Origin of the sequence: Streptomyces sp. NPDC000594, assembly GCF_040299965.1 — a bacterium.
GTDB lineage: Bacteria > Actinomycetota > Actinomycetes > Streptomycetales > Streptomycetaceae > Streptomyces.
The window spans coordinates 297,604-412,333 of the sequence record NZ_JBEPCY010000005.1; the positions used below are offsets into that span (position 1 = coordinate 297,604).

The 114,730-nt window shown below is 73.0% G+C and carries 100 protein-coding genes, 1 pseudogene and 1 riboswitch (1 of these 102 cut by a window edge); of the genes and pseudogenes, 63 read left to right on the top strand and 38 right to left on the bottom strand.

What is annotated here, in order from left to right:
• Positions 1-160: 160 nt before the first annotated feature.
• Positions 161-3,460 carry an NACHT domain-containing protein gene (locus ABT354_RS10545; protein ID WP_351491646.1) on the top strand — a complete coding sequence of 1,100 codons (3,300 nt, stop codon included), beginning with the start codon at positions 161-163 and terminating at the stop codon, positions 3,458-3,460.
• A gap of 63 nt (positions 3,461-3,523) precedes the next feature.
• On the opposite strand, the gene ABT354_RS10550 is transcribed toward ABT354_RS10545, so the two are convergent.
• Positions 3,524-5,323 (bottom strand): hydroxysqualene dehydroxylase, encoded by a 1,800-nt coding sequence (locus tag ABT354_RS10550; protein WP_351491648.1) that lies wholly within the window; start codon positions 5,321-5,323, stop codon positions 3,524-3,526.
• A gap of 113 nt (positions 5,324-5,436) precedes the next feature.
• On the opposite strand from ABT354_RS10550, the gene ABT354_RS10555 reads away from it, so the two are divergent.
• Both ABT354_RS10555 and ABT354_RS10560 read left to right on the top strand, forming a co-directional pair.
• The gene (locus ABT354_RS10555) at positions 5,437-5,883 is read left to right on the top strand and encodes a YchJ family protein (RefSeq protein WP_351491650.1); all 447 of its coding nucleotides are present in this window, start codon (positions 5,437-5,439) and stop codon (positions 5,881-5,883) included.
• A 191-nt stretch (positions 5,884-6,074) separates the two neighbouring features.
• Complete coding sequence (locus ABT354_RS10560) at positions 6,075-7,106, top strand: chymotrypsin family serine protease (protein WP_351491652.1); 1,032 nt, start codon at positions 6,075-6,077, stop codon at positions 7,104-7,106.
• A gap of 27 nt (positions 7,107-7,133) precedes the next feature.
• On the opposite strand, the gene ABT354_RS10565 is transcribed toward ABT354_RS10560, so the two are convergent.
• Entirely contained in the window at positions 7,134-7,391 is a 258-nt protein-coding gene (locus ABT354_RS10565; RefSeq protein ID WP_502983381.1) for a hypothetical protein, read from the bottom strand.
• A gap of 255 nt (positions 7,392-7,646) precedes the next feature.
• Complete coding sequence (locus tag ABT354_RS10570; RefSeq protein ID WP_351491654.1) at positions 7,647-8,846, bottom strand: PucR family transcriptional regulator; 1,200 nt, start codon at positions 8,844-8,846, stop codon at positions 7,647-7,649.
• Positions 8,847-9,520: 674 nt separating this feature from the next.
• Here ABT354_RS10570 and ABT354_RS10575 point away from each other — a divergent pair.
• The 16 genes from ABT354_RS10575 to ABT354_RS10650 all read left to right on the top strand — a co-directional run bounded on the left by ABT354_RS10575 (position 9,521) and on the right by ABT354_RS10650 (position 25,250).
• Positions 9,521-10,162: a hypothetical protein gene (locus ABT354_RS10575; protein WP_351491656.1), complete on the top strand. Its 642-nt coding sequence runs from the start codon at positions 9,521-9,523 to the stop codon at positions 10,160-10,162.
• Positions 10,163-10,266: 104 nt separating this feature from the next.
• Positions 10,267-11,991 (top strand): DUF6801 domain-containing protein, encoded by a 1,725-nt coding sequence (locus ABT354_RS10580; protein WP_351491658.1) that lies wholly within the window; start codon positions 10,267-10,269, stop codon positions 11,989-11,991.
• A gap of 49 nt (positions 11,992-12,040) precedes the next feature.
• Entirely contained in the window at positions 12,041-13,021 is a 981-nt protein-coding gene (locus ABT354_RS10585; RefSeq protein WP_351491660.1) for a hypothetical protein, read from the top strand.
• Positions 13,022-13,093: 72 nt separating this feature from the next.
• A complete protein-coding gene (locus ABT354_RS10590) occupies positions 13,094-14,068 on the top strand; it encodes an ABC transporter ATP-binding protein (RefSeq protein ID WP_351491662.1) in 975 nt (324 codons plus the stop codon).
• Positions 14,065-14,988 carry an MlaE family ABC transporter permease gene (locus ABT354_RS10595; RefSeq protein ID WP_351491664.1) on the top strand — a complete coding sequence of 308 codons (924 nt, stop codon included), beginning with the start codon at positions 14,065-14,067 and terminating at the stop codon, positions 14,986-14,988. The genes ABT354_RS10590 and ABT354_RS10595 overlap by 4 nt, the downstream gene beginning before the upstream one ends.
• Before the next feature lie 3 nt (positions 14,989-14,991).
• The gene (locus tag ABT354_RS10600) at positions 14,992-15,801 is read left to right on the top strand and encodes an MlaE family ABC transporter permease (protein WP_351491666.1); all 810 of its coding nucleotides are present in this window, start codon (positions 14,992-14,994) and stop codon (positions 15,799-15,801) included.
• Positions 15,798-17,039, top strand: a complete 1,242-nt coding sequence (locus ABT354_RS10605; RefSeq protein ID WP_351491668.1) for an MCE family protein — start codon at positions 15,798-15,800, stop codon at positions 17,037-17,039. The genes ABT354_RS10600 and ABT354_RS10605 overlap by 4 nt, the downstream gene beginning before the upstream one ends.
• A complete protein-coding gene (locus ABT354_RS10610; protein ID WP_351491670.1) occupies positions 17,036-18,067 on the top strand; it encodes an MCE family protein in 1,032 nt (343 codons plus the stop codon). The genes ABT354_RS10605 and ABT354_RS10610 overlap by 4 nt, the downstream gene beginning before the upstream one ends.
• Positions 18,064-19,170, top strand: coding sequence for an MCE family protein (locus tag ABT354_RS10615; protein WP_502983382.1), 1,107 nt, complete (start codon positions 18,064-18,066; stop codon positions 19,168-19,170). The genes ABT354_RS10610 and ABT354_RS10615 overlap by 4 nt, the downstream gene beginning before the upstream one ends.
• The gene (locus ABT354_RS10620) at positions 19,167-20,396 is read left to right on the top strand and encodes an MCE family protein (protein WP_351491673.1); all 1,230 of its coding nucleotides are present in this window, start codon (positions 19,167-19,169) and stop codon (positions 20,394-20,396) included. The genes ABT354_RS10615 and ABT354_RS10620 overlap by 4 nt, the downstream gene beginning before the upstream one ends.
• A complete protein-coding gene (locus ABT354_RS10625) occupies positions 20,393-21,562 on the top strand; it encodes an MlaD family protein (RefSeq protein ID WP_351491675.1) in 1,170 nt (389 codons plus the stop codon). The genes ABT354_RS10620 and ABT354_RS10625 overlap by 4 nt, the downstream gene beginning before the upstream one ends.
• Positions 21,559-22,869, top strand: a complete 1,311-nt coding sequence (locus ABT354_RS10630; RefSeq protein ID WP_351491677.1) for an MCE family protein — start codon at positions 21,559-21,561, stop codon at positions 22,867-22,869. Before ABT354_RS10625 ends, ABT354_RS10630 begins: the two co-directional genes overlap by 4 nt.
• On the top strand, positions 22,866-23,336 hold the full coding sequence (locus ABT354_RS10635; RefSeq protein ID WP_351491680.1) for a hypothetical protein: 471 nt from the start codon (positions 22,866-22,868) through the stop codon (positions 23,334-23,336). The genes ABT354_RS10630 and ABT354_RS10635 overlap by 4 nt, the downstream gene beginning before the upstream one ends.
• A complete protein-coding gene (locus ABT354_RS10640) occupies positions 23,333-23,911 on the top strand; it encodes a hypothetical protein (RefSeq protein WP_351491682.1) in 579 nt (192 codons plus the stop codon). Before ABT354_RS10635 ends, ABT354_RS10640 begins: the two co-directional genes overlap by 4 nt.
• Before the next feature lie 14 nt (positions 23,912-23,925).
• Entirely contained in the window at positions 23,926-24,465 is a 540-nt protein-coding gene (locus ABT354_RS10645) for an Rv1363c family protein (protein WP_351491684.1), read from the top strand.
• A 38-nt stretch (positions 24,466-24,503) separates the two neighbouring features.
• Entirely contained in the window at positions 24,504-25,250 is a 747-nt protein-coding gene (locus tag ABT354_RS10650) for a hypothetical protein (RefSeq protein ID WP_351491686.1), read from the top strand.
• Between the two features lie 33 nt (positions 25,251-25,283).
• Here ABT354_RS10650 and ABT354_RS10655 read toward each other — a convergent pair whose 3' ends face one another.
• Positions 25,284-26,357, bottom strand: a complete 1,074-nt coding sequence (locus ABT354_RS10655) for an ATP-dependent DNA ligase (RefSeq protein WP_351491688.1) — start codon at positions 26,355-26,357, stop codon at positions 25,284-25,286.
• Positions 26,358-26,410: 53 nt separating this feature from the next.
• Here ABT354_RS10655 and ligD point away from each other — a divergent pair, with 53 nt between their 5' ends.
• Positions 26,411-27,424 carry a non-homologous end-joining DNA ligase gene (ligD, locus tag ABT354_RS10660; RefSeq protein WP_351491690.1) on the top strand — a complete coding sequence of 338 codons (1,014 nt, stop codon included), beginning with the start codon at positions 26,411-26,413 and terminating at the stop codon, positions 27,422-27,424.
• A gap of 134 nt (positions 27,425-27,558) precedes the next feature.
• Here the strand turns inward: ligD and ABT354_RS10665 are convergent, their stop codons facing one another.
• Together ABT354_RS10665 and ABT354_RS10670 are read right to left on the bottom strand one after the other, a co-directional pair.
• Positions 27,559-29,790, bottom strand: coding sequence for an OmpL47-type beta-barrel domain-containing protein (locus tag ABT354_RS10665; protein ID WP_351491692.1), 2,232 nt, complete (start codon positions 29,788-29,790; stop codon positions 27,559-27,561).
• Positions 29,787-32,279: a ThuA domain-containing protein gene (locus ABT354_RS10670; protein WP_351492050.1), complete on the bottom strand. Its 2,493-nt coding sequence runs from the start codon at positions 32,277-32,279 to the stop codon at positions 29,787-29,789. Before ABT354_RS10670 ends, ABT354_RS10665 begins: the two co-directional genes overlap by 4 nt.
• A 281-nt stretch (positions 32,280-32,560) precedes the next feature.
• On the opposite strand from ABT354_RS10670, the gene ABT354_RS10675 reads away from it, so the two are divergent.
• The 3 genes from ABT354_RS10675 to ABT354_RS10685 all read left to right on the top strand — a co-directional run bounded on the left by ABT354_RS10675 (position 32,561) and on the right by ABT354_RS10685 (position 34,811).
• A complete protein-coding gene (locus ABT354_RS10675) occupies positions 32,561-33,568 on the top strand; it encodes a multicopper oxidase domain-containing protein (RefSeq protein ID WP_351491695.1) in 1,008 nt (335 codons plus the stop codon).
• Positions 33,569-33,687: 119 nt separating this feature from the next.
• Positions 33,688-34,479 (top strand): VOC family protein, encoded by a 792-nt coding sequence (locus tag ABT354_RS10680; RefSeq protein ID WP_351491697.1) that lies wholly within the window; start codon positions 33,688-33,690, stop codon positions 34,477-34,479.
• A 68-nt stretch (positions 34,480-34,547) separates the two neighbouring features.
• Positions 34,548-34,811 (top strand): WhiB family transcriptional regulator, encoded by a 264-nt coding sequence (locus tag ABT354_RS10685; RefSeq protein ID WP_351491699.1) that lies wholly within the window; start codon positions 34,548-34,550, stop codon positions 34,809-34,811.
• Positions 34,812-34,895: 84 nt separating this feature from the next.
• On the opposite strand, the gene ABT354_RS10690 is transcribed toward ABT354_RS10685, so the two are convergent.
• The 8 genes from ABT354_RS10690 to ABT354_RS10725 form a co-directional block, all read right to left on the bottom strand.
• Positions 34,896-35,552 carry a hypothetical protein gene (locus ABT354_RS10690; RefSeq protein WP_351491701.1) on the bottom strand — a complete coding sequence of 219 codons (657 nt, stop codon included), beginning with the start codon at positions 35,550-35,552 and terminating at the stop codon, positions 34,896-34,898.
• Between the two features lie 27 nt (positions 35,553-35,579).
• Positions 35,580-36,788, bottom strand: a complete 1,209-nt coding sequence (locus ABT354_RS10695; RefSeq protein ID WP_351491704.1) for a tetratricopeptide repeat protein — start codon at positions 36,786-36,788, stop codon at positions 35,580-35,582.
• Complete coding sequence (locus ABT354_RS10700) at positions 36,781-37,077, bottom strand: DUF6317 family protein (protein WP_351491706.1); 297 nt, start codon at positions 37,075-37,077, stop codon at positions 36,781-36,783. The genes ABT354_RS10695 and ABT354_RS10700 overlap by 8 nt, the downstream gene beginning before the upstream one ends.
• 93 nt (positions 37,078-37,170) lie before the next feature.
• Positions 37,171-38,145: an acyl-ACP desaturase gene (locus tag ABT354_RS10705; RefSeq protein ID WP_351491708.1), complete on the bottom strand. Its 975-nt coding sequence runs from the start codon at positions 38,143-38,145 to the stop codon at positions 37,171-37,173.
• Positions 38,146-38,369: 224 nt separating this feature from the next.
• Entirely contained in the window at positions 38,370-40,652 is a 2,283-nt protein-coding gene (locus tag ABT354_RS10710) for an ATP-binding cassette domain-containing protein (RefSeq protein ID WP_351491710.1), read from the bottom strand.
• 191 nt (positions 40,653-40,843) lie between these two features.
• Positions 40,844-42,496, bottom strand: a complete 1,653-nt coding sequence (locus ABT354_RS10715) for an ABC-F family ATP-binding cassette domain-containing protein (protein ID WP_351491712.1) — start codon at positions 42,494-42,496, stop codon at positions 40,844-40,846.
• Between the two features lie 399 nt (positions 42,497-42,895).
• A complete protein-coding gene (ssgD, locus tag ABT354_RS10720) occupies positions 42,896-43,312 on the bottom strand; it encodes a spore wall synthesis regulator SsgD (RefSeq protein WP_351491714.1) in 417 nt (138 codons plus the stop codon).
• 96 nt (positions 43,313-43,408) lie between these two features.
• Complete coding sequence (locus ABT354_RS10725) at positions 43,409-43,888, bottom strand: (4Fe-4S)-binding protein (protein WP_351491716.1); 480 nt, start codon at positions 43,886-43,888, stop codon at positions 43,409-43,411.
• A 98-nt stretch (positions 43,889-43,986) separates the two neighbouring features.
• On the opposite strand from ABT354_RS10725, the gene ABT354_RS10730 reads away from it, so the two are divergent.
• A complete protein-coding gene (locus ABT354_RS10730; protein WP_502983383.1) occupies positions 43,987-45,162 on the top strand; it encodes a WD40/YVTN/BNR-like repeat-containing protein in 1,176 nt (391 codons plus the stop codon).
• A 127-nt stretch (positions 45,163-45,289) separates the two neighbouring features.
• Positions 45,290-45,982 carry an endonuclease V gene (locus ABT354_RS10735; protein WP_351491719.1) on the top strand — a complete coding sequence of 231 codons (693 nt, stop codon included), beginning with the start codon at positions 45,290-45,292 and terminating at the stop codon, positions 45,980-45,982.
• A 73-nt stretch (positions 45,983-46,055) separates the two neighbouring features.
• On the opposite strand, the gene ABT354_RS10740 is transcribed toward ABT354_RS10735, so the two are convergent.
• Positions 46,056-47,255, bottom strand: coding sequence for a saccharopine dehydrogenase family protein (locus ABT354_RS10740; protein WP_351491721.1), 1,200 nt, complete (start codon positions 47,253-47,255; stop codon positions 46,056-46,058).
• A gap of 297 nt (positions 47,256-47,552) precedes the next feature.
• Between ABT354_RS10740 and ABT354_RS10745 the strand changes: the two genes are divergently transcribed.
• The 3 genes from ABT354_RS10745 (at position 47,553) to ABT354_RS10755 (ending at position 52,455) form a co-directional block, all read left to right on the top strand.
• The gene (locus ABT354_RS10745; protein ID WP_351491724.1) at positions 47,553-48,788 is read left to right on the top strand and encodes a CaiB/BaiF CoA transferase family protein; all 1,236 of its coding nucleotides are present in this window, start codon (positions 47,553-47,555) and stop codon (positions 48,786-48,788) included.
• A gap of 66 nt (positions 48,789-48,854) precedes the next feature.
• Positions 48,855-50,075 (top strand): acetyl-CoA C-acetyltransferase, encoded by a 1,221-nt coding sequence (locus ABT354_RS10750; RefSeq protein WP_351491726.1) that lies wholly within the window; start codon positions 48,855-48,857, stop codon positions 50,073-50,075.
• An 85-nt stretch (positions 50,076-50,160) separates the two neighbouring features.
• Positions 50,161-52,455, top strand: coding sequence for a 3-hydroxyacyl-CoA dehydrogenase NAD-binding domain-containing protein (locus tag ABT354_RS10755; RefSeq protein ID WP_351491730.1), 2,295 nt, complete (start codon positions 50,161-50,163; stop codon positions 52,453-52,455).
• A 25-nt stretch (positions 52,456-52,480) separates the two neighbouring features.
• Here the strand turns inward: ABT354_RS10755 and ABT354_RS10760 are convergent, their stop codons facing one another.
• Complete coding sequence (locus tag ABT354_RS10760) at positions 52,481-53,332, bottom strand: MerR family transcriptional regulator (RefSeq protein WP_351491732.1); 852 nt, start codon at positions 53,330-53,332, stop codon at positions 52,481-52,483.
• Positions 53,333-53,533: 201 nt separating this feature from the next.
• Between ABT354_RS10760 and ABT354_RS10765 the strand changes: the two genes are divergently transcribed.
• A complete protein-coding gene (locus ABT354_RS10765) occupies positions 53,534-54,070 on the top strand; it encodes a hypothetical protein (RefSeq protein ID WP_351491735.1) in 537 nt (178 codons plus the stop codon).
• A 54-nt stretch (positions 54,071-54,124) separates the two neighbouring features.
• Here the strand turns inward: ABT354_RS10765 and ABT354_RS10770 are convergent, their stop codons facing one another.
• On the bottom strand, positions 54,125-55,201 hold the full coding sequence (locus ABT354_RS10770) for a S1 family peptidase (protein WP_351491737.1): 1,077 nt from the start codon (positions 55,199-55,201) through the stop codon (positions 54,125-54,127).
• A gap of 206 nt (positions 55,202-55,407) precedes the next feature.
• Complete coding sequence (gene sph, locus ABT354_RS10775) at positions 55,408-56,406, bottom strand: sphingomyelin phosphodiesterase (RefSeq protein WP_351491739.1); 999 nt, start codon at positions 56,404-56,406, stop codon at positions 55,408-55,410.
• A gap of 193 nt (positions 56,407-56,599) precedes the next feature.
• Between sph and ABT354_RS10780 the strand changes: the two genes are divergently transcribed.
• The 4 genes from ABT354_RS10780 (at position 56,600) to ABT354_RS10795 (ending at position 62,220) form a co-directional block, all read left to right on the top strand.
• Positions 56,600-58,657: a Xaa-Pro dipeptidyl-peptidase gene (locus tag ABT354_RS10780; RefSeq protein WP_351491741.1), complete on the top strand. Its 2,058-nt coding sequence runs from the start codon at positions 56,600-56,602 to the stop codon at positions 58,655-58,657.
• Between the two features lie 172 nt (positions 58,658-58,829).
• A complete protein-coding gene (locus ABT354_RS10785; RefSeq protein WP_351491743.1) occupies positions 58,830-60,119 on the top strand; it encodes a M14 family metallopeptidase in 1,290 nt (429 codons plus the stop codon).
• Between the two features lie 191 nt (positions 60,120-60,310).
• On the top strand, positions 60,311-61,969 hold the full coding sequence (locus ABT354_RS10790) for a BCCT family transporter (protein WP_351492055.1): 1,659 nt from the start codon (positions 60,311-60,313) through the stop codon (positions 61,967-61,969).
• Positions 61,970-62,043: 74 nt separating this feature from the next.
• Positions 62,044-62,220, top strand: coding sequence for a hypothetical protein (locus ABT354_RS10795; protein WP_351491746.1), 177 nt, complete (start codon positions 62,044-62,046; stop codon positions 62,218-62,220).
• Between the two features lie 111 nt (positions 62,221-62,331).
• Here the strand turns inward: ABT354_RS10795 and ABT354_RS10800 are convergent, their stop codons facing one another.
• Positions 62,332-63,291 (bottom strand): FAD-dependent oxidoreductase, encoded by a 960-nt coding sequence (locus ABT354_RS10800; RefSeq protein ID WP_351491748.1) that lies wholly within the window; start codon positions 63,289-63,291, stop codon positions 62,332-62,334.
• Positions 63,292-63,356: 65 nt separating this feature from the next.
• Here ABT354_RS10800 and ABT354_RS10805 point away from each other — a divergent pair, with 65 nt between their 5' ends.
• Complete coding sequence (locus ABT354_RS10805) at positions 63,357-64,445, top strand: oxidoreductase (RefSeq protein WP_351491751.1); 1,089 nt, start codon at positions 63,357-63,359, stop codon at positions 64,443-64,445.
• A gap of 141 nt (positions 64,446-64,586) precedes the next feature.
• Here ABT354_RS10805 and ABT354_RS10810 read toward each other — a convergent pair whose 3' ends face one another.
• Positions 64,587-66,959, bottom strand: a complete 2,373-nt coding sequence (locus tag ABT354_RS10810) for a Tex family protein (protein ID WP_351491754.1) — start codon at positions 66,957-66,959, stop codon at positions 64,587-64,589.
• Between the two features lie 214 nt (positions 66,960-67,173).
• Here ABT354_RS10810 and ABT354_RS10815 point away from each other — a divergent pair, with 214 nt between their 5' ends.
• Complete coding sequence (locus ABT354_RS10815; protein ID WP_351491756.1) at positions 67,174-68,157, top strand: GlxA family transcriptional regulator; 984 nt, start codon at positions 67,174-67,176, stop codon at positions 68,155-68,157.
• 160 nt (positions 68,158-68,317) lie between these two features.
• Entirely contained in the window at positions 68,318-68,956 is a 639-nt protein-coding gene (locus tag ABT354_RS10820) for a DJ-1/PfpI family protein (RefSeq protein ID WP_351491758.1), read from the top strand.
• A 120-nt stretch (positions 68,957-69,076) separates the two neighbouring features.
• Here ABT354_RS10820 and ABT354_RS10825 read toward each other — a convergent pair whose 3' ends face one another.
• The gene (locus ABT354_RS10825; RefSeq protein WP_351491761.1) at positions 69,077-69,880 is read right to left on the bottom strand and encodes an enoyl-CoA hydratase/isomerase family protein; all 804 of its coding nucleotides are present in this window, start codon (positions 69,878-69,880) and stop codon (positions 69,077-69,079) included.
• 75 nt (positions 69,881-69,955) lie between these two features.
• Between ABT354_RS10825 and ABT354_RS10830 the strand changes: the two are divergent.
• Together ABT354_RS10830 and ABT354_RS10835 are read left to right on the top strand one after the other, a co-directional pair.
• Positions 69,956-70,539, top strand: a pseudogene (locus ABT354_RS10830) (HdeD family acid-resistance protein).
• Positions 70,540-70,810: 271 nt separating this feature from the next.
• Positions 70,811-71,263, top strand: coding sequence for an ATP-binding protein (locus tag ABT354_RS10835; protein WP_351491763.1), 453 nt, complete (start codon positions 70,811-70,813; stop codon positions 71,261-71,263).
• A gap of 37 nt (positions 71,264-71,300) precedes the next feature.
• On the opposite strand, the gene idi is transcribed toward ABT354_RS10835, so the two are convergent.
• From idi to galE, 3 genes are all read right to left on the bottom strand, one after another.
• Positions 71,301-71,903: an isopentenyl-diphosphate Delta-isomerase gene (gene idi, locus ABT354_RS10840; protein ID WP_351491765.1), complete on the bottom strand. Its 603-nt coding sequence runs from the start codon at positions 71,901-71,903 to the stop codon at positions 71,301-71,303.
• 322 nt (positions 71,904-72,225) lie between these two features.
• Positions 72,226-73,167 carry a cation diffusion facilitator family transporter gene (locus ABT354_RS10845; protein ID WP_351491768.1) on the bottom strand — a complete coding sequence of 314 codons (942 nt, stop codon included), beginning with the start codon at positions 73,165-73,167 and terminating at the stop codon, positions 72,226-72,228.
• A gap of 267 nt (positions 73,168-73,434) precedes the next feature.
• Entirely contained in the window at positions 73,435-74,421 is a 987-nt protein-coding gene (gene galE / locus ABT354_RS10850; RefSeq protein ID WP_351491770.1) for a UDP-glucose 4-epimerase GalE, read from the bottom strand.
• A gap of 883 nt (positions 74,422-75,304) precedes the next feature.
• Between galE and ABT354_RS10855 the strand changes: the two genes are divergently transcribed.
• The 18 genes from ABT354_RS10855 to ABT354_RS10940 all read left to right on the top strand — a co-directional run bounded on the left by ABT354_RS10855 (position 75,305) and on the right by ABT354_RS10940 (position 93,486).
• The gene (locus ABT354_RS10855; protein ID WP_351492057.1) at positions 75,305-77,113 is read left to right on the top strand and encodes a DUF5941 domain-containing protein; all 1,809 of its coding nucleotides are present in this window, start codon (positions 75,305-75,307) and stop codon (positions 77,111-77,113) included.
• A complete protein-coding gene (locus ABT354_RS10860) occupies positions 77,110-77,847 on the top strand; it encodes a phosphocholine cytidylyltransferase family protein (RefSeq protein WP_351491772.1) in 738 nt (245 codons plus the stop codon). The genes ABT354_RS10855 and ABT354_RS10860 overlap by 4 nt, the downstream gene beginning before the upstream one ends.
• Positions 77,835-78,896, top strand: a complete 1,062-nt coding sequence (locus ABT354_RS10865; protein ID WP_351491774.1) for an iron-containing alcohol dehydrogenase family protein — start codon at positions 77,835-77,837, stop codon at positions 78,894-78,896. Before ABT354_RS10860 ends, ABT354_RS10865 begins: the two co-directional genes overlap by 13 nt.
• Positions 78,874-79,653: a CDP-alcohol phosphatidyltransferase family protein gene (locus tag ABT354_RS10870; RefSeq protein ID WP_351491776.1), complete on the top strand. Its 780-nt coding sequence runs from the start codon at positions 78,874-78,876 to the stop codon at positions 79,651-79,653. Before ABT354_RS10865 ends, ABT354_RS10870 begins: the two co-directional genes overlap by 23 nt.
• Positions 79,654-79,871: 218 nt before the next feature.
• Positions 79,872-80,801, top strand: coding sequence for an ABC transporter permease (locus ABT354_RS10875; protein WP_351491778.1), 930 nt, complete (start codon positions 79,872-79,874; stop codon positions 80,799-80,801).
• Positions 80,794-81,579 (top strand): ABC transporter ATP-binding protein, encoded by a 786-nt coding sequence (locus tag ABT354_RS10880; RefSeq protein WP_351491781.1) that lies wholly within the window; start codon positions 80,794-80,796, stop codon positions 81,577-81,579. Before ABT354_RS10875 ends, ABT354_RS10880 begins: the two co-directional genes overlap by 8 nt.
• 497 nt (positions 81,580-82,076) lie before the next feature.
• Positions 82,077-83,018 (top strand): squalene synthase HpnC, encoded by a 942-nt coding sequence (gene hpnC / locus ABT354_RS10885; RefSeq protein WP_351491783.1) that lies wholly within the window; start codon positions 82,077-82,079, stop codon positions 83,016-83,018.
• Positions 83,015-83,965 (top strand): presqualene diphosphate synthase HpnD, encoded by a 951-nt coding sequence (gene hpnD, locus ABT354_RS10890; RefSeq protein ID WP_351491786.1) that lies wholly within the window; start codon positions 83,015-83,017, stop codon positions 83,963-83,965. Before hpnC ends, hpnD begins: the two co-directional genes overlap by 4 nt.
• Positions 83,962-84,138, top strand: a complete 177-nt coding sequence (locus ABT354_RS10895) for a hypothetical protein (protein ID WP_351491788.1) — start codon at positions 83,962-83,964, stop codon at positions 84,136-84,138. The genes hpnD and ABT354_RS10895 overlap by 4 nt, the downstream gene beginning before the upstream one ends.
• Complete coding sequence (hpnE, locus tag ABT354_RS10900; protein ID WP_351491790.1) at positions 84,135-85,520, top strand: hydroxysqualene dehydroxylase HpnE; 1,386 nt, start codon at positions 84,135-84,137, stop codon at positions 85,518-85,520. Before ABT354_RS10895 ends, hpnE begins: the two co-directional genes overlap by 4 nt.
• 38 nt (positions 85,521-85,558) lie before the next feature.
• Positions 85,559-86,626 (top strand): polyprenyl synthetase family protein, encoded by a 1,068-nt coding sequence (locus ABT354_RS10905; protein WP_351492059.1) that lies wholly within the window; start codon positions 85,559-85,561, stop codon positions 86,624-86,626.
• 175 nt (positions 86,627-86,801) lie between these two features.
• Positions 86,802-87,044, top strand: coding sequence for a hypothetical protein (locus ABT354_RS10910; RefSeq protein ID WP_351491793.1), 243 nt, complete (start codon positions 86,802-86,804; stop codon positions 87,042-87,044).
• 78 nt (positions 87,045-87,122) lie between these two features.
• Positions 87,123-89,318: a squalene--hopene cyclase gene (gene shc, locus ABT354_RS10915; RefSeq protein WP_351491795.1), complete on the top strand. Its 2,196-nt coding sequence runs from the start codon at positions 87,123-87,125 to the stop codon at positions 89,316-89,318.
• Positions 89,318-90,004: a phosphorylase family protein gene (locus ABT354_RS10920; protein ID WP_351491797.1), complete on the top strand. Its 687-nt coding sequence runs from the start codon at positions 89,318-89,320 to the stop codon at positions 90,002-90,004. Before shc ends, ABT354_RS10920 begins: the two co-directional genes overlap by 1 nt.
• A 5-nt stretch (positions 90,005-90,009) precedes the next feature.
• Entirely contained in the window at positions 90,010-91,032 is a 1,023-nt protein-coding gene (gene hpnH, locus ABT354_RS10925) for an adenosyl-hopene transferase HpnH (RefSeq protein WP_351491799.1), read from the top strand.
• Between the two features lie 2 nt (positions 91,033-91,034).
• A complete protein-coding gene (locus ABT354_RS10930; protein ID WP_351491801.1) occupies positions 91,035-92,444 on the top strand; it encodes an aspartate aminotransferase family protein in 1,410 nt (469 codons plus the stop codon).
• Between the two features lie 147 nt (positions 92,445-92,591).
• Complete coding sequence (locus ABT354_RS10935) at positions 92,592-93,215, top strand: helix-turn-helix domain-containing protein (protein WP_351491803.1); 624 nt, start codon at positions 92,592-92,594, stop codon at positions 93,213-93,215.
• A 103-nt stretch (positions 93,216-93,318) separates the two neighbouring features.
• On the top strand, positions 93,319-93,486 hold the full coding sequence (locus tag ABT354_RS10940) for a DUF6126 family protein (RefSeq protein WP_351491806.1): 168 nt from the start codon (positions 93,319-93,321) through the stop codon (positions 93,484-93,486).
• 80 nt (positions 93,487-93,566) lie between these two features.
• On the opposite strand, the gene ABT354_RS10945 is transcribed toward ABT354_RS10940, so the two are convergent.
• The gene (locus ABT354_RS10945) at positions 93,567-94,379 is read right to left on the bottom strand and encodes a tyrosine-protein phosphatase (protein ID WP_351491808.1); all 813 of its coding nucleotides are present in this window, start codon (positions 94,377-94,379) and stop codon (positions 93,567-93,569) included.
• A gap of 188 nt (positions 94,380-94,567) precedes the next feature.
• Between ABT354_RS10945 and ABT354_RS10950 the strand changes: the two genes are divergently transcribed.
• The 3 genes from ABT354_RS10950 (at position 94,568) to ABT354_RS10960 (ending at position 99,144) form a co-directional block, all read left to right on the top strand.
• The gene (locus ABT354_RS10950) at positions 94,568-96,700 is read left to right on the top strand and encodes an alpha-galactosidase (RefSeq protein WP_351491810.1); all 2,133 of its coding nucleotides are present in this window, start codon (positions 94,568-94,570) and stop codon (positions 96,698-96,700) included.
• Between the two features lie 268 nt (positions 96,701-96,968).
• Positions 96,969-97,159: riboswitch (cyclic di-AMP (ydaO/yuaA leader) on the top strand.
• Between the two features lie 3 nt (positions 97,160-97,162).
• Positions 97,163-98,152 carry a LysM peptidoglycan-binding domain-containing M23 family metallopeptidase gene (locus ABT354_RS10955; RefSeq protein WP_351491812.1) on the top strand — a complete coding sequence of 330 codons (990 nt, stop codon included), beginning with the start codon at positions 97,163-97,165 and terminating at the stop codon, positions 98,150-98,152.
• A gap of 227 nt (positions 98,153-98,379) precedes the next feature.
• On the top strand, positions 98,380-99,144 hold the full coding sequence (locus ABT354_RS10960) for an SGNH/GDSL hydrolase family protein (protein ID WP_351491814.1): 765 nt from the start codon (positions 98,380-98,382) through the stop codon (positions 99,142-99,144).
• Here ABT354_RS10960 and ABT354_RS10965 read toward each other — a convergent pair.
• The 5 genes from ABT354_RS10965 to ABT354_RS10985 all read right to left on the bottom strand — a co-directional run bounded on the left by ABT354_RS10965 (position 99,092) and on the right by ABT354_RS10985 (position 104,567).
• Complete coding sequence (locus ABT354_RS10965; protein ID WP_351491816.1) at positions 99,092-100,078, bottom strand: STM4011 family radical SAM protein; 987 nt, start codon at positions 100,076-100,078, stop codon at positions 99,092-99,094. The genes ABT354_RS10960 and ABT354_RS10965 overlap by 53 nt on opposite strands.
• On the bottom strand, positions 100,075-101,430 hold the full coding sequence (locus ABT354_RS10970; protein WP_351491818.1) for an STM4012 family radical SAM protein: 1,356 nt from the start codon (positions 101,428-101,430) through the stop codon (positions 100,075-100,077). The genes ABT354_RS10965 and ABT354_RS10970 overlap by 4 nt, the downstream gene beginning before the upstream one ends.
• Positions 101,427-102,260 (bottom strand): STM4013/SEN3800 family hydrolase, encoded by an 834-nt coding sequence (locus ABT354_RS10975; protein WP_351492062.1) that lies wholly within the window; start codon positions 102,258-102,260, stop codon positions 101,427-101,429. Before ABT354_RS10975 ends, ABT354_RS10970 begins: the two co-directional genes overlap by 4 nt.
• 191 nt (positions 102,261-102,451) lie before the next feature.
• Positions 102,452-103,594: an STM4014 family protein gene (locus ABT354_RS10980; protein ID WP_351491821.1), complete on the bottom strand. Its 1,143-nt coding sequence runs from the start codon at positions 103,592-103,594 to the stop codon at positions 102,452-102,454.
• 4 nt (positions 103,595-103,598) lie between these two features.
• Entirely contained in the window at positions 103,599-104,567 is a 969-nt protein-coding gene (locus tag ABT354_RS10985; RefSeq protein ID WP_351491823.1) for an STM4015 family protein, read from the bottom strand.
• A 205-nt stretch (positions 104,568-104,772) separates the two neighbouring features.
• Here ABT354_RS10985 and ABT354_RS10990 point away from each other — a divergent pair, with 205 nt between their 5' ends.
• Together ABT354_RS10990 and ABT354_RS10995 are read left to right on the top strand one after the other, a co-directional pair.
• Positions 104,773-105,099, top strand: a complete 327-nt coding sequence (locus ABT354_RS10990; protein WP_351491825.1) for a DUF8820 family protein — start codon at positions 104,773-104,775, stop codon at positions 105,097-105,099.
• A gap of 157 nt (positions 105,100-105,256) precedes the next feature.
• Complete coding sequence (locus ABT354_RS10995; protein WP_351491827.1) at positions 105,257-106,351, top strand: DUF6745 domain-containing protein; 1,095 nt, start codon at positions 105,257-105,259, stop codon at positions 106,349-106,351.
• Here ABT354_RS10995 and ABT354_RS11000 read toward each other — a convergent pair.
• From ABT354_RS11000 to ABT354_RS11010, 3 genes are all read right to left on the bottom strand, one after another.
• Positions 106,327-107,196 carry a carbohydrate kinase family protein gene (locus tag ABT354_RS11000; protein WP_351491828.1) on the bottom strand — a complete coding sequence of 290 codons (870 nt, stop codon included), beginning with the start codon at positions 107,194-107,196 and terminating at the stop codon, positions 106,327-106,329. The two genes, ABT354_RS10995 and ABT354_RS11000, sit on opposite strands and share 25 nt — an antisense overlap.
• Before the next feature lie 87 nt (positions 107,197-107,283).
• Positions 107,284-107,904 (bottom strand): TetR/AcrR family transcriptional regulator, encoded by a 621-nt coding sequence (locus ABT354_RS11005; protein ID WP_351491830.1) that lies wholly within the window; start codon positions 107,902-107,904, stop codon positions 107,284-107,286.
• A 106-nt stretch (positions 107,905-108,010) separates the two neighbouring features.
• Positions 108,011-109,189 (bottom strand): Glu/Leu/Phe/Val dehydrogenase dimerization domain-containing protein, encoded by a 1,179-nt coding sequence (locus ABT354_RS11010; RefSeq protein WP_351491832.1) that lies wholly within the window; start codon positions 109,187-109,189, stop codon positions 108,011-108,013.
• 586 nt (positions 109,190-109,775) lie between these two features.
• Here ABT354_RS11010 and ABT354_RS11015 point away from each other — a divergent pair.
• Complete coding sequence (locus ABT354_RS11015) at positions 109,776-111,020, top strand: MBL fold metallo-hydrolase (protein ID WP_351491834.1); 1,245 nt, start codon at positions 109,776-109,778, stop codon at positions 111,018-111,020.
• A 788-nt stretch (positions 111,021-111,808) separates the two neighbouring features.
• Complete coding sequence (locus ABT354_RS38040) at positions 111,809-112,132, top strand: pentapeptide repeat-containing protein (protein WP_502983384.1); 324 nt, start codon at positions 111,809-111,811, stop codon at positions 112,130-112,132.
• A 10-nt stretch (positions 112,133-112,142) separates the two neighbouring features.
• Here ABT354_RS38040 and ABT354_RS11025 read toward each other — a convergent pair whose 3' ends face one another.
• The 5 genes from ABT354_RS11025 to ABT354_RS11045 all read right to left on the bottom strand — a co-directional run.
• The gene (locus ABT354_RS11025; protein ID WP_351491835.1) at positions 112,143-113,012 is read right to left on the bottom strand and encodes an aKG-HExxH-type peptide beta-hydroxylase; all 870 of its coding nucleotides are present in this window, start codon (positions 113,010-113,012) and stop codon (positions 112,143-112,145) included.
• Positions 113,013-113,094: 82 nt separating this feature from the next.
• The gene (locus ABT354_RS11030) at positions 113,095-113,232 is read right to left on the bottom strand and encodes a hypothetical protein (protein WP_351491837.1); all 138 of its coding nucleotides are present in this window, start codon (positions 113,230-113,232) and stop codon (positions 113,095-113,097) included.
• A gap of 248 nt (positions 113,233-113,480) precedes the next feature.
• The gene (locus tag ABT354_RS11035) at positions 113,481-113,732 is read right to left on the bottom strand and encodes a hypothetical protein (protein WP_351491839.1); all 252 of its coding nucleotides are present in this window, start codon (positions 113,730-113,732) and stop codon (positions 113,481-113,483) included.
• A gap of 151 nt (positions 113,733-113,883) precedes the next feature.
• On the bottom strand, positions 113,884-114,078 hold the full coding sequence (locus ABT354_RS11040) for a hypothetical protein (protein WP_351491840.1): 195 nt from the start codon (positions 114,076-114,078) through the stop codon (positions 113,884-113,886).
• Positions 114,079-114,203: 125 nt separating this feature from the next.
• Positions 114,204-114,730, bottom strand: partial view of a hypothetical protein gene (locus tag ABT354_RS11045; protein WP_351491842.1) — the 3' portion only. 307 nt of this gene lie beyond the right edge of the window; 527 of the gene's 834 nt are visible here — the last part of the coding sequence; its start codon lies off the right edge, out of view; the stop codon is at positions 114,204-114,206.

Here is a 114,730-nt window from a genome sequence, read left to right on the forward strand (position 1 = left end):
GGCGCTGGGGTCCCCGCTGGGGACCCCCCCGGTGGGGGGGGGGGGGGGGGGCCCTCGGGCACACCGCCGCCCCCATTGGCCCGTTGGCCCCGTGAGCCGCCGCCCGCCGTGGTAGACCGGAGTCCGACCGGCACACACAGAGACGACGGGGGGTGGTCCGGTGCGCGGACGGCGGCTCATCGACTACCGGGACGCGGTGGCGATCCTCACCGGGGACGGGACCGGCATCACGGTGGCCGACCGGGCGCTGGACGGCGCCCTCACCCTCGCCACCGGCGGCATCAGCGACGCCGTCCTCACCCTCTTCGACGCCCGCGGCAGAATCCTGCGCATCGGCCGGGACCTCACCGCCGGACTCCGGGGCGATCTCGCCGGCTGCGACCGCGCCACCCGCACCGAACGGATCGCTGCGGCCCACACCGTCCTGGTGATCAGCGCCTACTTCGAGGTCCTGGGCGAGGTCGAACTCCCCTTCCGGCTCCAGGAGATGGAGCTGACCCGCGAGGAGCAGTTACGGATCCTCGGCGGCGGCGGCGAGCCCGGACTGCTGGAGGCGCTGCCCGTCCACACCCTGCCCGGACCCGCCCCCCACCGGCCGTACGAGAGCGTCCTGCGCGAGCTGGAGGGGTGGTACGACCTCTGCTCCCACCGGCTGCTGATGTTCCTCAGCGGGCTCGCCGTCTGGGACCGGCTCACCCCGGTGCAGCGGCAGGCGGCCCATGGCGCCCTCCTCGACGGACCCTTCCTCGGCCGTGTCCTCGACCGGTACGAGGAGCTGTACGCCCGACTCGCCCAGGAGGTGCCCGAGTTCGGCTTCTGGTCCGGCCAGACCGAGCACCAGGCCACCCGGGCCGCCCTGGGCCGGGCGCTCACCGGCATCGAGGACGCGCTCGCCGGACTGACCGGCGACCGCCCCCTGCACAGCGTCGCCGACTCCCTGGCCACCGGCTACCGCGCCGCCCTCCAGCGGGCGATCCTCGCCGAGGGCCAGGCCCCCGTCGGCATGGAGCTGCCCACCCTCGGCGAGGGCTATGTCGACCCCGGCTTCCGGGTCCGCGAGGTCCTCGACGGCGCGGTGGGCCCCGCCGACGAGGAGTGGTGGGACCAGACCCGGGTCCGCTCCGACCTCACCGAGTACCTGGCCGGCACCCTCACCACCGTCGCCGCCACCCACGCCCCCCTGGTCGTCCTCGGCCAGCCCGGCGCGGGCAAGTCCGTCCTCACCCGGATCCTCGCCGCCCGGCTGCCCACCGCGGGCTATCTCCCGGTCCGGATCGTGCTGCGCGAGGTCCCCGCCGACACCGATGTCCAGGACCAGATCGAGCACGCCGTACGGGCCGAGACCGGGGAGCGGGCCGACTGGCCCGAGTTGGTCCGGGCGGCGGACGGGGCCGTGCCGGTGCTGCTCTTCGACGGCTTCGACGAACTCCTCCAGACCACCGGGGTCAGCCAGTCCGACTTCCTCACCCGGCTCGCCCGCTTCCAGCAGCGCGAGGCCGACCAGGGCCGCCCGGTCTACACCCTGGTCACCAGCAGGACCGCGGTGGCCGACCGGGCCCGCTACCCGGAGGGCTCGGTGGTGCTGCGCCTGGAGCCCTTCGACCGGGCCCGGATCGAGCGCTGGCTGGAGCTGTGGAACGACCTCAACGCGCCCTATCTCACCCGGCGCGGGCTCTGCCCCCTCCCCGCCGATGTGGTCATCCGGCACGAGGCCCTCGCGTCCCAGCCGCTGCTGCTGATGATGCTGGCCCTCTACGACGGCACGGCCAACGCCCTCCAGCGCGGCAGCGGGGCCGACGCCCCCCTCGGCGAGGCCCAGCTCTACGAGGAGCTGCTGACCTCCTTCGCCGCCCGGGAGGTCGGCAAGTCCGCCGTCGCCTGCACCGACCGGGAGCTGCGGGACCGCGCCGAACAGGAGCTCCAGCGGCTCTCCCTCATCTCCTTCGGGATGCTCAACCGCAGCCGCCAGTGGATCACCTCCACCGAGGCCGAGGCCGATCTCGGCGCCCTGCTCGGCAGCCCCGAACCGGTCCAGGACGGCTTCCGCGCCCCCCTCGGCCAGGGCCAGATCGCCCTGGGGAGGTTCTTCTTCGTCCAGCGCGCCCAGGCCATCCGCGACGAACAGCGGCTGGCGACCTATGAGTTCCTGCACGCCACCTTCGGCGAGTATCTGGCCGCCCGGCTCACCGTCCACCTGGTCCACGGGCTGCTCGCCCAGCGCCCCGCGCTCGCGGTCGGCCGGCCCGCCGTCGACGACGATCTGCTGTACGTGCTGCTGTCGTACGCGCCCCTCTCCTCCCGCCAGATCCTCCGCTTCGCGCACGCCCGGGTGAGCGCCCTGCCCGAGGAGGACCGGGACCGGCTGGGCGAGCTGCTGCGGACCGTGCTCGCCGCGCACGGCCACCGTACCGAGCACCGGTTCGCCGGCTACCGGCCCGCGGTGCGGACCACCTCCGCCCGGCACGGGCTCTACTCCGCCAATGTGCTGATCCTGACCGTGCTGATGACCGGGGGAGTGCGGGCGAGCGAGCTGTTCCCCGGCGAGGAGGACCCCGCCACCGCCTGGAACCGCCATGTGCTCCAGTGGCGTTCGGCCCTCTCCGAACCGGACTGGATGGACTTCGTGGCCGTCCTGGAGGTCAGCCGCACCTGGGACGGCGGGCGCCGGGACCTCACCGTCCGCCGCTCCACCGTCAGCATCGTCTCGGCCGAGCCCGTGGACACCTACTGGCTCTTCGACCGCCCGCCCGGCCATGAGGACCGCCGCCGCCGGGTGAGCTGGAACCGCAGTTACGGGGGGCTGGTCGCGCACCGGCTCGCCATGTCCGGCGACCCCCATGACGCCGTGGTGCTGCACGCCCTGGCCCCGTTCTTCATGTGGCTGCCCCCGGCCGTCACCCGCTTCGTCGGCACCCCCGCCGGGGTCGGCTCCGTCGCCCACGGGCTGCTCTCCCTCTGGCTGGCGGGCGGACTCGGCGCCCCCGACGGAGAACTCTCCGTGCAGTACGAGCACTGCGCCGCCTTCATGGCCCCCTGGAGCGGGCTGGACGAGGAGAGCCTCTCCGCCGTCGCCCAGCTGGTCTTCGGACAGCTGATCGGCGATGTGCGCCGGCTGCCGGCCCGGGTGGTGCGCCAGGTGCTCTCCACCCCGGCGTCGGAGTCGCTGGAGCCGGTCTGCTGGGAGCTGCGGGCGCGGGCGGCGCTGGCGGCCCTCGGCCCGCACGGCGCCGACGGCGGGGTACGGGCCTGCGCCCGGGACGCCCTGGTACTGCTGGCGAACCGGGCGCCGCTGCGGCTGCTCACCCTGTGCACCCAGCAGCCCGGTACCCCCGCGGCGGCCGAGGCGCTGCGCTCCGCCGTGGCGGGGGTGCTGGAGACCGTACCGGCCGACGGGCAGCTCGCCGCCGTGCCACCGGAGCTGCTGCGCCGGGCGCGGGCCTTCGTACAGGAGCCGGAGTGAGTCCCACCCCGGATCCCTGCCCCACCCCGGCCCCGGTCCTTGCCCTGGCCCGGCCGGTGCGGGTCAGCCCAGGTCGAAGAGGTTGGGCAGCCCCAGCCGCAGCCGGACCCGGTCGTGCCGCTTGGCCGCCTCCAGCTCCGGGGGCCGGAAGAGCGGGGTGATCACACATCGCCGCGCCGTCGACCCCACCCGGTCCAGCAGACCGTTGACGGCCGCCCGCGCCGAGGCGTTGGCCCCCTCCATGGTCGCCAGGTCGATGTCGACGGAGACATAGTCCCCGGCGAGGAAGAAGTTGGGCACGGCGGTCACCGCCTGCGGGCGGTTGCGCCGGGTGCCGACCGGGTGGACCAGCAGCTCGTCCTCGTTCACCGGGTTGCCGGTACCGAGCCCGCTGACCCCCGGGTCCAGGAACCACGAGTGGAGCGCCCCGTCCTTGAGACGGACCCGCCCGGTGTCGTTGAGCGCCGCCTTGAGCTGCGCCCACACCTCGCGGGCCACCTGCTCGGGGGTGCACCGCTTGGCGGTACGCCCGTACAGCATCCCCGGTCGGTCCCACTCGGAGATGTCCACCGAGAGGCAGTCCACCACCGAGCCGTCCCCGAAGTCCGCCGTGAAGTCATGGCCGGGCCAGTGCCCGGCCTGCTGGATCCCGGTCAGCGACCAGGGTGAGTCCACGCAGTTGAAGTGGCCGTTCACCAGCGGGGCCCGCTCGGTCAGATAGAACTGGATCCCGGTCATCCAGTCGGTGCGCAGCCGGTCGCAGCGGCCGAGCTGGGGATCGGCGGCGCGCAGCGCGGCACCCCAGGTGCGGCGGGCGTGTTCCACCGGCATGGCCTGCACATAGTGGTCGGCGGTGATGGTGCGGCGGGCCCCGGCCGGGTCCTCGGCCACGATGCCGGTGACCCGCCCGGAGCCGTACGCGATCTCCCGTACCGTCCAGCCGATCCGGAACCCGACCCCCAGCGAGGTGAGATGGTCCACCCAGGGGTCGATCCAGGCCTCGTTGGTGGGGGCGTTGAGGATCCGGTCCACGGGGCCGTCGGCGCCCCGGCCGAGCCCGTTGAGGATCAGGGCCTCCATCAGGGTCGCCACGGTGCGGGTGCTGGCCTCCTCCGCCTTGGTGGCGACGAGGTTGCGGGTCACGCCGATGGCGAGCAGCCGCTGGTAGTCGGTGCTCATCCGGGCGGCACCGGTGAAGTCCCACCAGGTGCGGTCCTCCCAGGGGCCGTCCCGGCGCTCGTCGCAGCTGGTGAGGAAGACCAGCATGCGGTTGACGAAGTGGGCCGACTCCCAGGCGGGAATGGCGGCGAGGGTCTCGACCAGGGCGGTGAGGGCGCGGCGCAGATCGTCCAGGGTGAGATCGGGGGGCTGATGGCCGGGCCAGGGCAGCGGGAAGCGCAGATCCTCCTTGCCGGTGCGGGCCATGACCATCTCGGGCGGGGCCACCAGGTTGTCCCAGACGCCCCGGGGGTTGCCGGGGAAGGGGATGCGCCGCAGGGTGTCGGGGAGGTTGTGGTAGATGCCGGGGAAGAAGCGGAAGCCGTGTTCCGCGGGGAGTTCGGCGCGCCCGCCGCGCCCGCTGCCGGGGACGCCCATGCTGCGGGCCTTGCCGCCGAGGGCACGGCGCTCGTAGACGGTGACGGCGAAGCCGCGTTCGGCCAGCTCATGGGCGGCGGTCAGACCGGCGACCCCGCCGCCGAGCACGGCCACGGTGACCAGGGCCGCCGCCGTGGACCGTCCGCCGCCCGGGGCCGGTGCCGTCGCGGCGACGGCGGGCGGCGCGGCCGATCCGGCGGCCACCGCACCCCCGGCCGCCGCGGCCCCGGCCACGAAGGTGCGCCGTGTGCTGCCCGATGCTTCCATCCCCACCCCTTACCGTCGGTAACTCGGCGTGTACGGCGCAGGAGCATACGGAGGTCTCCCCGGTCACGGAAGGCACCGGGCGACCCATTCGTCCAATGGCCGAGAATGGCTGTATGGCCCGACGCAGCTCCCCCCGCCCCCGGCGCTCATCCGCCGCACCCGCCCCCGCCGCCCTCACCGCCGAGGCGCCCTGTCCCTGCGGTCTGCCCTTCGCCTACGGCGTCTGCTGCGGGCGCTGTCACGCGGGGGAGAACGCGGCGACCGCCGAGGCGCTGATGCGCTCCCGCTACAGCGCCTTCGTCGCCGGGGACACCGCCTATCTGCTGCGGACCTGGCACCCCGCGACCCGCCCCCCGGCGCTGGAGCTGGACCCGGCGATGCGCTGGAGCGGTCTGGAGATCGTGGCCACCGAGGACGGTACCGCCTTCCACACCACCGGGACCGTCACCTTCCGCGCCCGCTACCGCCACCACGGCCAGCGCGGCGAGCTGTATGAGCGCAGCACCTTCGAGCGGGTCGGCGGGGCCTGGGTCTATGTGGACGGCACCTTCCTGGAGTGACGGGCCGGGAGGGACGGGCCCGCCCAGGGCGCACCGGGGCTTCGCGGTGTGCCCGGCGTGCGCCCCCGGATGCGCCCACCGGGAGCGGTCCGGCGGCCGCGGACCCTGGCCGCGCCCGCCCATCGCTCCGACGATGCGGGGCAGGGTCCCCACCGTCCGGCGGGGGCCGGCCGTGGATCGGGGAGGCTCCCATGGGCGCTGCACACGACCGAACGGACAGGGGCAGGGGCAGAGGCGGTACGGGCGCGAGAAGAGCGTCGGCGGGGGCGGTCGCCGTCGCGCTCTGCGCACTGCTGGCGCTGGGGACGGGCCCGGCCCGGGGCGCGGGCGGGGACACCGCTCCCGCCGGGTCGGCCGCCTCCTCCGTACGGCCCGCCGTCGTTCCGGCGTCACCCGGCGCCGTCCGGGAACTGGCCCGGCTCCAGCGGCGGATCGCCGACCATGTCACCACGCACGGCTCCGTGTACACCTTCGCCAGCTATCTCGACACCACCGGGCGCATCGTCCTGGAGTCCGACGCCCCGCCGCGCGTGGTCCGGGCCGTGACCGGCCGGAGCGCCACCGCCACCCTGCCGGGCACCCCGGTGGCCAGAGCCTCCGGCGGGAGCGGGCCCGCCGCGTTCCACCGGCGCAACGACGACGCCCCGTTCGACGGCGGCGCCGGTATCCGCACCCTGCCCAGTGGGCCCTGCTCCCTCGGTATCGCGGTGCGGGGCGGCTCGGGACAGGTCGTCAGCACCGCCTCCGCGGCCTGTCACACCGGGTCGCCCGTGGTGACCGAGACCGGCCTCACCGTCGGCGGTCTGGCCTACCGCAACACGGAACTGGACGTCGCGTTGATCGCGGGCCAGTCCTACAGCGGCCGGATCTACACCGGGAACGTCGTCAGCACCACCACCACACCGGTGCTCTCGGCGGGCGCCGCCGCCCTGGGGGAGAGGGACATCTGCTTCAGCGGCCGGACCTCGGGCGAGCAGTGCGGGCACGCGGTGATCAGCACCAGCGCCCAGCTGTGCTACGCGCGCTGCTGGGGGCCGCTGGTCGTGATCCGCGGCGGCGCCGTCCTTCCGCAGCAGGGCGACTGGGGCGGCCCCGTCTACAAGAAGGAGGCCGCCGGGGCCCATGTGCGCGGACAGGTCTTCGCGACCAGCGGCGGTTCCTGCTACCTCACGTCCTGGCCGCGGATCTCGGCCACCGTGGGGGTCTCCATCGTGACCGGATGACGGCCCGGTCCGTCGGGCGAAGGGCGCTCAGTGGCCCCGGCGGGCCCCGATGACCAGCTGCGGGTGGTGGGCCGCCAGGATCTTGTTGGCGCGGGCCAGATGGGAGAGGGCGTACTCCCGGTCGGCACGGTCGTCGTCGCAGAGCGGCCCCCGGTAGCGGTGCACCTCGCGTACGGCGCACTCCGCCTCGATCTCCGCCCGCAGCACCCGCTCCGGCATACAGGCGCCGATGAGCACGGCCACCCGGTCCGGGATCGGCACGGGGACAAGAGGCGAGGGGATCACGGCACGGGCCCTTCTCTGGTGCGGCTCCTACCCCTCCATACACGCCCGGACGGCTCCGCGTTCGATGGAGTCGATGGAGGGAACGGTTCTCTGGTGCGGCGTCCCGGCGCGCGCACCGCGCCCGCCCCGCCATGCCGTCCCGAGGCGGCACGGCGGCCCACTTTACGCGAGCCGTCCCCTTCTCCCCGAATCGATCACATCGCGGCTTGTCACCAACCGGGTACCAGTGGTAAGGGTGCCAGGCTGAGGCCGGTGTCAGCGCGGTCCCCGCAGCCGTTTCGCCCGCAGCACCACCTCGATCGCGAACCGCCGCTCCGCGTCCCGCAGCCGGTCACCCAGGATCGTGTCCAGATTCCGCATCCGGTAGCGCACCGTCTGCGGATGGACATCGAGCAGCGCCCCCATCCGCGCCGCCGTCCCCCGGGTGTCCAGCCAGATCCGCAGGGTGTCGATGAGCCGGTCCCGCCGGGACGGGGTGAGCGCGGCGAGCGGGGCCAGCTCCCGGCGGGCCAGCTGGTCGAGGAGCCCGGGGTCGGAGAGGAGCCAGAGCGGGACCAGATGGTCCGCGCCGAAGACCAGCGGGCCGTCCGCGACCACCCCCAGGTCCACCAGCTCCAGGGTCCGCCGCGCCCAGCGGACCGAGTCATGGGCGTCGGCGGTGGGGACCGTCAGCCCGACCGCCGCACGGGTGCCGAAGAGGGCCCGGTCCAGCATCCGCCGCCGCTCCCCCTCCACCGGGCCGGGGATCAGCAGATGCGGCTGGGGGTCGCCCAGGTCGGCCAGCACATCGGGGTCCAGATCCGCCGGCTCCAGCACCGCCGGGGAGCGCAGCGCCACCAGGGTGACCTCCTCCGGCAGCGGCCACGCCGCCTGGTCGGCCAGCTCGGCGACGGCGGCGCGCGGCACCGGCGGCCCCGCGAGCAGCAGATGCAGCAGCCGTCTGCGGAGGATCTGGTGCTGCTCCCCGGAGCGGGCCCGCACCTCCAGATAGCCCTCGCGGGAGAGCGACTCCAACTCGTCGACATAGGCGAAGAGCGCGTCGGCGAAGGTGAGCATCATGGTGGGGGAGAGGTCATAGCTGCGGCCCACCTTCTTGGCCCGGCGCAGCGCCACCCGCGCGCCCAGCCGGTAGGCCCCCTGGAGACTGTCGAGGGTGCGCCCCTCGTACGCCTCGTACCGGCCGAATCTGCGGCACATCTCGTCACGGAGGGTGGAGGGCGCGGACGGCTCGGCGACCTGGTCCACAAAGACCGAGATGCTCTGTTCCACTCCTACCCGGATGCCATGCCCGAAGGGCCCGTTGAGCAGCCGCGCGTACTCCGGATAGGCGCGGGTGACCTCGATTCCGATTTCCTTGATCAGGCTCGGCAGTTCGGGCCGGATGATCGCGGCGAACTCCTGTGGCAGCGGTCCCAGCGATTCCCCGGTGTCGGACGGGCCGACCATTCCCGGCATGACTGCCTCCCCTCGCTCCGGCAGGTGGACCCGGCAGGTGAACATAGACCAAGGCCGGGTCCGGGGAACACCACTTGGGGCGGCATGGTCGGCAAGGGCCAAGAAATGCTCTCCCGGGAACGGGGACCCCGGTGCGCCCCGGTCCGGGAAAAGGATCCAAGGGGCCTAAGGCCGGTCGATTCGGATCATTCCACAGGGGGATTTCCGGCCACTCCTCGCCCGGGGAACGATCCGGCGGAGGTGACCCCGCGTGGTCCCCGTCCGCCGGGGCGCCGACGGTACCGGAGGCGGGCGGCGGCCCGCCCGCTGTCCGGGAAGCGCCGCCCGGCCGTATGCGGTGGCACTGTCCGGGCGTGACAGCCACCGTTCCTCCCTTGCCCCGGGAAACCCGCCGAGAAAGCGGAATTACGCACCTGGTGACAAGCGACGCCAGGGGAGCGCTCATCCCGGGACGAGGAAAAAATCTCCTCCGGAGAATCATGAACAACGGGATTGTGCGCCATGTTTCCCGCAAGTAACGTCTGGCGGCACCACCGATCCTGGATGGCCGATTCCCGACAAAAGCATTCGACGGGATTCGGTCGTGCCGCGAACCGCCGCGCTCCCTCCCCCCACATCGCGGTGGAACGTGTCGCCAACAGTGCGGCTCACCGACGAATTCGGAGGACCCTCCCGTGCGAAACCCCATCGCCAAGGCCGCGTTAGCCCTCACCGGCGCCACCGCCGCCCTCGCCCTCTCCGCCGCCCCGGCGCTGGCGGCCCCCACGACCTGGACGGTCGGCCCGACCAGCCCGGTCGGCTTCGCCGCCACCTCCACCAATACCGTCCTCAGCCTCAACGGCATCCCCGTCACCTGTCCGACCGCCACCGCCGGCGGCTCGCTCTTCAACGCCACCGGCAACCCCGCCCATGTCGGCAACATCACCGCCGCCGCCTTCGGCAGCACCGCCCGGCCCTGCACCAGCCCGCTCGGCCCGGTACGGCCGATCACCCGGGTGGTCCCGCCGTGGCGGCTCATGGCGACCAACTACACCCCCGCCACCACGACCACCACCGGCTTCATCACCGGGATCAACGCCCAACTGACCGTGCTGACCTGCACCTTCGATGTGGTGGGACAGGTCCATGTGACCTATCGCAACTCCACCGGAATCCTGTCGGTGTCCAACAACGCCACCCGCCAGCTGACCGTCGCCAACGCCAGCGCGGGCTGTGCGGGCATCACCGCCAACGGTGACCACCCGACCTTCACCGGCAGCTACCGGGTGATCGGCCCGGTCGGCGGCACCACCAGCCCGACGATCGTCGGCGTCTGATCCAGACCGGTCCACGACGACCGGCCGAGGGGACCGCACGGCGGAGGCACCGCCGTGCGGTCCCCGACGGGCGGGCGGACGGACCGACGAAGGGGGAGTGGGACGTGCGGACGGTACGCGGCCCGGGTGCGGCGGGCGGCTCCCGGAGGGCGGTACGGGGCGCCCTGGCCACGGCGACGGTACTGCTCGCCGGGGTGATCCCGGGCGCGCGCGCCGACGGCCGGGACGACGGCCCGGTGCGGTACGACACCACCGCCGCCCACCGCTGCTCCCTGCCGTCGGGGGAGCGGTCCGCGACGGTACGGGTCCGGGCCGCCCTGCCCGCCTCGGTCCGCCCGGGGGAGAGCGTCCGGCCCACCGGCGTCCGGGTGACCGTCGTCCTGCCGGCGGCGGTACGGGAGGAACTCGCCGCCCGGAAGGCGGTGACGGTCGGGGCCCGGGGCGCCCTCGCGGTCACGGTGGCCCAGGGCGGCCGGCGCGCCGAGGCGGTCTGGACGGGCACCACCGGGGCCCCGGTACGGATCGGCGGCGCGGCCCCCGGACCGGCCCCCGGCCCGGAGGGACCCCCGGGTACCCCGCCCCCCGCACCACCCGCGACCCCGGAACCGCCCCTGTCCGCGACCCCGAACCCGTCCGGGCACCCGGCCATCCCGCCCTCCGGGGCGCCCGGCGCCGGGGCCCCGGCGGAGCAGCCCACCGCCACCGCGACCCCGTCCGGCGGCGGCCCGCTGGAGTTGACCCTCACCGGCCCCGTCCCCGCCGTCACCCCCGCCACCGGCGGCGATCTCACCCTCACCCCCGGCGGGCTCACCCTCGACCTCACCCCGTACACCGCCGACGGCACCCCCGCCCGGCCGCCCCGTACCCCGGTGGAGTGCACTCCGCGCGAACCCGGCGTCCCCCTCGCCACCGTGCGGGTCCCCGGTGACCCCGGCAGCCCCGGCGCCCCGGTCGGCCCGGTCGGCCCGGTCGGCCCGGTCGGCCCGGGAGACGGCGGCGCGTCCGCCGGACCGGACCGGGGGCCCGCCGACCGCCGCGCCCCCGTCATCGAACCCCTGCCCGGCGCCGCCGCGGCCCGCCCGCCCCGCTGTGTCGGCGACTCCGTCAACGAGTTCGCGATGGTCGCCTTTGTCACCGGCTACTCCAATGTCGACAAGCTCGACGGCGCCGCCCGGCTCCCCGTCGCCTGCGCCCAACTCGTCGATGTCTCCAAGGGGTTCGTCACCAAGCCGGACGGACTCCATCTCATCCAGCACGCCACCGGGGAACTCGACTACCGGGGCAAGCGCGTGATGCCCCCCGCCAAGGCCACCTTCCTCACCTACGGCGCCGTCCCCACCACCGCCACCATGGAGATCAGCCAGCTGAGGACGATGACCATCGACTCGGACATCCATCTCGCCACATCGACCGGGATCACCCTGGTCCGGGTGGCGCTCTCGCTGCGCCTGTACGACGTCCGCGTCAACGGAGTCCCCCTCGACGTCGGCAGGAACTGCCGCACCCGGGGCCCCCTCTACTCGGCCGACCCCGACCCCGCGCGGAACCAGCGCGGCCATGTCGTCCTCACCGGACGGCTCAAGGGGCCCGGCAACGGCTATCAGCTGGTCACCGGGGGAGTGCTCGACGGCACCGCGACCATCCCCCCGTTCACCGGCTGCGGTGTCGGCGAGGATCTCGACCCCCTGTTCACCGCCGCGGTCTCCGGCCCCGGCAACTACCTCAAACAGGTCCAGGGCGCGCCCTGCGCCTCCGGCAACCCCCGGCCCGACCCCGAGTACTGCACCCCCGGCCATGAACCCGTCAAGGTGCCCCGGCCCGAACGCTGAGCCAGGGCCGCCGCCGCACCGGGCGGAACCGACACGATCGAGGGACACCATGAGACTCGCCATCCCACGGCACCCGGCCGCCCGCCGGGCCCGTACCACCCTGCTCGCCGCTCTCACCGCGGCCCTGACCGCACTCCCCCTCGCCGTCGCCGCCCCCGCGGGCGCCGCCCCCCGGGCCGCGGACCGGCTGGGCGGCGACTGGGCCCCCTTCGCCCGCTGTCCCGTCGACGCGCCCGCCATGCTCGCCGCCGACGGCGAGGAGACCATCGCCACCTGTATCTCCTCCGTCTCGCCCGGCGGCTCCATCACCCTCGGCCGGACCACCGCCCGGACCGGCGCCAACGACCTCCAGTTCGGGGTGGTGCACAACACCACCACCGGCACCTCCACCGTCGTACCCCCCGAGGGCGGCGCGATCGTCGGCGCCCCCACCGAGATCCCCGGCGGGCTCCTCGGACTGATGTGCCCCGGCAGTATCCCCGTCGTCACCGAGATCTGCCGGCTGCTCACCGACAACACCCTCAACCGGGTCACCGCCACCGTCGAATCCGCCGGCACCCCCAGCCACTTCGACCTCGCCGCCGGACTCTCCACCGGACGGCCCATCGTCAGCCTGCCGGTCCGGATCCGCCTCCAGAACCCGTTCCTCGGCTCCCAGTGCTTCATCGGCTCCGCCGCCGACCCGATCGTGCTGCGCCCCCGGAACACCACCGCCCCCGCCTTCGCCGTCCAGCGCTTCCGGGGCGACGGCACCCGCGACGACGAGGGCGACATGCTGCGCTTCGCCCTCACCGGCAACACCCAGGGCGACAGCACCTTCGCCGTCCCCCGCGCCCGGGGCTGCGGAGTGCTCGGCGTCCTCAACGGCGCCATCGATCTGAAGACCGGACTGCCCTCACCCGCGGGCCGCAACAACCTGGTGCTCAACGACGCCGCCACCTACAGCGGCGGACTCACCGCCCCCGGTATGTACCTCCCGGACGCGGGCAAGCAGCTCGCCCGCTTCCGCCACTCCGCCGTGCTGCCGTAGGGCCGCGAAGCCGCGAAGCCGTCGAGGGCCGAGCGACCGTCCTTCTCCATCAGCGCAGCGCGGAAGGGTGCCATGGGAATCGAAGTGGTCGTCGAAGGGCTCACCAAGTCCTTCGGCCGGCAGAACATCTGGCAGGACGTCAGCCTCACCCTGCCCGCCGGGGAGGTCAGTGTGATGCTCGGCCCCTCCGGCACCGGGAAGACCGTCTTCCTCAAGTCGGTCATCGGGCTGCTCAAGCCCGAACACGGCCGGGTCCTCATCGACGGCGTCGACATGGTGGGCGGCACCGAGCGGGAGATCTACGAGACCCGCAAGGTCTTCGGGCTGATGTTCCAGGACGGCGCCCTCTTCGGCTCCATGACCCTCTTCGACAACATCGCCTTCCCGCTGCGCGAACACACCCGCAAGAAGGAGACGGAGATCCGCCGGACCGTCCTGGAACGGATGGAGATGGTCGGCCTGATCGGCGCCGAGGAGAAACTCCCCGGCGAGATCTCCGGCGGTATGCGCAAACGGGCCGGGCTCGCCCGCGCGCTCGTCCTCGACCCGCAGATCATCCTCTGCGACGAACCCGACTCCGGGCTCGACCCGGTCCGTACCGCCTACCTCTCCCAGCTGCTGATCGACCTCAACGCCCAGATCGACGCCACCATGCTCATCGTCACCCACAACCTCGACATCGCGGCCACCGTCCCCGACAACATGGGCATGCTCTTCCGCCGCAGGCTGGTCACCTTCGGCCCCCGGGAGGTGCTGCTCACCAGCGAGGAGCCGGTGGTGGCCCAGTTCCTCGGCGGACGCCGGGAGGGCCCGATCGGGATGTCGGAGGAGAAGGACGCGGCCACCCTCGCCAAGGAGCCGCGCACCCCGCCCCCGGCGCCCCGCCCGCTCGTCCCCCAGCTGGAACCCTCCCCCGGACTGCCGGAACGCCGGGCGGTGGGGCGGCGCCGCAACCGGGTCCTCGGCCTGCTGGACACCCTGCCCGAGGCCGCGCGCTCCGCCATCCTGAGCAGCTACGCCCCGGCGGGCGGTGGGGCGGCCCGATGACCGTACCCCCGACCGGCCCCGGCCCGGCTGCCCCCGAGCCCGTACCGCCGGCTCCCGAGCCCGTACCGCAGACACCGCGCGTACCGAAAACGCCACCTGCCCCTGAGTCACCGCCCGCCCCCGGGGCCCCGCCCACCGGTCCCCGGCCGCCGCTGCGCGCCCTCGCGCCGCTGCGCGCGACGGGGCACTTCTTCGCCTTCACCGCCGAGGTCACCCGGGCGGTCTTCCGCCGCCCCTTCCAGTTCCGCGAGTTCATCGAGCAGTTCTGGTTCATCGCCAGTGTCACCATCCTCCCCGCCGCCCTGGTGTCGATCCCATTCGGCGCGGTGATCGCCCTTCAGGTCGGCTCGCTCACCCAGCAGCTGGGCGCCCAGTCCTTCACCGGCGGTGCCAGTGTCCTCGCCGTCATCCAGCAGGCCAGCCCGCTGATCGTCGCCCTGCTGATCGCGGGCGCGGGCGGCTCCGCGATCTGTGCCGACCTCGGCTCGCGCACCATCCGCGAGGAACTGGACGCGATGGAGGTCATGGGCGTCTCGCCCGTCCAGCGGCTGGTGGTCCCCCGGGTGCTGGCGACCATGCTGGTCGCCTTCCTGCTCAACGGCATGATCTCGGTCGTCGGCACCCTCGGCGGCTACTTCTTCAATGTGATCATGCAGGGCGGCACCCCCGGCGCCTATCTCGCCAGCTTCTCCGCCCTCGCCCAGCTCCCCGACCTCTACATCAGCGAATTCAAGGCCCTGGTCTTCGGCTTCATCGCCGGGATCGTCGCCGCCCACCGGGGACTGAACCCGCGCGGCGGCCCCAAGGGCGTCGGGGACGCCGTCAACCAGTCCGTGGTCATCACCTTTCTGCTGCTCTTCTTCGTCAATATGGTCATCACGGCGATCTATCTCCAGGTCGTCCCCCCGAAGGGGGGCTGACCGATGGCCCGTCTCCCGCTCGGCTGGCTGGACCGCTCCGGCGACCAGCTCCTCTTCTATCTGCGGGCGCTCCTCTGGATCCCCCGCACCCTGCGCCGCTATCTCCGGGAGGTGCAGCGGCTCCTCGCCGAGGTCGCCTTCGGCAGCGGCGGCCTCGGCGTCATCGGCGGCACCATCGGGGTGATGGTCGCCATGACCCTCTTCACCGGCACCGTCGTCGGTCTCCAGGGGTACGCGGCCCTCAACCAGATCGGCACCTCCGCCTTCACCGGCTTTGTCTCCGCCTACTTCAACACCCGCGAGATCGCCCCCCTGGTCGCCGGGCTCGCCCTCTCCGCCACCGTCGGCGCGGGGTTCACCGCCCAGCTCGGTGCCATGCGCATCAACGAGGAGATCGACGCCCTGGAGGCGATGGGCGTACGGTCCCTGCCCTATCTCGTCACCACCCGGATCATCGCCGGGGTCGTCGCCATCGTCCCGCTCTATGTCATCGGGCTGCTCAGCTCGTATCTCTCCGCCCGCTGGATCACCGTCGTCCTCAACGGCCAGTCGACCGGCACCTATGACCACTACTTCCAGCTCTTCCTCTCCCCGGACGACGTCCTGCTCTCCGTCCTCAAGGTGCTGATCTTCAGCGTGATGGTGATCCTCGCCCACTGCTACTACGGCTTCCGCGCCGAGGGCGGCCCGGCCGGGGTGGGCGTCGCCGTCGGCCGCTCCGTACGGAACGCGATCGTCCTCATCAGCGTCACCGACTTCTTCCTCTCCCTGGCGATCTGGGGCGCCACCACGACCGTGAAGGTGGCCGGATGAACCCCGTCGCACTCCGCCGCCGGCTCGCCGGGGTCGTCTTCCTGCTCGTCCCCGCCCTGCTGGTGTGGCTCTCCGTCGCCGTGTACGAGAAGGAGTTCAGCGACGATGTGACCGTCACCCTGCGCACCGGCTCCGTCGGCAACGAGATGCACCCCGGCGCCGAGGTCAAGATGCGCGGTGTGGTCGTCGGCACCGTCCGCGAGATCCGCGCCGACGGCGACGGCGCCCGGCTCACCCTCGCCCTCCACCCCGGCACCCTCCACCGCATCCCCGCCGACACCACCGCCCAGATGCTGCCCACCACCCTCTTCGGACAGCGGTTCGTCGCCCTCGTACCCCCCGAGGGCACCCCGCCCGGCCCACCGGCGCGACCCCTGCGGGCGGGCGCCACCATCCCCCAGGACCGCTCCCGCAACGCCATCGAACTGGAACAGGTCCTCGACCATCTGCTGCCGCTGCTGACCGCCGTGAAACCGGAGAAGCTGTCGGCCACCCTCACCGCCGTCTCCCGGGCCCTCGACGGACGCGGCGCCACCCTCGGCGCCACCCTGGTCACCCTCGACGGCCATCTGAGCCGGCTCAACCCCCATCTTCCCGTCCTCAACCGGGACATCGCCCGGCTGGTCGAGGTCGGCCGGGCCTACGCCGACACCGCGCCCGACCTCGTCCGGGCCCTCAGCGACTTCACCACCACCAGCTCCACCCTCGCCGAGGAACGCGCGGGGCTGGACGACGTCTACGCCACCACCACCGCCACCGCCCAGCGGGTCACCGCCTTCCTGCGGCGCAACAAGGAGCATCTGATCCGCCTCGCCGACATCAGCCGGCCCACCCTGGAACGCCTCGCCCGGCACGCCCCCGCCTTCCCCTGCACCCTGCGCACCCTCGCCGGATTCGTCCCCGCGATGGACAAGGCGCTCGGCAAGGGCACCGGCAGGCCCGGACTCCATGTCGAGGTCCTCGCCCGCCCCGACCGGGGCGCCTACCACCACCCCCGGGACCGGCCCCGGTACGGGAAGAGCGGCGGACCCCGCTGCTACTCCGTCCCCTACACCGGCCGCCCCGCCCCCGCCGCCCGCTCCGCGCCCGGACTCGGCCTGCCCAACTCACCCCAGGAGAACCGGCTGCTCAATGAATTGATGGCACCCGGGCTGCGGACCACGCCCGACGCCCTGCCCGCCTGGAGCAGCGTCCTGACCGGACCGCTCTACCGGGGAACGGAGGTGGGACTGAGGTGAGACGCCGCTCGGTCACCGCACCGCTCGTCAAGTCACTGGTCTTCATCGTGGTCACCTCGCTCGCCACCACCGTGCTCGCCCTCTCCATCGCCAACACCGGGGTCGGCGACACCGCCCCGTACCGCGCCCGCTTCACCGATGTCACCGGACTGATCCCCGGCGACAGCGTCCGGATCGCCGGGGTGAAGGTCGGCCAGGTCGACTCCGTCGCCGTCGCCGACCGGCGCGAGGCCGAGGTCCGCTTCAGCGTCGAGAAGGGCCGCGCCCTCCCCGCCTCCGTCACCGCCTCCATCAAATATCTGAACATGGTCGGCCAGCGCTACATCGACCTCGACCGGGGCCCCGGACCCGTCGGTGCCACCCTCCCCGCCGGGGGCACCATCCCCCGGGAGCGCACCACCCCCGCCCTCGACCTCACCCAGCTCTTCAACGGCTTCCAGCCGCTCTTCGACGGACTCGACCCGAAGCAGATCAACGACCTGGCCGGATCGATCGTCAAGGTGCTCCAGGGCGACGGCGGCACCGTCGACAGCCTGCTGGCGCACATCGGCTCCCTCACCAGCGCCGTCGCCGCCAAGGACAAGGTCGTCGGAGAGGTCATCACCCATCTCGACACCGTCCTCACCACCGTCAACGAACGCGAGAAGGGCTTCAACGACCTCATCGTGACCCTGCGCCGGCTGGTCACCGGACTCGCCGCCGACCGCGCACCCCTCGGCGAGGCCACCGAGGCCATGGGCGACCTCACCACCGTCACCGCCGGACTCCTCACCGAGGGCAGGGCCCCGCTCCGCCGGGACATCCGCGAACTGGGCCGCCTCACCCGGCAGCTCGCCGCCGGGCGCCCCGCCGTCGAGAACTTCCTGCGCCGCACCCCGCAGAAGATGCGGGCGGTCGCGGCCCTCGCCTCCTACGGCTCCTGGCTCAACCTCTACCAGTGCGAGCTGAGGGTCTCCGGAGTCACCGCCGAGGGCGGCGGCCCGCCTCCCACCGGCATCACCGTCACCAGCCCGAGGTGCCGAGGATGACAGAGCCCACCCAACCGCCCGCCCCGGGCTCCTTCCGCGCCCGCCTCCGGGCCCTGGCTTCGGCCGCCCCCCGGCCCCCGGCATGGCTGCGCCGCCCCGTACGGGAACGCAATCCCGTCACCGTCGGCCTCGTCGGGCTGCTGCTGCTCGCCCTGCTCGGCATCGGCGCCTACCACGTCGACGCCCTCGGCGGCGGCACCACCTACACCGCCGACTTCACCGAGGCCGCCGGGCTCACCGAGGGCGACGAGGTCCGGATCGCCGGGGTCACGGTCGGCGAGGTCACCTCCGTCGGCCTCCACCACGGCCGGGTCCGGGTCCGCTTCCGGGCCGAGGACGCCTGGATCGGCGACGCCAGCACCGCCGCCATCGCCATCAAGACCCTGCTCGGCGAGAAGTACCTCGCCGTCGACCCCCTCGGCACCCGCGCCCAGAACCCCTCCAGCGCCATCCCCACCTCCCGCACCACCTCCCCGTACGACGTCACCCAGGCCTTCACCGACCTCGGCGAGACCATCGGCGAGATCGACACCGCCCAGCTCGCCCGGAGCTTCGACGTCCTCTCCGACACCTTCGAGGACTCCGCGCCGGATGTCCGTTCCGCCGCCCGGGGGCTCGCCGCGCTCTCCCGTACCGTCTCCCGGCGCGACACCCAGCTCGCCGGACTCCTCGCCGAGAGCAGAAGGCTCACCCGCACCCTCGCCGGACAGGAGGACAACGTCGAGGCCCTGCTGAAGGACGGCACCCTCCTCCTGGACGAGATCCGCGCCCGCCGGGACGCCATCCACCGGCTCCTCACCGGGACGCGCGCCCTCGGCGCGGAGCTGAGCGGCGTCGTCCGCGACAACCGCGATCAGCTCGGACCCACCCTCGCCTCGCTGCGCCGGGTCACCGATGTCCTGGTCCGCAACCAGGAGAGCCTGGAGGAGGCGCTCCGGCTCGCCGGACCGTACTACCGGCTCGTCAACAACCTCATCGGCAACGGGCGCTGGTTCGACGTCTATGTCTGCGGACTGATCCCCCCGGAGTATCTGCCGTCCGGCGCACCCCCGGGCCGGCCCTGTGAGCCACCCCGGCCCGGCACCCGAGGAGGCGGGCGATGATCACCTTCCGCTCACTGTCGCCGATCTCCGCCCTGCGCGCGCTGCCGCCGCCGGCCCTGCTGCGCGCGCTGCCGCCGAACCGCCGTCGTGCCCTGGCCGCCGCCGTCGCGCTCATCGTCCTCGCCGCCGCCGGGATCTGGGCCACCCAGGCCCTCGAACGGGCCCGCGCCACCCGGATCACGGCCTACTTCACCCGGGCCACCGGTGTGTACGAGGGGTCCGACCTGCGGATCCTCGGCGTCCGCGCGGGCACCGTGGACGCCGTGGAACCGGTCGGCGAACAGGTCAGGGTCACCCTGCTGGTGGACGAGGGCATCGCGGTCCCGCGCGGCGCCCAGGCCGTCGTCGTCGCGCCCAGCGTCGTCGCCGACCGCTATATCCAGCTCACCCCCGCGTACACCCGGGGCCCCCGGCTGCGTGACGGCGCCGTGCTCCCCGCCGAGCGCAACGCGCTGCCCCTGGAGGTCGACCAGCTCTACGCCTCCCTCACCGAACTCGCCACCGCCCTCGGGCCCCGGGGCGCCAACCAGGACGGCGCCCTCACCCGCCTCCTGGACACCGGGGCGCGCAACCTCCGGGGCAACGGCAGGGCGATCGGCGACTCCATCGACCGGTTCGCCCAGGCCGCCCGCACCCTCGACCGCAGCAGTGGCGATCTCTTCGCCACCCTGGAGCACCTCCAGACCTTCACCACGATGCTCAAGAAGAACGACCCCACGGTGGTCCGGGCCGAGCGGCAGCTCGCCGCCGTCACCGGCTTCCTCGCCGAGGACAAGGAGAACCTCGCCGCCGCACTCCGTGAACTCGGCGGCGCCCTGCGGCAGGTCAAGGGCTTCATCGAGGAGAACCGCACCGGGCTGAAGGAGTCCGTCGCCGATCTGGTCCCGCTCACCCGGGCCCTGGTGGACCAGCGCGACTCCCTCGCCGAGGCCCTGGACACCGTCCCGCTCGCGGCGGGGAACGCCCTGGCCGCGTACGACCCACGGGCCCGCGCGCTGCACGGCCGCGCCAATCTGCTGGAGATCGCCGACTATCCGGCCCGGTCGCGCGGCGGCGGCCGGGCCGACCGCCCACCACCGGCGGCCGGGCTGCCGCTGCCGCCCGTCGGAGCCGTCCAGGACAGCGCCGTGCAGGGCAGTGCCATCCAGGACAGAGCCGTCCGGGAGAGTGCCACCGGTCGGGCCCCGGACCGTACGCCCTCCTCCCGAAAGGGCGCGGGCCGATGAGACAGAGCTTCCGTACCGTTCCGCTTCTCGCCCTGCTCCTCGCCCTGACCGGCTGTTCCGCGCTGCCCGGCGCCGGCGGTCTGGAGCGGCTGCCGCTGCCCGGCGGGGCCGACCTCGGCCCGCACCCCTACGAGGTCACCGCCGAGTTCGCCGATGTCCTCAGCCTGGTGCCGCAGTCGGCCGTCAAGGTCAACGATGTCTCCGTCGGCCGGGTCACCCGGATCCGGCTCGACCGCGCGAACTGGTCCGCCCGGGTCACCCTCCGCATCAACGGCTCGGTCCGTCTCCCCGCCGACGCCTGGGCCCAGCTGGAGCAGTCCAGCCTCCTCGGCGAGAAGTACGTCCAGCTCACCCCGCCCCCCGCCCCCACGGCCGCCCCGGCTGCGGCCCGTACCGCTGCGACCCGTACCGCCAGGGCCCCGGCGGCGGACCGGGGCGGGCGGCTGCGCGACGGCGCCGTCATCCCGCTCGCCCGCACCAACCGCAACCCCGAGGTCGAAGAGGTCTTCGGCGCCCTCTCCCTCCTCCTCAACGGCGGTGGCATCGAACAGATCAAGAAGATCGCCACCGAGCTGAACCAGGCCGTCGGAGGCCGCGAACCCCAGATCCGCTCCGTGCTGCGACGTATCGACACCCTGGTCACCAGCCTCGACCGCAACAAGAGGAACATCACCGCCGCCCTCGACAGCGTCCACCGGCTCTCCGCCACCCTCGCCGCCCGCCGGACCGAGATCGGCCGGGTCATCGACCGCACCGCACCCGGGCTGAAGGTGCTGGAGGAGCAGCGCGGCTCCCTCCTCACCATGCTCCGCGCCCTCGACACCCTCTCCGATGTCGCCGTCGACACCATCGAACGCGGCAAGGACGACACCATCGCCGACCTCAAGGCCCTCGGACCGGTCCTCACCTCGCTCGCCGACTCCGGCCGGGCGCTGCCCGACTCCCTCCAGGCGCTGCTCACCTACCCCTTCACCGACGAGGTGCTCAAGGGTGTCAAGGGCGCCTATCTCAACGCCTACCTCCATCTGACCGCACCCCCCGGCACCGAGGTGATCCCCGCCCTCACCCCGCCCCGCCGGGCCCCGCGACCGACGGCCGGAAGCGGGTCCAGACCCCCGCTGCCGCTTCCGGCCGTCACCCCGGCCCCGGGAGGGGAGGAGCGATGATCACCCCCGCCATCCGGCTGAAGAACATCGCCTTCCTCGTCATCGCCGTGCTGGTCCTCGGCTTCACCGGCGTCCGCTACGCCGATCTCGGCCACCACATCGGGCTCCGGGACCACTACACGGTCCGGGTCCAGCTGGAGCGCACCGGCGGACTGTTCACCCACTCCAATGTCACCTACCGGGGTGTCTCCGTGGGCCGGGTCGGCCCCATCCGGCTCACCGGCGACGGTGTCGAGGCCGAGCTGCGCATCCAGGAGTCGGCCCCCCGGATCCCCGCCGACCTCGAAGCGGTCGTGGCCAACCTCTCCGCCGTCGGCGAGCAGTACATCGACCTCCGGCCGCGCGGCTCCGACGGCCCCCACCTCCGCGACGGCACCGTGATCGCCCGGGGCGACACCCGGGTCCCCGCCCCCGTCACCGATCTGCTCACCGGGATCGACGACCTCGCCTCCTCCGTCGACCTCGACGCGCTCCGTACCGTCGTGGACGAGTTCGGCACCGCCTTCGCCGGACGCGGCGACGATCTCGCCGCCCTCCTGGACAGCGGCGACGCCTTCGTCCGCGCCGCCGACCGGGCGCTGCCCGTCACCACCCGGCTGATGACCGACGGCGAGACCGTGCTGCGCACCCAGGCCGAACAGGCCGGCTCGCTGCGGTCCTTCGCCGCCGGGGCGAAGGAGCTGACCGCCGAGCTGAAGGCCTCCGACGGCGATCTGCGCCGGCTGATCGCCGCCGCCCCCGACGCCGCCGGACAGCTCACCGGTCTCCTGGACGACCTGGAACCCGAACTCGGCGTCGTGATCGCCAATCTGCTCACCCCCGCCGAGATCGCCCTCACCCGCCAGCGCGGTCTGGAGGAACTGATGGTCACCCTGCCTCCCCTGGTCTCCGCCGGGGCGACCGCCGTCACCCGGAAGGAGGGCCGCTTCGCCCTGGCGCTCACCTTCTTCGAACCACCGCCCTGCCGACGGGGGTACGAGGGCACTCCGTACCAGGACGGCGAGGACCTCAGGCCGCCGAAGCTCAACACCCGGGCCCGTTGCGCCGAGCCGCCGGTGACCGGGATCAATGTCCGGGGCAGCGCCAACGCCCCCCGGGGCGGCGCCGTCCCCCGCCCGGCCGTGCCCGCCCCTCTGGAGCTGCCCGCCGTCGGAGCAGCCCCGGACGGGCTCGCCGGACTGCTCGGCCTGGCCGGCGACCGGCCGGGGCCGGACGGCGCCCGCCCCGCCGGGAAGACCGGGGAGTTCGGGGATACCAGGGAAGCCGGGAAGACCGGCGACCGGGCCGGCCGGGGGAGGGGCCGGTGAACCGCCGACTGCTCGGCCCCTGCGCCCTCGCCCTCGCCGCGCTCCTCTGCGCGGCGGCGGCCTGGGACCATCTCCGCGCCCGCGACGACACCGCCCTCGCCCATGCCCGCGCCCGGGACGCCGCCCTCGCCGACGGCGGCGACCGGATCGCCCTGCTCCTCGGCCATGACGCCGAGGACCCCGCCGCGAGCCGCCGGGGCTGGCTGGCGGCGGCCACCGGTCCGCTCCGGGAGGAGCTGCGGCGCACCCCCCGGCCGAAGCGGGGCCCCGGCGCCCGTGCCGTCGTCACCGACGCCGCCCTCACCGCGCTCGACACCCGCGCCGGGACCGCGCGGCTGATCGCGACCGTACGGGTCGACCTCACCCCCGGCGGCAGCGAACGCAAACGACTGGAGGCCCAGCTCGCCCGGACCTCCGACGGCTGGAAGGTGGAATCCCTGGACGCCGTACCGGTGGGGGACGCATGAGCGCCGCCGGGCCCCTCACGGAGGCCACCGCACCCCCGGAGCCCGTATCCGCCCCCGGCGACCGCCCCCGCCTCCCGGGCCGATGGCGGTCCGCCGCCCTCGTCGCCGCCGTCCTGGTGCTCCTGGTGACCGGGGGGCTGCTGCTGCACCGGACCGAGCAGCTGCGCGCGACCCCCGCCGCCCGTAACCATGCCCTCACCGACACCGCCGCCACCGAGCGGGTCGCCGAGGTGGTCGGCACCACCCTCACCCGGGTGCTCTCGTACGGGCCCGACGACCCCGCCGCCACCCGCCGGGCCGCCGCCGGGCTGCTCGCCGGGAAGGCCGCCCGGCAGTACGGGGAGCTGTTCGCCCAGGTCGAGAAGGGCGCCGCCGAGCAGCGGCTGACCCTCACCACCCATGTCGTACGGACCGGGGTCACCCGGCTCACCGGCCGGAGCGCCGAGGTGCTGGTCTTCCTCGACCAAGTCGCCGAACGGCGCGGCCGGGCCCCGGTCACCACCGCCGCCCAGCTCTCCGTCACCGCCGAACGGCGCTCGGGGCGCTGGCTCGTCACCGGTATCGAACCCCGATAGGAGCATCCACGGCCATGGCACCACCGAGAAGAACCGATCCGGTACGGGCGCTCGCGCTCGCGCTGGCCCTGGTGGCGGCTGGCTGGGCGGGCTGGTCCGGCTGGCGCTGGTACACCGCCGCCCATGACGAGCCGGCCGCCTACGCCGCCGAACGCGACCGGGCGCTGGCCGCGGGTGAGCAGGCGATCCTCAACCTCAACACCCTCGACCACCGGAACCTCACCCGGGGCCTGGACACCTGGGAGGACTCCGCCACGGGGGAGCTGCGGCGCCAGCTCACCGACGGACGGGCGGAGTTCGAACGGCAGATCCAGCGGGCCCGGACCGTCAGCAGCGCACGGCTGCTCGCGGGCGCGGTCACCGAGCTGGACACCCGGGCGGGGCGGGCGAGCGTGATGGTCTCCCTGCGGGTGACGGTGACGGCCCCGAAGTCCGAACCGGTCCGCAAGGAGAGCCGGATGCTCGGCGAACTGACCCGTACCGGCGACGGCTGGAAGCTCAGCGGTCTCGGCCAGCCCCCGGTGGGCGCGGCCGGACCGGCCGACCGTCCCTGACCCGACCCTCCCCGACCGCGAGAGGACCGACCACCCGTATGTCCACCACGCGCCACCTGCTCAACCGCCACCGCCGCCGCCCCACCCGCCCGTCCCCCGAAGTCGCCGACCCGACCGCCGCCGCACCCGACCGGGAAACCCCGCCCGACGCGCCGGGCGGGGTGGCGGTGGCGGGCCCGGTGCCGGGTGCGGAAGAGCCAGGGGCGCCGGTACGGGAACCTGAGCCGGAGGCACCTCGCGGACGGTGGCGGGGGCTGATCGCGCTGGGTCTGGTGACCGCCGTGCTCGGAGGGTTCGCCGGGTACGCCGGGGAGCGCGCCGACGGCCTCCGCGAGGAGCCCGCCACCCGTAACACCGCCCTCGCGGACGTCGCCCGGACCAGTGAGCTGAAGGGCCGGATCACCCGTGCCGTCGAGGCGGTCTTCTCCTATGACTTCACCGAGCCCGAGCGGCTCGACCGCGCCGTACGGGACCATCTCACCGGCCGCGCGGTCGGCCGCCACCGCGCGCTGCTCGCCGGGGTCCGTGCCCAGGGCCCCCGCCAGAAGCTGGTGCTCACCACCACCGTCACCCACAGCGGGGTCGAGCGCGTCGACGGCGACCGGGCCCGGGTGCTGGTCTTCGCGGACCAGACCAGCACCAGCGCCACCGGGACGTCCCCAGAGAGCAAGGGCAAGAGTAAGGCGGGCAGCCGGACCACCTCCGCCGCCGCGATGCTCGCCCTCGACGCGGTGCACGGCGACGGCGGCTGGCGGATCTCCGGTATCGACACCTTCGGCGGCTGACCCCGGACCGGGCCGGACCGGGCCGGCCGCCGTTCAGCCGCCGCCCGGCCCCGCCAGCACCTGGGCCAGGTCGTACCGGACCGGCTCCTCCAGCTGGGCGTAGGTGCACTGGTCCGGCGTCCGGTCCGGCCGCCAGCGCCGGAACTGCGCGGTGTGCCGGAAGCGGTCGCCCTCCATGTGGTCATAGGCCACCTCGACCACCCGCTCCGGCCGCAGCGCCACCCAGGACAGATCCTTCTTCCCGCTCCAGCGGCTCGGCGCCCCCGGCAGCCGTGCCCCCTCGTGCGCGCTCTCCCGCTGCCAGGCCGCCCAGGGATGGTCGTCCGGCGGGTCCATCACCAGCGGCGCCAGCTCCCCGATCAGCTCCTCGCGCCGCTTCATCGGGAACGCCGCGCACACCCCCACATGCTGGAGCGCGCCCGCCGTGTCGTACAGACCGAGCAGCAGCGAGCCCAGGACGGGGCCGCTGCGGTGGTAGCGGTACCCCGCGACGACGGCGTCCGCCGTCCGCTCGTGCTTGATCTTGAACATCAGCCGGGCGTCCGGGCGGTACGGCAGATCCAGCGGCTTGGCCACGATCCCGTCGAGGCCCGCCCCCTCGTACTGCTCGAACCAGCGTTCGGCCAGCTCCCGGTCGGTGGTGGCGGGCGCCAGATGGACCGGTGGCGAGGTCGGGCCCAGCGCCTCGGCGAGCAGCGCCCGGCGCTCGCTCAGCGGGGTGTCCAGCAGCGAGCGGTCGCCCAGGGCCAGCAGATCGAAGGCGACAAAGCTCGCCGGGGTCCGCTCCGCCAGCGTCCGTACCCGGGAGGCCGCCGGATGGATCCGTTCGCTCAGCAGATCGAAGTCGAGCCGCCCCGCCCGGACGATCACGATCTCCCCGTCCACCACGCACCGTGGCGGCAGCCGCTCGGCCAGCGCCTCCACCAGCTCGGGGAAGTAGCGGGTGAGCGGTTTCCCGGTCCGCGAGCCGAGGACCAGCTCGGCCCCGTCACGGTGGACGATCGCCCGGAAGCCGTCCCACTTGGCCTCGTACTGCATCCCGGGCGGAATCCTCTTCACCGCCTTGGCGAGCATGGGCTTCACGGGCGGCATGACCGGCAGATCCATAGAGGGAATTGTCCGGTATGCAAGAGATGTCGGCACGGCATACGCTGATCCGCATGGCAGCCAAGGCGCTGGAACTGGAGGTGGGGGACCGCACCGTCCGTGTCTCCAACCCGGACAAGGTCTACTTCCCCGAGCGCGGATGGACCAAGCTGGACATGGTCCGGTACTACCTCGCCGTCGGCGACGGCATCACCCGCGCCCTGCGCGACCGGCCCACCACCCTGGAGCGCTACCCCGACGGGGTGACCGGCGAGTCCTTCTTCCAGAAGCGCGCCCCCAAGTACCTCCCCGACTGGATCCCCACCGCCCACATCACCTTCCCCAGCGGACGCTCCGCCGACGAGATGTGCCCCACCGAACCCGCCGCCGTCGTCTGGGCCGCCAATCTGGGCGCCGTCACCTTCCACCCCTGGCCGGTACGGCGCGACGACACCGACCACCCCGACGAACTCCGGATCGACCTCGACCCCCAGCCCGGCACGGAGTACGCCGACGCCGTCCGCGCCGCCCATGAGCTCCGCGCCGTGCTGGACGAACACGGGCTGCGCGGCTGGCCCAAGACCTCCGGCGGGCGCGGGCTCCATGTCTTCGTCCCCATCGAGCCCCGCTGGACCTTCACCCAGGTCCGGCGGGCCGCCATCGCCTGTGGACGGGAGCTGGAGCGGCGGATGCCGGACCGGGTCACCATCAAGTGGTGGAAGGAGGAGCGCGGTGAACGGATCTTCGTGGACTACAACCAGACCGCCCGCGACCGCACCATCGCCTCCGCCTACTCGGTCCGCCCCCGCCCGCACGCCCCCGTCTCCGCGCCGCTGCGCTGGGAGGAGATCGACGACGCGGTGCCGGCGGACTTCGACATCATGACCATGCCCCGGCGGTACGCGGAGGCCGGCGATGTGCACGCCGGCATGGACGACCACCGGTTCGGTCTGGAGTCACTGCTGGAGCTGGCCCGCCGGGACGAGGCCGACCACGGGCTGGGCGATCTGCCCTATCCGCCGGAGTACCCGAAGATGCCGGGCGAGCCCAAACGGGTGCAGCCCAGCCGCGCCCGCCCCGACAGCTGACCGTGCCCCCGTACCCGTACCCGTACCCGTACCCGGCCCGGTCCGATGCGATCCGGCGGTGACCGGACAGGGACCGGGACCGGGGCCGGGCGGGGCTCACAGCTCCTGGGGCACAGCTCCTGACTCCTCCTGGATCACAGCTCCTGGATCCGGATATTGCGGTACGAGATCACATCGGTGGTCCCATGGACCTGGAGCCCGATGTACCCGGTGGCGTACCGCCGTCCGTCCGTCCCCGGATCACCCGCGCGCGGCGGGACGAACTCCTGCCCGCCGGTGTTCTCGAACTGGTTGATCAGCACCCCGTTGCGGTACACGGAGTACGACTGGCCGACCACCCGGATCTCGTACTCGTTCCAGGTGCCCTTGGGCGTGACCCCGGCGCCGCCGAGACCGACCCGGTCGAAGCCGTACACCGACCCGGTCTTGTACATGTCCCCGTCGGGCCGGTCCAGGATCTGCACCTCATGCCCGTACTTGATCGCCACCCACTCGGGCCGGGGCTCCTCCGGGTTGTCGTGCGGGAAGGGGAAGCGGACGAAGACCCCGCTGTTGGCGTGGGTGGTGCCGGGTCCGTCGTCCCGCCACTGGAGCTTCAGCGAGAAGTCCCCGAACCGCTGCTGCGGGAACCACAGCATCCCCAGGCCGCCCCGGGTGGTGCCGCTGGTCATCGTCCCGTCGGCGTTCCGGGCGAAGGAGCCGCCGCCTACCTGCTGCCAGCGGTTGAAGGAGGACTCGGTGCCGTCGAAGAGCGCGCGGTAGCCGGTGTTCTGGCCCGGCCGGCCGATACCGGACTGCCGGGCGGCCCGGTACACGGTGGTGTGCTCGCGCGCGTCGATCACGCCCTCCGTCAGCAGCCGGTCCAGTACCCCGTCCACATGCTTGAGGAAGAGGGCCTGCGACGACCACGCCTTCTCGTCCTCGATCAGCTCATTGACGGTGCACCGGGAGCGGGTCATCCGGTTGGGCACCCCGGAGTTCACGGTGCCGACGATGACGGTGAGCCGCTCGTCCCACTCCGGACAGCCGGGCGCGGGCACCCCGCCCCCCTCGGCGACGGTGAAGGCGGTCCGCCGGGCCACCGAGGTGTTGCCCGCGTGATCGGTGGCCCGGTGCAGCACCGTATGGAAGCCGACCCGGTCCACCGTCAGCGGGGCCGTGTACTCCAGATAGGGGCCGCCGTCGAGCGAGTACTCGGTCCGCGCCACCCCCGAGCCCCCGGCGTCGGTGGCGTCCACCCGTACCCGGGCCCGGGTGAGGTACGCGCCGTCGGAGTTCTGCTCGCCGATGACCTCGGCGGCGGTGACGGGCGGCTCCCGGTCCGGGGCGGGCACGGCCACCACGGTGAACTCCACCGAGCGCGCCGCCGAGGCGTTCCCCGCGCGGTCGGTGGCCCGGTAGCGGACCGTGTGCGGGCCCGGGGAGTGCGTCATCACCGGCGCGGTGTACGGCTGCCAGGGGCCCGCCGCCCCGAGCGCGTACTCGATCGTATTGACCCCCGAACCGGTGTCGGACGCGGTCACCGTCACCGTCGCCATGTCGAGATAGCGCCCCTGCGCGTCCCGCTCCCCGCTGACCGTCGCCGAGGTCTCGGGCGGTGTGGTGTCCCCGGTCGGCGGCGGTACGACGGTGAAGGCGGTGCTCCGTTCGGCTGCGGTGTTCCCCGCCCGGTCGGTGGCCCGGTAACGGACCGTGTGCGCGCCGACCGTGTTCACCACCACGGGGGTGGTGTACGGGCGCCAGACCCCGTCCGTCCCGGTGGTGTACTCGATCCGCTCCACACCCGAGCCGCCCTCGTCGGTGGCGGACAGGGTCACCGTCGCCTGGCCGACATAGCCGCCCGTGGCGTCCCGGTCACCGGTCACCCTGGCCTCGGTGACCGGCGGGGTGGTGTCCTGGCCGGTGCCCTCGGTGACCGTCAGGATGCCCTCCATGCCCCCGTGCCCGGGGATGGTGCAGAAGAACCGGTAGCGGCCGGGGGTGAGGACGACCTCGGCGGTGTGCCGGCCGCCCCGCTCGTCCCCCGGAGTGGCCAGGATGTTCAGCGGTACGTCGTTGTTGAACTCCGGGTCGGACACATCGAAGGTGAGGGTGTGCGGCATTCCGGTGGTGTTGCCGGTCGCCCGGCTGTTCTCGAAGACGATCGTGGTGGCGCCCGCCACCGCCGTGGTGGGGAAGGAGAGATAGCGGTCGATGGGGTCGCCCGCCGTCCAGGTCAGGGTCTGCGCCGCCACTCGTACCGGTGCCGTCCCGCCGCCGGCGCCTCGGCTCTTCGGCGTCGCGTTCCCCGTGCCGTACGCGGTGGCCGACAACAGCCCCACCACCAGCGCCACCGAGGCCACCAGGGCCGTCCAGATCCTTCTCATCGGGTCGCCGCCTTCCGGGCCAGCCGGTCGGCGGCCGGGGTCGGCCCACCGCCGTGATAGGTGATCCGCCAGAGCGCGGAGCGGGAGTCGGAGGTGAAGAAGCCCCGCCCGTAGTCGAGGACATAGAGCGAACCGTCCGGCGCGAACTTCCAGTCCATCAGATTGCGGATACCGGTCGCCCCCACCGGAATGATCTTCTTCAGTGACTCGGCGTGCACCGGGAGCCCGCCCCGGCCGACCGTCCTCGGGTCCGTCAGCACCGCGTGCCGGGGCTGGTCGCCGTCGTAGAAGTCGCCGACGAACCACTTCCCGTCCCAGTACGCGGGCCACTTCACCGCACTGGGCGCGGCGCTCCAGCGGTAGACCGGGCCGGTCATGGTCGCCTGGGCGCCCCCCTTCAGCCAGGGCATCAGCAGCTTCTGCTCGGAGAGCTGATAGCTCGGCACCCCCTGCGCGTTCCGGGGGAAGTCCGGGCCGCCGCCCTGGGGCGCGTACCAGATGGTGTTGGCGGTGATCGGCGGCAGCTGCACCAGCCCGTCGTTGTGCGGGGACTCGTTCCTCGGCCGGGCACAGTCGTACCAGCCCAGCGGCTGCTCCGGGTCGGGCAGATTGCGGTCCCGGTAGGGCTGGTTGTTGCCCATGCAGTAGGGCCAGCCGTGGTTGCCCGCCCGGGTGATCGCCGCGAAGGTGTCGTACTTGGCCGGTCCCCAGGTCGGCGAGGGGGCACCGGCGTCCGGGCCGACCCAGCCCGCGTACAGGATGTCGGTCCGCCGGTCGACGAAGATCCGTGACGGGTTGCGGACCCCCATCACATAGATCTCACCCCGGGTCTTCCCACCGCCCTCGTCCGGCTCCCGCCCGGTGAACAGATTCCCCTCCGGAAGGGTGTACGTGCCGTCCGGCTGGGGCCGGATGCGCAGGATCTTCCCATTGAGGTTGTTGGTGTTGCCGGAGGTGCGCCGGGCGTCGGCGAAGGCGGTCCCCCCGAAGACCGGCACCGGGTTGTTCCCCGAGTAACCCCCGCTGAACCCGGAGGAGTTGTTGTCCCCGGTCGCGATGTAGAGATTCCCCTTCGAGTCCCAGGCCAGCCCGCCGCCCGCGTGGCAGCAGCTGTGGATCTGCACCGGCCACTCCAGCAGCACCTTCTCACTGGCCGGGTCCAGCAGACCGGTGGTGTGGTCATAGGTGAGACGGGAGACCCGCCGCTGCGCCGTCCGGGTCCCCCGGTCGATCCGGTCGTGCGGGGTGTAGTGCAGATAGACCCAGCCATTGGCCGGGAAGCGCGGGTCCAGCTCGATCCCGAGCAGCCCTTCCTCGTTCTTGATCAGCTCACCGCCGCCGCCCTTGTTGCCGAAGACGGTCACCTCACCCGCGAGGGTGACGGCCCGGGTCGCGGGATCGTACACATGGATCTCGCCCCGCCCCTTGCCGATGTCCGGGCTGTTCCAGTCGGTGACCACCGGCCGGGATGAGTCGGCGCCGCCCCGCCCGATGTAGAACACCTTGCCGTCGGGGGCGGTGACCAGCCCGTGCGGCTCGCCGATCTGGTCGTTGCGCCCCGGCTGATTGGGCCGGGTGACCCGCTCCGCGGTGTAGTGCGTGGTGATCGTGGCCTTGCAGTCGGCGCGCGAGAGCCGGGTGGTCCACGCCAGCGCGCCGCGCAGATGCTCCCGGAAGTCGGTCTCGGCGAAGCTGTCGACGGTGCCGCCCATCCCGGTGTAGAAGGACCGCCCGCCGTCGTAGTCACGGCACCAGGAGATGGGGTGGTCCCAGCCGTTGGCCCCGGTCGCCGGGGTGTACGAGGTCTCCCGCAGCCGGGCCACCGTATGCACGGAACCGGACGGATTGGCCGCCCAGTTGAACCACTTGTCGGGGCGCTTCCACTCCAGCGGCAGCGCGGCGGTGGCCGGATGGGCGCGGTCGCCGACCTCCACCACCGCCCGCTGTACGGAGCTGGGCGCGCCGGTGGGCCGCGCCCCGACCAGCCCCGTGAACCAGTCGGAGTACGGCTCGGTGCGCGCGGCCTCATGGATGCCGAGGAAGCCCCCGCCCGCCTCCATGTACGCCTCCAGACCGGCCTCCTGCGGGGGGTCGAGCACATCGCCCCCGCCGGTGAGGAAGACCACCGCGTTGTACCGGCCGAGCCGCCGGGCGTCGGTGAAGACGGTGGCGTCGTCGGTGGCGTCGGTGGCGAAGCGGCCCGCCGCCGGGCCGCTCAGACCGAGGGACTCCACCGCCGCGATCCCGGCGTCGACGGTGGGGGACTCGGCGGTGGCGGAGGCGTGGAAGACCAGGACCCGGACGTTTCTCCCGCCGGGCGGCGACGGCAGGGACAACGTTGTCGCCCGGGGCGCTCCAGGTTCCGGCGGCGGCATGGCGGACGCCTCCGTACCCCCGCCGAGCAGGGAGACGGTGAGCGCGCCGGCGCCGAGAACCGCGGTGAGCGCGGCCCTGCGGGATCTGGATCTGCGCGGTGGTGTGCGGTGCATGGGGGTCACCCAGCCCTCTCGGTCGCCCTCTGCGGACACGATCTGCGGGTACGTACGGGTACGGGTACGGATGCGCGGGTACGGGTGCGGACTCCGCGCGCGGCGGTCACGCGCGGCAGCCTTGGAAGGTAGACCTCTTTTGCCGGTTCGCCAAGGGCTACGGCCGTAGCCGCCGCAACTTTGTCCTGAGTGTGGAAAAACAGGGGTCTCCGGACTACCGTATGGCCTCCCCGGGGTGCGGTGTGCCCCGTCAATCTCCGTGATCGGGTGGGGAGTTCACGATGGACAGACGGAGCTTCGGCCGGCGGGTCCTGGCGGGGGGCGCGGTCGCGGCGACGAGTGCGGGATCCCTCTCCCTCGCCTCCGCTCCCGCCGCCGGGGGGACGGGTGCCGCCGGGGCCCCCGGCGGCGCCGCGGACCCTCCGAGTACTGCCCCGCCGGGCGGCCGGGTACGCCATATGCGGCTCTGCGCCGAGAAGTTGGCCGACGGGCGGATGGCCTATGGCCCGGAGCGGGGGAGGACGACCGTCCCCGGGCCGATGATCGAGCTGGTCGAGGGCGACACCCTGCACATCGAGTTCGAGAACGCGATGGATGTGCCGGTCAGCCTCCATGTCCACGGTGTCGACTACGACATCGCCAACGACGGCACCCGGCACAGCCGCAGCCTGGTCGAACCCGGCGCGACCCGTACCTACACCTGGCGCACCCACCTCCCGGCCCGCCGCCCGGACGGCAGCTGGCGCCCCGGCAGCGCGGGGTACTGGCACTACCACGACCATGTCGTCGGCACCGATCACGGCACCGTGGGCATCCGCAAGGGGCTCTACGGCCCGCTGGTGGTCCGGCGGGCCGGTGACATCCTGCCCGACCGGCAGTTCACCGTGGTCTTCAACGATATGACGATCAACAATCTGCCCCCGCACACCGGACCCGACTTCCGGGCCACCGTGGGCGACCGGGTGGAGATCGTCATGATCACACACGGTGAGCACTACCACACGTTCCATATCCACGGTCACCGCTGGGCCGACAACCGCACCGGTCTCCTCCAGGGGCCCGGCGACACCAGCCGGATCATCGACACCAGGATCTGCGGGCCCGCCGAGTCCTTCGGCTTCCAGATCATCGCCGGGGAGAACGTGGGCGCGGGCGCCTGGATGTACCACTGCCATGTGCAGAGCCACTCCGATATGGGGATGGCGGGGCTGCTGCTGGTGGCGAAGCCGGACGGCACGATCCCCGGGTACGACCCGCCCCATGAGCACCGGGACCGCGACCGGCCCTGACCTGGCCGCCGTCCCCGTCCGGGGCTCTCGGATGCGGTGCCGTCATGGCGGAGGGAGACTGGTGACCGAGTCACCCGGCCGGGCACCCGGCCCGCCCGCTTCCGAAGGAGCGCGTCGCCATGCTCACCGACCGCTATGTCGCCGGCTCCCCCAACTGGCTGGATCTCGGCACCCCCGACATCACCACGGCCACGGCGTTCTACGGGGACCTCTTCGGGTGGACCTTCGCCTCGGCGGGCCCCGAGGCGGGCGGCTACGGCATGTTCCAGCTCGACGGGCGCACCGCGGCGGCGGGTATGCCCATGACCACGGAGCAGGGGCCGCCGTCCTGGAACGTCTACTTCCAGTCCCCGGACGCGGACGCCACGGCGGAAGCGGTCCGCCAGGGCGGGGGCGCGGTGCTCCACGGCCCGATGGACATCTGGGACCTGGGCCGCATGGCCTTCTGCGCCGACCCCGACGGCGCCACCTTCGCCACCTGGCAGCCGGGCCAGAACACCGGCCTCGACCTGATCGGCGCGCCGGGCGCGCTCTGCTGGACGGAGCTGTACACCCCCGACGAGAGCGCCGCGCTCGCCTTCTACACCGGTGTCTTCGGCTGGGGCACCTCCGCGATGCCCTATCCGGACGGCTCCGGGTCCTACACGATGATGCACCCGGCCTCCGCGGGCGCCGACGCGATGTTCGGCGGCGTGGTCCCGCTCGCCGCCGACCCCTCGGAGACCAGCGCGCACTGGCTCCCCTACTTCGCCGTCACCGACTGCGACGCCACCGTCGCCCGCGCGCGATCCGGCGGCGGCACGGTCCGCATGCCCGCCGTCGACCTCCAGGGAGTCGGCCGCCTCGCCAAGCTCTCCGACCCGGCGGGGGCGCGGTTCGCCCTGCTCCAGGGGGAGTCCCAGGGCGGATGAATACCAGGCGCGCGGGGTGTTGATCCTTCATTGAGCCCGTGTTTATCCCCGTGCGGGAGTGTGTTCCCATGCCGACCAACACCTCCGCCGCCCTCTCCGCCACCGACAGCGAACTCGCCTGGCAGGAGTCCGCACTCTGCGCCCAGACCGGCCCGGACTTCTTCTTCCCGGCCCCGGGTGCCTCCACGAAGGAGGCGAAGCTGCTGTGCGGCGCGTGCGAGGGGCGGGTGGCCTGCCTGGAGTACGCGCTGCGCCACGACGAGAAGTTCGGCGTCTGGGGCGGCCTCTCCGAAAAGGAGCGCTTCCGCCTGAAGCGCACCCAGGGCGCCTGACCCCGAGCCACCCGGCCCGGGGTCAGAACATCCGCCGCACATAACGCCCCCGCTCCGGCCCGTACCGAGTGACAGCTCCATGTGCTACATCCCCCAGAGCCGGCTCGCGGAGGGCGGTGTACTCGGCTGAAACTGCGGATTGCTGAAGTTGATCGACCGTCCGACGCCCAGAGCGATCTCGGTGTATTCCTCCCACAGATCGCTCGCTGTCGTGGTGAGATCGACGAGAATCACGCGTGACCCCGCTGGGCGACCCACGGCCACACGGACCTGCACCACCTGCGCTGGGACCGAGACGAGGGCGTCTGAAACCTCCGGGCTCAAGGTGGGTACCGGAAGGATCGATGTGACCACCGCCGCCGGTGAGCCGCATGGCAGGTCGATCAGTTCGCGGCGGAGCGCCTTGCCGAGCGGATTCACCGCGAGCTGCAGTGCACATTCCGCAGTGGCCGCATTGGGGCCGAGCCTTCTGGTCGGAACGTCGGACAGTGCCAGGACGGATGTCGAGACACTCTGCTCTTCCGTTTGGTGGAGGCCAAAGGAGAGGTGCATGGTGCCCTGCTCATGGAGGTCTCCGACAAGGGCCAACAGCATGCCGGTACCGCGTAGGTAGAGATCCTGTAGCGGATCCGGGTAGACCGCTGGGAGGTCTGCCGCCACCCGGGCCTCGATCTGCTCAAGCTCATCAAGGGCCAGTTCGATGAAGCCTGGCGGGAGACAGAACCAGAACGGGTCCCGCATAGCCGCTGAACCTGACATGCCATCCCCCTAGCGGGTGAGTTGGGCCCAGAGGAGGGCGGCGTTGACACCTGCGCTGGGAGCGTCGGAAGTGGCAAGCCGGGCTCCGTCGACCGCGGTTGCCGTCTCCTTGACCGGCTTGCTCTCCTCGGTGGCCAGCCCGGTGGTTGCGGTCGCCACGGCGCTGCCCGCGACTCCCCATTGCAGCGGCGTCTCCACGTGAGGGGATGTCTTACGGACGACCCAGTCCAGCACGGGCTTCGGTGCGTCATTCATCCGTGCCATGGTGTCCGCGGACTCCGTCGCCAGAGCGCTGATGCCGCTGCGCAACCCGACCTCGCCCGTGGAGGCCGTTCGCACCGTGTTGACCATGCTCTTGGCTCCCTGTGCCACGGCTCCCACTCCTGGCAGAGCGCCCAGTGCGTCTCCACCGAGGGTGATCGTGCTGGACCAGAACCTGCTGTCGTACCTGCCCTGAGTAATTCCGTCCCGAATGGCGGCCCGGTGTTCCGGATCGGATGCGTGGGAGGTCAGAGCAGCCAGGCTCAGGCCGCCGGCGACCAGCATGAGGGGGACGGCCACTGGGGCTGCGACGAAGAGCGAAACGAGTCCCAAGGAGGCCGACAACAGGCTCAGTGAGTCACCCAGGCCGTCGTTGATCTGTTGCAGTGCCCGCTTCAGAACCCCGGGTTCCTCCGGTGCCAACCCCACCGTCGCCTCGTCCAGGCACCTCGCCACCCGCCGTGCCTCCGCCCCGTGCTCGGATTCGAGTTCGCGGGCGCGGGTCAGGACCGAGGAGAGGGCCTCGCGGGCGTCGGTGACCGTGGCGGCGGCCTGGTGGAGGGCGGGGGCCGGGGTGTCCGGGGTGGTGGTGAGGCGGTGGTGGTGGGACTCGGCGCGGGTGAGGAGGGTGCGGGCGGCGGCGGCCTCGGCGTCGTAGCGGAGGGCCGTCCGCTGGAGGCTCAGCAGCTCGTCGTACCAGTGGCCGAGTCGGCGGGCGGCCTCGGCCAGGGAGCGGTGGGCGTCGCGGAGGGCGCCGGACAGCTCGCCGTCGAGGGCGGCGCGGAAGGCGGTCGCCGCCTCGCCCCGCCAGGCCGTGCTGTCGCCGGCGAGCCGCGCCACCAGGGCGTGCGCGGAGCCGAGCGCCTCGGCGGCGGTACGGAGGCGGGTGTGCAGGGCCGCCACGGCCTGCGGGCTGCCCGGGGCGGGGTCCCAGCCCAGGTGGGGGCAGTCAGGCATCGGGGCCCACCGCCCGGAACGCCTCGGTGATCGCGGCGTCCACCTGCGCGTACTCGCGCGCGCTGAACCGGACCCCGTCGTGGACCGAGTGGACCCGGGCGCGTAACCGCTTCGCCCCGTACTCCCAGCGTTGCTGGAAGCCGTCGCACGCCGTGTCGAGTTCGGCGGTGCCGAGCCCGCCGGCCCCGGCGCGCTCCAGTGCCGCGCGGGCCTCGGCCAGCGCGGTCAGGGAGGCGTCCAGCGCCGTCGCGAGCCGGGTCAGTCCATCGGTGTCCACCCGTAGATCCATGGGCGGACACCTTGGCAGAACTCCGGGTGGGGGACGTAACCCAGGTCCCCCACAGGAGTGGCGCCCCGGTCGTATCAGCGCTCCGGGGGCGCGTCAGACTGCGGCGCGCGCCGCCATACGGGCCTTGCGGGCCGCGAGCTTCGCGTCGAACTTGCTGGCCTCCGAGTCGAGGCCGTCCATGTAGAGCCCCAGCTCGTCCTGGGCCTTCTGGCCGTCGGGGCCGAGCCCGTCGATCTCCATGACCTTCAGGAAGCGCAGCACCGGCGCGAGGACGTCGTCGTGGTGGATGCGGATGTTGTAGATCTCACCGATCGCCATCTGCGCGGCGGCCCGCTCGAAGCCGGGGATCCCGTGGCCCGGCATCCGGAAGTCGACCACGACATCGCGGACCGCCTGCATGGTCAGGTCGGGCGCCAGCTCGAAGGCGGCGCCGAGGAGGTTCCGGTAGAAGACCATGTGGAGGTTCTCGTCGGTGGCGATGCGCGCCAGCATCCGGTCGCAGACCGGGTCGCCCGACTGGTGGCCGGTGTTGCGGTGGGAGACCCGGGTGGCCAGCTCCTGGAAGGCGACATACGCGACGGAGTGCAGCATCGAGTGCCGGTTGTCGGACTCGAACCCCTCGGCCATGTGGGACATCCGGAACTGCTCCAGCTTGTCCGGGTCGACGGCGCGCGAGGTCAGCAGATAGTCGCGCATCACGATGCCGTGCCGGCCCTCCTCGGCGGTCCAGCGGTGCACCCAGGTGCCCCAGGCGCCGTCCCGGCCGAAGAGGCTGGCGATCTCATGGTGGTAGCTGGGGAGGTTGTCCTCGGTCAGCAGGTTGACGACCAGCGCGATCCGGCCGACATCGGTGACCTTCGACTGCTCCGGCTCCCAGGCCACCCCGTCCTCGAAGTGGCCGGGGAAGTTGCGGCCGTCGCCGAAGGGGACGTACTCGTGCGGCATCCAGTCCTTGGCGACCTTGAGGTGGCGGTTCAGTTCCTTCTCCACGACCTCCTCCAGCGCGAACAGCAGCCGCGCGTCGGTCCACGCGTCCGAGCTGCCGAGGTGGGGAGAGGTGATCGTCACTGGTGCTCCTGGGGACGGGAGAGTTACCTACGTCTTCGTAGGTTACGAAACCGTAGGTTAAGCGCGCGGTAAGTCCCCCACCAAGTCGACCAGGGTGAAACTTCGGCTACATTCAGTTATGTGCGATTGATCCCCGGGGTGACCGGGATGCGCGGGCCTCATCGCCGCGGGCGCGGCGGTGAGGTGAGACCCACCTCACCTTTACCGCGCACCCCACCCGGGTATCAGTCCGCCCGCCGGGCGGGGCGCGGATGGCCCGTCTCCCTCCGCAGATACTCCGCCGTGAACGACGTGGGATGCGCCAGCAGCGCCGCCGGGGTCCCCTCGAAGACCACCTCACCGCCGTGCTTGCCCCCGTCCGGGCCGAGGTCCACGACCCAGTCCGCCCGCTTGACCACATCCATGTCGTGCTCGACGCAGATCACCGTGTTGCCCGTGTCGACGAGCCGGTCCAGCAGCCCGACCAGGGTCTCCACATCGGCCATATGGAGCCCTGTCGTGGGCTCGTCCAGGAGATACACCGCACCCGTGCGATGGAGCCGGGTGGCGAGTTTCAGCCGCTGGCGCTCCCCGCCCGAGAGCGAGCTGAGCGGCTGCCCCAGGGTGAGATAGGTCAGCCCCACCTCCTGGAGGGTGCGCAGCCGGTGCCGCAGCGCCGGGTCGTCGAAGAAGTCCGCCGCGTCGGCCGCCGTCATGTCCAGGACATCGGCGACGGACCGGCCGTCCACCCGCAGCCGCAGGACCTCCTCCTGGAAGCGCCGGCCCCCGCAGGCCGGACAGACCGTGGTCACCGGGTCCATGAAGGCCAGATCGGTGTGGATCAGACCGCGCCCGGAGCACTGCGGACAGGCCCCCTCCGAGTTGAAGCTGAAGAGCCCCGGCCGGGTGCCGGTCCCCTCGGCGAAGACCTTCCGTACGGTGTCCATCACCCCCAGGTACGAGGCGGGCGTCGAGCGGGAGGAGGCGGTGATCGCACCCTGGTCGACCACGATCACCTCCGGGTACCGCTCCGTCAGCACCTGGGACACCAAGGTGGACTTGCCCGATCCGGCGACCCCGGTGACCGCCGTGAGGACCCCGGTGGGGAAGCGGACGTCGATCCCCTTGAGGTTGTGCAGCCGGGCCCCGGTCACCGGGAGCCAGCCGTCCGGGGTGCGGAAGGATTCCTTCATCCGGGTGCGCCGGCGCAGCGCGCGGCCGGTGACGGTGTCCGCGTCGCGCAGCTTCTCGCGCGGGCCCGCGAAGACGACCCGGCCGCCCCCGGTGCCCGCCAGCGGGCCCATGTCCACGACATGGTCGGCGATGGCGATCACATCCGGGTCGTGCTCCACCACCAGGACCGTGTTGCCCCGGTCGCGCAGCCGGATCAGCAGATCGCCCAGCCGGCCCACATCGCGGGGGTGCAGTCCCACACTGGGCTCGTCCAGGACGAAGGTCAGGCCGGTGAGGGAACTCCCCAGATGGCGCACCATCTTCAGCCGCTGCCCCTCGCCCCCGGAGACCGTCGAGGTCTCCCGGTCCAGGGAGAGATAGCCGAGGCCGATGTCGACCAGCCGGGTCAGCCGCTCGCGCGCGGCGGCGGCGACCGGGCCGGCGACCGGGTCGTCGATCCTGCCGAGGACCTCCACCAGGTCGGAGATCTCCATCCGGCAGTAGTCGGCGATGCCCAGACCGTCGATCCGGGTGGCGAGGGACGCCGCGTTGAGCCGGGCGCCCCCGCAGCCGGCGCACGGCCGCCGGGTCATGAAGCGGTCGGCGGCCTCGCGGCGCTTCTCGGAGAGTTTTCCGGTGTCCCGCTTGAGGTGGAGCCGGGTGAAGCGGTTGACGACACCCTCGAAGCGCATATCGACGGAGCCGGACTTCATGGTCACCCGAACGGTGGAACCGGAGCCGTGGAGCAGGAGTTCCCTCTCCTCGGCGGTGTACTGCCCCAGCGGCTTCGACGGGTCGAAGTAGCCGGACTCCCCGTACAGCTTCCACTCCCAGGAGCCCACGGTGAGCCCCGGCAGCAGCAGCGCGCCCTCCTGGAGGGACTTCGACCAGTCCACGGCGCGGTCGACGTCCAGATGGAGCGTCCGCCCCAGTCCGTCGCACTCCGGGCACATGCCGGAGGGCTCGTTGAAGGAGTACGCGGTGGCCGGGCCTGCGGCGGGGGTGCCGTGGCGGGAGAAGAGGACCCGGAGCAGCGGGTTGATATCGGTCGCCGTGCCCACTGTGGAGCGGGCGTTCCCGCCGAGGGGGCGCTGGTCCACGACGATCGCCACCGACAGCTCGTCGATCCCGTCCACCTGGGGCCGTTCGTACTTCGGCAGCCGGTTTCTGATGAACGAGGTGAAGGTCTCGTTCAGCTGCCGCTGTGACTCGACCGCGATGGTGTCGAAGACCAGGGAGGACTTGCCCGATCCGGAGACACCCGTGAAGACGGTGATCCTGTTCTTGGGGAGGGTGAGGCAGACGTCCCGGAGGTTGTTCTCCCGTGCGCCCTCGATGACGATGTCGCGACTCATACGGAGGAAGCTAATCGTCAATCCGGACACCTTCTGTCGGGATTTACGGGAGGCCGCGCCGAGCCCGGTGGGAGGTCGCGCCCGGCCCCGCTGGAAGGCCGCGCCCGAGCCCGGCGGGAGGCCGGCCCGCCGGGCCCCGGCACGGCTGCGCCGGGGCCCGGAACGGTCCGGACCCCGGCGGAGCACCCGGATCAGGCCGGGCCGTCGGCGTTCAGGACACCCGCCCGGACCGTCTCCGGGTCCACGTCGTGCAGCCCGCCGTCCAGCAGCAGCCAGCGGGTGATCCCGATCGACTCCAGGAACGGCATGTCGTGACCGGCCACGATGAGCGCGCCCTCGTACGACTCCAGCGCCGCCGTCAGCTGCCGCACGCTCGCCATGTCCAGATTGTTGGTCGGCTCGTCCAGCAACAGCAGCTGCGGCGCCGGCTCCGCCAGCAGCTGGGCCGCCAGCGCGGCCCGGAACCGCTCGCCCCCGGAGAGGGTGCCCGCGAGCTGGTCCGCGCGTGCCCCCTTGAAGAGGAAGCGCGCCAGCCGCGCCCTGATCCGGTTGTCGGTCGCGCCGGGGGCGTGCCGGGCCACATTCCCGGCCACGGTCAGCCCGTCGTCCAGGACATCGAGCCGCTGGGGCAGAAAGCGCATCGGCACCTCGGTGACCGCCTCGCCCTCGACCGGCGCCAGCTCGCCCGTGAGGGTGCGCAGCAGGGTGGTCTTGCCCGCGCCGTTCCGCCCCACCAGGGCGATCCGCTCGGGTCCCCGTACCTCCAGATCGCCCAGCGGGCGGTCGGAGTGACGCAGGGTCACACCGCTCAGCCGCAGGACGCCCCGGCCCGGGTGGACCGCCGTGTACGGCAGCTCGATCCGGATCTCGTCGTCGTCGCGGACGGCGGCGACGGCCTCGTCCAGCCGTTCCTTGGCCCGGTCGAGCCGCCCGGTCTGGGTGGCCGTCAGCTTGCCGGCGGAGACCTGGGCGGACCGCTTGAGCGCACTGGCCGCGATCCTCGGAACGCTTCCGCTGTCCTGCATCTTCTGGCCGTACCGCTTGCGGCGGGCCAGCTTGACCTGGGTGTCGGCGAGTTCCCGCTTCTGCCGCTGCATATCGGTACGGGCGGCACGGACCATGCGCTCGGCGGCCTCCTGCTCGACGGCGAGGGCCTCCTCGTACGCGGAGAAGTTCCCCCCGTACCAGCTGACCTCGCCGTCCCGCAGATCGGCGATCTGGTCGACCAGCTCCAGCAGTTCGCGGTCATGGCTGACCACGACCATCACCCCGGGCCAGGAGTCGACCGCGTCGTACAGCCGGTGCCGGGCGTACCGGTCCAGATTGTTGGTCGGTTCGTCCAGGAGCAGGACATCGGGCCGGGCCAGCAGCAGCGCCGCGAGGCGCAGCAGGACGCCCTCACCGCCGGAGATCTCGCCGATGGTGCGGTCGAGACCGATGGAGCCGAGGCCGAGGCGGTCGAGGGTGGCGCGGGCGCGCTCCTCGATGTCCCAGTCGTCGCCGACCGCCGTGAAGTGCTGCTCGGCGGTGTCGCCGGACTCGATGGCGTGCAGGGCGGCCCGCGCGGCGGCGATGCCCAGCGCCTGGTCCACCCGCAGCCGGGTGTCGAGGACGAGGTTCTGCGGCAGATAGCCGATCTCGCCGCTGACCCGTACCTGGCCGGAGACCGGGGTCAGCTCCCCGGCCATCAGCTTCAGCAGGGTGGACTTCCCCGAGCCGTTGCGGCCGATGAGCCCGGTGCGGCCGGGGCCGATCGCGAGCTGGAAGTCGTCCAGGACCGTGGTGCCGTCGGGCCAGCCGAAGGTGAGCGCGGTGCACAGGACATGGGAGGAGTGGGTAGACATGAGGAGTCTCCTGTTGCGGGGAAGGGGCGGGGGGCAACGGGGGAGACACCGCGCCATGCGCGGACGACGATGCGTGGGGAGACGGCCATGGCCGGGGCCCAACCGGGCCGACCGGAGGGTTTCCGGATCGGTGGACGGGGGCGGATCACCGGGGGAGGACGGCTCGAACGCCGAGGTCGCACAGGGTGCACACGCCGGGAGACGGCGGGTGGCACACGGTGTCCCAGGACCTCAGACGAGCAACGTCCTTCTCCTCTTCGACGGCAACAGAACCGTTGATGACGTTAGAAGACGTGATCAGGGGTGTCAACGCATTAATGACCGGCGGTCACCTGGTGCGGGGTGGTCGGGCGTACGGACCCAGGGTGTACGGGCGCGGGGGGCGGGCGGGCGCCCGGGTCAGCGGGCGTCGCGCAGCAGATCGGCCAGATCCTGGTCGAGATCGAGATGGAGGTACTCCTGCCCGGCCGGGACCATGCCCTGGGCCCGGCGCAGAAAGCGGCGCAGCTCGCTGGTGCGGACATGGAGCACCGCGACCCCTTCCCGCGCGTGGAACTCCAGAACCGTACGGTCGTACCCGTACGGCCGGACCCGGACATCACCCGATCCGGCCGGTTCGTCGACACCCGTCGCCAGCAGCTCCCGGCCGAAGGCCCAGGTGATGTCGGTGCCCTCCAGGGTCGCGGGCGCGGGGAAGTCCATCCGTACGGCGAAGGGGTCCTCGCTGTCGTAACGGAGGGTGGCGGGGACCGTCTCCATCCGGGGCGCGGGTGCCACAAGCCGGGCCTGCACGGCCTGTTCGATCATGGTGGGCACGGCCCGCTCCTTCGCGTGCTGGGTGGACGCCTCCCTGGCTGCTGAGAAGGACGAAAGCCGGGCACGGAAGGTGCACCGGACGGTACGTGAGCTGTGTCACCGGTCCCCGCAGGGCCCCGTGTGGTCGCAGTAGGGCGGGTTCCGGGTCGCCCCGCAGCCACAGAGCGTCACCCGGGTTTCCTGATGGTCGCCCTCGGTGGTCCGGACGGTGAGATCGCCGCGCACCACGATCCGGCCGTCCGGGGCGGGGGAGAGGACCGTGGGGCGGTCCGGCTCCTCCCCGGTGCCGTCCGGGTACCGGTAGCGCAGGGCCCCGGAGGGACAGCGGCGCACCACCTCGGCGACCTGGTCGGGAGGGGCGCCGTCGGGGGCGATCCAGGGACGCCGGGCCACGTCGAAGACGCGCGGGAGCCCCTGGACGCACTCCGCCGCGTGCAGACAGCGCGCCGTGTCAAAGGTGACGGTGATCTCCCGGCCGGGGTACTCCTTGGGCGGCTGCGGCTGCGGCTGCGGCTGCGGCTGCGATTGCGGTCGTCGGGAGTCCTGTCCGGAGGCCGGCTCCTGGTCCGGGGCCATGAGGCCAGGGTAGGAAGGGGCGGCGGGATCCGCACCCCGGCGCCCGTGGCCCTGCGCACCCTGGACGGGGTCAGGCGGGTGGGCTAGCTTCCAGCGCCATGACATCCATGGGGAACCCTCGGCGGAGTGCGGAGCACCGGACCGGGCGCGGGACCGGGCGCGGGACGGGCCGGACCACGGTACGGGCGGTGGCGGCGGCGCTCTGCGCGGCGGCGCTGGCCGTATCGCTCACCGGACCGGCGGGGGCCGCGCAGGCCACTCGGGAGACGGCGGATCCCGGGGCGATATCCCGGGCGGCACAGATCTGGGGCCTCAAGGAGACGGGGACGGCGGTACGGTTCCGGGGGCTCGCGGCCGTCGACCACCGCACCGCCTGGGCGGCGGGCTCGCGCGGGACCGTGCTCCGTACCGCCGACTCCGGCCGCAGCTGGCACGATGTCTCCCCGCCCGGCGCCGGGGAGCTGGAGTTCCGCGATATCGAGGCGTTCGACGGACGGACCGCCGTGGTGCTCGCCATCGGGGAGGGCGAGGCGTCCCGGATCTACCGCACCGCCGACGGCGGGGCCACCTGGAGCGAGTCCTTCCGGAATACCGACCCCCGGGCGTTCTACGACTGTGTCGCCTTCTTCGACCGGTCCAACGGTCTGGCCATGAGCGACCCGGTGGACGGGAAGTACCGGATCGCCGCCACCCGGGACGGGGGCCGGTCCTGGCGGATCCTGCCGTCCGGGGGGATGCCTCCGGCCCAGCCCGGGGAGGCCGGGTTCGCGGCGAGCGGCCAGTGCCTGGTGACGGCGGGCACCCGGGATGTGTGGCTGGCGACCGGCGGCGGCGCGACCGCGCGGGTGCTGCACTCCGCCGACCGGGGACGGAACTGGACCGCCGCGACCACCCCCGTCCCGGCGGGCGACCCGGCGCGCGGGGTCTTCGCGCTCGCCTTCCGGGACCGGGGGCGGGGCATCGCCGTCGGCGGCGACTACCGCACCGGTCAGCCGTCGCCGAGCGCGGCGGCCGTCAGCCGGGACGGGGGACGCAGCTGGCAGGAGTCGGCGACCCCGCCGCCCGCCTACCGCTCCGGCGTCGCCTGGCTGCCCCGTACCCGCGCGGCGGCGCTCGCGGTCGGGCCCACGGGCACCGACCTCACCCTGGACGCGGGCCGCACCTGGCACACCGTCGACACCGGCTCCTTCGACACGGTCGACTGTGTGCCGACCGCGTGCTGGGCCTCCGGCGAGAAGGGCCGCGTCGCCCGCCTGGAACCCAGCCGTCGCTGACCCCGTCCCGGCCCCGTTCTGACCTCGTCCTGGTCCTGCTCTGACCTTGTCCTGGTCCTCGCCCTGGTCCCGCCCGCCCCGGCCGCCCGCGCCGGGGCGGCGGGGGGACGCCCTACGCTGGGGCGGTATGACGATCATCGAGGTGCCCGGGGGATGGCCCGCCGACGAGACGGCCGCGCGGGCCGTCCAGGACGCGTTGCGGGCGCGGGTGGTGCTGGACGAGCCGGGGCCGCCGCCCGGCGCCGGCACGGTCACCGGGGTGGATGTGGCCTATGACGACGCCCGGGGCCTGGTCGCCGCCGCCGCCGTCGTCCTCGACGCCCGCACCCTCGCCGTCGTGGCGGAGGCCACCGCCGTCGGCAGGGTCGCCTTCCCCTATGTCCCCGGGCTGCTCGCCTTCCGGGAACTCCCCGCCGTGCTCGCCGCCCTGGACTCCCTGCCGGCCGACCCGGGTCTGGTGGTCTGCGACGGCTACGGCCGGGCGCACCCTTGGCGGTTCGGTCTCGCCAGCCATCTCGGGGTGCTCACCGGACTGCCCACGATCGGCGTCGCCAAGAACCCCTTCGTTCACGCCCCCGGCGAACTCGGCCCCGAGCGGGGCGCCACCGCTCCCCTCCGGGACGACGACGGCGAGGAGCTGGGCAGGGCGCTGCGCACCCAGCCGGGCGTCAAGCCCGTCTATGTCTCGGTGGGCCACCGGGTCGGCCTCGACACCGCCTGTGCCCATACCCTCGCCCTCGCGCCCCGCTACCGGCTGCCGGAGACCACCCGCCGGGCCGACCGGCTCTGCCGCGACGCGCTCACCGAGGCGACCCGGTGACAGGGCGAACCGGTGACGGCGCCCCGGCGACCGGGACCCGATGACCGGGGCGCGGGCCGCACCGCCGCCGGGGCTACCGCCGGGCCGCCACCCGGAAGCGGATGCCCGCCTTCTGGAGCCGGGTCAGCAGCGCGTCCCCCATCGCCGCCGCCGGGGTGACCTGCCCCGAAGCGGGCGGCAGCTCGTCGAAGGCGAGACAGAGCGCCGACTCGGCGAAGATCTTCGCGGTCTCGTCGTACCCCGGATCACCGCCGGTCACCTCGGTGTAGACGGCCCGTCCGCCGCCCTCGCCCACGAACCGCACCGAGAACCAGCTCTTCGCCCGGCGCCCGGCGTCCGGCCCCTCGCCCGGCCGCAGCCGGCTCAGGAACCAGCGCCGGGCGGCGGGCAGTTGCGCAAGCCCGACCAGCGCGGTGACCGCCGCCAGCCCGCCCACCGCCATCGGCAGCGTCTTCACCGCCGCGTAGTGCCGGTAGCGGAAGTCCGGCCCGTACCGGGGCAGGGACCGCGCCGACCGGGTGATGATCCGCCCGTCGAGCAGCGGCAGCGGCAGCGCCCACGCGTCCGTCTCGGCGCTGTAGCGCGGGCCCCCGATCGGCGAGCGGGCCCGCCGGCCGACCACCCGGGGCTCATGGAGCCGCCGCTGGTGCGCGGCGCGCAGCGTCTGCCGCCCCCGGCTCATCGCGTTGAGCGCGGAGGCGAAGGTCCCGCCCGAGAAGGTCCCGCTGGCGCTGACGAACCCGTCCACGCTCAGCGGTACCCCCTCCGGCAGCTGCTGCACCGTGAAGTACACCCCGAGATCGCCCGGCACCGAGTCAAAGCCGCAGGCGTGCACCAGCCGGGCACCGGTCTCCCGCGCCCGTGCCTCGTGATGGACGTACACCAGGTCCACGAACTCGTTCTCGCCGGTCAGATCGAGATAGTCGGTCCCGGCGTCCGCACAGGCGGCGACCAGCGGTTCCCCGTACCAGAGATAGGGCCCCACCGTCGTCGCCACCACCCGCGCGGACGCGGCCAGCGCGCCCAGCGCCGCCGGGTCGTCCGCCCGTGCCTCGATCAGGGGCAGCCCGGCGCAGGCCGGATAATCGGCCGTCAGCTCCTCCCGCAGCCGCTCCAGCCGGGCGCGGCTGCGGCCCGCGAGGGCCCAGCGACAGTCGTCGGGCGCGTGCTCGGCCAGATACCGGGCGGTCAGTACCCCGACGAAGCCCGTCGCCCCGAAGAGCACGATGTCGTACGGGCGCTGTGCGCGAGCGCTCCCGTCCTGCGTGTTCACTGGCTCCTCCGCCATGGTGTCGCCCGGATACCGGGCGGCCTGGGTCCTGTGCGGGTGGCTGACCCTAGCGCGCGAGCAGGCCCCGGGAAAGGACGCCGTCCGCCGTGCGGGATCCTTCCCCCGGAGCGCGGGTGAATCCAGGCCACCGCCCCGCCGGGCGCCGGGCCGCTCCCCGGGCGGACGACGCTCCGGTGCGGACACGGCCTTGGACACGACCTTGTACCTGGGGATGCGCGTTCTTACCATCGCTGGTGTTACATCAGTTGTGTCATATATCGGTTCAGCGCTGGGGGTTCCATGACGACGACCTCGACGGACAGGCCGGGGGCGGCGGAGAGCGGCCCCCTCACCGGAGTACGTGTGGTCGAACTGGCGGGTATCGGGCCCGCCCCCTTCGCCGCCATGCTCCTGGCCGACCTGGGCGCCGATGTCGTCCGGGTCGACCGGCCCGGCGGCTCGGGATTCGGCATCGATCCCGCGTACGACCTCACCAACCGCAACAAGCGCTCCGTCCTCGTCGACCTCAAGGCCCCCGACGGCGCCCAGCGGGTGCTGGAGCTGGCCGAGCGGGCCGACATCCTGATCGAGGGCTACCGCCCCGGCGTCGCCGAGCGCCTCGGGGTGGGGCCCGAGGCCTGTCTCGCCCGTAACCCCCGGCTGGTGTACGGGCGGATGACCGGCTGGGGCCAGGACGGCCCGCTCGCCGACCGGGCAGGGCACGACATCGCGTACATCGCCGTCACCGGCACCCTCGGCATGATCGGCAGCCCCGACGAGCCCCCCGCCGTCCCCGCCAACCTGCTGGGCGACTACGCGGGCGGCGCGCTCTATCTCGTCACCGGGGTGCTCGCCGCCCTGCACCACGCCCGCACCGAGGGCGGCCGGGGCCAGGTCGTGGACGCGGCCATCGTGGACGGCGCCGCCCATCTGGCCACGATGATCCATGGCATGGTGGCCGCCGGTGGCTGGCGGGACCGGCGCGGCTCCAATCTGCTGGACGGCGGCAGCCCCTTCTACGGCTGCTACGAGACCTCCGACGGCGGCCATATGGCGGTCGGGGCGCTGGAGCAGCGGTTCTACGACGAGTTCGTCCGGGTGCTCGGTATCGCCGACCGGATCCCCGCCCGTCAGGACATCGACCGCTGGGAGGAGTTGCGCACCGCCGTCGCCGACGCCTTCCGGACCCGTACCCGTGCCGAGTGGACCCGGCTCTTCGACGCCACGGACGCCTGTGTGGCGCCCGTCCTCTCGCTGAGCGAGGCCCCCCGGCATCCGCATCTCGCCGCCCGGGGCACCTTTACGGAGCACGGCGGGGTCACCCAGCCCGCGCCCGCGCCCCGGTTCTCGGCCACCCCCGGGACCCTGCGCACCCCGCCGGCGCTGCCCGGCGCCCACAGCGCGGAGGTGGCCCGCGACTGGGGGCTGCCCGCACCCGGCGCGGGACCGGACCCGGCCGGACCGCATGGCCCCGGGCCGCACGCGGCCGAACCGGACGGTGCCGGACCGGACGGAGCCCCGGCCCCCGGGCCCTGACCCCCGTACCCGCCCCCGGCAAGCACCCCCCGCCGCCGACACTCCCGCACCCGAAAGGCCGCTGACGTGAGCACCGAAGCGTATGTGTACGAGGCGATCCGCACCCCGCGCGGCCGTGGCAAGCCGGGCGGGGCCCTGCACGGCACCAAGCCGATCGACCTGGTGGTCGGTCTGATCCAGGAACTGCGGGACCGCTTCCCCGGCCTGGACATGGCCGCCGTGGACGACATCGTCCTCGGGGTCGTGGGCCCGGTCGGCGACCAGGGCTCCGACATCGCCCGGATCGCGGCCATCGCCGCCGGACTCCCGGACACCGTCGCCGGGGTCCAGGAGAACCGCTTCTGCGCCTCCGGCCTCGAAGCCGTCAACATGGCCGCGATGAAGATCCGGTCCGGCTGGGAGGATCTGGTCCTCGCCGGCGGTGTGGAGTCGATGTCCCGGGTGCCCATGGCCTCCGACGGCGGCGCCTGGTTCGCCGACCCGATGACCAACCACACGGTGGGCTTTGTCCCCCAGGGCATCGGCGCCGACCTCATCGCCACCATCGAGGGGTTCGGCCGCCGGGAGGTGGACGAGTACGCGGCCCTCTCCCAGGAGCGGGCGGCGGCGGCCTGGAAGGCGGGCCGGTTCGACCGCTCCGTCGTCCCCGTACGGGACCGGAACGGGCTGGTCGTCCTCGACCGCGACGAGCATCCCCGGCCGGGCACCACCGCCGATACCCTCGCCGCCCTCAAGCCGTCCTTCGCCGGGATCGGCGACCTCGGCGGCTTTGACGCGGTGGCGCTCCAGAAGTACCACTGGGTCGAGCGGATCGACCATGTCCACCACGCGGGCAACTCCTCCGGCATCGTGGACGGCGCCGCCCTCGTCGCCATCGGCTCCCAGGAGATCGGTGAGCGGTACGGGCTCCGCCCGCGCGCCCGGATCGTCTCCGCCGCCGTCTCCGGCTCCGAGCCGACCATCATGCTCACCGGACCCGCCCCGGCCACCCGCAAGGCCCTCGCACGGGCCGGGCTGACCATCGATGACATCGATCTGGTCGAGATCAACGAGGCGTTCGCGGCGGTGGTGCTCCGCTTCGCCCGGGAGATGGACCTCCCGCTGGACCGGATCAACGTCAACGGCGGGGCCATCGCCCTGGGCCATCCGCTGGGCGCCACCGGGGCGATGATCCTCGGCACCCTCGTGGACGAACTGGAGCGCCGGGAGCTGCGGTACGGGCTCGCCACCCTCTGTGTCGGGGGCGGTATGGGCATCGCCACCGTGGTCGAGCGGCTGGGGACATGACCCGGCCCGCCCGCGTGGCCACCAGCCGTCCCGCCCGCGCGGGAACCGCCCCTTCCGCCCCGCCGCCGACCCCGGAGACCGCGCCATGAGCCAGCCCGCCGCCACCCCTCCCGCCGCCCCCGACCCCGCCGGCGCGGCCACCACCGACTCCTCCGACGCGTCCGCCCCGGTCCCCGCCGACGCGTCCGTGCCCGGCCCCGTCGCCGGGCCCATCCGCTGGGAACGGGACGACAGCGGGGTCGTCACCCTTCTCCTCGACGCCCCCGGCCGCTCCGCCAACACCGTCGACCGCGCCTTCATCGAGGCCCTGACGGCCGTCGCCGACCGCGCCGAGGCCGAGCGGGAGTCGATCCGGGGCATCGTCGTCACCTCCGCCAAGGAGACCTTCCTCGCCGGGGGCGACCTCACCGAGCTGATCCGGCTCGGGCCCGCCGACGCCGCGCTCGCCTTCGAGACCTCCATGGCGGTCAAACGCGCCCTGCGCCGGATCGAGACCCTGGGGGTGCCGGTCGTCGCCGCGATCAACGGCTCCGCGCTGGGCGGCGGCTATGAACTCGCCCTCGCCTGCCACCACCGGATCGCGCTGGACACCCCCGGCGCCCGGATCGGACTCCCCGAGGTCACCCTCGGACTGCTGCCCGGCGGCGGCGGGGTGACCCGTGCCGTGCGGCTCCTCGGCATCGCCGACGCCCTGCTGAAGCTGCTGCTCCAGGGCACCCAGTACCCCCCGCGCCGGGCCCTGGAGCACGGCCTGGTCCATGAGGTCGCCACCGACCGGGACGATCTGGCGCGCCGGGCCCGGGCCTTCGTCGACGACCACCCCGAGTCCGCGCAGCCCTGGGACGTGAAGGGCTACCGCATCCCCGGCGGCACCCCGGCCACCCCCCGGTTCGCCGCCGAGCTGCCCGCCTTCCCCGCCCAGCTCAAGAAGCGGACCGGCGGGGCGCCCTACCCCGCCCCGCGCAATATCCTCGCCGCCGCCGTCGAGGGCGCCCAGGTCGACTTCGGGACGGCCCAGACCGTCGAGGCGCGCTACTTCACCGAACTGGTCACCGGGCAGACCGCCAAGAACATGATCCAGGCGCTCTTCTTCGATCTGCGGACGGTCAACTCCGGTACGAGCCGCCCCCAGGGAGTGGCGCCCCGCCCCGTCCGCCGGGCCGCCGTGCTGGGCGCCGGCACCATGGGCGCCGGGATCGCCTACGCGCTGGCCCGCGCCGGTATCGAGGTCGTCCTCAAGGATGTGACGGAGGAGGCCGCGCACGGCGGCAAGGCGTACTCCGAACGGCTGCTGGCCAAGGCGCTCACCCGGGGGCGCACCACCCCCGAGAGGCGTGACGCTCTGCTGGCCCGGATCACCCCCACCGCCGACGCCGCCGACCTCGCGGGCTGTGACGCGGTGATCGAGGCGGTCTTCGAGGACACCGCCCTCAAGCACACCGTGCTGCGGGAGGCCCAGCGGTTCGCCGCCCCCGACGCGCTGCTCTGCTCCAACACCTCCACCCTGCCGATCTCCCTGCTCGCCGAGGGGGTCGACCGGCCCGACGACTTCATCGGACTGCACTTCTTCTCCCCCGTCGACCGGATGCCGCTGGTCGAGATCGTCCGGGGGCGGCGCACCGGCGACACCGCGCTGGCCCGCGCCTTCGATCTGGTCCGGCAGATCGACAAGACCCCGATCGTGGTCAATGACTCCCGGGGTTTCTTCACCTCCCGGGTGATCGGGCGGTTCATCAACGAGGGCGTGGCCATGGTCGGCGAGGGCGTCCCGGCGGCCACCGTGGAACAGGCCGCCGCCCAGGCCGGATACCCGGCGAAGGTCCTCTCCCTGATGGACGATCTGACCTTCACCCTCGCCCGCCGGATCCGGCGGGAGACCCGGAGCGCGGTCGAGGAGTCCGGCGGGACGTGGACACCGCACCCCGCCGACGCGGTCGTCGACCGGATGGTGGACGAGTTCGGCCGGACCGGGCGGCCCGGCGGGGCGGGGTTCTACCGCTATGACGAGGACGGCACCCGCACCGGACTCTGGCCGGGGCTGCGGGAGCACTTCGGCCGCCCCGGGGTCACCGTCCCGTTCGAGGACGTCCAGGAGCGGATGCTGTTCTCCGAGGCGCTGGACGCGGTGCGCTGTCTGGAGGAGTCCGTGCTGACCTCGGTCGCCGACGCCAATATCGGGTCGATCATGGGGATCGGCTTCCCGGCGTGGACCGGCGGGGTGCTCCAGTACATCGACGGGTACCAGGGCGGGCCGGCGGGCTTCGCGGCGCGCGCCCGGGAGCTGGCCGAGCGGTACGGCGAGCGGTTCGCGCCGCCCGCGCTGCTGCTGGCGAAGGCGGAGCGGGGCGAGCGGTTCGGCGAGGGGCCGGGAGCGGAGTGACCCGGGGGCGCCCGGCCCCCGCCGGTCACCGGGCGCCCTCTCCCTCCGGCTCCCCCGCAGGGGCGGAGAGCGGCTCCCCGGCGGAGACCGGCTTCCCGGCGGGCGCGACCTCCTCCGCAGGTACCGCGTCCGCCGGGCCGAACGCCGCCCGCAGCTCCTCCTTCAGCGACCGCTGGAACGCCGCCACCAGCGCCTGCACCACCAGCGGAGCCATCGGCGCCGAACGGGTGCGCATCGCCGCGACCCGCTGGGGATCCGGCTCCCGCTCCCGGTACGGATCCCAGACCTCGTCCCGGAAGAGCGCGGTCAGCTCCTGCGCCGCCGCCCGGGTATGACGGACCAGCGCCGCCCGCGCCGCGAGGATCGTCTCCTCCCCGATCGGCACCTCCAGCAGCTGGGTCCCGAGCCGCAGCAGTCCCGGATCGACCCGATAGCGCTCCGGTGCCCCGGGCACCCGCCCCACGGCGCCCATCGCCACCAGCCGGTCGATGTCCCCGTCGGTCAGCGCCCGCCCCGCCCGCCGTTCCAGGTCCGCACGGTCCGCCTCCTCCTCGGCGCCCGGCGCCCAGGAGGCCACCAGGGCCCGGTGGATGGCCAGCTCCCGGGCGTCCAGACCGTCCGGCAGCCGCTCCAGATAGCGTTCGATGGCGGCCAGGGTCATCCCCTGGTGCTGAAGCTCCTCGATCAGCGCCAGCCGGGAGAGATGGTCCTGGCCGTACCGCCCCACCCGGCGCGGTCCGATCCACGGCGGGGGCAGCAGGCCCCGGGTCCCGTAGAAGCGGATGGTGCGTACGGTCACCCCCGCCCGCGCGGCCAGTTCGTCGACGGTGAGGGTCGGTTCCCCGTTCCCGATCCCGCTCGCGTTCCCGGTCGCCATCGCCGCGCCTCGCTCTCCCCCCGGCCTGGGCCGATCGCCCCGGTGCAACAGTATTGCTGTCCCACCGTCGCTGTGAAGGACACCGGTGAGCGGGCCGGGCGGCCGCGATATCACCGCCGGACGGGAACCAAGATCACCGGTGTCGGCGTCCTCCCGGCCACTACCCCGGGACCAGGGGTACGAATGGAAGGAGAGCCCGCGATGACCGGTAGTGAGCCCCGGGGGAACACGGGCGGACACCCGGCGAGGAACCGCCGGTCCCTGAGGGCCGGGGGAGCGGTCACTGCCGGACTCTGTGCCTTCATGGTCTGGGCGCTCTGGCCGGACCCCACCCCCTACGACCTTCGCTCCGGGACACCGGACGGGCTGCGGATCGAGGCACAGCGCTCGGAGTACCCCTACTCCAAGGAGCTGGCCGCCGATGTGGACGAGCTGCTCAAGGTCTATGTGGAGCGGCTCCGGGAGGGGGACGCGCGCGAGCTGGCCCGCCTCGGCCCGCCCTGGTACGAGGGCCGCTACGCCCATGCCGTCCGGCTGATCGAACGCCTCGGCCCGGTCGCCGACGAGCCCGTACGGGTGGTGGTGGGGGACCCGGTCGTGCCCTACTTCGGTGTGACACGGCTGAACTTCGCCGACGGCGTGAAGCAGGAGCTGCGGGTGATCCGCGACCGGGACGACGTCTGGTGGGTGGAGCTGGGCGAGGGCGATCTCTCGTACGGCCAGGAGCTGCCCGTCTGAACGGGCCGCTGGGTGACCGGGCGGACGGGACGACCCCGCCCGCCCGGCGCGCGATCAGGGCAGGGTCACCCCGTACACCCCCAGCGCCTCCACCACGGGCTGGTGGATCGCGGTGCCCCGGGTGCCGGAGCAGCCCGCGCTGCCGGAGTGGATGCCCAGCGCGGTGCTCCCGCTGAAGTGGGCGCCGCCGCTGTCGCCCCCCGCCGAGCAGGCCGTGGTGCGGACCATCCCGTACACCGGGCCGTCGGAGTAGTTGACGGTCACATTCACGGCGGTGACGGTGCCGCTGGTCAGCCGGGTGGTGGAACCGCTCTTCTGGAGGGCCTGTCCGACCAGGGCCGAGGCGGCCGAGGTGATGGTGGCATAGGTGCCGTCATAGCGGTTGACGGTCCCGGGCGGCTGCGATCCGTCGGTGTAGCGCACCAGACCGAAGTCGTCACCGGGGAAGCTGGAGCCCTCGGTGCTGCCGATCTCCGGGCCGCCCGAGGTCGCCGACCAGGTGGAGACCCCCTCGGTGCAGTGGCCCGCCGTCAGGAAGAGGCGGTCGGCGCCCCGTGCCACATTGAACGCCGACGAGCAGCGGTAGCCGCCGCCGTAGATGGCCTCCCCGCCCGCGACCTCCCGGGTGAAGACCCCCGGGACGCGTTCGACACGGACCGCCCCGCCGAGCGCGTCGGCGACCCGGGTGAGCCGGGTCATCGCGGCGGCGGAGACCGAGGTGTCGGCCTGGACGGCGATCTGGTTGGCGGCCGGGTCCACCCCCCAGGAGGTGCCGGTGATCCTCGCCCGGGACTCCAGGGCGGCCATGGCCGCCCGGAGTTCGGCGGGGCCGCGCTCCACGATCCGCGCCCGTGCCCCCTCGGCCTCCACCTCGGCCGCCGCCTGCGGAGTGGTGACCGTGACGATCAGTTCGCCGGAGTCGGGGTCGAGATAGGAGCCCGCCGTGTCCTCGCCCAGGGCCCGTTCCAGCCGGGTGTCGAGGGCGTACTGGCCGGCGGAGACGGTGACACCGGGGCTGGGTTCGGGGGAGGGGTCGGGGGCGGCACCGGCCGCCGGGGTACCGAGGGCCAGGGCGGGCAGGGTGAGCAGGAGGGTGAGGCAGATTCGCGCACGGGGCGTGCGTCGTCTCATGGGGCTTCTCCTTCGCTGGGTCCGTGGGGGGCTGCCGAGAAGCGGGTGCCGGCCGGGACCGGTCCCGTTCAATGTGGCATGACCCTGACACGGCCACAAGAGTCGTGCGGAGTCATCGATTCCGCGCCACGCCGGGGCGGAAACCCGACGTGGCACCCCTCGGACCGAAACCTCCCCCGCCCGAAGTCGCCCGGAGCCGCCCCACGTCAGCGGGCGGAGCCCACCACGGGGTAGTGGTCCGACAGATGGGTGTACGTGTACGTCCGGCCCCAGCTGGAGACCGTCCAGGGCGCGGTGCTCTCCGCGATCACCTCATTGGTCCACCGCGCGGGCCGGGCATGACCGGCCCGGTGCAGTACATGGTCCAGATCCTCGCTCGGCAGCCCCGGGTAGCGCTCGGCGGCGATCGAGTTCCCGGTGGTGTCGAAGGAGTTCGCGAGTCCGGTACGGGCCCCGGCGGCCACCAGGCCGGCGTTCTCCAGGGTCGCGGCGAACTCCGGCGTCCGGGTGTCGACATTGAGGTCGCCCGCCACCAGCACCTGCTCACCCGCCGGAATGCCCTTGGCGTCGAGGAAGGCGTCCATCTCGCGGAACTGCGCGGCGCGCACCCGCTCCGCCGCGCCCGCCGCGCACCCCGGGTCGGTGGACTGGTTGTGCACCCCGACCACATGGACGGGGGTGCCCCGCACCGACAGCTCGGCATAGACGAAGCCCTTGTTGGACCAGCGGTCCCCGCCACAGGCGTCCGCGAAGATGTACTGCTCCTTCCGGGTGACCGGCCAGGCGCTCAGCAGGGTGACCCCGCCGTCCTCCGGGGTGAGGGCCGAGTACGCGCCACCGGTCGCGTCCCAGCCGGCGGTGGTCCGCCCCACGACGGGGGTCTGGTGCGGATAGCGGTCCGCCGCGTTCCGCTTCAGTGCGTCGGTGGTGCCGTTGTCGAACCCCTCCTGGATCACCACCACATCGTGGCCCTGGAAGAAGGGGGCGGCGGGTATCGCCTTCGCCCGGTGCCCCTGACCCCAGTTCGGGTAGAGCGCCCGGGAGAACAGGAAGGCGTTGTAGCTGAGCACGCTCAGTGCGGGGGTGGCCGTCCCCGGCTGCGGGGCGGCCGAGGCCGTGGGGGCCGTCCCCAGCAGCGCGGCGGCGGCGAGCGCCGTGGAGAGCAGCGCCGCCGAGGTGCGGCGGCGGAGGGGGAAGCGGGGCACAGTGACTCCTGGGGCCAGAAGGAACGGACCGACGGCAACCATCCAATCAGCCGAGGTTACTGATAAGTAATCAGTCGGTGTCATGGAGCGGACCCCTGTGCCAAGGAACGGAGCACCCCAACGGAGCCACCCGGGTGCGATGCGGGGGATTGTCCTCTGTCGCCGGGCCGGACCGGGGAGTACGGTCCCGCCCATGCCGATATGTGCGCGGGGCACCCGCTTGACGTACAGATCGCTCCTGGCGGCGGCCACGGCCGCCCTGATGACCGTGACCCTCTCCCCGGCGGACGCCCTCGGCGCACCGGGGCCCCAGGGAGCACGGGAGACCACACCCGTCCACTCGTACGAGAACGCCATCCGGGAGTCCGTCTGGGTGGACACCCGGCTCGACGGCGACGGCGACGGCCGCACCGACCGGGTCGCCGTCGACATCGTCCGGCCCCGTGAGGCCGCCCAGCAGGGTCGCACCGTCCCGGTGATCATGGACGCCAGCCCGTACTACGCCTGCTGCGGCCGGGGCAACGAGAGCCAGCGCAAGACCTATGACGCGGCGGGCAACCCCGTACAGTTCCCCCTCTACTACGACAACTACTTCGTCCCCCGGGGCTATGCCTTCGCCGCCGTGGACCTCGCCGGGACCAGCCGCTCCGACGGCTGCGCCGATGTCGGCGGCGTCTCGGACATCCAGTCCGCCAAGGCGGTGGTCGACTGGCTGAACGGCCGCGCCGACGGCTGGACCAGCCGCACCGGCACCCAGCGCACCACCGCCGCCTGGAGCAATGGCGCCACCGGCATGATCGGCAAGAGCTATGACGGGACCGTGGCCAACGGGGTCGCCGCCACCGGGGTCGAGGGGCTGAGGACCATCGTCCCCATCGGTGCCATCTCGACCTGGTACGACTACTACTTCGCCAAGGGCGCCCCCCTCTACGGCTCCGGCCCCGACGGGCTCTCCCACTACGTCAACAGCCCCGCCGCCCGGCAGCGCTGCGGCGCCGTCCAGCGGCGGCTGGCCAGCGGGGCCCCGCGCAACGGCGATCTGACCCCGCTCTGGGCCGAGCGCGACCATGTCCCCGACGCCTCCAAGGTGCGGGCCAGCGTTCTCGCCGTCCATGGGATGCAGGATCTGAACGTCCGGCCCAAGCATCTGGGCCAGTGGTGGGACGCGCTCGCGGCCCAGGGGGTCGAACGGCGGATCTGGCTCTCCCAGACCGGCCATGTCGACCCCTTCGACTTCCGCCGGTCGCACTGGGTGACCACGCTCCACCGCTGGTTCGACCACTACCTCATGGGTCTGGACAACGGCGTCGACCGTGAGCCCATGGCCGAGATCGAACGCGCCCCTGATCAGTGGACCACCGACACCGCCTGGCCCCCGAGCGGCACCGTCCGCACCGAACTCCACCCCGGCAAGGGCGCCCTGGCGGGTGTCGGCACCCTGTCGGCCACCCCCGCGCCCCCCGGTGCCACCGAGAGCTTCACCGACGACCGGACCCAGGACGAGACCGACTGGGCCGCCCAGATCGACCGTTCCACCCGGGCCAAGACCGGATTCACCACCGCGCCGCTGACCCGCCCGCTGCGGCTCTCGGGCTCCTCCACGGTACGGATCACCGCGACCCCGACCACCTCCACCGCCCATCTCTCGGCGGTCCTGGTCGATCTCGGACCCGACACCATCCGGGACTACGCCGCCGCCGGTGAGGGGATCACCACCCTGACCCAGCGCACCTGCTGGGGGCCGAGCACCCCGGGTGACAGCTCCTGCTACCGGGAGACCCGCGCACAGAACCGCGCCGTCGACCACACCATCTTCAGCCGGGGCTGGGCCGATCTCGGCAACCATGCCTCCGATGCCCAGGGCCGCCCGCTGACCCCGGGCCGGGCCCACACCATCACCCTCGATCTGCACGCCACCGACCATGTGGTCCCGGCGGGCCACCGGCTCGCGCTGATCATCGCGGGTACCGACGCCGGGCTGATCGAGCCGCCCGCGAGCACCCCCACCCTCACCCTCGATCTCAGCCGTACCTCGGCCCGGCTGCCGATCGTGGGCGGCCTCGCGGCCCTGGCCCGCGCCACCGACGGCGCGGTGGCGCCCGTTCTCGCCCCCGGACCCCTGCTGCGGGGCGTCGAGGGGCCGCGCGCCCGCCTGCCGATCCCCGGCACCGCCCTCAACGGCACCGCCGTCGACAGCACCGCTCTCAACAGCGGCACCGGCAGCAGCGACCGCAGGACCGCCGGCCGGTGAGCGAGCCGGTCACCGTCTGAGCGCCGGCCGCCCTGAACGCCTCCCGCACCGGGAGCCGTTCCCCGGAGGGAACCAGAACCCCGCACCGGGACCGGGCGGCCGGCCCCCACGTACCGAGAGGATCGATGACCTTGTCCGCTCCCGAGGCCGTCATACCGGCCGGAGCCGTCTCATGACCCCGTGGCCGCGCGCCCTCGCGCTCGCCGCCCTGGCCACCTCGCTCGCCGTACCGCTGATCACCGGCCCGGCCCGTGCCAGCCAGGGCGCGCAGCCACCCCGTACCGGATTCGAACGCAGCGACGGTGCCCGCTGGACCGGCGAGGACGAGGAGGCGTCCTTCCTCGCCGCCGTCGACCGGGCGGGCGACCGGGTCTCGGTCCACCGGATCGGGACCACCGCCCAGGACCGCCCCCTGCGGCTGATACGGATCGGCGCCCCGCACGCCGCCCACCGGGTGCTGCTGGTCTGCTCCCAGCACGGTGACGAGCCCGCCGGCCGGGAGGCGTGTCTGACCACCGTGCGGGATCTCGCCTTCGACCGCTCCCCGGCGACCCGCGCCCTGCTCGCCCGTACCCAACTGCTGGTCGTGCCCACCGCCAACCCGGACGGCCGGGCCGCCGACACCCGGGGCAACGCCGGCGGGGTGGACATCAACCGCGACCACATCGCGCTCGCGACCGGGGAGGGCCGCGCGCTCGCCGCCGTGGTCCGCGACCACACCCCGGACATCGTGTACGACCTGCACGAGTACGGCTCCACCCCGCGCTACTACGACCGGGACCTGTTCGATCTGTGGCCGCGCAACCTCAACACCCACAGCGGGGTCCACCAGGAGTCCCGGACGCTCTCCCAGCGGTATGTCCGCCCGGCGGCCGAGGAGGCCGGGTACACCACCGGCACCTATGGCATCTGGACCGACCCCGCGACCGGAGAACCGATTCGCCAGGTCGCGGGCGACGGCCAGGAACGCATCCTGCGCAACGCCACCGGAGTCAAGAACGCCATCGGGCTGCTCATCGAGAGCCGGGTCGACGCGCTCACCGACGCCGAGCGGGACGACCCGGCGCTGAACAACCGCCGCCGGGTGCACAGCCAACTCGCCGCCCTCGACGGGCTGCTGTCCTTCAGCGGCGAACGCCGTGAGGCCGTCGAGCGGGCGACCGGCTCGGCCCGGCTCGCCGGACTCGCCGACCACGGCCCCGTCTATCTGGGCGGCGCCGACAACGCCCCCGCCACCCCGGAGCAGATCCTCACCGATCCGCCCTGCGGCTACCGGCTCGACCCCGGCCAGTGGAGCGGGGTCCGGGACGAGCTGGCCCTGCACGGCGTACGGGCCCACCCGGCGGACGACGGCGGGGCGCTGGTCCCCCTGCGGCAGTCCCGGCGGGCCCTGGTGCCGCTGCTGCTGGACGCCCGCGCGAGCCATCACCTCACAAAGGGACAGCCCCTCACCGCCTGTTGAACGTGCCAGGTGCACATCCTGTGGTAGGGGGTAGCGGAGGAGCAAAACGCACTCTTCCGAGCAAACCCTGAAAGGTGCCACTCGTGTCGCATGGACAACGACCGGACGCCCCGGACGACCGGGGAGCCCCGTCCCCTTCCGACGGGCTCCCCGATCCCCCGCAGGCGGGCGGTCCGCCCACCACGGACCGGGTGGTCTTCGGGGTCACCGCCGGCCTCACCCTCGCCTTTGTGATCTGGGGGTCGATCGCCACCGGGGCCCTCCAGTCCATCTCCAGCAGCCTGCTGGCGGGGCTGATCCACAACGGCGGCTGGGCCTTTGTGCTCGGCGCCTCCGGCTTTGTCGTCTTCGCCCTCTGGCTGGCCATCAGCCGCTACGGCCGGATCCCCCTCGGCGACGAGGGCGAGAAGCCCGAGTTCCGTACGGTCTCCTGGGTCGCGATGATGTTCAGCGCCGGTATGGGCATCGGGCTGATGTTCTACGGGGTGAGCGAGCCGCTGGCCCACTACACCGACCCGCCGCCCGGCACCCAGCCCCAGGACTCCGCCGACGCCATGCAGATCGCCATGGCGACCACCCTCTTCCACTGGACCCTGCACCCCTGGGCCATCTACGCCGTCGTCGGTCTCGCCATCGCCTACAGCACCTTCCGCCGCAGGCGCCGCCAGACCATCAGCGCCGTCTTCGAGCCACTTCTCGGCGAGGGCCACTCCCAGGGCACCGTGGGCCGGCTCATCGACATCCTCGCCATCTTCGCCACCCTCTTCGGCTCCGCCGCCTCCCTCGGCCTCGGTGCCCTCCAGATCGGCAGCGGCTTCCATGAGCTGGGCTGGCTGGAGAAGACCGGCACCACCCTGCTGGTCTGCGTCATCGCCGTTCTGACGGTGGCCTTCGTGCTCTCCGCCGTCTCCGGTGTGGAGAAGGGCATCCAGTGGCTCTCCAACACCAATATGGTGCTGGCGCTGCTGCTGGCCTTCTTCGTCTTCGTCGCGGGCCCCACCATCCTCGTCCTCGATCTGCTGCCCACCTCCATCGCCGCCTACTTCGGCGAACTCCCCCAGCTCGCCGGGCGTACCGAGGCCACCGGTGGCGAGGGCGTGGCCGACTGGCTGGGCAGCTGGACCGTCTTCTACTGGGCCTGGTGGATCTCCTGGACGCCCTTCGTCGGCATGTTCATCGCCCGGATCAGCCGGGGCCGGACGATCCGTCAGTTCGTCGGCGGGGTCATCCTCGTCCCCAGCACGGTCAGCCTGGTCTGGTTCGCGGTCTTCGGCGGCTCGGCGATGAAGCTCCAGGAGGGCGGGAAGCTCGCCGACTCCGCCACCCCCGAGGGCCAGCTCTTCGATGTCCTCCAGCAGTTCCCGCTGGCCACCACGATGAGCATCCTGGTCATGGTGCTGGTCGGGATCTTCTTCGTCTCCGGCGCCGACGCCGCGTCGGTCGTCATGGGCACCCTCTCCCAGCAGGGCACCTTCGAACCCAGCCGGCTGGTCGTCGTCTTCTGGGGCATCGTCACCGGAGCCGTCGCCGCGATCATGCTCCTGATCGGCGACGGCGAGGGCGACGCGCTCGCCGGACTCCAGAACCTCACCATCCTGGTCGCCGCGCCCTTTGTGGTCGTCATGGTGGGCATGTGCGTCGCCCTCATGCGCGATCTGCGCCACGACCCGCTGATCGTCCGGAGCGAGATGGGCACGGAGGTGGTGGAGTCCGCCGTCATCGCCGGCCATGAGCAGTACGACGGCGCCTTCGAGATCCGGATCGGACCGGGCGCCGGACCGGACGACGAGCGTGATCCGGTCGGACCTCAGCAGCGGGGTACGGAGGAGCCGGGTACCGGAGTACGGTGAGGCGCCCGCACACATCGGCCGCCGTGGCCCGGCCCCGCGCCGGGCCACCGCGGAACCCGAGAGGGGAACCGCCCGTGTCATCCGGTGGGAAAGGCGTCATCGGTCTCGCCCTGGCCCTGCTCGTGGTGGGCTTTCTGGCCCCGGGCGGCTGGATGGTGCTGCTGATCTTCCTCGGCGGCACGCTGCTGGTGGGCGCCCTCGCGCTGGGGGCGCGCGGCGAGGAGGGCCATCCGCCGGGCCGGCTCCCCTGACGACCCGGACCCGGGCCGCCTCCTCTGACGACCCGGACCCGGACCCGGGCCGCCTCCTCTGACGACCCGGACCGCCCGGAGCAGGACTGTCGCGGCGGGCTCCCGCCGGTGTCACACCGGGGGCACCAGCGCCGCCGCCGCCCGCGCACAGCCCCAGGCGACGGTCACCCCGGCCCCGCCATGACCGTAGTTGTGCACCACCAGCCCCCCGCCCGGCAGCTGCTCCGCCTCGATCCGGACCCCCGCCGGACGGACCGGGCGCAGCCCCACCCGGTGGCCCAGCACCCGGGCCGTGGCCACCGCCGGGTGGTACAGGGCGCAGCGCGCCACGATCGCCGCCGCCGTCGCCGCGTCGGGCTCGCGCCGCCAGTCGTCCTCCTCGGCCGTCCCGCCCAGGATCAGCCGCCCCGGCTGCGGCATCAGATAGGTGCTCCGTGACCCCTCGTCGTCGGCGAGGGTGAGCCACTCCTCGATCCCGGGGTTCTCCACCAGCACCAGCTGGCCCCTGACCGGGCGCACCCCCGGATCCGGTACCAGCTCCCGGGCGCCCAGACCGGTGCAGTTGACCACCGTCGGCACGGTCCGGGACAGCTCCGTCAGCGAGGTGACGGTGCCCGGTTCCACCGAGCCGCCCGCCGCCTCCAGCCGCCGTCGCAGCCAGGCCAGCTGGACCGGCATGTCAACCAGCGGCACCCGCGCCCACACCCCCTCCGTGTGTCCGGAGGGCAGTTCCTCCGGCCGGGCGGGGCGCAGCTGCCCCAGCGCGGCGGCCCAGGGGCCGAGGCCGTCGGCCGCCCGGCCCACCGCCACCCCCGGGACCAGCCGCACCCCCGTCTCCCCGGGGTCGGACGCCAACTCCTCGTACACCCCCAGGGACTCCACGGCCCACCGTGCGACCTGCTCCTTCGGCTCGATCCGATAGGGCCACCACAGGCCGCCCGCCACGGCCGATGTCGTCCTCGCGGACTCCTCGGCCGATCGCACACGCACCCGGTGGCCGCGCTCGGCCAGCTCCACGGCGGTCGTCAGCCCGCTGACGCCGCCCCCCACCACGATCACCTCACCGCTCATGGGCCGACCGTAGCGAATGCCGTGCCGCGCCGACGGAAGGGGTGGCCCGCGGGGATACTCGGCACATGGCTGCCGCGTACGCGACCCTCGGGCTGGCGCCGGCGATGCGGACCGGGGGAGTCCGGCCGGCTGGCGCCTGCCACCTGCCCCGGGACTTCCTGGACTTCATCGTCAATGGACGGCCCCTGCTGTTCCGGCTGAGCGAAGGGGACGCCGTGTCTCCGCTGGCCTCCGATGTGCCCCCGGCGATCCCCCCGGGACAGGCGTGCCGACTGCTGCCGGAGAACCCGGCCCTGCTGGACGGCGGACGGCGGGTGATCTACGCCTGTCCGGAGTGCGGCGCGCTGGGCTGCGGAGCGGTGACGGCCGTCGTGGAACGGGCCGGACCCGATGTGATCTGGCGGGACTTCGCCTGGCAGACCGGGGAACCGGCCCGGCTGGAACGCGACGGCTACCCCGGCGTCGGGCCGTTCCGCTTCCGTGCCGGGGACTACCGGGCCGTCGTGGCACGGCTGCTGGCCGCCCCCGGGGACCGGCGCGCGCTGCTGCTCGGCGCCGGTACCGGGGTGCTGCCCCGGCTCGCCGCCGCGCTGCGCGCCGCCGGGGTCGGTGCCGACCTCACCCGCGACCTCGGCACCCTCCCCGTGGCGGAGTTGCGCCGGTACGGGGCGGTGGTCTTCGGGCGCGGGGTCGGCGCTCGGGTGCGGAGCGAGGTCCTGGAGACCCTGCGCACGGCGGGCGCGGACGCGGTACGGGTCAGCGGGCTCGCCCCGGTCGTCCCCCTGCTGGTGGCCCAGGTCGAGGAGGCGCTGGACCGGGGGCCGTGCGAACTGCGGCGGCTGACCGGGCTGACGGCGCTGCCGGAGGGGCCGGCGCCGACGGAGGGGGCGGCGGGGCCGGGCGCGGGCCCCGGCTCCGCCCGGACGGCCGAGGTGGAGGTGGCGGTGGCCACGGTGTGCCGGGTCCGGCTGGACGCCTTCCGTCTCGACCGGTCCCGCGGCCCCCGGCAGACCACGGTCCTCGACGCCACCTTCCCCCCGGGCCGCCACCGCGTCCCCCTGCCCCCTCGGCCCTCCGACGACACCTCCCGCCCCCACTCCTTCCTGGTCGCCCGCGCCCTGGGCCAGGTCCTGATCACCCGTCTGAACCCCTGACCCGCTGACCCCCTGACCCTCTGACGTCCTGACGTCCTGCTCCCCGGCCGTGCCGGGGACGGGAACGGCCCGGGTCCCGGCCCCCGGTGGGGGCGCGGGAACCGGGCCGTGGGTGCCGGCTCGCCGGGCCGGCGGCCGGGGTCAGCCCCGGGTGAGGCCCGCGCGGCGGAGGGCGTCCGCCATCGCGCTGTTCGCCGGGGGCGGTGCCGGGCGGCCGGCCGACTGCCCACCGCCGCTCCCGCTGCCCCGCCGCTGCTGGGGACGGCCCCCGCGCTCGCGCGGCGGACGCTGCTGCCCCGCCCCGTCCCGGCCCCGGCCGGCGGCGGCCGCCGTCGCCGCCTCGTCGTCCAGCCGCAGCGTCAGCGAGATCCGCTTGCGCGGGATGTCGACATCCAGCACCTTCACCTTCACCACATCGCCCGGCTTCACCACATCGCGCGGGTCCTTGACGAAGCTCTTCGACATCGCGGACACATGCACCAGACCGTCCTGGTGCACCCCGATGTCGACGAACGCCCCGAACGCCGCCACATTGGTGACCACGCCCTCCAGCACCATCCCCGGCGCCAGGTCGCCGATCTTCTCGACACCCTCCTTGAACGCCGCCGTCCGGAACGCCGGCCGGGGGTCGCGCCCCGGCTTCTCCAGCTCCCGCAGGATGTCCGTCACCGTCGGCAGACCGAAGGTCTCGTCCACGAACTCGTCCGCCCGCAGCGACCGCAGCACCCCGGTGTTGCCGATCAGCGCGGCCACCTCGCCGCCGGAGCGCTTCACCATCCGCCGCACCACGGGATACGCCTCCGGGTGGACACTGGACGCGTCCAGCGGATCGTCACCGCCCCGGATCCGCAGAAAGCCCGCGCACTGCTCGTACGCCTTGGGACCCAGCCGGGACACATCCTTCAGCGCCCGCCGGGAACGGAACGGACCATGGGCGTCCCGATGGGCGACGATGTTCTCCGCGAGGCCGGAGCTGATGCCGGAGACCCGGGCCAGCAGCGGCGCCGACGCGGTGTTCACATCGACCCCGACACCGTTCACACAGTCCTCGACCACCGCGTCCAGCGAACGCGACAACTTCACCTCGGACAGGTCGTGCTGGTACTGCCCGACCCCGATCGACTTCGGGTCGATCTTCACCAGCTCGGCCAGCGGATCCTGGAGCCGGCGCGCGATCGAGACCGCCCCGCGCAGCGACACATCGAGCCCCGGCAGCTCCTGCGAGGCGAAGGCGGACGCCGAATACACCGACGCACCCGCCTCGGACACCATCACCTTGGTGAGATTCAGCTCGGGGTGGGCGGCGAGCAGATCCGTCGCGAGCCGGTCCGTCTCCCGCGAGGCGGTCCCATTGCCGATCGCGATCAGATCGACCGCGTGCTCCTTCGCCAGCCGGGCGAGCGTCGCCAGGGACTCCTTCCAGCGGTTCGCCGGAACATGCGGATGGATCGTGTCGGTGGCGACGACCTTCCCGGTCGCGTCCACCACCGCCACCTTCACGCCGGTACGGAAACCGGGGTCGAGACCCAGCGTCGCCCGGGTCCCGGCGGGCGCGGCCAGCAGCAGATCCCGCAGATTGGCCGCGAAGACCCGGACCGCCTCGTCCTCCGCCGCCGTCCGCAGCCGCAGCCGCAGATCGATGCCCAGATGGACCAGGATCCGGGTGCGCCAGGCCCAGCGGACCGTGTCCCGGAGCCAGCCGTCACCGGGGCGCCCCCGGTCGGCGATCCCGAACCGATGGGCGACGATCGCCTCGTACCCGGAAGGGGTCCCGGGCTCCGCCGCCGCCTCCTCCGGCTCCAGCGCCAGGTCGAGGATGTCCTCCTTCTCCCCCCGGAGCATCGCCAGCACCCGGTGGGAGGGCAGCTCCGTGAAGGGCTCGGTGACATCGAAGTAGTCGGCGAACTTGGCGCCCGCCTCCTCCTTGCCCTCCCGGACCCGAGCCGACATCCTGCCCCGGCCCCACATCCGCTCCCGCAGCTCACCGATGAGATCGGCGTCCTCCGAGAACCGCTCGGCGAGGATCGCCCGCGCGCCCTCCAGCGCCGCCGCCGGGTCCGCGACGCCCCGCTCCGCGTCCACGAAGGCCGCCGCCGCCGCGAGCGGCTCCACCGAGGGATCCGTCAGCAGCCCGTCCGCGAGCGGTTCCAGGCCCGCCTCCCGGGCGATCTGCGCCTTGGTCCGGCGCTTGGGCTTGAACGGCAGATAGATGTCCTCCAGCCGGGCCTTGGTGTCGGCGGCCCGGATCCGCGCCGCCAGCTCCTCGTCCAGCTTGCCCTGCTCCCGCACGGACTCCAGGATCGTCGTCCGACGCTCCTCCAGTTCCCGCAGATAGCGCAGCCGCTCCTCCAGCGTGCGCAGCTGCGCGTCGTCGAGCATCTCCGTCGCCTCTTTGCGATAGCGCGCGATGAACGGCACGGTCGACCCGCCGTCCAGGAGGTCGACGGCGGCCTTGACCTGTCGCTCCCGTACGCCGAGCTCTTCGGCGATCCTGCCTTCGATGGACGTCGTCACGGTTCCCCGACTCGCCTTCCCTGCTGGCTGTGCTTGAGAGTGCATTGTGCCGGTTGGGCACGGGCTGTGTCGCGTTCGCCCCGGCGTGTGTGGACAACGCCCTCCGGACCGGGTCCGGTTCCCGGTGCGGCGGAGAGCACGGCGGGAGGGGTGGCAGAAAGGGTGGGACACCCGTCATTGCGGCCCTCCCGCCGCCCCCGCGAGGATGACGGACATGACCCACCGACCCGTGGACCGAACGCGTTCCGTTCTGGTCGTCCTCTTCGACGATGTCCAGAGCCTCGATGTGACCGGCCCCGTCGAGGTCTTCACCGGAGCCCGGCGCGCCGTCGGCGACCCCGCCGACTATCCGCTGCGCACCGCGTCGCTCGACGGCCGCCCGGTCCGGACCACCAGCGGGCTCGTCCTCGTACCGGACGGATCGCTCGCCGACGCACCCCCCGCGCACACCCTGGTCGTCCCCGGCGGCGAGGGCACCCGTGACCCCGATCCCGCGCTGGTGGCGTGGCTGCGCCGCAACGGCCCGCGCGCCGAACGCCTGGTCTCGGTCTGCACCGGGGCCCTGCTGCTCGCCCGGGCCGGGCTGCTCGACGGCCATCGCGCCACCACCCACTGGGCCGCCTGCGAACTGCTCGCCCGCGCCCATCCCGAGGTGCGGGTGGAGCCCGACCCGATCTTCGTCCGCGACGGCCGGATCGCCACCTCCGCCGGGGTGACGGCGGGGATCGATCTGGCGCTCGCCCTGGTCGAGGAGGACCACGGCCGGGAGGCGGCGCTGACCGTCGCCCGTCATCTGGTGGTCTTTCTGCGGCGCCCGGGGAACCAGGCACAGTTCAGCGTCCAGCTCGCCGCGCAGACGGCGCACCGTGAGCCCCTGCGGGAGGTCCAGCGGTGGGTCGCCGAGCACCCGGGCGCCGATCTCTCCGTCGCCGCGCTCGCGGCCCGTGCGGCGCTCTCGCCCCGGCACTTCGCCCGTGCCTTCCGTGCCGAGACCGGGGTGACCCCGGGGCGGTACGCGGAGCGCGTCCGGCTGGAACACGCCCGGCGGCTGCTGGAGGAGACCGCCGACGGGGTGGAGGAGATCTCCCGGGCCTGCGGCTACGGCACTCCGGAGGCGATGCGGCGGGCCTTTGTGAAGGTGCTCGGGGCGCCGCCGGTGGAGTACCGCCGCCGCTTCCGTGTCCCCGCCGCCTCCTGACCCTGTCCCCGACCCCGACCCCGACCTGTCCCTGTCCCTGTCCTCGACCTGGCCCGGCACCCGACCTGTCCCGATGCCCGACCTGTCCAGAAGTCCGTGGTCCGTCCCTCCGCCCGGCCCGGCGCGGATCCGCCGGCCCGACCCGAAAGGCACCGCACCCATGCAGATCGCCGTTCTGCTCTACGACCGCTTCACCTCGCTCGACGCCATCGGCCCCTATGAACTCCTCGGCCGTGCCCCCGGCGCCGAGACGGTCTTCGTCGCCCGGGAGGCCGGACCGGTCCGGGGCGACCAGGGCTCGCTCGCGATCGTGGCCGACCGCTCGCTGGACGAGGTCCCCGCGCCGGATGTGGTGCTGGTGCCCGGCGGCCCCGGCTCCCGGGCCGCCATGCGCGACGAGCGCGTCCTCGACTGGCTGCGGGTCGCCGACACCCACACCACCTGGACCACCTCCGTCTGCACCGGCTCCCATCTCCTCGCCGCCGCCGGGCTGCTGAAGGGCCGCCGGGCCACGACCCACTGGCTCACCTTCGACGAGCTGGTGCCCCACGGTGCCGAGCCCACCCGGGAGCGGGTCGTCGTGGACGGCAAGTACGTCACCGCGGCGGGGGTCTCCGCCGGGATCGACATGGCGCTCCAGCTGCTGGGCCGGATAGGCGGCGACGAACTGGCGCAGACCGTACAGCTGCTGACCGAGTACGACCCCCAGCCGCCCTATGACGCCGGGTCGCCCGAGAAGGCCCCGGCCCATGTGGTGGCACGGCTGCGCGCCGAGCGGGAGGGCATGTACGAGGCATAGCCCCCGCGCCGGGTCCCGCCTTCCGTACGAGAGGTCCCGCCGTCCGTACGAGGGCGGGACCCGGCTTCCGTGCGCGGGCGGGACCCTTCTTCCGGTACGGGGCCGGGGGCCGGGCCCGGGTCAGGCCAGCGGCCCCCGCCAGGTGAACCGGGGCGGGCGGCGCTCCAGGAAGGCGGTCGCCCCCTCGGCCGTCTCACCCCCGGGCCCGGCCTGCTCCCGGCCCTGGCGCTCCCAGAACTCCTCCCGCTCCGGACCCGCCCCCGCCAGGAACTCCTTCGCGGCGGCCTGGGTCAGCAGCGACCGCTCCGTGAGGACCCCGGTGAACTCCGCGATCCGCTTCGCCAGCCCGCCCACCGGGACCACCTCGTCCACCAGACCGGTGCGCAGCGCCCGCTCCGTACCGATCAGCTCCCCGGAGAAGAGCAGATACCGGGCGGCCGACGGTCCCGTGAGCGCCGCGAGCCGGCGGGTCGCGGAGGCCGGGTAGACCACCCCCAGCCGCGCCGGGGTGACCCCGAGGAGCGCCCCCTCCTCCGCGAACCGCAGATCGCAGGCGACCGCCAGCTGACACCCCCCGCCCACACAGTGGCCCCGTACCGCCGCCACCGTCGGCCAGGGGAAGGCGGCCAGCGCCTCCTCGGCGGCCACGGCGAGATCCCGCGGTGACTCCGCCGGGTCCCGCAGCGCCGCGATGTCCGCCCCCGCGCAGAAGGTGGCGCCCGCGCCGGTGAGCACCAGGGCGCGCACCGAGGGGTCGCCCGCGAGGGTGGCGAGCAGCCCGGGCAGGGCCCGCCACATGGCGGGGGTCATGGCGTTGCGCTTGGCGGGATTGTCGATGACGACGGTGGCGACCTGGCCGGTGACGGTGTGGGTCAGCCCCGGTTTCCGCTCCGTGCGCCCCCGTGGCACCTCCGGTTGCCTCATGCGCCGGATGCTATCCGGCGCCGGCGGACCTACGATCGGGGTGGGGTACCAGGGGGGCGCGGCGAGGAGGCGGCCATGGCCACAACCGGTGCGGAGCCCCGGAGGCTGAAGCGGAGCTTCGGCCTGCTGGCGGTGCTCGGGGTGATCCTGGTGATCGCCGGTGTCGTCGGTCTTGTCTACACCGGGCTGGCCACCCTGACCTCGATGCTGCTCTTCGGCTGGCTGCTGCTGATCGGCGGTCTGGTCGGTCTGGCGCACGCGGTGCACTCCCGGGGCAGCGACTACTTCTGGCCGGCGGTGGTGGTCGCGGCGCTGAACATCGCGGCCGGGGTGGTCGTGATCCTGCACCCCCGGGGCTCGGCGGAGGCCCTGACCCTCTTCGCCGCGCTGCTCTTCCTGACCGGTGGGCTCTTCCGGCTGGTGGGCAGTCTGGTGGTACGGGGGCCTCAGTTCGGCTGGATGCTCTTCCAGGGCGCCGTCGGTCTGCTGCTGGGCATTCTGGTCCTGGCCAACTGGCCCGAGAGCAGCCGTTATGTCCTGGGCTCTTCTTCTCCCTGGCGCTGCTCTTCGACGGGCTCGGTCTGATCGCGATGGGGGTCGGCGGGCGCCGGATCGTGGGCATGGTCGCCGACGGGGAGAGCGCCCCGCGCACCTACTGACCCCGGGGCGCGCCGACTCCGGAGGGCGCCGCTCCGGGAGGGCTCGACCGCGGCTCCAGGACGGGATCAGTAAGGATTCAGTGCGTCATACCCGGTCGAACGACCACAAGGGGATCAGGAGCAGTCGCGCAAGCGCCTCTGTCATACGCACCCGGTCAGAAGGCGTCGATTGACGCTGACTTGCGTTCAGTTACCTGGTCCGGACCGACCGTCCGCCAACACTTGTGCTCCGAACACCGTGGGAGTCGAGCCGAAAGTGGGTGCCGGATTCATGGAGAGCCGCGGGAGCGTACCCGTCCGGCCACTGTCGTACGACGGAGTCTGGCGCTTCACCGTTCCCACGACCGAGGTCTCGGTGCCACGGGCCCGCAGAGCCGTCCGGGAGCTGCTGCGCCGCCAGGGCTTACCCCTCCAGGAGGAGATCGAGGCCGGGCTGCTGCTGATCGTCTCCGAGCTGGTCACCAATGCCGTCAAACACGCGGCCGTGGTCTCCCCGGAGGCGTCCGTGGAGGTCGCCGTGCGGAGCGGCTGGATCCGGGTCTCCGTGGAGGACCGGCACCCCTACCGCCCCCGGGTCCTGGAGACGGACGGCGGACAGACCGGCGGCCGGGGTCTGCTGCTCGTCCGGGAGATCACCCTGGAGGCGGGCGGACGGTACGACGTGGAGCACACGGCGGGCGGCGGCAAGGCCGTCTGGGCGGAGCTGCCGCTGAAACTGGCCTGAGCCGCCGCCACCGGGCCCCGGGACACTCCCGGGGCTGCTACCAGCCGCCGGACGGGCCCGTCAGCTCCTTGATCGCCGGGCGGGCCGCGTCCAGGACCGTCATGAACCACGAGGAGAACGGCGCCGCGGCATGCCGCTCGGCCAGCTCCTCGGGGGTGACGAAGGCGATCTCGCCGACCTCCTCCGGGTCCGGTGCGGGCACGGCGCCCACCAGACCGATGAAGAGGTGGTTGTACTCCTGCTCCACCAGGCCCGAGTCCGGGTCCGGGTGGTTGTAGCGGACCGTGCCCGCCTCCGCCATCAGCGACGGGGAGAGCCCCAGCTCCTCATGGGTGCGCCGGGCCGCCGCGGCGAAGGGCGCCTCACCGGGGTAGGGGTGCCCGCAGCAGGTGTTCGACCAGACCCCGGGGGAGTGGTACTTGCCCAGCGCCCGGCGCTGGATCAGCAGCCGCCCCCGGTCGTCGAAGAGGAAGACCGAGAACGCCCGGTGCAGCTGACCGGGGGGCTGATGGGCGGCGAGCTTCTCCGCGGTGCCGATCGTGGTGCCGTGCTCATCGACCAGTTCGAGCAGGATCTCTTGCGGAGCGCCACCGTCCGGGGTGGTGTTCGCGGTGGTCGGTGAGGTCGGTGAGGTCGGCATAACCATCCTTCGCTGTGGTCCTCGCCCGGTGGGGCCTGCCCAGTCTGCCGTACACAAGCGGTTTGTCCGTACTCCGCTGTCCGGGCATGTCCCGGGACGGAGCACCGGGCGGCTGCGGCGGGGCCGCGCGGGCCGGGGGTCGTGGACCCCCGGATCTTGCCCCACCGGAGCGGGGCGGAATCCTCGGGGCGCCGGGAATCCGGGGGAATCCGCTCCCTCGCGGTGTGCGGTGCCGGGGGCACATGCCCCCGGCACCGGACGGCCCGGACGGCCCGGACGGCCCGGCCGGTCTTGGGGTGACCGGCCCGCCGGGCCCGGGGGCTCAGTGACAGAGCCCGGCCTCGTGCTCCGCGTGCCCGGTCGGCTCCAGCTGGAAGGTGCAGTGCTCGACATCGAAGTGGTCCCCCAGGCAGCCCTGGAGATCGTGGAGCATCTTCTCGTGGCCCGCCGAGTCCAGCGCCTCCGGGTGGACCACCACATGGGCGGAGAGCACCGGCATACCGGAGGTGATCGTCCAGGCGTGGAGGTCGTGCACGTCCGCCACCCCGGGCAGGGCCAGGATGTGTGCCCTGACCTCGCCCATGTCGACATTCTTGGGTGCCGCCTCCAGCAGGACGTTCACCGTCTCCCGCAGCAGCTTCACCGTACGGGGGACGATCATCAGCCCGATGAGGATGGAGGCGATGGGGTCGGCGGCCTGCCAGCCGGTGGTGATGATGATCACGGCGGAGATCAGTACGGCGACCGAGCCCAGGGCGTCGTTCAGCACCTCCAGATAGGCGCCGCGGACATTGAGGCTGTCCTTCTGGCCGCGCATCAGCAGGGAGAGCGAGATCACGTTGGCGGCCAGACCCACCAGGGCGAAGACGATGGTCAGCCCGCCCTTGGTCTCGGCCGGCTCGATGAACCGCTGGATCGCCTCGTAGAGCACATAGCCGCCCACGCCGAGCAGGAGCAGACAGTTGGCGAGCGCCGCGAGTATCTCGGCCCGTGCCAGCCCGAAGGTGCGGCTGGTGCTCGGTGGACGGTTGGCGAAGTGGATGGCGAGCAGGGCCATGGCGAGTCCGACGGCATCGGTCGCCATATGGGCCGCGTCGGCGACCAGGGCGAGGGAACCGGTGACGACTCCGCCCACGATCTCCAGCACCATCACACTCAGGGTGATACCGAGCGCGATCCGTAGTCGCCCCTGGTACGCCGCGGCTGCCGTCCCGGTGGGTGGGGGCCCTCCGTGGCTATGTCCGTGATCGTGCCCAACCCCCATGAAAAACGCCTCCAGACCGTCGCGGGAACCGCTCTGACGGACCCCAGTGAACTACGGGTGGGGGGTATGGGCAACACGGCACTGAACACCGTTGCCATTACACCTGACCTGCGGAAACGATCCGCAGGTCAGAGGTGTGAACGAGCTGTACCGCCCTTCGGGGCGCCCGGTGGCCGAGGTAATCGGACGACGTCATTCCGCGCCCGGCGCGCGCCTGGGCACGGGCCGGGCGCGGTCCGGGGAGGTACGGAGCCGTGCGTCAGTGACCTACGCTCCGCCGAGGGCCTCCGGGTGCCGCAGGCACCAGCCCTCCCACGCGGACGCGACCATCTCCCGCACGCCGCGCGAGGCCGACCAGCCCAGCTCCTCGGAGATCAGCCCGACGGAGGCGACCGCGCGGGCCGCGTCCCCGGGGCGGCGGGGCTCCACCACGGGGGTCACCGGCCGGCCGGTGACCTCGCCCACCACATCCGCCAGCTCCCGTACCGACACCCCGGTCCCCCGGCCGATGTTCACCGTGAGGTCCCCGCCCTTCCGCTCCGTCAGCCGCCGGGCGACCGCCAGATGCGCGTCGGCGAGATCGGCGACATGGATGTAGTCACGGATGCAGGTGCCGTCGGGTGTGGGGTAGTCGTCGCCGAAGATCCGGGGCTGCTCGCCCCGGGTGATCCGGTCGAAGAACATCGGGATGATGTTGGACACCCCGGTGTCCGTCAGCTCGGGCCGTTCGGCGCCCGCCACATTGAAGTAGCGCAGACAGGCGGTGGTCAGCCCGTGCGCCTGCCCGGCGGCCCGTACCAGCCACTCGCCCGCCAGCTTGGTCTCGCCGTACGGGTTGATCGGCACGCAGGGCGCCGTCTCCGGGATCAGCTCCCCGGTGTCCGGGACCCCGTACACCGCGGCCGACGAGGAGAAGAGGAAGGAGCGCACCCCCGCCGCGACCACGGCGTCCAGCAGCACGGTCAGCCCGTGGACATTCTCCCGGTAGTAGTCGAGGGGGTGCGCCACCGACTCCGCGACCTGCTTCTTCGCCGCGAGATGGATCACGCCTGTGACGCCGTGCCCGGTGAGCACCCGGTCCAGCGCCTCCCGGTCGTCCACCCGCCCCCGGACCAGGACGGCCCCCTCCGGGAGTCGTCCGGCGACACCCGACGACAGATCGTCCAGGACGACCACCGCCTCGCCCGCCTCCGTCATCGTGTGCGCCACATGCGCACCGATGTACCCCGCTCCACCTGTGATCAGCCACGTCATGCCCGCCAGCCTAGGTCGTACCACCCCGCCCCCGTCCCCCGGGCGCACCCTGACGCGGCGCCCCACCCGCCGCCGGGCCCGCGCGGACCGGCCGCCGGGGCGCTTCGGCCCCTGGGCTTCGCCGGGGGCCCGGCTCGGCTCCCCGGTCCGAGCCGCACCCTGGTCTGCCCGGACGGGGCCGCTCAAGCCCCTCGGGCGTGGTTCGGAGGCGCCTGTACCGCTTCGGGCTCCGCCCGGGGCCACAGGCTGTGTCTGTGGGGACCGTCACTCGGTCGTCCCGGGGGGTGCCAAGGCTGCGGTGCCGTCCCGGGTGCCCCGTGGGTGTGCCATCGGGTCCGTGCGGCTCGGGCGGGCGGGCGTCGGCAGCACCGCGTCGCCCGGGGCGAGGTTGGTCCTCCGCCGTGCGGGGCGTCCCGTGCATCTCGGGAAGCCATCTCCGGCCGGGTCCCTCGGGACTCCAGCCGGTCCGCCCGGGGGTCCCACGGCCCTGACAGCGTCCGGGTGCCCCGGCGGGTGCGCCGGCAGGTCCCCGCGGGCCGGGTGGCCGGGCGCCGGCACCGCGTCGCCGTGTGCGGGGCGTCCCGGGGGCGCCGGGCCCCGGTGCCGGGGGCGCCCCGCACCCGCGCACACCCCACCCACGCGCCGCGAGGCATGAGGCACGGTTTGCCGGGGAGGTGGTGATCGACAATGATGATCTCCGGCAAGGGCGCCCGTGAGGGGCCCGCCGGGCGATCGGAGCCGCCCCGGGGGCGTGAACGGCCAGTGAACTCCCGCCACAGCGCATCCGATAGCCTCTGCCGAAGCCTTCGCCGACGTGCCGCCGCCCGTGTCACCGGGCCGGGCCGCCGCGCGCCCACACCCTCGGTTCCAAGGAGTGAGTCGTCTGTCGACCGCCATCCTCACCGGTCCGCCCGTGCCCGGTTCGTCGCTCGAGGGCGACTTGCGGTCGCTGGGCTTCGATGTACGGGTCTCCCCGGGCGCCGAGGAGACCGCCGCACTGATCGCCGCCGTCCCCGCCGCCGAGCGGGTCGCGGTGGTGGACGCCCGCTTCGTCGGCCATGTCCACTCCCTGCGGCTGGCCCTCACCGACCCCCGGTTCGCCCTCGCCGCCGTCCCCGGCGCGCTCACCGCGAAGCCCGAGGGCCGGGCCGCGCTGGGCCGCGCGCTGGCCGGCGCGGAAGCCCCGGCGGGCGGGACCACCGCGGTGGACACCGTCCTCCCCGACGCCCTCGCCACCGCCCTGGACGCCGACGGCGCCGCCGTGCACCGCCCCGAGCTGGGCTCCCTCGTCGCGACCGTGCCCGGCGACCCCCAGGCCCGCAACGAGGCCCGGCAGGCCGTCGCCGACGTCGACGACGAGGCGGTCCGGCTGCGCTCCGCGGTCAAGGCCCGGGACGGCTTCTTCACCACCTACGCCGTCAGCCCGTACTCGCGCTACATCGCGCGCTGGTGCGCCCGCCGGGGTCTCACCCCCAACCAGGTCACCACCGCCTCCCTGATCACCGCGCTGATCGCGGCGGGCTTCGCCGCCACCGGCACCCGGGGCGGCTTTGTCGCCGCCGGTGTCCTGCTGATCGTCTCCTTCGTCCTGGACTGCACGGACGGGCAGCTCGCCCGGTACTCGCTCCAGTACTCCACGATGGGCGCCTGGCTGGACGCCACCTTCGACCGGGCCAAGGAGTACGCCTACTACGCCGGCCTGGCCCTGGGCGCCGCCCGGGGCGGGGACGACGTCTGGGCGCTGGCCCTGGGCGCCATGGTGCTCATGACCTGCCGGCATGTCGTGGACTTCTCCTTCAACGAGGCCAACCACGACGCCGTCGCCAACACCAGCCCCACCGCCGCCCTCTCCGGCCGCCTCGACAGCGTCGGCTGGACGGTGTGGGTACGCCGCATGATCGTTCTGCCGATCGGCGAGCGCTGGGCCATGATCGCCGTGCTGACCGCGCTGACCACCCCCCGGATCGTCTTCTGGGCGCTCCTGATCGGCTGTGGCTTCGCCGCCTGCTACACCACCGCCGGACGGCTGCTGCGCTCGCTGACCCGTAAGGCACACCGCACCGACCGCGCCGCCGGCGCCCTCGCCGACCTCGCGGACTCCGGCCCGCTCGCCGGGGCCGTGGCCCGGGCCGGCGCCCCGCTGGTGCGCCGGCTGCCCGCCCTGGCCACCCCCGTCATCGCCCTGATCGGCGCCGTCGCGGTCACCGCCACCGCCGCCCTGAGCGACTACGGCTCGCCCTGGCCGCTCGCCGCCGCCGCGTTCTACGTCGTGACCTCGGGCCTGGCCGTCGCCCGCCCCCTCAAGGGCTCCCTCGACTGGCTGGTGCCGCCCTTCTTCCGGGCCGCCGAGTACGGCACGGTGCTGGCGCTCGCCGCCCGGGCCGACGCCGACGGCGCCCTCCCCGCGGCCTTCGGGCTGGTGGCCGCGGTCGCCTACCATCACTACGACACGGTCTACCGCATCCGGGGAGGCACCGGGGCGCCCCCGGCCTGGCTGGTACGGGTGATCGGCGGACACGAGGGCCGGACCCTGGCCGTCGCGCTGCTGGCCGCCCTCGTCGCCGCCCCGGACCTCCGCTGGGCCCTGACGGCCCTGGCCGGCGTGATCGCCCTGGTGGTGCTGGTGGAGAGCATCCGTTTCTGGGTGTCCTCCGCGGCGCCCGCCGTACACGACGAAGGAGAACCCGCATGATCGGCCTCGTACTGGCCGCCGGTGCCGGACGGCGTCTTCGCCCCTACACCGACACGCTCCCGAAGGCCCTCGTGCCCGTGGACGGCGATACGACCGTCCTCGACCTCACCCTGGCCAACTTCGCCGAGATCGGCCTCACCGAGGTCGCGATCGTCGTCGGCTACCGCAAGGAAGCCGTCTACGAGCGCAAGGAGGCGCTGGAGGCCCGCTACGGCCTCACGCTCACCCTGGTCGAGAACGACAAGGCCGAGGAGTGGAACAACGCCTACTCCCTGTGGTGCGCCCGTGACGTGCTGAAGCGCGGTGTGATCCTCGCCAACGGCGACACCGTCCACCCGGTCTCCGTCGAGCGCTCCCTGCTGGCCGCCCGCGGCGACGGCAAGAAGATCATCCTCGCCCTCGACACGGTGAAGAACCTCGCCGACGAGGAGATGAAGGTCATCACCGAGGACGGCCGCGGTGTGCGCCGGATCACCAAGCTCATGGACCCGGCCACCGCCACCGGCGAGTACATCGGCGTCACCCTGATCGAGCCCGAGGCCGCCGAGGAGCTGGCGGACGCGCTGCGGACCACCTTCGAGCGCGACCCCGACCTCTACTACGAGGACGGCTACCAGGAGCTGGTCGACCGCGGCCACACCATCGACGTGGCCCCCATCGGCGAGGTCAGCTGGGTCGAGATCGACAACCACGACGACCTCGCGAAGGGCCGTGAGATCGCGTGCCAGTACTGACCCGGCTGATCCCGTCACCGGTTGTCGTCGACATCCGGTCGGGAGCGCTGGACGGCCTCGCGGCGCTCCTCGCCGATCAGCGGATCTCCGCCTCCGGCAAGCTCGCGGTCGTGCTCAGCGGCGGCTCCGGACGGGCGCTGCGCCCCCGGCTGGCCCCGCTGCTGCCCGGCGCCGACTGGTTCGAGGTCGCCGACGGCACCCTCGACTCGGCCGTCAGGCTCGCCGACGCGATCCGGGGCCGCCGCTACGACGCGGTGGTCGCCATCGGCGGCGGCAAGATCATCGACGTGACCAAGTACGCGGCGGCCCGGGTCGGCCTCCCGATGGTCTCGGTCGCCACCAATCTGGCGCACGACGGCATCTGCTCCCCGGTCGCCACCCTCGACAACGACAACGGCCGGGGCTCCTACGGGGTCCCCTCGCCCATCGCGATGGTCATCGACCTCGATGTGATCCGTGACGCCCCGGCCCGCTTCATCCGCTCCGGGATCGGCGACACCGTCTCCAATCTCTCCGCCATCGCCGACTGGGAGCTGTCCCAGCGGGTCAACGGGGAGCCCGTCGACGGACTGGCCGCCGCCATGGCCCGCACCGCGGGCGAGTCCGTGCTGCGCCACCCCGGCGGGGTCGAGGACGACGCCTTCCTCGTGGTCCTGGCCGAGGCCCTGGTCCTCACCGGTATCGCCATGTCGATCAGTGGTGACACCCGGCCCTCCTCCGGCGCCTGCCATGAGATCAGCCACGCCTTCGACCTGCTGTTCCCGCAGCGCGCGGCCAGCCATGGCGAACAGGTCGGCCTCGGTGCCGCCTTCGCGATGCATCTGCGCGGCAGCCACGAGGAGGCGGGCCTCCTCGCCGAGGTGCTGCGCCGCCACCGGCTGCCGGTCCTCCCCGAGGACATCGGCTTCACCCCGGCGGAGTTCGTCCGCGCCGTGGAGTACGCGCCGCAGACCCGGCCGGGCCGCTTCACCATCCTTGAGCACCTCGACCTCACCACCGACCAGATCAGGGACGCGTACGCCGACTATGCCAAGACCATCCGTAGCTGAACTCCGTCCCGTCGTGCACCCGGCGGGCGTGAAGGACCGGCGCAGTGGCGAGCACTGGGCCGGCCGCCTGTACATGCGCGAGATCTCGCTGCGCTGCGACCCGTACCTGGTGAACACCCGGATCACGCCCAACCAGCTGACCTACCTCATGATCGTGGTGGGGATCCTGGGCGGCGCCGCCCTGCTGATTCCCGGGCTGACCGGCGCGATCCTCGCGGCCGTGCTCTTCCAGATCTATCTGCTGCTGGACTGCGTGGACGGCGAGGTGGCCCGCTGGCGCGGCCAGACCTCGATCACCGGGGTCTACCTGGACCGTATCGGGCACTACCTCTGCGAGGCGGCGCTCCTGATCGGCTTCGGCATACGCGGCGCCGACCTCTTCGGCTCGGGCGACCCCGAGTGGCTGTGGGCCTTCCTCGGCACCGTCGCCGCCCTCGGCGCGATCCTGATCAAGGCCGAGACCGACCTCGTCGACGTCGCCCGCCAGCGCAGTGGCCTGCCCGCCGTCAAGGACGAGGCGTCCGTGCCCCGCTCCTCCGGTCTGGCGCTGGCCCGGCGGGCCGCGGCCGCGCTCAAGTTCCACCGGCTCGTCGGCGGCATCGAGGCCAGCCTCTTCATCCTGGTGATGGCCGTGCTCGACATGGTCCAGGGCGATCTGTTCTTCACCCGCCTCGGTATCGCGGTCCTCGCCGGTATCGCCGTCGTCCAGACCCTGCTGCACCTGGTGTCGATCCTCGCCTCCAGCAGGCTCCGGTGACCGCCCCCCGCCGGGCCCCGCGCCCGGCGGGGGAGGCCGGCGACGCCCGACCGGCCCGGGGGCCGCTCGGAGGCCGGAAAGGCCCCCGAGGTCCCTCGGCCGACTGGGCCGCCCCTTGGTGATCTGACAAGCTGGGGCCCTGGGCACACCGGGTCGTACCGGGGCGCCCGGGGCCGCGCCCCCACTGCCGCGCATCTCGAAGACGAAAGTTTCCTCTTGTGAGTGACACAACCCCTGACGGTGCGGTCGCGATGACCGCACGGCCATCGGAGGACGACGGCCTGTCCCCGGCCCAGCTCGCCGCCAAGTACGGTCTTTCGGTCAGCGGCGCCCGCCCCGGTCTGATCGAGTACATCGGCCAGCTCTGGGGACGCCGCCACTTCATCATCGCGTTCTCGCAGGCCAAGCTGACCGCCCAGTACAGCAAGGCCAAGCTCGGACAGCTGTGGCAGGTGGCCACCCCGCTGCTCAACGCGCTGGTCTACTACCTGATCTTCGGTCTGATCCTGGGGACCAAGAACGGCATCCCCAACGATGTCTTCGTACCGTTCCTGGTGACGGGTGTGTTCGTCTTCACCTTCACCCAGAGCTCGGTGCTCTCCGGGGTACGGGCGATCTCCGGCAATCTGGGGCTGGTGCGCGCCCTGCACTTCCCCCGGGCCTCCCTGCCGATCTCCTTCGCCCTCCAGCAGCTCCAGCAGCTGCTGTTCTCGATGGCCGTCCTGCTGGTGATCGTGATGGCCTTCGGCAGCTATCCGTCGCTCTCCTGGCTGCTGGTGATCCCGGCGCTGGCGCTCCAGTTCGTCTTCAACACCGGCATCGCGCTGATCATGGCCCGGCTCGGCAGCAAGACGCCGGACCTCGCCCAGCTGATGCCCTTCGTGCTGCGGACCTGGATGTACGCCTCCGGCGTGATGTTCTCCATCCCGCTGATGCTCAAGGACAGGCCGCAGTGGATCGTGGACGTCCTCCAGCTGAACCCCGCCGCGATCTATATGGACCTGGTCCGCTTCGCCCTGATCGACGGCTACACCTCCGACAACCTGCCGGATCACATCTGGGCGTTCGCCCTGGGCTGGGCGGTACTCGCCGGAGTCCTCGGTTTTGTGTACTTCTGGAAGGCGGAGGAGCGGTACGGCCGTGGCTGAGAACAACACCGGACGGATTCCCACCGTCATCGCCGACGACGTCCATATCGTCTACCGGGTGAACGGGGGCGGCGGCGCACGCGGCAGTGCCACCGCGGCCCTCAACAAGATCCTGCGCGGCAAGAAGGCCAAGCAGCCGCGCGGCATGCGCGAGGTGCACGCCGTACGGGGTGTCACCTTCACCGCCTACCGGGGTGAGGCCATCGGCCTGATCGGGACGAACGGCTCCGGCAAATCGACCCTGCTGCGCGCCATAGCCGGACTGCTCCCCACGGAGCGCGGCCGCGTCTACACCGACGGCCAGCCCTCGCTCCTCGGTGTCAACGCCGCGATGATGAGCGACCTCACCGGCGAGCGCAATGTGATCCTCGGCGGTCTCGCCATGGGCATGTCCCGGGAGGAGATCCGGGAGCGCTACCAGTCGATCGTCGACTTCTCCGGGATCAATGAGAAGGGCGACTTCATCACCCTCCCCATGCGTACCTACTCCTCGGGCATGGGGGCCCGGCTGCGGTTCTCCATCGCAGCGGCCAAGAACCACGATGTCCTCATGATCGACGAGGCGCTGGCCACCGGTGACCGCAAGTTCCAGATCCGCTCCGAGAAGCGCATCCGTGAGCTGCGCAAGGAGGCGGGCACCGTCTTCCTGGTCAGCCACAGCAACAAGTCCATCCGGGACACCTGTGACCGGGTGCTCTGGCTGGAGCACGGACGGCTGCTCATGGACGGGCCCACCGACGAGGTGCTGAAGGCATACGAGAAGGAAACCGGTAAGTAAAGGAAACCGGTCAGAAGCGACAGCCGGCATCCGGCAGCCGGAGTGCGGCCGGGTGCCCCCGTCCGCCGCAAGCCCCCGCCGACCCTGTGGGCGGGGGCTTGAACGCGTTCTGCCCGGCGCCGGCGCTCCGGTGCGGGTGGCGCGCGCCGCCGACCTCCCCGTACCCGTGATCCGGCCCCGGACGCCCGGGGGGACCAAGTACGGGGCCGTGACGGAAGGTTGACCACCGGTGCCCAGCACAGGTCATGACCACACCGCCCGGACGGAGATCCGGGCATCGCGCCACGTAAGCTGTACCAGTGGTGAATCGCGGCAAGTGCGGCGATACGTCCCCGATGCCATGTCCGGCACCCGACCCCCGCGCGCCCGGCGGGAGCGGCGGCGTGTCCGAAATAGGATGGATTGGATCCGCAGTGTAGAACGGGAGCTGTGACGGCAGTGATCAAAGATCTTCAGCTTCATGAGGCTTTCGCCGTCTCCGCCCCGGGTTGTCGCGCATGACCGGAACCCGTCAGACGCGGACGGCGGTCCCCGGGGACCCCGACACCCGTCACACCCTGGACAAGGCCGCGGCCGAGAACTTCCCCGTGGCCCCCTTCTTCCTGCCCCGGGCCTGGCGCGACGACCTGATGGCCCTCTACGGCTACGCCCGCCTGGTGGACGACATCGGTGACGGCGACCTCGCCCCGGGCGGCGCCGACGCCCGGCTGCTCGGTGTCGCCCCCGAGGACGCCCCGGACCGGATCGTCCTGCTCGACGCGCTCGAAGCGGATCTCCGCAGGGCCTTCGCCCCGGCGGACGGCACCGCGCAGGGCCCGCGCCACCCCCTCCTCGCCGCGCTGCGCGCCCCGGTCCGCGACCGCTCCCTCACGATCGAGCCGTTCCTCGGCCTGATCGAGGCCAACCGCCAGGACCAGCGGGTACGCCGCTACGAGAGCTACGAGGACCTCCTCGCCTACTGCGAACTCTCCGCCAACCCGGTGGGGAATCTCGTCCTCCAGGTCAGCGGGACCCTCACCCCCGAGCGGCTGCGCAGGTCCGACGCGGTCTGCACGGCCCTCCAGATCATCGAACACCTCCAGGACGTCTCCGAGGACCTCGCCCGGGACCGGATCTACCTCCCGGCCGAGGACATGCGGCGGTTCCACGTCAGCGAGAACGATCTCGCCGCGCCGAGCGGGAACGCTTCGGTCCGCGCCCTCGTTGCCTATCAGGCGGACCGCGCCCGCCGACTGCTGGACGAAGGGGTCCCGCTGGTGGGCAGTGTCCACGGCAGGCTGCGTCTGCTGCTCGCCGGATTTGTCGGCGGGGGGCGCGCGGCGCTGGCCGCGATCGGCGCGGCCGGTCACGACGTACTGCCCGGACCGCCCAGACCCGCGAAGGCGCGGCTTCTGCAGGAAGTGGGCGCCGTCCTGCGACGAGCGCGTAAAGAAAGGTGAGCCGGACCGTGGAGCAACCCCCCCATCCCCCGGCACCGGTGCAGGCCGCCTACAGCTACTGCGAGGCCGTGACGGCCCAGCAGGCACGCAACTTCGCGTACGGCATCCGGCTGCTGCCGCCCGACAAGCGGCAGGCCATGTCGGCGCTGTACGCCTTCTCCCGCCGGGTGGACGACATCGGCGACGGCCCCCTCGCACCCGAGGTCAAGCGGGAGCGGCTGGAGGCCACCCGCGCCCTCCTGGAGCGGGTCCGCGCGGGCGCGGTCGAGGACGACGACACCGACCCGGTCGCCGTCGCCCTCGCCGACACCGCCCGCCGCTTCCCCGTGCCGCTGGACGCCCTCGACGAGCTGCTCGACGGTGTCCTCATGGATGTGCACGGCCGGACCTATGGGAGCTGGGACGAGCTGAAGGAGTACTGCCGCTGTGTCGCCGGGGGGATCGGAAGGCTCTCCCTCGGTGTCTTCGGCACCCAGCCCGGGGCCCCGGGCACCGAGCGCGCCGCCGAGTACGCCGACACCCTCGGGCTCGCCCTCCAACTCACCAACATCCTCCGTGACGTGCGCGAGGACGCGGCGAACGGCCGGACCTATCTGCCCGCCGACGACCTCGCCGCATTCGGCTGCTCGGCGGGGTTCACCACGCTGACCCCGCCGCCCGGCTCGGACTTCGCCGGACTCGTCCACCACGAAGTGCGGCGGGCCCGCGCGCTCTTCGCCGAGGGGTACCGGCTGCTGCCCATGCTGGACCGGCGCAGCGGTGCCTGTGTCGCCGCGATGGCGGGGATCTACCGGCGGCTCCTCGACCGGATCGAGCGCGACCCGGGGGCGGTGCTGCGCGGCCGGGTCTCGCTGCCGGGGCGCGAGAAGGCGTATGTCGCGGTGCGCGGGCTCTCGGGCGTCGACGCCCGCACCATCGGCCGCCAGGCCCTCAGGGGACGCGCATGACCCTCCCGCCCCTGCGGCCCCGCACCCCCGCCGCCACCCGGGGTGTCCTCGGTGGCACCCCCCTGGCCGGCCCGCAGGGGTGCTCGGGCGCGCCCGGCGCGGGGCCCCGGGCCGGGGGACGCAAGACCGGCGGCGCCGTCGCGGCGCCCCTCGTACGGAAGGAGCGCCGATGAGCCGCGCCGACAGTCCCCCTCACCGCGCCGTCGTGATCGGCGGCGGCCTCGCCGGGATCACCGCGGCGCTCCGTCTCGCCGACGGCGGTGCCGAGGTCACCCTGGTCGAGAGCCGCCCCCGCCTCGGCGGGCTCGCCTTCTCCTTCCGCCGCGGCGACCTCACCGTCGACAACGGCCAGCATGTGTATCTGCGCTGCTGCACCGCCTACCGCTGGTTCCTGGAGCGGATCGGCGGTACGCATCTCGCGCCCGTGCAGGACCGGTTGGACGTGCCCGTCGTCGACCCGCGCCGGCCCGCCGGGTCCCGGCTCGGCCGGCTGCGCCGCGCCGATCTGCCCGTCCCCCTCCATCTGGCCGCCAGCCTCGCCACCTACCCGCACCTCTCCCTCAAGGAGCGCGCCGGGGCCGCCCGCGCCGCCCTGGCGCTCGGCCGGCTCGACCCGGCCGACCCCGCGCTCGACGGCATCGACTTCGCCACCTGGCTCGGCCGCCACGGCCAGTCCCCCCGGGCGATCGAGGCCCTGTGGGACCTCGTCGGCGTCGCCACCCTGAACGCCACCGCGCCCCACACCTCCATGGGCCTGGCCGCCATGGTCTTCAAGACCGGGCTGCTCTCCGACCCCGGCGCCGCCGACATCGGCTGGGCCCGGGTCCCCCTCGGCGAGCTGCACGACACCCTCGCCCGTAAGGCCCTCGCACTGAGCGGGGTCCGGGTCGAGAGCGGAGTGCGGGTCCGGGGCGTCGAGGGCGACCCCGCCGGCGGCTGGTCCGTGCGGACCGACACCGAGCCCCTCGCCGCCGACACCGTCGTCCTCGCCACCGCCCAGCGCGAGGCCCATGAGCTGCTCCCCGAGGGCGCCCTCGACGACCCCGACCGGCTGTTGGACATCGGCACCGCGCCGATCCTCAACATCCATGTCCGCTATGACCGTACGGTCCTGCGCAGCCCCTTCTTCGCCGCGCTGGGCAGCCCCGTCCAGTGGGTGTTCGACCGTACCGACGCGTCCGGGCTGACCGACGGCCAGTATCTGGCGCTCTCGCAGTCCGACGCCGGGGACGAGATCGACGCCCCGGTGGCCGAGTTGCGGGCGCGCTATCTGCCCGAGCTGGAGCGGCTGCTGCCGCTCGCCCGGGGCGCCGTGGTGCGCGACTTCTTCGTCACCCGGGAGCGCACGGCGACCTTCGCCCCCGCCCCCGGCGTCGGCCGACTGCGTCCCGGCGCGCCCACCCGCGCCCGGGGTCTGTATCTCGCGGGCGCGTGGACCGCCACCGGCTGGCCCGCGACCATGGAGGGCGCCGTGCGCAGCGGTTTCACCGCCGCCGACGCGGCGCTCCGTGCTCTCGGCCGCCCCCAGGAACATCCGCTCAAGGAGGCGGCGTGAGTCCGAGTACCGGAACAAGAGGAGAGACCGTGCCGACTGTGCCTTCGGCGAACCCGGCTGACGACACCGCGAGGGCCGTGGACATCGCCGCGCTGCTGGAACGCGGCAGGGCCATGACGACGCCCCCGCTGAGGGCCGCCGTCGACCGGCTGGCGGGCCCCATGGACACCGTCGCGGCCTATCACTTCGGCTGGATCGACGCCCAGGGGCGGCCCGCCGACGGCGACGGCGGAAAGGCCGTACGCCCCGCGCTCGCCCTGCTGTCCGCCGAGGCCGCGGGGGCGGGCCCGGAGACCGGTGTCCCCGGCGCCGTCGCCGTGGAGCTGGTGCACAACTTCTCCCTGCTCCACGACGATCTGATGGACGGCGACGAACAGCGCCGCCACCGGGACACGGTCTGGAAGGTCCACGGCCCCGCCCAGGCGATCCTGGTCGGCGACGCGCTCTTCGCCCTCGCCAACGAGGTGCTGCTGGAGCTGGGCACCGTGGAGGCGGGCCGCGCCACCCGCCGGCTGACCGCCGCGACCCGCAAGCTCATCGACGGCCAGGCCCAGGACATCTCCTACGAGCACCGCGAGCGGGTCACCGTCGAGGAGTGCCTGGAGATGGAGGGCAACAAGACGGGCGCGCTGCTGGCCTGCGCGGTCTCCATCGGCGCGGTGCTCGGCGGCGCGGACGACCGTACCGCCGACACCCTGGAGGCCTACGGCTACCACCTGGGCCTCGCCTTCCAGGCCATCGACGATCTGCTCGGCATCTGGGGCGACCCGGAGGCCACCGGCAAGCAGACCTGGAGCGATCTGCGCCAGCGCAAGAAGTCGCTGCCGGTGGTCGCCGCGCTCGCCGCCGGCGGGCCCGCCTCCACCCGGCTGGGCGAACTGCTCGCCGCCGATGCCAAGAGCCAGGACCTGGACACCTTCTCCGAGGAGGAGTTCGCCACCCGGGCGGCCCTGATCGAGGAGGCGGGCGGCCGGGAGTGGACCTCCCAGGAGGCCCGGCGCCAGCACGCGGTGGCCGTCGCCGCCCTGGACGGGGTCGACATGCCGGAGCTGGTCCGGGCCCAGCTCACCGCGCTCGCGGACTTCGTCGTCGTCCGCAAGAGATGACCGGCGGACGTCCTCGCGGGGGGCGTTCGTTTCCGACACGCCGGGCCGAGCGGTGACCGATTCCGGTTCCCGGCGTTGAGGCTGTCAGTACGTCACCGCGGCCGTCCCCGGACGGCGGCGGTGACGCCCCGACCCCGCACACCGTGAGAACCGTGAGAGCGGAGACCAGCGGACCATGCGCCCCACCCGGCACCCGGGCCCATCCGCCCCCGGGCCCACCGCGCCCGCCGACCGTCCCGCGCGCGCCCGTCGTACCCGCCGCCCCGTAAGCGCGGAGGCCCGTACCCGCCCCGTCGTGCGGGCGGACCCCCGTACCCCCTCCGTCGTACGCGAAGGTGCCCGTACGCCCTCCGCCGTACGCGAAGGCGCCCGTACCGCCCCGCCCTTCCGCATAGCCGTCGTCGCCGCCGGACGGTGACCGAAGGCCGCTGCCTTCCCCATCCGCCGTCGGCACCCCCTCCGCACAGCACCACGCACCACACCGCAAGGGGAAGCGATGACAGCGACGACCGAATCAGGCGACGGGCCCGGCGGCGGGCCCCTCGCGACGGCGACCGCCGTCGGCCGGGCGGCACCCGGGGGACCCGGACCGCTCACCACCGGGCCCGGCCGGCCCACCGACGCGGCCCGCCGCGCCACCGCCCGCGCCATCGACCATCTGCTCGCCCGGCAGCACGCCGACGGCTGGTGGAAAGGCGAGCTCCAGACCAATGTGACCATGGACGCGGAGGATCTGCTGCTCCGGCAGTTCCTCGGTATCCAGGACCCGCGCACCACCGCGGCCGCCGCCCTCCACATCCGGCGCGAGCAGCGCCCCGACGGAGCCTGGGCCACCTTCCACGGCGGCCCCGGCGAGCTGTCCACCACCATCGAGGCGTACATCGCCCTCAGACTCGCCGGAGACCCGCCCGACGACCCCCATATGGCCCGTGCCTCCGCCTGGGTCCGCCACCACGGCGGCATCGCGGGGAGCAGGGTCTTCACCCGGATCTGGCTGGCCCTCTTCGGCTGGTGGCCCTGGGACGAACTCCCCGAGCTGCCGCCCGAGCTGATCTTCCTTCCGTCGTGGTTCCCGCTGAACATCTATGACTTCGGCTGCTGGGCCCGGCAGACCGTGGTCCCGCTCACCGTCGTCTCCGCCAAGCGGCCCGTGCGCCCCGCCCCCTTCACCCTGGACGAGCTGCACGTCGACCCCGCCGTGCCCTGCCCACCGCGCCCCTTCGCCCCCGCCACCACCTGGGAGGGCTTCTTCCAGCGCGCCGACCGGGCGCTGCGCCGGGGCCGACGGCTCATGCCCCGGGCGCTGCGCCGGGCCGCGCTCGACGCCGCCGCCCGCTGGATCGTGGCCCGCCAGGAGAGCGACGGCTGCTGGGGCGGGATCCAGCCACCCGCCGTCTACTCGGTGATCGCCCTCCATCTCCTCGGCCATGACCTCGGCCATCCCGTCCTGCGGGCCGGTCTCGCCTCCCTGGACCGTTTCGCGGTCTGGCGCGAGGACGGGTCACGGATGGTGGAGGCGTGCCAGTCGCCCGTCTGGGACACCGCCCTCGCCACCGTGGCCCTCGCCGACGCGGGGCTCCCGGCCGGTCATCCGGCCCTGGTCCGGGCCGCCGACTGGCTGCTCGGCGAGGAGATCACCCGCCCCGGCGACTGGTCGGTCCGCAGGCCCCGGCTGGCCCCCGGCGGCTGGGCCTTCGAGTTCCACAACGACAGCTATCCCGATATCGACGACACCGCCGAGGTGATCCTCGCGCTGCGCCGGGTCGCCCACCCCGACCCGGCCCGGGTGGACGCCGCCGTCGCCCGCGCCGGCCGGTGGACGCTGGGCATGCAGTGCGCGGACGGCGCCTGGGCCGCCTTCGACGCCGACAACACCAGCGCCTTCCCGGGGCGGCTGCCCTTCTGCGACTTCGGCGAGGTCACCGACCCTCCGTCGGCCGATGTCACCGCCCATGTGGTGGAGATGCTGGCGTACGAGGGACGGGCCCGCCGGCCGCGTACCCGCCGGGGCATCGACTGGCTGCTGACCCATCAGGAGCCCTGCGGCGCGTGGTTCGGCCGCTGGGGCACCAACTATCTCTACGGTACGGGGGCGGTGGTGCCCGCCCTGGTCGCCGCCGGGATCCCCACCGGCCACCCGTCGGTGCGCCGGGCCGTCGACTGGCTCCGCTCGGTGCAGAACGACGACGGCGGCTGGGGCGAGGACCAGCGCTCCTACCAGGAGGAGGGCTGGGCGGGGCGGGGCGCCTCCACCCCGTCCCAGACGGCCTGGGCGCTGCTGGCGCTGCTGGCGGCGGGGGAGCGGCACGACCCGGCGGTGGAGCGGGGGGTCGCCCATCTCGCCGCGACCCAGCGCGAGGACGGCTCCTGGGACGAGCCCCACTTCACCGGTACCGGATTCCCCTGGGACTTCTCCATCAACTACCACCTCTACCGGCAGGTGTTCCCGCTGACCGCGCTCGGCCGCTATCTGCACGGCGAGGGCGCCTCCGCCGCCTCCCTCCAGGACGAGCCGCGCGCCGGGTCCGCCCCCGCGCCCGGCGGGTCCGCCGCCCCCTCCCCGTACGGCGAGCAGATCCCCTCGGTCACCCTGCACAGCGACGGCACCGCCGCCGTCCATCCGAGAGGTGAGGGCACCACCCTCCCGAGGGGTGAGGGCGCCCCCGTCGCCGCCCGTCACCAGGGTGGCTGATGCCCACCGCACCGGTACCGCCGTCCGGCCCCCCGGGCCCCTGTGGCCCGGACGGCGGTCCGCCGCTGCTGATCGCCTGCGCGCTCACCGTCGAACGGCTGGCCCTGCGGGGCGCGGCGCGCGGCCCCGCCGCCCTCGCGGGACCGGTCACCCTGGTACGCACCGGAATGGGGCCCGAGCGGGCCGGACGGGCGGTGCGCTCGGCCCTCGCCCCCGGCCCCCCGGCCGGTACCGCCGTCCTCGCCGCCGGGTTCTGCGCCGGACTCGTCCCCGGGATGCGCCCGGGGGACGTGGTCGTCGCCGACACCGTCCGGCACCCGGCCGGGACCATCCGCTGCACCGCGCCCGCCCTGCTCGCCGCCGCGGTCGCCCGCGCGGTCCCCGGCCGCCGGGTCCACACCGGTCCGCTCACCGCCGCCGACCATGTGGTCCGGGGCGCCGAGCGGGCCCTGCTCCGTACCACCGGCGCCATCGGCGTGGACATGGAGTCCGCCGCCACCCTGCGCGCCGCCCTCGGCACCGGCCCCCGCCCGGTTGCCGCCGTCCGGGTGGTCGTGGACGCCCCGGGCCATGAGCTGATCCGTCCGGGCACCGTCCGAGGTGGACTATCGGCATTCCGTGTTCTTCGTGCCGTGCTGCCCGCGTTCCAAGAATGGCACCTTTCTTTGCCGCTCCCCAGGAGGTGAGCCAGATGGCCATGCCACTCCGCCAGACCATCCGGATCGGAACCTATCTCTTCCGTCAGAAACTCCGCAGGCGGGCCAAGTTTCCGCTGATCGTCGAATTGGAACCGCTCTACGCCTGCAATCTCAAGTGCGAGGGCTGCGGAAAGATCCAGCATCCGGCCGGGGTGCTCAAGCAGCGGATGCCGGTGGCCCAGGCGGTCGGCGCGGTCCTGGAGTCCGGGGCGCCCATGGTCTCCATCGCGGGCGGTGAGCCGCTGATGCACCCCCAGATCCATGAGATCGTCCGGGAGCTCGTGGACCGGCGGAAGTATGTCTTCCTCTGCACCAACGCCCTGCTGCTCCGGAAGAAGATCGACAACTTCACCCCGTCCCCGTACTTCGCGTTCGCCGTCCATATCGACGGACTGCGCGAGCGGCACGACGAATCCGTCGCCAAGGAGGGGGTGTTCGACGAGGCGGTGGCGGCGATCAAGGAGGCCCAGCGGCGCGGATTCCGGACCACCACCAATTCCACCTTCTTCAACACCGACACCCCGCAGACCGTCATCGAGGTCCTGAACTACCTCAATGACGAACTGCGGGTGGACGAAATGATGATCTCCCCGGCGTACGCCTATGAGAAGGCGCCCGACCAGGAGCACTTCCTCGGTGTCGAACAGACCAGGGAACTCTTCCGTACGGCCTTCTCGGGCGGCAACCGCAAGCGCTGGCGGCTCAACCACTCGCCGCTCTTCCTGGATTTCCTGGAGGGCAAGGCCGACTTCGCCTGCACGGCCTGGGCGATCCCCAACTACTCCCTCTTCGGCTGGCAGCGCCCCTGCTATCTGATGAGCGACGGCTATGTCCCCACCTACCGCCAGCTGATCGAGGAGACCGACTGGGAGAAGTACGGCCGGGGCCGGGACCCGCGCTGCGCCAACTGCATGGCCCACTGCGGCTATGAACCCACCGCCGTCCTCGCCACCATGGGCTCCCTCAAGGAGTCCCTGCGCGCGGCGCGGGACACCGTCGCCGGAAACCGCGGCTGACGGTGACGGCCACCGGCGCCGCCCCCGGCAGCCCGCCGTTCGATCTGCGGGCGCTCCTCGCCGCCCGGGGGGAGGAGCGCTACGAGCTGCACAGCCGCCATCTCAACCACCAGCTGCCCCGGATGCTGCGGACGATCGGCTTCGACCGCCGCTACGAACGGGCCGAGGGCGCCTACTTCTACGACGCCGACGGCCAGGACTATCTCGATATGCTCGCCGGCTTCGGGGTCATGGGCCTCGGCCGCCACCACCCCGTGGTCCGGCGGGCGCTCCACGACGTCCTCGACGCCTCGCTCGCCGATCTCACCCGCTTCGACTGCCCGCCCCTCCCCGGGCTGCTCGCCGAACGGCTGCTGGCCCACAGTCCCCATCTGGACCGGGTCTTCTTCGGCAACAGCGGCACCGAGGCGGTGGAGACCGCCCTGAAGTTCGCCCGCTGTGCCACCGGCCGGCCCAGGGTGCTCTACTGCGAGCATGCCTTCCACGGGCTGACCTGCGGCGCGCTCTCGGTCAACGGTGAGGGGAGCTTCCGCGACGGCTTCGCGCCGCTGCTCCCCGACACCGCCGTCCCGCTGGGGGATCTGGCGGCGCTGGAGAGGGAGCTGGCGCGCGGCGATGTGGCCGCGCTGGTGGTGGAGCCGATCCAGGGCAAGGGGGTCCACCCGGCCCCGCCCGGCTATCTCAGCAGCGCCCGGGAGCTGCTCCACCACCACCGGGCGCTGCTGATCGCCGACGAGGTGCAGACCGGACTCGGCCGTACCGGCGACTTCTACGCCCATCAGCACGAGCCGGGGGCCGAGCCGGATCTCCTCTGTGTCGCCAAGGCGCTCTCCGGCGGCTATGTGCCGGTGGGCGCCACCCTGGGCCGGGACTGGATCTTCCGGAAGGTGTACTCGTCCATGGACCGGGTGCTGGTCCACTCGGCCAGCTTCGGCGCCAACGCCCAGGCCATGGCGGCCGGGCTCGCGGTGCTCTCGGTGATCGAGGACGAGGCCCTGGTCGCCCGTGCCCGGACCGTCGGCGATCTCCTCCTGGGACGGCTGGCGGCGCTGGTGGAGCGGTACGAGTTCCTGCACGCGGTACGGGGCCGGGGGCTGATGATCGGGATCGAGTTCGGCCGCCCGCGCTCGCTGGGGCTGCGGGCCCGGTGGAGCATGCTCCAGGCGGCCCGGCCGGGGCTCTTCGCCCAGATGGTGGTGGTGCCGCTGCTGCACCGGCACCGGATCCTCACCCAGGTCTCCGGCGACCGGCTGGAGGTGATCAAGCTGATCCCGCCGCTGATCATCGGTGAGCGGGAGGTGGACCGGTTTGTGACCGCCTTCACGGAGGTCATGGAGGAGGCCCATGCCGGATCCGGTCTGATCTGGGACTTCGGCCGTACCCTCGTCGGCCGGGCGGTACGGGAACGCTGATGGGGCGCTGACGGAAGCCGACCGGGGTATCGCGGCGGAGCCCACGGTGACCTGGGGTTTCGCCGGGCTCTCGGCGGCAGCGGGAAGGGTTTTTGCCTCTGGGGCAAGAAATTTGCCTCGGAGGCATTTTCCTGGCGCAATGGTCCTATGCAGACCCCTCCCGGGGGCCACCCCCCGGACCTTCGCTCCCCCGCGGGGGACCCGACGGCCGAGCTGCCGCCCGATGTGGCACCCCGGCTGCGCGATCTGCGCCGCCGCCGGGGACTGACCCTGGAGGCCGCCGCCCAGCGGGCGGGACTGTCACCCGCCCATCTCTCCCGACTGGAGACCGGGCGCAGGCAGCCCTCCCTGCCGATGCTGCTCTCCCTCGCCCGTATCTACGGTACGACCATCTCCGAGCTGCTGGGCGAGCCCGCCCCGCAGCAGGACCCCGTCGTCCGGGCCGGGCGCCGGGAACCCGCCGCCGCCGACGGCTGGACCTACCACCAGGCCGGGGTCCCCGGCCGGGCCATGCAGCCGCTGCGCCTGATGGTGCCGTACGGGGCCCAGGGCGATCTGGTCCGGGTCCACCCGGGCGAGGAGTGGATGTATGTCCTCGACGGGCGGCTGCGGCTCACCCTCGGGGAGGCCGTGCACGAGCTGGGTCCCGGGGACAGCGCCCACTTCGACTCGCTGACCCCGCACCGGATGGCCGCGGCCGGGCGGGAGGGCGCCGAGCTGCTGTTCGTGCACACCCTGCTCCAGAGCCCCGACCTCCATCCGCCGCACTGAGAAGCCCCCGAGCCCCTGTGATCACCGAGACGCCGAGCCTCCGAGATCACCGAGAACCCACGAGATGTCCGCGATGGCTGTGACAGCCGACCCGAGGAGTGACATGTCCGAGACCCCCGACCCCGCCGCCGCCCCCCTGTCCCCCAAGGCCGGGGGCAAGCAGGAGGGGAAGTTCCCCCGCGGCCTGGTCATCCGCCTCTTCGCCTATCTGATCGCGGGCCATGTCTTCGCCTTCTTCCTCTATCTGCTCTTCGAGGTCGGCGCGAAGTGACCCGCCGGGCCCGGCGGGCGGAGCCCGTGCCCCGTCCGCACCCGGCCCCGCCCGGCCCGGCCGGTGGCGGCCCCCGCGGCTCAGCCGGTGGCGACCAGCCGCTCGCGCAGCCGCTCCCGGGTCGCGGGTGAGAGCCCCAGGCCCCGGGTGAGATAGCCCTCCACCCCGCCCCAGGCCTGATCCATCGCGTCGAACGCGGTCCGCAGATACTCGATCCGCGCGTCGAAGAGCGGGCTCAGCAGCTCCATCACCTCCGGGGAGAGCGCGGCGGGGGAGGAGTCCCGGCGGCGCACCCGGTAGCGCCGGTGCGGATCGTTGGACTTGAGGTAGTCCTCCTCGATCGCCTCCCGCTCCACCCCCACGGCGAGCAGCGTCACCGCTATGGAGAGCCCCGCGCGGTCCTTGCCCGCCGCGCAGTGCATCAGCGCGGGCGTGCTGTCGTCCGCGAGGGAGTGCAGCAGCCCGCTGTGCTCCCCGGTGCGCTCCACCACCATCTCCCGATAGGAATCGGCCATCCGCCGGGCACCCTTGCCGTCGGCCAGGATCGAGCGCAGCAGCGGGAGATCGCCTTCGCGGATCATCCTCCAGAACTCGGCCCCGGCGGCCGGGTCGCTCAGCGGTATGGAGACGTTCCGCACCCCCGGCAGGTCCACATCCGGACCCTCCAGCCGTACATCGGCGGCATTGCGGAAGTCGAAGACGGTGTGCAGCCCCAGCGTGGCCAGAAAGGCGGCGTCGGCCTCGGTGGCATGGGCCAGATGGCCACTGCGGAAGAGCCGCCCGTACCGCACCCGCCCACCGTCCGAGGTCGGCAGCCCGCCGACATCGCGGAAGTTCCGTACCCCGGTCAGTTCGGGCTCGGTGGACGGGACCCGCGGCAGCTGCTGCGTCACAAAGTCTCCTCAGGTCACAGCCGTCGGCGCTGGTCGCCGACGGTGGCGCTTTCCGACGATACGGCACCCACCGGGCCCGGCCGCGGCCGGCGAGGGCCCGTTGCGCGACACCCCCGGCCGTCGGATGATGTGCGGACCTGTGCGGACCTGTGAGTATCTGCGGATGCTGCGACAGACGAGGGGTCGGGATGATCGAGACCGTCGGTAACGGGCGCACCTGGGTTCTCTCCGGACCCACCAGCAGTTACGCCCTCCATCTCACCGACCGCGACGAACTGCTGCATCTGCACTGGGGGCCGCGGATCGGCGGAGCGGACGCCCGCGAGCTGGCGGCCGACCCCCTGCCCCCCTACCGGCCCTTCGAATCCCCGCTGGACGGCCATGAGGAGTACCCGGTGGAGGGCGGCCCGCGCTTCGTCCGGCCCGCGCTCTCCGTCCGTACCCCCGAGGTGCGCGGCACCGAGTGGAGCTTCACCGGGGCCACCACCGACGGCGACGAGCTGCGGCTCGGCTTCACCGACCCGGTGCACCGGCTGGATCTCACCCTGCACCACCGGATGCGGGACGACTTCGATGTCATCGAGCGCTGGGTCACCGTCGCCCACCGGGACGGGGACGACGGCCCGGACGCCGGGTCCCGTACGGGAAAATCCCCCGGGGAGCCCGTCGAGCTGCTGCGGGCCGACTCCGCCACCTGGACCCTGCCCGCCCGGGACGCCTGGCGGCTCAGCCGGCTGCACGGCCGCTGGGCCGCCGAGTCCCGGCTGGTCCGCACCCCCCTCGGCCCCGGCGAACAGCTGATCGGCAGCCGCCGGGGCCATACCGGCCATCAGCAGCTGCCCTGGGTGGCGCTGGACGCCGAGGGCGCCACCGAGGAACACGGCGAGGTCTACGGCTGCGCCCTGGCCTGGTCCGGCTCCTGGCGCATCGCCGTCCAGCTGCTGCCCGACGGACAGGTACAGATCACCGGCGGTGCCGGACATGACGACTCGGGCCTGCTGAGCCTGGCCCCGGGGGCCGGCTGGACCTCGCCCGTCTTCGCCGGGGTGTGGAGCCCCGGCGGCTTCGGCGGCGCCAGCCGTACCTGGCACGCCTGGCAGCTCGCCCATGTCGTCCCGCGCGCGGACGAGGTCCGCCCCGTCCTCTACAACTCCTGGGAGGCCACCGGCTTCGACATCTCCGCCGATCAGCAGCGCGCCCTGGCCCGGCGGGCCGCCGCCCTCGGCGTGGAGCTGTTCGTGGTCGACGACGCCTGGTTCGGCCGGCGTACCAGCGACCGTTCCGGGCTCGGCGACTGGACCCCGAACGAGGAGCGCTTCCCCGGCGGCCTGAAGCCGCTCGCCGACGATGTGCACGCGCTCGGGATGCGGTTCGGGATCTGGGTGGAGCCGGAGATGGTCAACCCGGACAGCGATCTCTACCGCGCCCACCCCGAGTGGGTGCAGCACCACCCCGGGCGCAGCCGCACCGAACTCCGCAACCAGCTGGTGCTGAACGCCGCCCGCCCCGATGTCCGGCGCCATCTGTGGGAGACCCTGGACACCCTGCTCCGCAGCGCCCCCGTCGACTATGTGAAGTGGGACTTCAACCGCTGCTTCACCGACCCGGGCTGGCCCGGCGACCCCTATCCGCAGCGGCTCTGGGTGGAACATGTCGAGGCCCTGTACGAGCTGCTCGACCGGTTGCGCGCCGCCCATCCGGCGGTCGCCTTCGAGTCCTGCTCGGGCGGGGGCGGCCGGATCGACCTCGGGATCCTCTCCCGTACCGATCAGGTGTGGACCTCCGACAACACCGATCCGCTGGACCGGCTGGCGATCCAGCACGGCTTCGGCCAGATCCACCCCGCGCGGGTGATGGCCGCCTGGGTCACCGACAGCCCCAACACCCAGCTCAACGGGCGGCGCAGTTCCCTCCGCTTCCGCTTTGTCAGTGCCATGGCCGGGGTGCTCGGCATCGGTGGCCGGCTCACCGACTGGAGCGAGGAGGAGCTGGCCGAGGCGCGCGGCTGGGTCGAGCTGTACAAGGAGATCCGTCCCCTGGTGCAGCACGGCGAGCTGTACCGGCTGCGCCCGCCGGGCGGCGGGCTGAGCGCCGTGCAGTACACCCGGGGCGACGAGACCGTGGTGCTCGCCTGGCTCCAGGCGCAGCACTACGGCGAACGCCCGCCGAGGCTGCGGCTGCGGGCCCTGGACCCGGCGGCCGGATATGTCCGGGAGGACACCGGGGCCGAACATCGGGGGGCGGTCCTGCTCCACCAGGGCATCCACACCGGGCTGACCGGCGATCTGGATGCGACGGTCATCCGTCTGCGCCGTCAGTAGGTCATAAAAAGCCACCTATGACCGAATTGGGCACCAAGAGGGATTGCGCAGCATCTGTCCCTCTATGGCGGACTGTTGGTGAGCAGGATCATAGTGGTGACCGTCCGTGCCCTGTGGCGGCCAGTCAACTCGGGACCGCGCCCTGGAGTTGTCCGAGACCGCTCCACAGAGGGTGACGGGCAGGACGGCCGGTTGGTTTCGGTGGATCATCGTCCTGAAGCGGAGTGGCTTGTTCCGGTCCGCTCGGCTCGTCTACGGTCACGGCCGTCCGGACGGATCGCCGAATCCTGCCACCGACCGGATCCCATCGGACAGCACCGTGTGGCAGGAGCGGGGGACCCAGGTAGTACGCCGGACGCATGGACGCGGACGGCTCGGGGTGAAGCCGCGCAACAGCGCGGCCGGGCAGCTCCAGCCCGAACCCGACAGCTCACCTCGCAGGCGCCGGAGAGGAAAAGCGCCATGCCCCAGAAGGGGAAGCACCGCCGTCCCAAGAGCCATGCCCTCACCCGGGGATTCGTCGCCGCGGGTACCGGAGGGGCGGCTCTCGCCCTGCCGCTGATCGGTGCCACCGGCGCCCACGCGGCCCCCGCCGCGCCCTCGGCCGTCACCGCCCAGGCCGTGCCCGCCGCCACCCCCGCCACCCAGGCGGCTGCCCCCGCCGCCGCCGAGGAGCGGGCCACCTACCGGGTCGTCGCCGGGGACCATCTGTCGAAGATCGCCGCGGACCGGGAGATCCGGGGCGGCTGGGAGCGGCTCTACGCCGACAACCGCGAGGCCGTCGGCGGCGACCCGTCGCTGATCCACCCCGGTCTCGAACTGACCCTGACCTCCGGCGACAGCCGTGCGCAGGGCGGGACCGACCGGAAGAGCACCCCGGCCGCCGCCCCGGCCCCGGCTTCCGGCGGCAACGGCCCCGCCGCCACCTCCGTGCGCGAGGCCGCCCCGGCCGCGCCCGAGGCGCCCGCCGCCCCCGTCGCGCCCGAGGCCCCCGCTGCCCGCGTCGCGACCGAGACCCCCGCCGCCGAGCCCGCGCCGGCCACCGGCGCCTGGACCACCCCGCTGGCCTCCGGCGGAGTCACCACCGCCTACCGCGCCACCGGCTCCATGTGGTCCAGCGGCTACCACACCGGTGTCGACTTCTCCGCGCCCAGCGGCACCCCTGTCCGCTCCGTCGGCCCCGGCACCGTCGTCTCCGCCGGGGTGAACGGCGCCTACGGCAATGAGGTCGTCGTCCAGCACGCCGACGGCCACTACTCGCAGTACGCCCATCTCTCCGCCCTCTCCGTCAGCGCCGGGGAGACCGTCACCGGCGGACAGCAGATCGGCCTCGTGGGCTCCACCGGCAACTCCAGCGGACCCCACCTCCACCTGGAGATCCGCACCGGCACCGGCTACGGCTCGGACGTCGACCCGGTCGCCTATCTGCGCGGGCACGGCGTCGCCCTCTGATCCACCCCCCTCCGGGACCCGGTGCACCCCCCCCGCACCGGGCCCCGGGACCGCTTCCCCGTACCGCCGCCCGGTGCGGGGAAGCGTCGTTCCCGCCCTATTCCCCCCGCGCGGAAAATCGGGCGGTGGTAAAGATCACGCCGCGTCAACCCCTCCTTACGGTCGCGTAGGTCACATCCGTGAGGTCAGGATGGTGCCTCGTGGCAGACGATTCGAGAACAGGAACCATGGGCGGAATCGGGTCGTACGCGGCGATCGGTGACAGCTTCACCGAGGGCGTCGGCGACCCCGGCCCGAACGACACCTTCATCGGCTGGGCGGACCGCTTCGCGGCACTCCTCGCCGACCGCGTACCGGAGCACGACTTCCGGTACGCCAACCTCGCGGTACGCGGACGGCTCCTCGACCAGATCGTGGCGGAGCAGGTGCCCCGGGCCAAGGCCCTCGCACCCGACCTGGTCTCCTTCTGCGCCGGCGGCAATGACATCATCCGCCCCGGCAGCGACCCCGACGATGTCGCCGAACGCTTCGAGCGGGCCGTCGCCGAACTGAACGACGCCGTGGGCACCGTGCTGGTGACCACCGGCTTCGACACCCGGGGGGTGCCGGTCCTGCGCCATCTGCGCGGCAAGGTCGCCACCTACACCGCGCATGTCCGGGCCATCGCCGACCGCTACGACTGCCCCGTGCTCGACCTCTGGTCGCTCCGGTCGGTCCAGGACCGGCGGGCCTGGGACACCGACCGGCTCCATCTCTCCCCCGAGGGCCACACCCGGGTCGCGCTGCGCGCCGCCCAGGTACTCGGGCTGCCGGTCCCCGCCGAGCCCGACCGGCCCTGGCCGCCGCTGCCGCCGCAGACCACCCTGGAGGTCCGCCGCGACGACATCCACTGGGCGCGCGAGCATCTGGCGCCCTGGATCGGACGGCGGCTGCGCGGGGTCAGCTCGGGTGACACCGTCGAGGCGAAGCGCCCGGACCTCCTTCCGCTCTGACCGTCCGCTCCGCCCGCACCACCAGCGGCAGCGACCGGCCGGGCAGCGGCTTCTCCGGGATCCCCGGGGCCCATGCCCCGGGGGCCGGGATCCGCTCCAGCACACCCCCGGCGAACACGTCGTACAGCGGCAGCGACTCCAGATGGACATAGCCGATATGGCAGTCGCAGACCGCGCGCGGACAGCCCCGGGGGCCCAGCGCCCGCCGGAAGGAGCCGTCGTACAGATTCCCCAGCTCCTCCGGGACGAAGTGGCAGCGGCGCACCGTCCCGTCCCCGTCCACCGAGATCACCGAGGTGCCGGTACGGCAGGGCAGCCCCGCCGAGCGGTGCGGATCGCGGCTGTAGGGGAAGAGCGGGTCGAGCGCGGTCCACCGGTCCGCCTCGGCGTCGGTGTAGCTATGGCCCTCCGCCGCGTTCACCCAGAGATAGACCTGGGCGGGGAGATCGGCGCGGAGCCTGCGGGCCTGCTCCAGATGGCCGGGGAGCCCGACCGTGCCCACACTGAACCGCACCCCGAGCGCGGTCAGCTCCCGGCACCGCCCGAGGAAGCGGTCGTACGGGGTCTGGCCCGGGTGGAAGGTGCACCACAGGGCCAGCGTCCGAGGGTCGGCCTCGGCCAGCCACTCCGTACGACAGCTCAGATTGGTCTGGATCGCCACCCGCCGCACCTGCGGCAGCCGGGACAGCTCCACCATCGCCCGCCGGTACCAGGACCGCACGAGCCCCTCCCCCCAGGGGGTGAAGAGCACCGACAGCCCCTCCTCGGGAGGCCGCCCCGCCACCCAGCCGGTGAACCGCTCCAGCGCCGCCCGGTCCGCCCGCAGCTGTGCGGTGCTGTCCCGCCGCTTGGCGAAGGGGCAGTACGGACAGTCGTAGTCGCACGAGGCCAGCGGCCCCCGGTACAGCAGGGTCAGCCCCGACGCGCCGCTCACTTCGCCTCGTATCCGGCCATCAGCGCCCGCACGGCGGGCGAGAACAGCTCGGGGCCGAGCGCGTCGGAGTGCGCCAGCCCCTCCGGGCTCAGCCGCAGCACCCCGGCGGGGGCGTCCGGGTCCAGCCAGCCCCGCGCGGTGAACCGCTCCAGCTCGGCGGCGAAGTCGTCCCCCGCCTCCGCGCCGAAACGCTCCCGGTAGCCGGCGGTCGCCAGGCCCTCGGCCTGGAGCAGCGACTGGAGCAGATGGCGGCGGCGCGCGTCGTCCCCCCGGGGGTCCAGCACATAGCCGATCTCCGCCCGGTCGAACTCCTCCGTCGCCGTATAGGTGTCGATGATCCCCCGTATCTCGGTCATGTTCACCGCGTAGTCGAAGGAGTAGTGGTGGGTGGCGGTGTACGAGCGGGCCCCGCAGCCCAGCCCGATCATGCCGTCGGTCTGGCAGGCGTAGTCGTCCGGCCCCTGCGGCGGCGCGTCCGTACGGCGGAACATCCGCATCGACGTCTGCTCGTACCCCCGCTCCCGCAGATGGTCACGGCCCTGCCGGTAGAGCGCCAGCCGCTGGGTGTCCCAGGCGGCCTCGCCGTCGGCCTCGGTGCCCTCCCGCCGGCCCAGCGCGGTCAGCGGGCGCTTGTAGAGGGGGTACAGATACAGCTCCTCCGGACGCCAGGCGAGCGCCGCGTCCAGGGAACGGCGCCAGCTCTCCGGGGTCTGCCCGTCGATGCCGTAGATCAGATCGATATTGAGGACCGGGGTCCCGGCGTCCCGGATCCGGCCCAGCGCCGCCTCCACCTCGGCCCGGCGCTGGGGGCGCACCGCCGCCCGGGCCTCCGTCCCGTCGAAGGTCTGCACCCCGATGCTGAGCCGGGTCGCGCCCCGCTCGGCCAGCACCGCCAGCCGGTCCCGGGTCGCGGTCGCGGGCGAGGTCTCGACCGAGAACGGAACGGCCCGCAGATCCACCCCCATCCGCTTCTCCGTGATGTCGCAGAGCCGCTCCAGCTCCCCGGCGGTCAGAAAGGTGGGGGTGCCGCCGCCGAAGGCCGCCGTGGCGAACCGCACCGGCGCGCCGTCGCCGAGCGCGTCCCGGACCGCGGTCGCCTGCCGGTCGAGCGCGTCGAGATAACGGCCGGTCAGCCCCTCGGGCGCGCCGACCCGGGTGAAGAGGTTGCAGAAGCCGCAGCGGACCTCGCAGAAGGGTATGTGCGCGTAGAGCGACAGGGCGTCCCGGGGCTCCCCGGCCCACAGCTCCCGCAGTGCGGGCCGGTCGGCGAACCGCCGGTAGGCCGTCTTGTGGGGGTACGCGTAGACATAGCTCTGGTACGGGCGCGGCCCGATCGGGGTGGTCGTGGTCATCGGTCGCTCCCGGAGGGTTCGGCGGAGGTGGGGTGCTCCAGGAAGAAATGGGCGTACGGCACGGTCCAGACCACCTCATGACCCAGCCGGTGGCCGGTGAAGCCGTCCTCCCCATAGGCCGTGCCGTGGTCGGAGCAGACGATGGCGAAACAGCGGCGGCGGCTGCTCATCGCGGCGAAGAGCCGGCCGATGTGCCGGTCGACGTACTCCAGCGCGGCGGCGTGGGTCTCCCGGGAGTCGCCCGCCTCCCGGGTCGCGCCCGGCAGATGGAACCAGTTGGGCTGGTGCAGCGCCGGGACATTGACGAAGAGGAAGAGCCGCTGCTCACGCGGGAGCGCGGCGATCACCTCCTCGGCGCGGGCCACCTGGGATGCGAAGGAGGTGGGGGAGGCCACCGAGAACGAGGGCTCCCAGTGGCTCTCCTGGAAGAGCCCCGGCAGGACCGACCCCAGGGGGCCCTGGCGGTTGAAGAAGCCGACCCCGCCCACGCAGACCGTGCGGTACCCCGCCCCGGCGAGCCCGGAGACCAGGTCCGGGGTGTCGAAGACATAGGTGCCGCCCGCCGTGGTCTCGCTCCCGGCGAACCGGGCGGCGAAGAGCCGGGGATGCGGTCCCGGAGCGGCCGGAGTGGGCAGGAATCCGGCGAACATCGCCTGGTGGGAGGCGTAGGTGAAGCTGCCGGGGGCATGCCGCTCCTCCCACCGGCCGCCGGGCAGCCGCGAGGCCAGCTCCGGTGTCCGTCCCGCCGCCGCCAGCTCCTCCGCCACATCGTGGCGCAGGGTGTCCAGGGTGACGAGGAGCAGATCGTCGCGGCCGACCACCTCGTTCATATCGGGGGTGGCGGGGCCCGGCCCGGTCGTCCGGGGGGCGGGGTCGGTCAGTGGTGCCATGGGTGTGTTCCCTGTGTTCCCTGTGTTCCCTGTGTTTCTGGTGTGCTCTGTGCTTCTGGTGTGCTCTGTGTTGCTTGCGTGCTCGGTGTGCCGGTAGGGCGGTACGGCGCCGGTACGGGGGTACGGGGTGCTCATCCGGCGCCGGTCCGTACCCCGGTCCCCGCTGTGGCCAGGGCGGCGAGCTGGGCGGCATAGGTGTCCTGGCCCTCCGCGCCGGTGCCCGGCATCCCGGTCAGCCCCGGCAGCAGATCGCCGAAGGCGTTGACCTCGCCGACCGCGAACCGCCGCCAGCCCCGGGCGGGCAGCAGATCGACCCCCACCCGGGAGGCGCCCGGAAAGCGCTCCGCCGCCCGCTCGCACAGCCGCAGCGCGCCGGACCAGTCGCCCCCGGCCGCCTCGGTCGCGGCGCGGGCCGCCGCGAGATCGCCCCGGGCACCGCCGAGATGGAGATTGGTCATGGGGGAGTGGCTGGTCCGCACCACCGCGTGGGTGGCCCGGCCCGCGATCACGACCACCCGCAGATCCGCGCTCCGGCCCTGCTGGGCGGCCTTCGGCAGCCACCGTTCGATATGCAGACCGTCCGGTGCCAGGGCGTCCACCAGCGTGGCCACCGCGCTCTCCCCCGTATAGCGGCGCACCCGCAGCGAGTTGAAGAGCCGGCCCAGGCCGTCGCGCTCCACCGAGGTGACCGCCTGCACCCGGCCGCGGCTCGCGGTCTCCACCGCCAGCACGCCCGAGGCCGAGGAACCATGGGCGAGCTTGACGAACATCCGCCGTATCCCCGCCGCCTCCGCCAGCGACCGCACCTCCTCCCAGCCGCCGACCGGCGGGGCCCCGGGCCCTGAGGTCGGCGATTCCGGCACCGCGACCCCGGCCTCGCGCAGCACCCCGTGGCAGAGCCGCTTGTCGAAGAGGAGGGCCAGCTCACGGGGGTCGTCCAGCAGCACCGCCCCCGCCCCGGCGGCGGCCGACGCCAGCTGCTCCAGCGCCCGCACGAACCCCCGGTACCAGCGGGCCGAGCCCTCCACCCGGCGCGGGTCGTCCACCCCGCGCAGCACCCGGTCGACGCCGGGGTCCTCGCCCGGCGACTCGATCCGCACCCGCTCCCCGGGCCGGAAGCGCGCCCGGCCGTCCAGCACATCGCTCCAGGGCACCACCCGCACCTCGGGCAGCCCGGCGGCGCGGGCCGCCTCCCGGAAGAGGGTGACCCGCCGGTTGGCCGGGATGCCGACCACCGCGATACGGGTGCCCGGCGCCGCTTCCGTCCCGGTCATCGGCTCACTCCGCCACGGCGGTGTAGCGGTCGTCCTCGCTCTCCCCCCACCCCGTGTTCCGCTCGTCCTCGGAGAGGTCGACGGTGACACCGGTGCCCGCGAAGGTCTCCGTGATCCGCTCCATCATCGGGCGGGAGAGGAAGTGGTGGTGCAGGTCGAGGGTGTTCAGATGGGTCAGCGGCTGCCCGGTGAGCAGGGCCTCGGCGCCGTCGTTGCCGAGGGTGCCCATGGAGAGGTCCAGCGTCTCCAGCCGCGCCACCACCGGCGCGCCCGCCACCGCCGTGGCGATCCCGTCCTGGATCTCGCTGTTGCGCAGGGCGAGCCGGCGCAGCGCGGGCAGCCGGGTGCCGGCGAGGATCGGCTCCAGATCGGTGATCTCGGCGGTGCCGCCGTACCAGGAGGTGCCGAGCCAGAGGTCCAGCTCCTCCAGTGCGGGCAGATCGCTGGCGGCGACCCCGCGCACCACCTCGGCGTCCAGCCCGCCGGCCTCGATCCGCAGGATGCGCAGCCCGGTGTGCCGGACGGCGGGGAACTCCAGCGAGCTGCCGCCGCGCACGGCGAACTCACGCAGCTCGGGGAAGGCGTCGAGCAGCGGTGTCACCTTCCCCTGGGTGATCCAGGAGATCTCGCACTCCTCGGCCGAGATGTCCCCGAGGAAGATCGCGCGCAGCGCGGGGAACTTCCCCGCGGCGGCGCACAGCGCCTCGATCAGCGGGATGGGGGATTCCTCGTAGGCGTCCAGCCAGCCGCCGATGACCAGGGCCTGGACCTGGGAGGTGTCGACCGCGCCGAGGAAGCGGGCGAACGCCTCCTCCAGCTTCTCGTCGTCGTCGCCGTCCTGGTAGGTGGGGACGGAGACCCGCCAGGCCACCGTGGCCGGCGGCGGGAACGCGGACGGATCGCCGGGCTCACCGGCGGCCGGGAAGTCGAACACGGGCAGGCCGTGCAGCTTCTCAATATTCGAGACGGTCATACGAGCGCTCCAGACACCGGGCGGCTTGGTTCGGCCAGTTGTTTGGGAGATTTCTATACCGCCGCACTGACAGTGCCCGCGCCGGGGTCGGGGACGGGCAGGTGGGGGCAGGGACGGCCGCCGGGACGAACGCCGTTGTCAGACCCTGCCGTTAGCTTCGTTCCCATGGTCGGCACAGGGGTGCCGGGCCTTCGAGGGGAGAGCCATGTACCGACAGGGAGACGTACTGATCGCGCCAGTGGCGCGGGAGGCCGTGCCGTCCCATCTCACCGACGCGGTATCGGAGCCGAGGGACCGGCGGGGGCGGCTGGTGCTGGCGCTGGGCGAGGTCACCGGGCACGCCCACGCGGTCGACGGCCCCGGGCGGCTGATCCGGGAGCCGGGCCCGATCGGCCCGCTGGTCCTCCATCTCCCGGAGGGCGGCCGGGTGGTGCACGAGGAGCACGCCGCCATCGTCCTGCCGAAGGGCTGGTACCGGGTGGTCCGGCAGCGGGAGTACCTGCCGGGGGCGTTCCGGATCGTCGCCGACTGACCGGCGCGTCCGGAGCACGCAGAGCACACAGAGCACGCGGGACACACAGAGCACGCGGGACACACAGAGCACGCGGCGCGCACAGGGCGCGCGAAGAACACAAAAGACACAGAACACCGCACGGCGGACAGCGAACGACAGGGGTCGGGGAAGAGTCATGGAGCAGACGGAGAAGTGGCGCGGCATCGCGACGGCGACGGGACCGGCGGACCGGGCGGCGGCCGAGGAAGGGGTCCGGCTCGCCTACCGTGCCGCCGGGCTCGCCGAGCCGGAGCGGATCATCTGGGCACCCTCACCCCTGGCGGGGCTGCGCGCCGTCCAGGCCCTGGCGGGCGCGGGCCGTTCGGTCCGGGAGGAGGTCCGCACCCGCCCCTGGGCCGATGAGCGGCGCCGGCTCCACGACGAGCTGGGCCCGGCGGGCTGGACCGAGCTGTGGAGCACCACCGGGGCGGGGCTGTGGGAGGCCGTCCGGGCCCTCGCCGACCGGGTCCGCGAGGCCGTCCTGGCCGAGGTGGCCAAGGACGCCGAGGAAGCCGGGGAGGCCAAGGGCGCCGGGGAGGCCGAGGAGGCCGGGGCGGAGCGGCCGTCCGGCGGGGGCGATCGGTTCGCCGCGGACCGCGGCCCCGTCGCCAGGGCGCGGATCCTGCTGCTCGACGCGGTCCTCGGCCAGCATGACGCGGCCTGGCTCGCCGCCTTCGACGGCCGGGGCGACCGGCTGGCGGGGCTGGCCCGGGTGGCCGCCCACGCGGGCTGGTGGTGGCCGTACGAGAAGGTGGCCGTCGTCTGTGAGCGCCCGACCGTGCTCCACCGGGACGAGGCGGGGCGGCTGGACAGCGGTGCGGGCCCCGCGCTCGCCTTCCCCGACGGGCTCGCCCTCTACGCCTGGCGCGGTATGCCGGTCCCCGCCGACTTCGTCGGCGAGCTGTCCTCGCTCACCCCCGCGCGCATACGCGCGGAGGAGAACGCCGAACTCCGCCGGGTGATGCTGGAGTACTACGGCTATGAGCGCTATCTCGCCGAGTCCGGCGCCCGCCCGGTCCACCGGGACGAGGCCGGGCTGCTGTGGCGGATCGCCCTCGAAGGCGACGAGGACGTGGTGATGGTCGAGGTGGTCAACTCCACGGCGGAGCCCGACGGCACCTTCCGTACCTACTGGCTGCGGGTGCCGCCCACCACCCGGACCGCCAAGGAGGGGGTGGCATGGACCTTCGGCCTGGACAAGGCGGATTACGCGCCGCTCGTACAGACCTGATCCCCTGGCCCGGACCGGCCGGCCAGTGCGTCCGTGCCCTGGCCGGTGCAGGCGAGGGCACCGGTCACCGCGCCCCGCCGGGCGCACTCCTCGAAGCCGGCACCGGCCAGCCAGGCATGGAGGAAGCCGCAGACATAGGCGTCCCCCGCGCCGTTGGAGTCCACCACCGGGGCGGGCGGGACGACGGCCGGGATCCGGCGGGGTGTGCCGTCCCCGCCCCGGACCAGCAGCCACGATCCCTCCGCGCCCGCCGTGGCGACGACCGCCGAGGCCCGGCCCTCGGCCAGGATCCGGCGCATGACCCCGGCGGTGCCCCCGCCGGTGCGGACCGAACTGAGGAAGACCAGGTCCGCGCCGAGGGCGAAGTCCCGGTGGTGGTCGGCGGCTCCGTCCCAGTCGTGCAGATCGGTGGAGACGGTCGCTCCGGCGGCCCGGATGTCGGCGAGGAGATGCCGGGCGAAATCCATGATGGTCAGGTGGACATGGCGGGCCCGGCGGAGATGTGGACGGTACACCTCGGGGTCCATCCGGGTGCCGCCCGGGTCACGGGCGTCGTAGAAGGACATCCGACGACCCTCGGGATCCACCAGATTGACGGCCCGCCGGGTCCCCGCGGGGGCGTGGAGTGGCGCGAAGCGGACCCCGCCCGCCGCCATCCGCTCGCGTACCAGCCGCCCCGCCCAGTCGTCCCCGAGGAAGTCCAGCAGGGTGACCTCCAGACCGAGCGCCCGGCAGCCGAGGGCGACGAACCCACCGGTCTGCCCCGGCTGTTCCCGTACCGGACCCACCGGATGGGCGTCGGCCAGGGGCACCGGGAGGGCGCCGACCGGGACCAGTGTGTCCACTCCGGTGCCCCCGACGACCAGCACATCGCAGGGGGCCGCGGGCAGGGGAGGGAACGGCGGGGACCCCGGGGGCGGTGTCGGCACGGCTCAGCGCAGCGCCGCGGTCAGGGCATCGCGGTCCAGGCCGAGTTCACGGGCGAGCGCCTCATCGGTCCAGGCCAGCATCGCCGCCCGCGACAGCGACCCCGCATAGGACGTCATCTGGACCGCCAGCCCGTCCAGGAAGGCGGTGAGCCGCCAGGCCGCCTGCGCCGGGTCCGGGCAGGGGAACTCCCCGGCCGCCGCGCCCTCCGCGATGACCTCGGTCAGCGCCGCCTTCCACTGCTGGTCGAGATCGCGTGCCACCTCGCGCAGCGCGGGCTCGCGCAGCGCCACCGCCCACCCCTCGATCCAGAGCCGCCAGCCCTTGGCCGTGCCCGTGGGCGCGTACCAGCGCACGGCGCTGCGCAGTCGGCGCAGCGCGCTGGTGCGGCGGCTCAACAGCTTGCGCAGATGGGCCAGATCGGCATCGGCGGCATGGGTGAAGGCCGCGGCGACCAGCTTCTCCTTGGTGGAGAAGTGGTACAGCACCAGGGCGTTGCTCACCCCGAGCGTCGCCGCGACATCCGCGATGCGCACCGCGGCGACACCGCGCCGCTCGATCTGCTCCACCGCGGCGCCGAGGAGTTCCTCACGCCGCTCCGCCACGCTCAACCGCACTCTGGCCACGGAGTCACCCTACACAGGAGCGCCCGCGCGGGGACCTGGCCGGTTCGGGTCCGTCGCACCGTACGGGGGAGCGCCCGCGCGGCGCCGGGGTGCCCGGTGCCGGGCGTCAGCCGTACCAGCCGAAACGGTCGGTGATCACCGGCAGGCGGTCGGCGGCGATGGCGTGCGCGGCGGCCCGGGGGCTGATGCCGTCGGTCTGCGCGCGCTCCAGCATCCGGCCGGTCAGCTCGCGCATCGAGCGGCGGGTGTGGGCGAAGGCCTCCTCCGCGTCGGCGCCGATGTCCCCGAAGAGGGTCCACCACCACCAGGCGTTGGTACCGGAGTTGGCCACCACATCGGGCAGGACCGTCACACCGCGCCCGGCGAGCCGCTCCTCGGCCTCCGGCAGTACGGGCATATTGGCCGCCTCGGCGATCCACCGGGCCCTGATCCGGGACTCGTTGCCGGTGTCGACGGCGTAGGAGACCGCCGCCGGGACCAGTACCTCGGCGTCGGCGGAGAGCCATGCCTCGCCGGGCAGTTCCCGGTCGCCGGGGCGCAGGACGGCGCGGTCGATACCGCCGTGGGAGTCGCGCGCGGCCAGCAGCGCGCCCACATCCAGACCGGCGGGGTTCCCGATGGTTCCCTTGATGTCGGCGACGGCGACGACCCGCAGCCCCGCCCGGTCCAGGAAGTAGGCGGTGGCGCCGCCCATGGTGCCGAAGCCCTGGAGCGCGACCCGGGTCCCCCGGTGCGGGACCTCTGCCCGGTCCAGGGCGGTGAGCACCGACTCGGCCACCCCGCAGCCGCCGACCAGTTCATCGAGGCCCATACCGTCCACGGTGACGGCGAAGGCGTCCGCGAGCCGCCGCCGGGCCGCCTTCTCGTCGTCGAGCAGCCGGTAGACCGCCTGGACCGAGGAGACCAGCCCGGCCTCGGCCATCGCCCGGTCCACGGTGTCCTGGCTGAGCCCCAGATCCTCGCCCGTGGTCCAGATCGACTCGATATAGGGCCGCATCGCCCGTAGATAGCGCACCAGGACACCGAAGGCGGCGGGGTCCCGGGGGTCGCAGTCGATCCCGCCCTTGGCCCCGCCGAGGGGTATGTACCTGCCCTCGGGGTTGTAGTGGAGGGCCTCCTTCATCGTCATCCCCCGGGCGAGCCCCGCCACCTCCTCCAGGGTGCAGCCCTCCCGCATCCGCAGCCCGCCGCTGGCGACCCCGCGCACCAGCCGGTCCACGACGAGATGGCCCTTGCGGCCGGTGACATGGTCGGTCCAGGTGAGCGAGAGCAGGGGAGCGGTCATCGGGACTCCTGGGAAAGAGAGGGTGGAGGCAGTCTGCGGCGCGGGGAGGGAGCTGACGGAGCCGAGGAGCAGGAGGAGCAGGGGCCTGATCCGGGACGGCCGGGGGTGCCGCCCGCCACGGCCCCGGCCCATCAACTGAACCGCCGTTCAGTATGCCGGAGCGGTGAGCCGTACTGTCAACATGATCGCCGAGGCCCCGCACCCGGAATGGCGCGGATCGCTCGCCCGCCCGTCCCCCCACCCGTACCCCCCAGGCTCCGCCCGTTACCGCGCGGCGGCGTACCCGCCGGTTCCCCGCCCGCTCCCCGCCTCTTTCCCTGGCTTTCCCCGGCTGTTTCGCGCCGGAGCGGCTTTCCAGGAACACCTCCGTCGCGGCGGACGTTGATCGCAACATGACCGACTCCCCCCGCCGCCCGGCGGCCCACCCCGGCCCCGCGCGCCCCATGCGCCGCCGCCGGGCGCGCGGACCCGGGTCGCGGACCGGGAGCACCGGATCACGGTCCGTGGGCACTCCCGGGCGGCGGCTCTCCAGCCGCGCTGCGGCGGCCCGCGCACATAATGGGAAGACCCGACACCTGGAGGTGCCGTGACCGGCGCTGGCAACCCCCACTCGCTGACATCCCGGCTGCGCGCCCTGCGCACCGCGCCCTTCGGCGCCGACCCCACGGGAGCGCGGCTGGAGCGGATCCGCCGCTCACCCCAGTTCTCCGAGGGTTCCTTCCAGAACCCGGTCGGGGCCAGGACCAGGCCGTCGGGCGCGTCGATGACCGAGTTCGCCAAGATCTACTTTCAGAAGGAGGCCCGCGCCCGCAGATCACCCGCCGGGCCGGTGCCCCTGCACCGCACCACCCGCGCGGAGCTGTCGAGCCCCCCGAAGAGCGGGCTGCGGGCGACCTGGATGGGCCATTCGAGTGTGCTCGCCGAGATCGACGGGGTCCGGCTGCTCTTCGACCCGGTCTGGGGGGCGCGCTGCTCCCCCTTCGCCTTCGCCGGGCCCAAGCGGCTCCACCCGGTGCCCGCGCCGCTCGCCGCGCTCGGCCCCGTGGACGCGGTGGTGATCTCCCATGACCACTACGACCACCTCGATCTGCCCACCATCAGGGCGCTGGCCGCCACCGACACCCTCTTCGCCGTACCGCTGGGCGTCGGCGCCCATCTCGAACGCTGGGGGGTCGCCCCCGACCGGCTGCGCGAGCTGGACTGGCACGAGACCACCGAGGTGGCGGGCGTACGGCTCACCGCCACCCCCGCCCGCCACTTCTGCGGGCGCGGGCTCCGCAACCGCCAGCACGCCCTGTGGGCCTCCTGGGCGGTCGCCGGAAGCGAGCACCGGATCTACCACAGCGGGGACACCGGCTACTTCCCCGGCTTCCGGGACATCGGCGCCGACCACGGCCCCTTCGATCTCACGATGATCCAGATCGGTGCTTACAGCGAGTACTGGCCCAAGAACCACACGGACTGTACCCCCCTCTCGGGGGGATGGCCAGACATCCACATGACGCCTGTCCAAGGAGTCCAAGCACACCTTGACCTGCAAGGCGGGCAGCCGTCAGGGGTGATGCTCCCGATCCACTGGGGCACCTTCAACCTCGCCCCGCACCCCTGGGCGGAACCGGGTGAGTGGACGCGCGATGCGGCGGATGAGGCTGGCCAGGTGGTTGCTTTCCCCCGGCCTGGCGAGTCGTTCGAACCTACAGGGTCTCTTCCCGCCACTCCTTGGTGGCGTGATGTGGCGCCACCGATTACACGGCCATGGCGCACCCCGGGACCGCCACTGGACCTGGTGCCTGAGGAGCGCCCTACCTCTGATGTCGTTGTCGAGGGGTGAGCGTGAAGGACGACCTTGAGGGGTTGGCGGGCAAGGTCCTGGCCCTGAGTGACGGGGAACGCAGCCAGGTGCTTCGGGCAATGGACGGGAAGCCCCGTTCCGAGCGACAGGCGAGGCCGAGGGATTTCGTCCCCCTGCCTGTACAGAAAGGTCAGCCTCGTCTCGAAGTACGAGTGCAGATCGTAGAGAGCTGAAACGCGGGGGCAGCGGGGCTGCCCAGATCCCGCCGTAGCCAGTTGGCGAAGCTGGCCGAGTAAGCCGGCGCAGCCCCCCGACCCCATGCCGGGAGGCTGCGCCACTCAGTCGATTAGTTCATTCACTGAGCCGGATACGAGGGCGGGCGAAGGGTCGGCGCCCCTACCGGGTGACCTTCCTCTAGACTCCGGGGCCTCACTGGACCGATAGGGATGTCCTCGATGGCTCATGTTGCCCGGCAGACCGGTACCGTCACCCGCGTCAAGAATCCTGAGGCGCCGAGGCTGCCAGCGGCCTTGCGTGCTGCCGAGATGCCACGGGACCGTGCGGACGATGACGCGATCATCCGGGGGGTGCGCTTCGACGGCACCCCTCTTTTGGCTGTCGACGCTGAGGCTGTCGAGATCGACGGATGCGCGTTCGAGAGTTCGCGGCTCACGGGGGCGAGGTTCGTCCGTAGCCAGATCAGTGACACGTCGTTCAGCACTTGCGACTTCGCTGAGGTTCGCGCCCAGGATGTATCGCTGATCCGGTGCGAGGTCAGCGGGAGTCGGTTCACCGGTTCGTCATGGGCGCATGGAACTTACCGGGAGGTGCGGTTCGAGAACTGTGTCTTCGCCCCCGCGCTGTTGCGGAGCATGAGGCTCTTCGCCGTCACCTTCAGTCAGTGCCGGATGGTGGGAGTCGACCTTCAGAACGCCGAGCTGCACAACGTCCTTTTCGAGAACTGTGATCTCACCGGGGCCCAGTTCGCCAACATCAAGATCGTCAAGGCGGGGGGCGTCCGTTTCGAGGACTGCACCCTCGTAGACGTCGGGGGCGCGTCGAGCCTGGCGGGTGCCGCCGTGCAGGGCCCAGGGGCGATGGAGCTGACCCTGAGCCTCGCACGAGAGGCCGGGATCTTCATCGAGCCGTAGGGCGCGGCCCTCAGGCCGTGACGGGAGGCTTGTATCCCGAGTACTGAGGGCTGGTGAGGGAGTGGAGCACGAGGCCGTAGTCGAATTGTGTGCTGCTCCACGAGCACAGTTCGTCCAGGAGCAGCTGGCCGTACGGGGTGCACAGGTGCCTCTTCGACCTCATGTCCTCGCAGGAGGCCCTGAGGGAGTCGCTGTACTGGTCGAGAAGGCTGCTGCCGCCTTGGTGGGCTTCCATTGCCAGGAGGGGCACCGTGACGGCCGCGGCGTGGAACGCGGCGTGGAAAGCGCGCCGCTCCATCTTGATCGCGGAGTATGCGCGGTTCTCCTCCTGCGCCAGGGCCTCCGGCGGCAGTGTGAACATCCCGTATGCGGCCTCCAGGACGAACAGCGCGTGGTGCAGGGCCTCGTGCACGAGGCACATGGCGTAGTCCAGGGGTTTCCAGGACCCAGCCGGACTCATGATGACCACGCCCGGCATGCGGTTGGCACTGCCGCCGCCGTCGGCCTGACTGTTGAGCACGACGACATCGGTGACGAACAGCAGAACGATGTCACGAAGGCCGGGGTCGATCTCATGAAGGAGTTCGACGGCAGACATCACATGGGTGTCCCACATCTCCCTTACAGGACCCGGGGATGTGGTGGCCGGCCCCACGATGTGGGGGAAAATCGCTCGGGTCCGGCAGTAGGGCACCCAGCCGCTTTCCTCGTAGCCGATCGTGAACCCGTCGGGGTCTGCGGGGAGGTTGGGCGGGCGGAGTTGGTTGATGGCCTTGGCGTACTCCGACCGCAAGCTGCCCACGGTGGGGTAGTTGCCGGTGAGGGCGTGGGTGAAGCGGGCCATCGACTCGCAGAGGTGGCCGTAGTTGAGAAAGCGCATGGTGGACCTTTCGCGGAGGATGAGGGAACGCCCGGAGCGGGATCCCGCTCCGGGCGTCGATTCGAGGAAGGAGCAGGTGGGGCTACTCCTCCTCGGTCCAGCCGCCCATCATCACGATGTCGCTGCTGGACTGCGCTACGCGGACGCGGTCCCGGATGCCGGCGGGCACAGAGGACGGGTCGGCCCTTACGGCGACCAGCAGCTCGTTGAGGGAATCCATTCTTTTCACCTCCCTTGCGCCTCTATTGCCATGTCTCTATCGCCGACAGAGCTAACTCAAATGTCGGGCCCTTTCGGCGATTGAGCTATGTCTATGAAGCTACAGGCCGTGAGCAGAGGGGGGAAGACGGTAGAGCATGGTCATTTGAATTGAGATATGCCGTCACGGTGAATCTGTATAAGGGCATGCGAATTGCCCGACTTCACTTCACGCAATGTGAAATGAAGTCGGGTTCTGCGAATTCTCGGTCAGTACTCTTCGGGCCCTCGCTGCGGCTGAGGTTCGCTCTGCTGCCGACGCTCCCGTTCCAGGGCTCGACCTTCACCGGACTCCTGCCGGTGCATGGCCCGGAGGTCCTGCGGGGCTCCGGTGAGAGCCTGCTTGCGGAGCGCGGCGACCTGGTAGTCGTCGGGGGTGGCGGGCTGGTCGTTCGCCCAGCGCTGGCCGTCGGCCTTCACGGCCTTCACGGTGTCCGCGGAGGGGTTCTTCTTGCGTAACACTGCGTTCTTCCTTTCCGGCCGGGGCCGGTCTCGATTTCTATAAGGGGTGCTCGGCCCGACCGTCACATCGGGGCCGCGCATCCGCCGCCGGCAGGCACACGGCCGAGCGTCACGTGCCCTGGGAGGTCCCCCCCCGGCGGCGGAAGATGTGTCATGGGGCGTCGTGCCCCTGGCGGCGCCGCTCGGCCACCGTGTCGACAATTCGCTGGAGGCTGCGCTCTGTGAACTCCGGGGTGTCCCACTCGGGAGGCCATGCCTGGTCGAACAACTCGCGGAGCGCGTCAAGGCGCCGGTGCAGGTCCCGGCGGGTGACGTGCCGGGACCAGAGCCCTTCGACAGCCCACATCGCGAGGATGACGCGCTCGCGGCAAGTCGGCGGCGGCGGACCGCACCAGATCGAGCACCTGTTGCGCTGGACGTTCGACACCAGAGGGCCGTGGACCGGGCACCGCCGCCTGGAGCGTCGCCACCTCACCCGACACCGCCAGGGTGGTCGATGGTGCGGTAGGCGATGACGTACGGTTCCCGGTCCGTGGCCAGATTCCACGGCCGAGACCGCACCTTGATCAGGTAGCGCTTCTCCCGCAGAAAGTCGGTGATCTTCCGCATCGCCGCGTACCAGTCCTCGACAGTCGCAGCGCCCCACGGCCTCCAGGACACGCGCAGGCATTCAGTGGTGAACGGCGGCCACTCGACCTCGTCCACACCGCCGCAGAAGAAGCCGCCGCCGCGCCCGGCGAGACCGGCACCCTCCAACAGCCCCGCAAGGACCCGGTGGGCCTCCGCGCCGGACGGCCACGGCAGCCACGCCGGATGATCCGCGGGCCTCGCCAGATGCTCCCAGCCGTCCCGCGGCCACTCGGTCGGCACCGCGCCTCTCTCCATCCGGTAGACGACGTACTTCGTCGGAACCCACGGCGTGGAGTAGCCCTGGAGCGGTCCAGGCGTACGCACCTGGTATCCGAGCGATGTCAGAGCCTTGAGGACGGCTGCGCCCC

Bases quoted from the DNA above. Each gene is read 5' to 3' on its own strand.
- ABT354_RS10625 (WP_351491675.1), top strand. From the start codon at position 20,393: ATGAGACAGAGCTTCCGTACCGTTCCGCTTCTCGCCCTGCTCCTCGCC.
- ABT354_RS10645 (WP_351491684.1), top strand. From the start codon at position 23,926: ATGGCACCACCGAGAAGAACCGATCCGGTACGGGCGCTCGCGCTCGCG.
- ABT354_RS10765 (WP_351491735.1), top strand. From the start codon at position 53,534: ATGACCGGTAGTGAGCCCCGGGGGAACACGGGCGGACACCCGGCGAGG.
- ABT354_RS11010 (WP_351491832.1), bottom strand. From the start codon at position 109,189: ATGACCGCTCCCCTGCTCTCGCTCACCTGGACCGACCATGTCACCGGC.
- ABT354_RS10640 (WP_351491682.1), top strand. From the start codon at position 23,333: ATGAGCGCCGCCGGGCCCCTCACGGAGGCCACCGCACCCCCGGAGCCC.
- ABT354_RS10620 (WP_351491673.1), top strand. From the start codon at position 19,167: ATGATCACCTTCCGCTCACTGTCGCCGATCTCCGCCCTGCGCGCGCTG.
- ABT354_RS10910 (WP_351491793.1), top strand. From the start codon at position 86,802: ATGCGCCCCACCCGGCACCCGGGCCCATCCGCCCCCGGGCCCACCGCG.
- ABT354_RS10690 (WP_351491701.1), bottom strand. From the start codon at position 35,552: ATGCGGGACCCGTTCTGGTTCTGTCTCCCGCCAGGCTTCATCGAACTG.
- ABT354_RS10785 (WP_351491743.1), top strand. From the start codon at position 58,830: ATGACCCCGTGGCCGCGCGCCCTCGCGCTCGCCGCCCTGGCCACCTCG.
- ABT354_RS10605 (WP_351491668.1), top strand. From the start codon at position 15,798: ATGAACCCCGTCGCACTCCGCCGCCGGCTCGCCGGGGTCGTCTTCCTG.
- ABT354_RS10800 (WP_351491748.1), bottom strand. From the start codon at position 63,291: ATGAGCGGTGAGGTGATCGTGGTGGGGGGCGGCGTCAGCGGGCTGACG.
- ABT354_RS10970 (WP_351491818.1), bottom strand. From the start codon at position 101,430: ATGACCACGACCACCCCGATCGGGCCGCGCCCGTACCAGAGCTATGTC.
- ABT354_RS10715 (WP_351491712.1), bottom strand. From the start codon at position 42,496: ATGTCTACCCACTCCTCCCATGTCCTGTGCACCGCGCTCACCTTCGGC.
- ABT354_RS10560 (WP_351491652.1), top strand. From the start codon at position 6,075: ATGGGCGCTGCACACGACCGAACGGACAGGGGCAGGGGCAGAGGCGGT.
- ABT354_RS10780 (WP_351491741.1), top strand. From the start codon at position 56,600: ATGCCGATATGTGCGCGGGGCACCCGCTTGACGTACAGATCGCTCCTG.
- hpnH (WP_351491799.1), top strand. From the start codon at position 90,010: ATGGCCATGCCACTCCGCCAGACCATCCGGATCGGAACCTATCTCTTC.
- ABT354_RS10820 (WP_351491758.1), top strand. From the start codon at position 68,318: ATGCAGATCGCCGTTCTGCTCTACGACCGCTTCACCTCGCTCGACGCC.
- ABT354_RS10935 (WP_351491803.1), top strand. From the start codon at position 92,592: ATGCAGACCCCTCCCGGGGGCCACCCCCCGGACCTTCGCTCCCCCGCG.
- ABT354_RS10845 (WP_351491768.1), bottom strand. From the start codon at position 73,167: ATGGGGGTTGGGCACGATCACGGACATAGCCACGGAGGGCCCCCACCC.
- ABT354_RS10675 (WP_351491695.1), top strand. From the start codon at position 32,561: ATGGACAGACGGAGCTTCGGCCGGCGGGTCCTGGCGGGGGGCGCGGTC.
- idi (WP_351491765.1), bottom strand. From the start codon at position 71,903: ATGCCGACCTCACCGACCTCACCGACCACCGCGAACACCACCCCGGAC.
- ABT354_RS10680 (WP_351491697.1), top strand. From the start codon at position 33,688: ATGCTCACCGACCGCTATGTCGCCGGCTCCCCCAACTGGCTGGATCTC.
- hpnC (WP_351491783.1), top strand. From the start codon at position 82,077: ATGACCGGAACCCGTCAGACGCGGACGGCGGTCCCCGGGGACCCCGAC.
- ABT354_RS10555 (WP_351491650.1), top strand. From the start codon at position 5,437: ATGGCCCGACGCAGCTCCCCCCGCCCCCGGCGCTCATCCGCCGCACCC.
- ABT354_RS10570 (WP_351491654.1), bottom strand. From the start codon at position 8,846: ATGCCGGGAATGGTCGGCCCGTCCGACACCGGGGAATCGCTGGGACCG.
- ABT354_RS10920 (WP_351491797.1), top strand. From the start codon at position 89,318: ATGCCCACCGCACCGGTACCGCCGTCCGGCCCCCCGGGCCCCTGTGGC.
- ABT354_RS10955 (WP_351491812.1), top strand. From the start codon at position 97,163: ATGCCCCAGAAGGGGAAGCACCGCCGTCCCAAGAGCCATGCCCTCACC.
- ABT354_RS10860 (WP_351491772.1), top strand. From the start codon at position 77,110: ATGATCGGCCTCGTACTGGCCGCCGGTGCCGGACGGCGTCTTCGCCCC.
- ABT354_RS10760 (WP_351491732.1), bottom strand. From the start codon at position 53,332: ATGGCGACCGGGAACGCGAGCGGGATCGGGAACGGGGAACCGACCCTC.
- ABT354_RS10615 (WP_502983382.1), top strand. From the start codon at position 18,064: ATGACAGAGCCCACCCAACCGCCCGCCCCGGGCTCCTTCCGCGCCCGC.
- galE (WP_351491770.1), bottom strand. From the start codon at position 74,421: ATGACGTGGCTGATCACAGGTGGAGCGGGGTACATCGGTGCGCATGTG.
- ABT354_RS10975 (WP_351492062.1), bottom strand. From the start codon at position 102,260: ATGAACGAGGTGGTCGGCCGCGACGATCTGCTCCTCGTCACCCTGGAC.
- ABT354_RS10650 (WP_351491686.1), top strand. From the start codon at position 24,504: ATGTCCACCACGCGCCACCTGCTCAACCGCCACCGCCGCCGCCCCACC.
- ABT354_RS10770 (WP_351491737.1), bottom strand. From the start codon at position 55,201: ATGAGACGACGCACGCCCCGTGCGCGAATCTGCCTCACCCTCCTGCTC.
- ABT354_RS11030 (WP_351491837.1), bottom strand. From the start codon at position 113,232: ATGGATTCCCTCAACGAGCTGCTGGTCGCCGTAAGGGCCGACCCGTCC.
- ABT354_RS10585 (WP_351491660.1), top strand. From the start codon at position 12,041: ATGAGACTCGCCATCCCACGGCACCCGGCCGCCCGCCGGGCCCGTACC.
- ABT354_RS10745 (WP_351491724.1), top strand. From the start codon at position 47,553: ATGACGACGACCTCGACGGACAGGCCGGGGGCGGCGGAGAGCGGCCCC.
- ABT354_RS10590 (WP_351491662.1), top strand. From the start codon at position 13,094: ATGGGAATCGAAGTGGTCGTCGAAGGGCTCACCAAGTCCTTCGGCCGG.
- ABT354_RS10870 (WP_351491776.1), top strand. From the start codon at position 78,874: ATGCCAAGACCATCCGTAGCTGAACTCCGTCCCGTCGTGCACCCGGCG.
- ABT354_RS11025 (WP_351491835.1), bottom strand. From the start codon at position 113,012: ATGCGCTTTCTCAACTACGGCCACCTCTGCGAGTCGATGGCCCGCTTC.
- shc (WP_351491795.1), top strand. From the start codon at position 87,123: ATGACAGCGACGACCGAATCAGGCGACGGGCCCGGCGGCGGGCCCCTC.
- ABT354_RS10985 (WP_351491823.1), bottom strand. From the start codon at position 104,567: ATGACCGTCTCGAATATTGAGAAGCTGCACGGCCTGCCCGTGTTCGAC.
- ABT354_RS10600 (WP_351491666.1), top strand. From the start codon at position 14,992: ATGGCCCGTCTCCCGCTCGGCTGGCTGGACCGCTCCGGCGACCAGCTC.
- ABT354_RS10735 (WP_351491719.1), top strand. From the start codon at position 45,290: ATGACGATCATCGAGGTGCCCGGGGGATGGCCCGCCGACGAGACGGCC.
- ABT354_RS10960 (WP_351491814.1), top strand. From the start codon at position 98,380: ATGGGCGGAATCGGGTCGTACGCGGCGATCGGTGACAGCTTCACCGAG.
- ABT354_RS10550 (WP_351491648.1), bottom strand. From the start codon at position 5,323: ATGGAAGCATCGGGCAGCACACGGCGCACCTTCGTGGCCGGGGCCGCG.
- ABT354_RS10730 (WP_502983383.1), top strand. From the start codon at position 43,987: ATGACATCCATGGGGAACCCTCGGCGGAGTGCGGAGCACCGGACCGGG.
- ABT354_RS10990 (WP_351491825.1), top strand. From the start codon at position 104,773: ATGTACCGACAGGGAGACGTACTGATCGCGCCAGTGGCGCGGGAGGCC.
- ABT354_RS11040 (WP_351491840.1), bottom strand. From the start codon at position 114,078: ATGTGGGCTGTCGAAGGGCTCTGGTCCCGGCACGTCACCCGCCGGGAC.
- ABT354_RS10825 (WP_351491761.1), bottom strand. From the start codon at position 69,880: ATGAGGCAACCGGAGGTGCCACGGGGGCGCACGGAGCGGAAACCGGGG.
- ABT354_RS10700 (WP_351491706.1), bottom strand. From the start codon at position 37,077: ATGGATCTACGGGTGGACACCGATGGACTGACCCGGCTCGCGACGGCG.
- ABT354_RS10805 (WP_351491751.1), top strand. From the start codon at position 63,357: ATGGCTGCCGCGTACGCGACCCTCGGGCTGGCGCCGGCGATGCGGACC.
- ABT354_RS10815 (WP_351491756.1), top strand. From the start codon at position 67,174: ATGACCCACCGACCCGTGGACCGAACGCGTTCCGTTCTGGTCGTCCTC.
- hpnE (WP_351491790.1), top strand. From the start codon at position 84,135: ATGAGCCGCGCCGACAGTCCCCCTCACCGCGCCGTCGTGATCGGCGGC.
- ABT354_RS10895 (WP_351491788.1), top strand. From the start codon at position 83,962: ATGACCCTCCCGCCCCTGCGGCCCCGCACCCCCGCCGCCACCCGGGGT.
- ABT354_RS10725 (WP_351491716.1), bottom strand. From the start codon at position 43,888: ATGGCCCCGGACCAGGAGCCGGCCTCCGGACAGGACTCCCGACGACCG.
- ABT354_RS10755 (WP_351491730.1), top strand. From the start codon at position 50,161: ATGAGCCAGCCCGCCGCCACCCCTCCCGCCGCCCCCGACCCCGCCGGC.
- ABT354_RS10950 (WP_351491810.1), top strand. From the start codon at position 94,568: ATGATCGAGACCGTCGGTAACGGGCGCACCTGGGTTCTCTCCGGACCC.
- ABT354_RS10595 (WP_351491664.1), top strand. From the start codon at position 14,065: ATGACCGTACCCCCGACCGGCCCCGGCCCGGCTGCCCCCGAGCCCGTA.
- ABT354_RS10995 (WP_351491827.1), top strand. From the start codon at position 105,257: ATGGAGCAGACGGAGAAGTGGCGCGGCATCGCGACGGCGACGGGACCG.
- ABT354_RS10710 (WP_351491710.1), bottom strand. From the start codon at position 40,652: ATGAGTCGCGACATCGTCATCGAGGGCGCACGGGAGAACAACCTCCGG.
- ABT354_RS10665 (WP_351491692.1), bottom strand. From the start codon at position 29,790: ATGAGAAGGATCTGGACGGCCCTGGTGGCCTCGGTGGCGCTGGTGGTG.
- ABT354_RS10685 (WP_351491699.1), top strand. From the start codon at position 34,548: ATGCCGACCAACACCTCCGCCGCCCTCTCCGCCACCGACAGCGAACTC.
- ABT354_RS10980 (WP_351491821.1), bottom strand. From the start codon at position 103,594: ATGACCGGGACGGAAGCGGCGCCGGGCACCCGTATCGCGGTGGTCGGC.
- ABT354_RS10670 (WP_351492050.1), bottom strand. From the start codon at position 32,279: ATGCACCGCACACCACCGCGCAGATCCAGATCCCGCAGGGCCGCGCTC.
- ABT354_RS10835 (WP_351491763.1), top strand. From the start codon at position 70,811: ATGGAGAGCCGCGGGAGCGTACCCGTCCGGCCACTGTCGTACGACGGA.
- ligD (WP_351491690.1), top strand. From the start codon at position 26,411: ATGGCAGCCAAGGCGCTGGAACTGGAGGTGGGGGACCGCACCGTCCGT.
- ABT354_RS10630 (WP_351491677.1), top strand. From the start codon at position 21,559: ATGATCACCCCCGCCATCCGGCTGAAGAACATCGCCTTCCTCGTCATC.
- ABT354_RS10695 (WP_351491704.1), bottom strand. From the start codon at position 36,788: ATGCCTGACTGCCCCCACCTGGGCTGGGACCCCGCCCCGGGCAGCCCG.
- ABT354_RS10940 (WP_351491806.1), top strand. From the start codon at position 93,319: ATGTCCGAGACCCCCGACCCCGCCGCCGCCCCCCTGTCCCCCAAGGCC.
- ABT354_RS10655 (WP_351491688.1), bottom strand. From the start codon at position 26,357: ATGGATCTGCCGGTCATGCCGCCCGTGAAGCCCATGCTCGCCAAGGCG.